This window comes from Algoriphagus marinus, assembly GCF_001936475.1.
In the GTDB taxonomy this organism is placed as follows: domain Bacteria; phylum Bacteroidota; class Bacteroidia; order Cytophagales; family Cyclobacteriaceae; genus Algoriphagus; species Algoriphagus marinus.
Genome location: NZ_MSPQ01000004.1, coordinates 1 through 115,343 on the forward strand (window position 1 = coordinate 1; position 115,343 = coordinate 115,343).

107 protein-coding genes (1 of these 107 running past the window's edge) are annotated in these 115,343 nt (G+C 40.7%); 57 read left to right on the plus strand and 50 right to left on the minus strand.

Annotated features, from left to right (window positions below; all coding sequences use genetic code 11):
- Positions 1-189: hypothetical protein (locus BVC88_RS21470; RefSeq protein ID WP_217694749.1), on the plus strand; the 189-nt coding region annotated here is incomplete at its 5' end.
- Positions 190-599: 410 nt separating this feature from the next.
- Here BVC88_RS21470 and BVC88_RS08160 read toward each other — a convergent pair.
- Entirely contained in the window at positions 600-2,147 is a 1,548-nt protein-coding gene (locus BVC88_RS08160) for a Fic family protein (RefSeq protein WP_075350189.1), read from the minus strand.
- Positions 2,148-3,377: 1,230 nt separating this feature from the next.
- Here BVC88_RS08160 and BVC88_RS08170 point away from each other — a divergent pair.
- The 10 genes from BVC88_RS08170 (at position 3,378) to BVC88_RS08215 (ending at position 17,163) form a co-directional block, all read left to right on the plus strand.
- Entirely contained in the window at positions 3,378-4,226 is an 849-nt protein-coding gene (locus BVC88_RS08170) for a hypothetical protein (protein ID WP_139316545.1), read from the plus strand.
- Positions 4,216-4,800, plus strand: coding sequence for a hypothetical protein (locus tag BVC88_RS08175; RefSeq protein WP_075350192.1), 585 nt, complete (start codon positions 4,216-4,218; stop codon positions 4,798-4,800). The genes BVC88_RS08170 and BVC88_RS08175 overlap by 11 nt, the downstream gene beginning before the upstream one ends.
- A gap of 171 nt (positions 4,801-4,971) precedes the next feature.
- A complete protein-coding gene (locus tag BVC88_RS08180; protein ID WP_075350193.1) occupies positions 4,972-8,181 on the plus strand; it encodes an RHS repeat domain-containing protein in 3,210 nt (1,069 codons plus the stop codon).
- Between the two features lie 12 nt (positions 8,182-8,193).
- Positions 8,194-12,270: an RHS repeat protein gene (locus BVC88_RS08185; protein ID WP_075350194.1), complete on the plus strand. Its 4,077-nt coding sequence runs from the start codon at positions 8,194-8,196 to the stop codon at positions 12,268-12,270.
- Positions 12,271-12,367: 97 nt separating this feature from the next.
- A complete protein-coding gene (locus tag BVC88_RS08190) occupies positions 12,368-12,688 on the plus strand; it encodes a hypothetical protein (RefSeq protein WP_075350195.1) in 321 nt (106 codons plus the stop codon).
- 127 nt (positions 12,689-12,815) lie between these two features.
- Positions 12,816-13,361, plus strand: coding sequence for an REP-associated tyrosine transposase (locus tag BVC88_RS08195; RefSeq protein WP_075350196.1), 546 nt, complete (start codon positions 12,816-12,818; stop codon positions 13,359-13,361).
- Positions 13,358-13,807: an RHS repeat-associated core domain-containing protein gene (locus BVC88_RS08200; RefSeq protein ID WP_075350197.1), complete on the plus strand. Its 450-nt coding sequence runs from the start codon at positions 13,358-13,360 to the stop codon at positions 13,805-13,807. Before BVC88_RS08195 ends, BVC88_RS08200 begins: the two co-directional genes overlap by 4 nt.
- Before the next feature lie 233 nt (positions 13,808-14,040).
- A complete protein-coding gene (locus BVC88_RS21010; protein ID WP_217694750.1) occupies positions 14,041-15,138 on the plus strand; it encodes an RHS repeat-associated core domain-containing protein in 1,098 nt (365 codons plus the stop codon).
- Positions 15,139-15,142: 4 nt separating this feature from the next.
- On the plus strand, positions 15,143-15,595 hold the full coding sequence (locus BVC88_RS08210) for a hypothetical protein (protein WP_139316546.1): 453 nt from the start codon (positions 15,143-15,145) through the stop codon (positions 15,593-15,595).
- A 191-nt stretch (positions 15,596-15,786) separates the two neighbouring features.
- Positions 15,787-17,163, plus strand: a complete 1,377-nt coding sequence (locus BVC88_RS08215; protein WP_075350199.1) for a coiled-coil domain-containing protein — start codon at positions 15,787-15,789, stop codon at positions 17,161-17,163.
- Between the two features lie 161 nt (positions 17,164-17,324).
- Here BVC88_RS08215 and BVC88_RS21305 read toward each other — a convergent pair whose 3' ends face one another.
- A complete protein-coding gene (locus BVC88_RS21305; RefSeq protein WP_175574393.1) occupies positions 17,325-17,525 on the minus strand; it encodes a hypothetical protein in 201 nt (66 codons plus the stop codon).
- Entirely contained in the window at positions 17,501-18,301 is an 801-nt protein-coding gene (mazG, locus tag BVC88_RS08220; protein ID WP_075350200.1) for a nucleoside triphosphate pyrophosphohydrolase, read from the minus strand. Before mazG ends, BVC88_RS21305 begins: the two co-directional genes overlap by 25 nt.
- A gap of 72 nt (positions 18,302-18,373) precedes the next feature.
- On the opposite strand from mazG, the gene BVC88_RS08225 reads away from it, so the two are divergent.
- From BVC88_RS08225 to BVC88_RS08235, 3 genes are read left to right on the plus strand one after another with little or no spacing between them, the layout of a single operon-like run.
- Complete coding sequence (locus tag BVC88_RS08225; RefSeq protein WP_075350201.1) at positions 18,374-18,604, plus strand: hypothetical protein; 231 nt, start codon at positions 18,374-18,376, stop codon at positions 18,602-18,604.
- A 57-nt stretch (positions 18,605-18,661) separates the two neighbouring features.
- The gene (gene glmM, locus BVC88_RS08230) at positions 18,662-20,056 is read left to right on the plus strand and encodes a phosphoglucosamine mutase (protein WP_075350202.1); all 1,395 of its coding nucleotides are present in this window, start codon (positions 18,662-18,664) and stop codon (positions 20,054-20,056) included.
- A gap of 60 nt (positions 20,057-20,116) precedes the next feature.
- A complete protein-coding gene (locus tag BVC88_RS08235) occupies positions 20,117-21,259 on the plus strand; it encodes a cysteine desulfurase family protein (protein ID WP_075350203.1) in 1,143 nt (380 codons plus the stop codon).
- Between the two features lie 67 nt (positions 21,260-21,326).
- Here BVC88_RS08235 and BVC88_RS08240 read toward each other — a convergent pair whose 3' ends face one another.
- A complete protein-coding gene (locus BVC88_RS08240) occupies positions 21,327-22,067 on the minus strand; it encodes a hypothetical protein (protein WP_075350204.1) in 741 nt (246 codons plus the stop codon).
- 109 nt (positions 22,068-22,176) lie between these two features.
- Here BVC88_RS08240 and BVC88_RS08245 point away from each other — a divergent pair, with 109 nt between their 5' ends.
- The 3 genes from BVC88_RS08245 (at position 22,177) to BVC88_RS08255 (ending at position 26,114) form a co-directional block, all read left to right on the plus strand.
- The gene (locus tag BVC88_RS08245) at positions 22,177-22,506 is read left to right on the plus strand and encodes a Rieske (2Fe-2S) protein (RefSeq protein WP_075350205.1); all 330 of its coding nucleotides are present in this window, start codon (positions 22,177-22,179) and stop codon (positions 22,504-22,506) included.
- A 70-nt stretch (positions 22,507-22,576) separates the two neighbouring features.
- The gene (locus BVC88_RS08250; RefSeq protein WP_075350206.1) at positions 22,577-23,368 is read left to right on the plus strand and encodes a sterol desaturase family protein; all 792 of its coding nucleotides are present in this window, start codon (positions 22,577-22,579) and stop codon (positions 23,366-23,368) included.
- Between the two features lie 628 nt (positions 23,369-23,996).
- Positions 23,997-26,114 carry an outer membrane protein assembly factor BamB family protein gene (locus BVC88_RS08255; protein WP_075350207.1) on the plus strand — a complete coding sequence of 706 codons (2,118 nt, stop codon included), beginning with the start codon at positions 23,997-23,999 and terminating at the stop codon, positions 26,112-26,114.
- A 189-nt stretch (positions 26,115-26,303) separates the two neighbouring features.
- Here the strand turns inward: BVC88_RS08255 and BVC88_RS08260 are convergent, their stop codons facing one another.
- The 17 genes from BVC88_RS08260 to BVC88_RS08340 form a co-directional block, all read right to left on the minus strand.
- Positions 26,304-28,193, minus strand: coding sequence for a toll/interleukin-1 receptor domain-containing protein (locus BVC88_RS08260; RefSeq protein ID WP_075350208.1), 1,890 nt, complete (start codon positions 28,191-28,193; stop codon positions 26,304-26,306).
- Positions 28,194-28,339: 146 nt separating this feature from the next.
- Positions 28,340-28,681, minus strand: a complete 342-nt coding sequence (locus BVC88_RS08265; protein WP_075350209.1) for a hypothetical protein — start codon at positions 28,679-28,681, stop codon at positions 28,340-28,342.
- A 215-nt stretch (positions 28,682-28,896) separates the two neighbouring features.
- Positions 28,897-29,559: a hypothetical protein gene (locus BVC88_RS08270; RefSeq protein WP_175574395.1), complete on the minus strand. Its 663-nt coding sequence runs from the start codon at positions 29,557-29,559 to the stop codon at positions 28,897-28,899.
- A 368-nt stretch (positions 29,560-29,927) separates the two neighbouring features.
- A complete protein-coding gene (locus BVC88_RS21670; protein WP_262481236.1) occupies positions 29,928-30,050 on the minus strand; it encodes a hypothetical protein in 123 nt (40 codons plus the stop codon).
- Between the two features lie 153 nt (positions 30,051-30,203).
- The gene (locus tag BVC88_RS08275) at positions 30,204-30,452 is read right to left on the minus strand and encodes an FUSC family protein (RefSeq protein ID WP_075350211.1); all 249 of its coding nucleotides are present in this window, start codon (positions 30,450-30,452) and stop codon (positions 30,204-30,206) included.
- Positions 30,453-30,528: 76 nt separating this feature from the next.
- Positions 30,529-30,906 (minus strand): AAA family ATPase, encoded by a 378-nt coding sequence (locus BVC88_RS08280; protein WP_217694751.1) that lies wholly within the window; start codon positions 30,904-30,906, stop codon positions 30,529-30,531.
- A gap of 282 nt (positions 30,907-31,188) precedes the next feature.
- Positions 31,189-31,488, minus strand: a complete 300-nt coding sequence (locus BVC88_RS08285; protein WP_075350212.1) for a helix-turn-helix domain-containing protein — start codon at positions 31,486-31,488, stop codon at positions 31,189-31,191.
- Positions 31,489-31,492: 4 nt separating this feature from the next.
- Entirely contained in the window at positions 31,493-31,816 is a 324-nt protein-coding gene (locus tag BVC88_RS08290; protein WP_075350213.1) for a type II toxin-antitoxin system RelE/ParE family toxin, read from the minus strand.
- A gap of 962 nt (positions 31,817-32,778) precedes the next feature.
- A complete protein-coding gene (locus BVC88_RS08300) occupies positions 32,779-34,251 on the minus strand; it encodes a hypothetical protein (protein ID WP_075350215.1) in 1,473 nt (490 codons plus the stop codon).
- A 2-nt stretch (positions 34,252-34,253) separates the two neighbouring features.
- Complete coding sequence (locus BVC88_RS08305) at positions 34,254-36,134, minus strand: hypothetical protein (protein WP_139316547.1); 1,881 nt, start codon at positions 36,132-36,134, stop codon at positions 34,254-34,256.
- A 1-nt stretch (position 36,135) separates the two neighbouring features.
- Positions 36,136-37,173: a 3'-5' exonuclease gene (locus BVC88_RS08310; RefSeq protein ID WP_075350217.1), complete on the minus strand. Its 1,038-nt coding sequence runs from the start codon at positions 37,171-37,173 to the stop codon at positions 36,136-36,138.
- A gap of 1 nt (position 37,174) precedes the next feature.
- Complete coding sequence (locus BVC88_RS08315) at positions 37,175-37,789, minus strand: alpha-ketoglutarate-dependent dioxygenase AlkB family protein (RefSeq protein ID WP_075350218.1); 615 nt, start codon at positions 37,787-37,789, stop codon at positions 37,175-37,177.
- Between the two features lie 380 nt (positions 37,790-38,169).
- The gene (locus BVC88_RS08320; RefSeq protein ID WP_075350219.1) at positions 38,170-40,035 is read right to left on the minus strand and encodes a PLP-dependent aminotransferase family protein; all 1,866 of its coding nucleotides are present in this window, start codon (positions 40,033-40,035) and stop codon (positions 38,170-38,172) included.
- A gap of 103 nt (positions 40,036-40,138) precedes the next feature.
- A complete protein-coding gene (locus BVC88_RS08325) occupies positions 40,139-40,768 on the minus strand; it encodes a hypothetical protein (RefSeq protein ID WP_075350220.1) in 630 nt (209 codons plus the stop codon).
- Positions 40,769-40,901: 133 nt separating this feature from the next.
- On the minus strand, positions 40,902-41,312 hold the full coding sequence (locus BVC88_RS08330) for a DoxX family protein (protein WP_075350221.1): 411 nt from the start codon (positions 41,310-41,312) through the stop codon (positions 40,902-40,904).
- A gap of 350 nt (positions 41,313-41,662) precedes the next feature.
- Entirely contained in the window at positions 41,663-42,775 is a 1,113-nt protein-coding gene (locus BVC88_RS08335; protein WP_083639049.1) for an FG-GAP repeat domain-containing protein, read from the minus strand.
- A gap of 64 nt (positions 42,776-42,839) precedes the next feature.
- A complete protein-coding gene (locus tag BVC88_RS08340) occupies positions 42,840-43,847 on the minus strand; it encodes a metallophosphoesterase family protein (RefSeq protein WP_083639050.1) in 1,008 nt (335 codons plus the stop codon).
- Positions 43,848-43,993: 146 nt separating this feature from the next.
- Between BVC88_RS08340 and BVC88_RS08345 the strand changes: the two genes are divergently transcribed.
- Both BVC88_RS08345 and BVC88_RS08350 read left to right on the plus strand, forming a co-directional pair.
- The gene (locus tag BVC88_RS08345; protein WP_075350222.1) at positions 43,994-44,758 is read left to right on the plus strand and encodes a cytochrome b/b6 domain-containing protein; all 765 of its coding nucleotides are present in this window, start codon (positions 43,994-43,996) and stop codon (positions 44,756-44,758) included.
- Positions 44,759-44,760: 2 nt separating this feature from the next.
- Entirely contained in the window at positions 44,761-45,501 is a 741-nt protein-coding gene (locus BVC88_RS08350) for a molybdopterin-dependent oxidoreductase (RefSeq protein ID WP_075350223.1), read from the plus strand.
- A gap of 59 nt (positions 45,502-45,560) precedes the next feature.
- On the opposite strand, the gene BVC88_RS08355 is transcribed toward BVC88_RS08350, so the two are convergent.
- Both BVC88_RS08355 and BVC88_RS08360 read right to left on the minus strand, forming a co-directional pair.
- Complete coding sequence (locus BVC88_RS08355; protein ID WP_217694752.1) at positions 45,561-46,184, minus strand: 2OG-Fe(II) oxygenase; 624 nt, start codon at positions 46,182-46,184, stop codon at positions 45,561-45,563.
- A gap of 167 nt (positions 46,185-46,351) precedes the next feature.
- On the minus strand, positions 46,352-47,104 hold the full coding sequence (locus tag BVC88_RS08360) for a DUF6090 family protein (RefSeq protein WP_075350224.1): 753 nt from the start codon (positions 47,102-47,104) through the stop codon (positions 46,352-46,354).
- A 231-nt stretch (positions 47,105-47,335) separates the two neighbouring features.
- On the opposite strand from BVC88_RS08360, the gene BVC88_RS08365 reads away from it, so the two are divergent.
- Positions 47,336-50,368 carry a VPS10 domain-containing protein gene (locus BVC88_RS08365; RefSeq protein ID WP_075350225.1) on the plus strand — a complete coding sequence of 1,011 codons (3,033 nt, stop codon included), beginning with the start codon at positions 47,336-47,338 and terminating at the stop codon, positions 50,366-50,368.
- An 86-nt stretch (positions 50,369-50,454) separates the two neighbouring features.
- Positions 50,455-52,029: an SDR family NAD(P)-dependent oxidoreductase gene (locus tag BVC88_RS08370; RefSeq protein WP_245803618.1), complete on the plus strand. Its 1,575-nt coding sequence runs from the start codon at positions 50,455-50,457 to the stop codon at positions 52,027-52,029.
- Between the two features lie 70 nt (positions 52,030-52,099).
- On the opposite strand, the gene BVC88_RS08375 is transcribed toward BVC88_RS08370, so the two are convergent.
- The 3 genes from BVC88_RS08375 to BVC88_RS08385 all read right to left on the minus strand — a co-directional run bounded on the left by BVC88_RS08375 (position 52,100) and on the right by BVC88_RS08385 (position 55,086).
- Positions 52,100-52,669 carry a hypothetical protein gene (locus BVC88_RS08375; RefSeq protein ID WP_075350227.1) on the minus strand — a complete coding sequence of 190 codons (570 nt, stop codon included), beginning with the start codon at positions 52,667-52,669 and terminating at the stop codon, positions 52,100-52,102.
- Positions 52,670-52,673: 4 nt separating this feature from the next.
- Positions 52,674-52,973, minus strand: a complete 300-nt coding sequence (locus BVC88_RS08380; RefSeq protein WP_075350228.1) for a hypothetical protein — start codon at positions 52,971-52,973, stop codon at positions 52,674-52,676.
- Positions 52,974-53,148: 175 nt separating this feature from the next.
- Complete coding sequence (locus BVC88_RS08385) at positions 53,149-55,086, minus strand: tetratricopeptide repeat-containing sensor histidine kinase (protein WP_075350229.1); 1,938 nt, start codon at positions 55,084-55,086, stop codon at positions 53,149-53,151.
- 236 nt (positions 55,087-55,322) lie between these two features.
- Between BVC88_RS08385 and BVC88_RS08390 the strand changes: the two genes are divergently transcribed.
- The gene (locus BVC88_RS08390; protein ID WP_075350304.1) at positions 55,323-56,462 is read left to right on the plus strand and encodes an acyl-CoA dehydrogenase family protein; all 1,140 of its coding nucleotides are present in this window, start codon (positions 55,323-55,325) and stop codon (positions 56,460-56,462) included.
- A gap of 71 nt (positions 56,463-56,533) precedes the next feature.
- Here the strand turns inward: BVC88_RS08390 and BVC88_RS08395 are convergent, their stop codons facing one another.
- From BVC88_RS08395 to BVC88_RS08410, 4 genes are all read right to left on the minus strand, one after another.
- Positions 56,534-57,673, minus strand: coding sequence for an ATP-binding protein (locus BVC88_RS08395; RefSeq protein ID WP_075350230.1), 1,140 nt, complete (start codon positions 57,671-57,673; stop codon positions 56,534-56,536).
- Between the two features lie 131 nt (positions 57,674-57,804).
- Positions 57,805-58,539 (minus strand): MIP/aquaporin family protein, encoded by a 735-nt coding sequence (locus BVC88_RS08400; RefSeq protein ID WP_075350231.1) that lies wholly within the window; start codon positions 58,537-58,539, stop codon positions 57,805-57,807.
- 54 nt (positions 58,540-58,593) lie between these two features.
- Positions 58,594-60,093 carry a glycerol kinase GlpK gene (gene glpK / locus BVC88_RS08405; protein ID WP_075350232.1) on the minus strand — a complete coding sequence of 500 codons (1,500 nt, stop codon included), beginning with the start codon at positions 60,091-60,093 and terminating at the stop codon, positions 58,594-58,596.
- A 71-nt stretch (positions 60,094-60,164) separates the two neighbouring features.
- Positions 60,165-61,727 (minus strand): glycerol-3-phosphate dehydrogenase/oxidase, encoded by a 1,563-nt coding sequence (locus tag BVC88_RS08410; RefSeq protein ID WP_075350233.1) that lies wholly within the window; start codon positions 61,725-61,727, stop codon positions 60,165-60,167.
- Between the two features lie 126 nt (positions 61,728-61,853).
- Here BVC88_RS08410 and BVC88_RS08415 point away from each other — a divergent pair, with 126 nt between their 5' ends.
- The gene (locus tag BVC88_RS08415) at positions 61,854-62,615 is read left to right on the plus strand and encodes a DeoR/GlpR family DNA-binding transcription regulator (RefSeq protein WP_075350234.1); all 762 of its coding nucleotides are present in this window, start codon (positions 61,854-61,856) and stop codon (positions 62,613-62,615) included.
- Here BVC88_RS08415 and BVC88_RS08420 read toward each other — a convergent pair.
- Complete coding sequence (locus BVC88_RS08420) at positions 62,612-63,112, minus strand: SixA phosphatase family protein (RefSeq protein ID WP_075350235.1); 501 nt, start codon at positions 63,110-63,112, stop codon at positions 62,612-62,614. The genes BVC88_RS08415 and BVC88_RS08420 overlap by 4 nt on opposite strands.
- Before the next feature lie 173 nt (positions 63,113-63,285).
- Positions 63,286-64,020: an RluA family pseudouridine synthase gene (locus tag BVC88_RS08425; RefSeq protein ID WP_075350236.1), complete on the minus strand. Its 735-nt coding sequence runs from the start codon at positions 64,018-64,020 to the stop codon at positions 63,286-63,288.
- 217 nt (positions 64,021-64,237) lie between these two features.
- Here BVC88_RS08425 and BVC88_RS08430 point away from each other — a divergent pair, with 217 nt between their 5' ends.
- Positions 64,238-65,428 (plus strand): hypothetical protein, encoded by a 1,191-nt coding sequence (locus tag BVC88_RS08430; RefSeq protein WP_075350237.1) that lies wholly within the window; start codon positions 64,238-64,240, stop codon positions 65,426-65,428.
- A gap of 1 nt (position 65,429) precedes the next feature.
- Here BVC88_RS08430 and BVC88_RS08435 read toward each other — a convergent pair whose 3' ends face one another.
- The 3 genes from BVC88_RS08435 to BVC88_RS08445 are packed head-to-tail and all read right to left on the minus strand — an operon-like array spanning position 65,430 to position 68,326.
- The gene (locus tag BVC88_RS08435; protein ID WP_075350238.1) at positions 65,430-66,398 is read right to left on the minus strand and encodes a YpdA family putative bacillithiol disulfide reductase; all 969 of its coding nucleotides are present in this window, start codon (positions 66,396-66,398) and stop codon (positions 65,430-65,432) included.
- Between the two features lie 4 nt (positions 66,399-66,402).
- Positions 66,403-67,167, minus strand: a complete 765-nt coding sequence (locus tag BVC88_RS08440; RefSeq protein ID WP_075350239.1) for an NRDE family protein — start codon at positions 67,165-67,167, stop codon at positions 66,403-66,405.
- 52 nt (positions 67,168-67,219) lie between these two features.
- Positions 67,220-68,326 carry an alkene reductase gene (locus BVC88_RS08445; protein ID WP_075350240.1) on the minus strand — a complete coding sequence of 369 codons (1,107 nt, stop codon included), beginning with the start codon at positions 68,324-68,326 and terminating at the stop codon, positions 67,220-67,222.
- A gap of 183 nt (positions 68,327-68,509) precedes the next feature.
- Here BVC88_RS08445 and BVC88_RS08450 point away from each other — a divergent pair, with 183 nt between their 5' ends.
- The 4 genes from BVC88_RS08450 to BVC88_RS08465 all read left to right on the plus strand — a co-directional run bounded on the left by BVC88_RS08450 (position 68,510) and on the right by BVC88_RS08465 (position 73,216).
- Positions 68,510-69,316 carry an SDR family NAD(P)-dependent oxidoreductase gene (locus BVC88_RS08450; RefSeq protein WP_075350241.1) on the plus strand — a complete coding sequence of 269 codons (807 nt, stop codon included), beginning with the start codon at positions 68,510-68,512 and terminating at the stop codon, positions 69,314-69,316.
- A 102-nt stretch (positions 69,317-69,418) separates the two neighbouring features.
- Complete coding sequence (locus BVC88_RS08455) at positions 69,419-69,793, plus strand: BlaI/MecI/CopY family transcriptional regulator (RefSeq protein ID WP_075350242.1); 375 nt, start codon at positions 69,419-69,421, stop codon at positions 69,791-69,793.
- Positions 69,790-71,817: a M56 family metallopeptidase gene (locus BVC88_RS08460; RefSeq protein WP_075350243.1), complete on the plus strand. Its 2,028-nt coding sequence runs from the start codon at positions 69,790-69,792 to the stop codon at positions 71,815-71,817. Before BVC88_RS08455 ends, BVC88_RS08460 begins: the two co-directional genes overlap by 4 nt.
- Before the next feature lie 358 nt (positions 71,818-72,175).
- A complete protein-coding gene (locus tag BVC88_RS08465) occupies positions 72,176-73,216 on the plus strand; it encodes a Fic family protein (RefSeq protein WP_075350244.1) in 1,041 nt (346 codons plus the stop codon).
- Between the two features lie 24 nt (positions 73,217-73,240).
- On the opposite strand, the gene BVC88_RS08470 is transcribed toward BVC88_RS08465, so the two are convergent.
- Positions 73,241-74,551 carry a hypothetical protein gene (locus tag BVC88_RS08470; protein ID WP_075350245.1) on the minus strand — a complete coding sequence of 437 codons (1,311 nt, stop codon included), beginning with the start codon at positions 74,549-74,551 and terminating at the stop codon, positions 73,241-73,243.
- Positions 74,552-74,602: 51 nt separating this feature from the next.
- The gene (locus tag BVC88_RS08475; protein ID WP_075350246.1) at positions 74,603-76,006 is read right to left on the minus strand and encodes a carboxypeptidase-like regulatory domain-containing protein; all 1,404 of its coding nucleotides are present in this window, start codon (positions 76,004-76,006) and stop codon (positions 74,603-74,605) included.
- A gap of 685 nt (positions 76,007-76,691) precedes the next feature.
- Here BVC88_RS08475 and BVC88_RS08480 point away from each other — a divergent pair.
- The 14 genes from BVC88_RS08480 to ftsZ all read left to right on the plus strand — a co-directional run bounded on the left by BVC88_RS08480 (position 76,692) and on the right by ftsZ (position 93,791).
- Positions 76,692-77,918: a TCR/Tet family MFS transporter gene (locus BVC88_RS08480; RefSeq protein ID WP_075350247.1), complete on the plus strand. Its 1,227-nt coding sequence runs from the start codon at positions 76,692-76,694 to the stop codon at positions 77,916-77,918.
- A 416-nt stretch (positions 77,919-78,334) separates the two neighbouring features.
- Positions 78,335-78,769 carry a division/cell wall cluster transcriptional repressor MraZ gene (gene mraZ, locus BVC88_RS08485; RefSeq protein ID WP_075350248.1) on the plus strand — a complete coding sequence of 145 codons (435 nt, stop codon included), beginning with the start codon at positions 78,335-78,337 and terminating at the stop codon, positions 78,767-78,769.
- A 3-nt stretch (positions 78,770-78,772) separates the two neighbouring features.
- Positions 78,773-79,684 (plus strand): 16S rRNA (cytosine(1402)-N(4))-methyltransferase RsmH, encoded by a 912-nt coding sequence (rsmH, locus tag BVC88_RS08490; RefSeq protein WP_075350249.1) that lies wholly within the window; start codon positions 78,773-78,775, stop codon positions 79,682-79,684.
- Positions 79,681-80,067: an FtsL-like putative cell division protein gene (locus tag BVC88_RS08495; protein WP_075350250.1), complete on the plus strand. Its 387-nt coding sequence runs from the start codon at positions 79,681-79,683 to the stop codon at positions 80,065-80,067. Before rsmH ends, BVC88_RS08495 begins: the two co-directional genes overlap by 4 nt.
- On the plus strand, positions 80,064-82,166 hold the full coding sequence (locus BVC88_RS08500) for a penicillin-binding protein (protein ID WP_075350251.1): 2,103 nt from the start codon (positions 80,064-80,066) through the stop codon (positions 82,164-82,166). Before BVC88_RS08495 ends, BVC88_RS08500 begins: the two co-directional genes overlap by 4 nt.
- A complete protein-coding gene (locus BVC88_RS08505) occupies positions 82,166-83,629 on the plus strand; it encodes a UDP-N-acetylmuramoyl-L-alanyl-D-glutamate--2,6-diaminopimelate ligase (protein ID WP_075350252.1) in 1,464 nt (487 codons plus the stop codon). Before BVC88_RS08500 ends, BVC88_RS08505 begins: the two co-directional genes overlap by 1 nt.
- A gap of 1 nt (position 83,630) precedes the next feature.
- Positions 83,631-84,842, plus strand: coding sequence for a phospho-N-acetylmuramoyl-pentapeptide-transferase (mraY, locus tag BVC88_RS08510; protein WP_075350253.1), 1,212 nt, complete (start codon positions 83,631-83,633; stop codon positions 84,840-84,842).
- 106 nt (positions 84,843-84,948) lie between these two features.
- On the plus strand, positions 84,949-86,295 hold the full coding sequence (gene murD, locus BVC88_RS08515) for a UDP-N-acetylmuramoyl-L-alanine--D-glutamate ligase (RefSeq protein ID WP_075350254.1): 1,347 nt from the start codon (positions 84,949-84,951) through the stop codon (positions 86,293-86,295).
- On the plus strand, positions 86,292-87,458 hold the full coding sequence (locus BVC88_RS08520) for an FtsW/RodA/SpoVE family cell cycle protein (protein WP_075350255.1): 1,167 nt from the start codon (positions 86,292-86,294) through the stop codon (positions 87,456-87,458). The genes murD and BVC88_RS08520 overlap by 4 nt, the downstream gene beginning before the upstream one ends.
- A 29-nt stretch (positions 87,459-87,487) precedes the next feature.
- Positions 87,488-88,570 (plus strand): undecaprenyldiphospho-muramoylpentapeptide beta-N-acetylglucosaminyltransferase, encoded by a 1,083-nt coding sequence (gene murG / locus BVC88_RS08525; RefSeq protein WP_075350256.1) that lies wholly within the window; start codon positions 87,488-87,490, stop codon positions 88,568-88,570.
- A complete protein-coding gene (murC, locus tag BVC88_RS08530; protein ID WP_075350257.1) occupies positions 88,567-89,979 on the plus strand; it encodes a UDP-N-acetylmuramate--L-alanine ligase in 1,413 nt (470 codons plus the stop codon). Before murG ends, murC begins: the two co-directional genes overlap by 4 nt.
- A complete protein-coding gene (locus tag BVC88_RS08535; RefSeq protein WP_075350258.1) occupies positions 89,976-90,734 on the plus strand; it encodes a cell division protein FtsQ/DivIB in 759 nt (252 codons plus the stop codon). Before murC ends, BVC88_RS08535 begins: the two co-directional genes overlap by 4 nt.
- 10 nt (positions 90,735-90,744) lie before the next feature.
- Positions 90,745-92,055: a cell division protein FtsA gene (gene ftsA, locus BVC88_RS08540; protein WP_075350305.1), complete on the plus strand. Its 1,311-nt coding sequence runs from the start codon at positions 90,745-90,747 to the stop codon at positions 92,053-92,055.
- A gap of 101 nt (positions 92,056-92,156) precedes the next feature.
- Entirely contained in the window at positions 92,157-93,791 is a 1,635-nt protein-coding gene (ftsZ, locus tag BVC88_RS08545; RefSeq protein WP_245803619.1) for a cell division protein FtsZ, read from the plus strand.
- A 3-nt stretch (positions 93,792-93,794) separates the two neighbouring features.
- On the opposite strand, the gene BVC88_RS08550 is transcribed toward ftsZ, so the two are convergent.
- Positions 93,795-94,319, minus strand: coding sequence for an NADPH-dependent FMN reductase (locus tag BVC88_RS08550; RefSeq protein WP_075350260.1), 525 nt, complete (start codon positions 94,317-94,319; stop codon positions 93,795-93,797).
- A 93-nt stretch (positions 94,320-94,412) separates the two neighbouring features.
- On the opposite strand from BVC88_RS08550, the gene BVC88_RS08555 reads away from it, so the two are divergent.
- Complete coding sequence (locus BVC88_RS08555; protein WP_075350261.1) at positions 94,413-95,231, plus strand: purine-nucleoside phosphorylase; 819 nt, start codon at positions 94,413-94,415, stop codon at positions 95,229-95,231.
- Positions 95,232-95,381: 150 nt separating this feature from the next.
- On the opposite strand, the gene BVC88_RS08560 is transcribed toward BVC88_RS08555, so the two are convergent.
- Positions 95,382-96,134, minus strand: a complete 753-nt coding sequence (locus BVC88_RS08560; RefSeq protein ID WP_075350262.1) for a class I SAM-dependent methyltransferase — start codon at positions 96,132-96,134, stop codon at positions 95,382-95,384.
- Between the two features lie 436 nt (positions 96,135-96,570).
- On the opposite strand from BVC88_RS08560, the gene BVC88_RS08565 reads away from it, so the two are divergent.
- Both BVC88_RS08565 and BVC88_RS08570 read left to right on the plus strand, forming a co-directional pair.
- The gene (locus BVC88_RS08565) at positions 96,571-99,048 is read left to right on the plus strand and encodes a TonB-dependent receptor (protein ID WP_075350263.1); all 2,478 of its coding nucleotides are present in this window, start codon (positions 96,571-96,573) and stop codon (positions 99,046-99,048) included.
- Complete coding sequence (locus BVC88_RS08570) at positions 99,041-100,270, plus strand: DUF4249 domain-containing protein (RefSeq protein WP_175574396.1); 1,230 nt, start codon at positions 99,041-99,043, stop codon at positions 100,268-100,270. Before BVC88_RS08565 ends, BVC88_RS08570 begins: the two co-directional genes overlap by 8 nt.
- Before the next feature lie 164 nt (positions 100,271-100,434).
- On the opposite strand, the gene BVC88_RS08575 is transcribed toward BVC88_RS08570, so the two are convergent.
- Genes BVC88_RS08575 through BVC88_RS08605 form a run of 7 tightly spaced genes read right to left on the minus strand, consistent with a single transcriptional unit; the run spans position 100,435 to position 103,399 of the window.
- Complete coding sequence (locus BVC88_RS08575; RefSeq protein ID WP_139316548.1) at positions 100,435-101,076, minus strand: hypothetical protein; 642 nt, start codon at positions 101,074-101,076, stop codon at positions 100,435-100,437.
- Positions 101,077-101,097: 21 nt separating this feature from the next.
- Positions 101,098-101,304 (minus strand): hypothetical protein, encoded by a 207-nt coding sequence (locus tag BVC88_RS08580; RefSeq protein ID WP_139316549.1) that lies wholly within the window; start codon positions 101,302-101,304, stop codon positions 101,098-101,100.
- Positions 101,305-101,321: 17 nt separating this feature from the next.
- Positions 101,322-101,630, minus strand: coding sequence for a type II toxin-antitoxin system RelE/ParE family toxin (locus tag BVC88_RS08585; protein ID WP_075350267.1), 309 nt, complete (start codon positions 101,628-101,630; stop codon positions 101,322-101,324).
- The gene (locus tag BVC88_RS08590) at positions 101,618-101,851 is read right to left on the minus strand and encodes a hypothetical protein (protein ID WP_075350268.1); all 234 of its coding nucleotides are present in this window, start codon (positions 101,849-101,851) and stop codon (positions 101,618-101,620) included. The genes BVC88_RS08585 and BVC88_RS08590 overlap by 13 nt, the downstream gene beginning before the upstream one ends.
- A gap of 54 nt (positions 101,852-101,905) precedes the next feature.
- Positions 101,906-102,811, minus strand: a complete 906-nt coding sequence (gene xerD, locus BVC88_RS08595) for a site-specific tyrosine recombinase XerD (protein WP_075350269.1) — start codon at positions 102,809-102,811, stop codon at positions 101,906-101,908.
- Positions 102,805-103,203 (minus strand): type II toxin-antitoxin system VapC family toxin, encoded by a 399-nt coding sequence (gene vapC / locus BVC88_RS08600; RefSeq protein ID WP_075350270.1) that lies wholly within the window; start codon positions 103,201-103,203, stop codon positions 102,805-102,807. The genes xerD and vapC overlap by 7 nt, the downstream gene beginning before the upstream one ends.
- A 4-nt stretch (positions 103,204-103,207) precedes the next feature.
- Positions 103,208-103,399 (minus strand): type II toxin-antitoxin system VapB family antitoxin, encoded by a 192-nt coding sequence (locus BVC88_RS08605; RefSeq protein WP_075350271.1) that lies wholly within the window; start codon positions 103,397-103,399, stop codon positions 103,208-103,210.
- Between the two features lie 240 nt (positions 103,400-103,639).
- Between BVC88_RS08605 and aroQ the strand changes: the two genes are divergently transcribed.
- The 5 genes from aroQ to rnhA all read left to right on the plus strand — a co-directional run bounded on the left by aroQ (position 103,640) and on the right by rnhA (position 107,001).
- Positions 103,640-104,053, plus strand: coding sequence for a type II 3-dehydroquinate dehydratase (gene aroQ, locus BVC88_RS08610; RefSeq protein ID WP_075350272.1), 414 nt, complete (start codon positions 103,640-103,642; stop codon positions 104,051-104,053).
- Between the two features lie 11 nt (positions 104,054-104,064).
- Positions 104,065-105,120, plus strand: coding sequence for an aminotransferase class V-fold PLP-dependent enzyme (locus BVC88_RS08615; protein WP_075350273.1), 1,056 nt, complete (start codon positions 104,065-104,067; stop codon positions 105,118-105,120).
- Between the two features lie 255 nt (positions 105,121-105,375).
- Positions 105,376-105,651: a hypothetical protein gene (locus tag BVC88_RS08620; protein WP_075350274.1), complete on the plus strand. Its 276-nt coding sequence runs from the start codon at positions 105,376-105,378 to the stop codon at positions 105,649-105,651.
- Positions 105,652-105,922: 271 nt separating this feature from the next.
- The gene (locus tag BVC88_RS08625) at positions 105,923-106,504 is read left to right on the plus strand and encodes a MarC family protein (RefSeq protein ID WP_075350275.1); all 582 of its coding nucleotides are present in this window, start codon (positions 105,923-105,925) and stop codon (positions 106,502-106,504) included.
- A gap of 41 nt (positions 106,505-106,545) precedes the next feature.
- Positions 106,546-107,001: a ribonuclease HI gene (rnhA, locus tag BVC88_RS08630; protein ID WP_075350276.1), complete on the plus strand. Its 456-nt coding sequence runs from the start codon at positions 106,546-106,548 to the stop codon at positions 106,999-107,001.
- Positions 107,002-107,039: 38 nt separating this feature from the next.
- On the opposite strand, the gene BVC88_RS08635 is transcribed toward rnhA, so the two are convergent.
- The 4 genes from BVC88_RS08635 to yihA all read right to left on the minus strand — a co-directional run bounded on the left by BVC88_RS08635 (position 107,040) and on the right by yihA (position 109,664).
- Positions 107,040-108,161 (minus strand): sugar phosphate isomerase/epimerase family protein, encoded by a 1,122-nt coding sequence (locus BVC88_RS08635; RefSeq protein WP_075350277.1) that lies wholly within the window; start codon positions 108,159-108,161, stop codon positions 107,040-107,042.
- A 76-nt stretch (positions 108,162-108,237) separates the two neighbouring features.
- Complete coding sequence (locus BVC88_RS08640; RefSeq protein ID WP_075350278.1) at positions 108,238-108,537, minus strand: hypothetical protein; 300 nt, start codon at positions 108,535-108,537, stop codon at positions 108,238-108,240.
- Positions 108,538-108,575: 38 nt separating this feature from the next.
- Positions 108,576-109,013 carry a DUF5606 family protein gene (locus tag BVC88_RS08645; RefSeq protein WP_075350279.1) on the minus strand — a complete coding sequence of 146 codons (438 nt, stop codon included), beginning with the start codon at positions 109,011-109,013 and terminating at the stop codon, positions 108,576-108,578.
- 45 nt (positions 109,014-109,058) lie between these two features.
- Positions 109,059-109,664 carry a ribosome biogenesis GTP-binding protein YihA/YsxC gene (gene yihA, locus BVC88_RS08650; RefSeq protein WP_075350280.1) on the minus strand — a complete coding sequence of 202 codons (606 nt, stop codon included), beginning with the start codon at positions 109,662-109,664 and terminating at the stop codon, positions 109,059-109,061.
- Positions 109,665-109,788: 124 nt separating this feature from the next.
- On the opposite strand from yihA, the gene ubiE reads away from it, so the two are divergent.
- The 7 genes from ubiE to BVC88_RS08685 form a co-directional block, all read left to right on the plus strand.
- Positions 109,789-110,511, plus strand: coding sequence for a bifunctional demethylmenaquinone methyltransferase/2-methoxy-6-polyprenyl-1,4-benzoquinol methylase UbiE (ubiE, locus tag BVC88_RS08655; protein WP_075350306.1), 723 nt, complete (start codon positions 109,789-109,791; stop codon positions 110,509-110,511).
- Positions 110,460-111,266, plus strand: coding sequence for a type IX secretion/gliding motility protein PorT/SprT (gene porT, locus BVC88_RS08660; RefSeq protein ID WP_075350281.1), 807 nt, complete (start codon positions 110,460-110,462; stop codon positions 111,264-111,266). Before ubiE ends, porT begins: the two co-directional genes overlap by 52 nt.
- Before the next feature lie 99 nt (positions 111,267-111,365).
- Positions 111,366-112,124, plus strand: a complete 759-nt coding sequence (locus BVC88_RS08665; protein WP_075350282.1) for an SDR family NAD(P)-dependent oxidoreductase — start codon at positions 111,366-111,368, stop codon at positions 112,122-112,124.
- The gene (locus BVC88_RS08670; protein WP_075350283.1) at positions 112,121-112,882 is read left to right on the plus strand and encodes a M15 family metallopeptidase; all 762 of its coding nucleotides are present in this window, start codon (positions 112,121-112,123) and stop codon (positions 112,880-112,882) included. The genes BVC88_RS08665 and BVC88_RS08670 overlap by 4 nt, the downstream gene beginning before the upstream one ends.
- Positions 112,883-112,919: 37 nt before the next feature.
- Positions 112,920-113,654 (plus strand): ThuA domain-containing protein, encoded by a 735-nt coding sequence (locus tag BVC88_RS08675; RefSeq protein ID WP_075350284.1) that lies wholly within the window; start codon positions 112,920-112,922, stop codon positions 113,652-113,654.
- A 76-nt stretch (positions 113,655-113,730) separates the two neighbouring features.
- Entirely contained in the window at positions 113,731-114,312 is a 582-nt protein-coding gene (locus tag BVC88_RS08680; protein WP_075350285.1) for a NifU family protein, read from the plus strand.
- 12 nt (positions 114,313-114,324) lie between these two features.
- A protein-coding gene (locus BVC88_RS08685; RefSeq protein WP_075350286.1) for a DUF3810 domain-containing protein crosses the window boundary here: on the plus strand, positions 114,325-115,343 show its 5' portion. The gene runs 55 nt beyond the window's last position; 1,019 of the gene's 1,074 nt are visible here — the first part of the coding sequence; it begins with the start codon at positions 114,325-114,327; the stop codon falls past the right edge of the window.

A 115,343-nucleotide genomic window follows, 5' to 3' on the forward strand; every position in this document is an offset into this window, starting at 1 on the left:
CCCACTGCTCCCGATGTCTATCGTGGATGCCCACTGCCCTCTGCTTATGGTTTTTTTGATTCAATGAAGTTGAAAGATAAAATTAACAGAGAAAGCACCCATTCCATATTAATCTGTCATTTTTTTAGGTTATGGATTTCCTCCGATGAGTGTAGTTTAAGGTTGAATTTTAAAAAGGACCTTGCCTAATCTATAAGTACATACGGGAGTAATTACGTCTTCCTATAAAAACGAATTTGTAATTTGCTTAGGATACAAGATTTTGAGGAATATAGCCAATTGAATCCCGATAGTCATCTGGATGGTAGAGATATTCGGGTAGGACAAGGCGTGAAGAAATCATTCTGTGAATGATTTTAGCCTTGGCCCGGCTTGTAGGGCGGGCAAATTCCACCCAGCGCCTAATTGAACTTCAGACGCTCTGAGGAGATACTACGCCTAAGGAGGAGATTACACCCAGCACCCATTTGATCTTCAAAAGTGCTGAGAAGAAACTACACCCAGAGGAGTTTAAATATGTGCCTATCTTTCAGATAAAGAGCAGTAAAGAAGCTTCGGAGGCTTTTTCAGCAAAGCCTAGTTAGGATCTCAACACATTCCTACACTTTTGCAATAGGTTTACCTTTCATACCTGAATCGACCAATTGAGCAAGAAAATTGGTAAATGGCTCAATATTTTGTTTGGTACTTGCCTGCTCTAATGCATACATGTAGCTGTCACGCTGCTCAACAGGGATAACCGTCCATGGGTATCCTCCGGATGCAAGCATTGCATTCATCAAAAATCTTCCCATCCTCCCATTTCCATCCATGTAGGGATGAACAAAAACAAATACAAAATGACCGAGAACTGCCCTCACAGCTGCACTTGGTTCCTCCTCCAATAGTTGAAAAAGAACTGGCATAGCATCCCGGACTGCTTCTTTGTTCAAGGGGGTATGCATAGAATTACCGATATAAACTTGGTGGTTTCTATATCCAGACAAATCAGATGGTTTCAATAAACCAGCGACTACACTGGGCCCAAAAAGTTCGCGATACCATTCACCATGATCCTCATCAGCCACTTGACCTGGGTTTGATTTTCCCAAAATCTTTTTGACACTCTTTTTAACCGAATTAAATGCATCCCAATAGCCCCTTGCGGCCATGGCATCCCGCTCTTGGCTATCAGTCTTGTTTGTTTCACTATCCCAGTTACCAGCTCTGATCTTTTCAATCATTTCCGGAGTAACTCTATATTTTTCAATGGATAAAGAATGATAGGCATCTGTTATAAAAATATCTTCAACTGATCTAATGTAAGAAGTTATATCAGAGGGGATTCCTGGTTCAGAGGGGAACTGCTTGATTATTGTTTCCCTCATTTCCATCCACATTAACTTGATTCTACCTTCATAGGGAGACCTTATCCGGGAAGTAAAAAGTGAATGAGTTTGACTTTCAAATGGATCAGAAACTCTACAATCATACCCTGCCTTAATCATGGTCTCAGAGATAGTATTAGCTATTTTTTCCTTTCCAATATTTTTGAACGCACCGGAGATCCTTCCGGCGATTACACTATGGCCTCCATTTAAAAGTAATGCCAAGATTTCAGAGGCATCGTTCACCAAGGAAAGGACTGTCCTCACATCCAAGGGGTTATGAATATAGGTGCTTGGGGAACATCTGACCAATGCAGCGGGCAAAGAATACATTCTTATCCCTTGATTTACAACCTGTTCATGCTTGTCGGGCAAATTAGCTTTCAATAAAAATATTGAGGTGCTATACAGTAGAGAAGTGCTGGCATTGTTGGCTTGGGGAGATCGTACAATCAATTGAGAGGGAATGGTGGTATTTCCAGCATGTAGCATCAAGGATTGCTCCGCTGAAAGACACCAATCTTCCCCAAATCTATCTTCCAGATATTGAACACAAAACTCCCAATAATTGCTGAACCAGACCGTACTATCCCCTTCATTGAAAGCCGGAGGGACAGCTAAATACCAACCTTTATAAACCTCTTCAATGAATTTATTTTTAAGCAGTCGCTCTCTGTGTGTACGACTGAGCATTTCCGATTTTATGGCCACGACTCCTTGATCTTGAAGCGCTTTAAGTTCTTGTAATGAATCAGCTAATTTTTCAGCCGGAGTTGCCATATTCTTTCAAATGAATTGTCCTTGTTGGTAGTTCAATAAATTAGAGATGTGCTATTACAATAATTTAATGCTGTACCAAATCTATAGAATAATGCTGTACTATCTCGATAAAAAGATGAATTTTAATAGTTCCCCCGCTGAGTATAGTTTGAAGGTGAATTTTAAAAAGGACGTTGCCTAGGTGTAATCCACGACAATTGTCGGGAGTAATTACGCCTTTATATCAAATAGAATTTGTAATTCGAATTTGATTAAGAGACTAGAAATTTGGATCTTAAACCAATTGAATCCCGACAGCTGTACGGGATGGTAAGGATATGAGGGTGAAGTTACAAACTCATATCTTTAACCTGAACCAAGCGTCAAATTGAACTTCAAAGGTGCAGAGCAGATATTACGCCTAGAGGGGGGATCGGAGACCAAGGCCGATGAATGTAAAAAAAAAGACCTGAAGAAGGAGGAAAATCGTACTCCAATGGATGACTCTCCGGGTCAATCTCCTAAAAAGGCTCGATCACGGCCCAGAATTTGAGCAATATATTTTACCTATTGACTATTTGTTTTTGAAAAGACCCAGCTTAATTAAGCTGGGTCTTTTTTAAATAATTATACTTGGATTATGACAAAGCACTTAGAAAATCAATTTCACTAAATAAAAAACAGTTTGGATTATTGGTATCAAAGGTTGCTTTATCGGGTTAATAGAATTACTTGAATCCGGAATTTTTAATAAAAAACCGGGTAGATAAACTGAAGAAATCTAGCTTGGCGAAGAGATCAGTAAGTGGGATGGTTATTAGCCATGGGAGATTCCATATGACCTTTAAAAAACACTTATATCCAGATCAAAATACTTTTAAAAAAATAATTTTTGCCTTGAACTCGAAAATAATTCAATTATTTTTTGAGTTTTAAATTGCTCATGACAAAAGAATCTATTGGCATCTTAGTAAGTTAAGTATTCATATTTGAATGAAATTTAATCTTTTGACAAGAACTTGTTGTATTTTTTTAGAAAGATGGTTTTAAATGTAAAACTAATTGATAAATATATCAATTGAATTTCCATTTGAGAAAGAAAGTGATATTGAAGTTACTTTAACTGTATTTGAAATCGAGTTTTTAACCAAATAATATTCTTTTAATTAAAAATTTTTGAACAAAAAATACCCATTTATGGGTATTTTTTGTTCAAAAACTATTTTTCTATTTGCTCGAAATATGAGTGATATGAGATTCGTGATTTTACTTTCAATTTTTCTAGGGCTGACTTTTTACACTGTTAATGCCCAGACCTTAAACTTTGACCAATTGAATTCAACAGTAGGATCGGGTAGGGCCATAAGTTTTACTACCTCATCCTGGGGAAATGGATTTGGGCATAGACTGATAAATGGTGATCCGGGAGAGTTCACCACTTTGAATTTACAATACAGACACAACGCATCGGTATGGACTGATGCCATGGTAGTCACTTCTCTGGGTAATATTGGATTTGGTACGAGCAACCCTCATAATCCACAAGGGTGGGGTAAGGCAATTGAAGTTAGTTCCATCAGTTCTTCAAAATTTTTAGTATCTACTGTAACTAATACCGTTAGACTTGGATTTTATGCCCACTCAAATTGGAATGGTCCAAGAGGAATAATAGGTACAGAATCCAATCATGACCTTTCATTTCATACCAATTATTCAGAGGAACATATTCGAATCAAAACTAACGGCAATGTTGGAATTGGTACTTCATCTCCCACCAATAAGTTGGAAGTAAATGGCACAATCAAGACGAAAGAGGTGAATGTCACAGCAACTGGCTGGGCAGATTATGTTTTTGAGCCGGATTATCAGCTAATACCCTTGTCTGAGGTAGAGGCTTTTATTTTCAATAACGGGCACCTACCCAATATTCCAACTGAAAAGGAAGTATTTGAACAGGGTGTTAATCTACTGGAGATGAATATTAAATTACTGGAAAAGATAGAGGAGTTGACGCTTTATATCATAGAGCTAAAAGGGCAGTATGATGAACAGGACAGAAAAATAAATCAAATCCAAATCAAATTACAAAATGAAAAATAACTTAATTTTTATTTGCCTATTTATTTTTTTTTCAGAAACCGTTTTGGCCCAGTCCAATTATTTTCCAAGTAGCGGGAACGTCGGGATCGGGACGCTCTCTCCTCTTTATCAGCTGCATCTACAAGCTTCTGAAGGAAACAGGGCTAGATTTCAGTTTGCTAATAAGACAGTAGACTTAGTAAGTTATGGTGCTGGCTCAGATGCCTACAGTAGTACTCAGGGAGTTTTTATGTCCGGTCATGATGGTTTAATCATGACCGGACCAAACAACCATCTAAGGATTATAACTAACAATGGAAGTTATACTGAACGGATAAGAGTTTTATCAAATGGAAATGTGGGAATCGGCACCAAAGTTCCGCAATATTTATTGGCTGTCAACGGGGTAATTGGGGCAAAAGAAGTCAATGTGACCACAGCAGGATGGGCAGATTTCGTTTTCGATCCAAAATACAAATTAATGCCCTTATCAGAAGTAGAGGCTTTTATCGCAAAAAACGGTCACCTCCCAAATATTCCAACCGAAAAAGAAGTAATCGAAGGTGGTGTGAACCTCTTGGAAATGAATATTTAGCTCCTAGAGAAGATTGAGGAGTTGACTCTGTATGTGATTGAGCTGGAGAAGAAAATAAATGTTTTGAAATAAAAGAGGAGCTTGACCTATACAAGTTCATTACCCGGTTTTCACTGGTGGGATATAAATAAACTAAATTTTGTCCTGCGCTTATAATAATTTAAATCAAAAATGAAAGCAATTTTTACTTTTGTTATCGCATTTTGCTTTTGTGTTTTCACATCTTGGGCACAGAATTCTAATCAAGAAACTGATAAGTCAAAATCAGATACATTAAAAAAAGAACAAGAGGTTCTGACATTGAATATGTTTTCAGAACCATTTAGTCCAGTAGAACCTTTTCGAAAGATGCAAGTCCCACCTTCACCTCAGATGGCTTCTTTGGGGCAGTTTGGTGAAATCCCCGTTAATTATTCAACAGGGATTGCCAACATCGGAATTCCAATTCATACTATAACTGTAAATGGCTATTCGCATAATATCGGGTTGGCTTACCATGGTGGCGGGATAAAAGTAAATCAAGTATCTTCGAATGTAGGTCTGGGATGGGCACTAAATGCCTCAGGAGTATTAGCAAATACTGCAAATAAAATTGGAGGAGATTTTGTTCAACTTCCTACCAATTTTTCAACTTTTAATCCTCATACGACCACAACCTCCTTTCCGGCTAGTAGGAATAATGTTGATTACATGTGGGCACATGATGGACTGAATAACTGTGTCGATACAGAACCGGATGTGATAAATTTTAATTTTGGCAGTCATTCTGGGGTGATGGTTCCTGTTTATCAAGGTGTTTATCGAGAAGTGCCATATACTGGTTTGACCATAATGGATCTGGGGAATTCATATGTTGTTATTGATAAAAATTTTACCCAATATACTTTTGATGTAGTTGAAACTACTTATCTCCCGCCTGGATGTCCTGGTTCTCTTTATTTGCAATCTGAAGGATGTATCAATGTTGGAGTTTATAATAACTCTTATTATTTATCAAAAATCGAATCAAAGGAAGGGGGAATCATTAATTTCTTTTATGAGAATGAGAATTATTCCTATGCAATAAATAGAACCGAGCAGAAATATGCTTGGATAACAGGTAATGGGTGTCAAGTGGATACTAATTTACCGGATGTTAATTGTATTCAAGTGAGTTCAGTTACCGGAAAAAGATTAATAAGAATAGAGACTTCTGAGAATGAACAAATACTTTTTAAATACAAAAATGAAAGTACTAGTGGTGGAACCCGTCAGGACTTACCTGGGGCTAAATCTCTTCAGTTTGTAGAAATTTACAACACAGGAGATATTTCGCCGGTAAGGAAAGTTGAATTTATTTCATCTTATTTTACTTCTTCTGGGTCCACTGGCCCCAATCATCAAAGCGCTTGGGATAAAAGATTGAAGCTTGATCAGGTTATTATCAATACTGATCAAGTATATTCCTTTTCATATAATGGTAATTTGGCGCCAAGATTATCCTATGATCAGGATTTCTATGGGTATCATATTTTTAATAATGTATACAGTTCAATTCCCTACCATTCCTCTCATAATACTTCTGGTGCAAATAGAGAACCTAATGCCAGCAGGGTCACAGCTGGAATGCTTAATAGAATTACTTATCCAACAAAAGGGTATTCTACTTTTGAGTATGAGCCGAACATGGTTTATTTTGCCGGCCAGAATAAAGTGGGTCCAGGAGTTAGAATCAAGCGAATTAATTCGTTTTCAGGGACTAATTTACTAGCAAAGTACATCGACTATAAGTACATCCAAGAGGCTAGCACAAACTCATCTGGTTTAATTGATAACCTTCAGGGTACAGTAAATTTTATTGATCAACAATCCCAATGGCAACATGATTTGGACACTGGCCCCTATAGATTGGAGTGTTTTTTTTATTTAGTTAGCAGTGATGATCAACAATCCTCACTCATGGGTAGAAGTTATAATGTCACTTATTCTAGAGTAGAGGAAATTATTAATGATGGTTCTCAAGGAAAGAGAGTTTATCATTTTTCGAAAATTGGAGATATCGTTCCAAATCCGTCAGTTTCAATTGCTCAGATAAATTATGATTGGACGTATGGAATTCCAACCAAAACCGAAGTTTTTGAAGGTAGTGGGACCAATCTTCAAAAGATTGAAGAAAAGTCTTATCAATACAAGACATTCATTACAAATAATTCTTCCTTTCAGGCAAGTGCTGGTCCAAGTTCTTTTTACTCTTTTGGAATGAAACTAAATAGGGAGCGAGCAGAAGTTGAACCAGGACAACAATGGCTTTTCAAGCCTGCTGTTTATAATCTTTTTAAATATGGTTACGTATCTGCTCTTATTTCCAAGATTAAAGAAACGACCAAAGTTTTTGAAAATGGTATTGCCATAGAATCTAACGTGTTTTATTCCATTGATTCAATCAACAATCAAATCATAAAATCAGTCTACAGAGGTTCAAGCACTAACGGTGATGGTAAAAGCCGATATTTCTTTTATACTGATGAAATAGGGGGGCAGAGCGCATATACACTGTATAAAGAACCTATTCTTTACTTGGATAAAAAAATAAGGGGCGGTATAGAATATACAATTGGAGGTGCATATTTTCCTTTGTCAACAATCAATGGCAAAAGGGTGATCCAAAAAGCCTATTCCATTGATTTACAGAGTTCAACAAGTACGTATAGTTTATCACTTTCAGACCCTACCAGTAGTGCGGGATTCAGATTGGCTAGTGAGGTTTTAGCCTATAATTTAAAAAATTACCCCTCACTTACTCGTGATCTGGAAATGAAAACTAAAACACTATACGACAATACCGGTACCAAACCAGTAGCGTATGTTCAAAATTTTAATGCCTCTGATTCTGATATAGCATTTAGTAGTTTCGAATATACGGATAACAAGGGCGGTTGGACCTACAGCGGTACCCCTATTACAACGACCTACAAAACAGGGAAGAAAGCGTACAATCTTAGCTCTGGCTCGGTAACCAAAACTGGTATAGGAGCTTCCTCTTCGAACCCTTATAAAGTTGGTTTCTGGGCGAGAATGAGTTCTGGTTCAGGAAATGTTATTGTTGGTGGTCAAACAGAATCTCTTACCACTACCTGGAAATGGGTGGAAAAGAACATTGCATCTTCAAGTCTTACGATTTCAGGAAGTAGTGTAATAATCGATGAGCTTAGGCTATATCCTGCTGAATCCATGATGACCTCCTTTACCTATGAACCTTTAGTAGGCGTGACTAGCCAAACAGACCCAAAGGGATATACGATTACCTACGTTTATGATGCGTCAAACCGCTTGATTACCATCAAGGACGAGGAGGGAAACATTTTGGAGCATTACGAATATAATTACGCTACTGGTAACTAATTATTTTTAAAGATGAGATATAACTTGATCCCAGCCTTTTTTCTTTTTTTTATTACCATAACAATCTCGTTTGGTCAGGGTACACAAAATTTTGTCAAAACTTATAAGGCTCGAACTCCAACCACTTCTTTGACTACAGTTATAACCGGTACACCTAATCAATCTTACAAGAATTTCACCTATCTGGATGGCCTTGGCAGACCTATACAGACTATAAGTAAGCAGTCTACGATCACAGGTAAGGACTTGATTTCCCCTATAGTTTATAATGATTTTGGCCGTCAGGAAAAAGAATACCTTCCCTATTTTGAATCTTCAGGTTCGCAAGACGGGAGCTTCAGGACTAATGCCCTCACAATGCATTCTAGTAGGACAGTTCCCATTTATGGTGACTCTTTCGGCTATGTAGAAACTCAATTTGAACCCTCTCCCTTAAACAGAGTAGATAAACAAGCTGCCCCTGGAACTGCCTGGAAAATGGGTACAGGAAAGGAAGTGAAGTTCACAAGAAGGACAAATACTTCAGATGAAGGTGTGAGGATATTAACAGTGAACAGTTCAGGTCTTCCAGTCACTTCCTCAGTATATGCAAACAACTTGTTATGGGTGGAAATCACTGATGATGAAAATAATAAGCGTACTGTCCAATACACTGATATACTTGGAAAGGTTATTCTTAAAAAAGTCCAGAATACCGCAACTCCAACTGGAAATGGCCATTCTGGATGGCTTTGTACCTACTATGTTTATGATGATCTTGGCCTGCTGCGAATAGTAATCCCTCCCAAAGCAGTTGAAGTTTTAGTCACTCAGAATTGGAGTACCACTCAAAGTACCAATGCTACATTTTCCAATGAATTGTATTTTCGATACTCTTATGACGGAAGAGGTCGAATGATTGAGAAGCGTGTACCGGGTAAAGGTCTGGAATCTATGGTTTATGACAAGCAAGATCGTTTGGTTGCATTTCAGGATGCGAGCATGGCTGCGGCACCCAAAAAATGGCTTTATACCAAATATGATGGACTGGGTAGAGTCATACTCACAGGCCTGGTCAATGATAATGCTACACGCGCTACGATCCAGAACACAGTAGATGCACAAGCTTCAAACAATGCCACTATAAACGGAAACACAGCCAATATCAAAACAGGAACTACACTCACTTCAGCCAAGTATGATGGGTATAATGAATATGTCGCCTCATCCACGATTACTTTACAGCCTGGTTTTAGTATGAAAGCAACGGATAACCAAAATTTTATAGCTCGGATCGGGTCAGCTACATCAGGGGCAACCGGTGCATGGCCCACAGACGAGGGAGAAATCCTGACGGTTAATTATTATGACAGCTACCAGTTCCTAACTGGCTTTGCTTATGCTGCACCTAGCAGCCCCTATTCAGGCTTTACTCCTACAGCCAGCACTCGAGTTCATGGACTACCCACTGGCAAAAAAGTAAAAAATCTGGATACTGGGGAATTTTACACTACCGCGATTTACTACAATGACAAGGGGCTGGTTATACAGACTCTTGCCCAGCAACAGCTTGGGGGAACGCTGCGGACATCTACTAACTACAATTTTGAGGGTCAACCTACATTATCCTTGAGCGTCAACAGTAGCTCTCCTAATCAGGCAATTCTAAGGACTTATTCGTACAATGTTGCGGGATTATTGGCTACCGTAACGCATAAGATCGGGAGCCAGACTGCCCAGACTATTGTTCAAAATACCTATAACGATCTCGGACAGTTGACAGCTAAGGCTTTCCCACAACTTACCAGTGCAAACCAAACCTATTCGTATAATATCCGAGGCTGGCTCAAAACTTTGGGAAGTAGCTTGCCAGAAGGATATAAGCAGACTAACTACTACGAATCGGGCGGAACTCAAAATAATTGGAATGGAAACATCTCCCGCATCGACTGGAGTGCATCGACAGGATCTGGGAAAACAAGAACTTACAACTATATTTATGATAAGGTAAACCGCATCACTGCGGCTAATTATTCCGCCTCAGGGGAAACAAACTGGTTTACAGTAAATGGAATGAACTACGATGCCAACGGAAATATTACCGCGCTGACTCGAAAAAATGAGCGAACGCCGGGAACTTATGACATTGTAGATCAGCTCAGCTATACCTATCAGGCAAATAGCAATAAGCTTACACAAGTAGCAGATGGGATATCGGCTCTTACCTACACAGCAAAGGATTTCAAAGAGAGAAGTACAGCTGCCTATAGCTACGATGCCAATGGCAACCTGAAGACCAACTTGGATAAGCAGATATCTAACATCAGCTACAACCACCTGAATCTGCCCTCAGAAGTGTCATTCGATACCGGAGCAAAAATCAGATTCACCTACGATGCCGAAGGTGTCAAACTCACCCAAAAAACCTACAATACCTCCGGCACCCTGACCACTACCCAAGATTACATCGGGGAGTTTGTGTACCAAAACGGAGCTTTGGACTACCTGATCCATGAGGAGGGCAGGGTAGCAGCCGAACCAACCGGTCTCTTTTACGAGTACTACATGAAAGACCACCTGGGAAATATCCGCCAAGTACTCCGAAACCCTGCCGCCAATCTTCGAATCGCCACGATGGAATCTGGCAAGGCGGAAGAAGAAGAGCAACTATTTACCCAGCTCAAACCGACACGGAAAAGCGAACCCAGACATAACATCACTCCAGGTGGACAGGAAGTGGCTTGGCTCAATGCCAGTCGAGGAGAGCTAGTCGGTCCGGGAACTTCCCTAGAGATCTTCGAGGGCGATAGTATAGTGCTATCCGTACATGGCAAGTACCTAGACAAGAGGAAATCCAGAGTAAATGCGGGTAGCTTCGCCACCTCAGGAGCGAAAGTAGCGATGATCGATCAGCTGAACGAACTCGCACTCAATACCAGCCGAGCAGGCGGAGCCAATCCAATCGCAGTACTCAATCTCGTGGATATCCTCGCCAAGGACCTGGAGAAGAAAGAAGCTCCCGAGGCCTACCTGATCTATGCGCTATACGATCAGGACAGCAACCGATATGAGGTCGGCAAGCAAGTCCTATCCAGAAACGCCGCCAACAAACATGAAGAACTGGAAGAGAAGCTGGCCATCAAGAAAAATGGGTATATTGAAACCTTCGTAGTCAATGAGACCAGTCAGGATGTATGGTTTGATAACTTCCGGGTGCTTAGTCAGGGTTCGGTGATCGTGCAGGAAACGCATTATGACCCATGGGGTCTAGAGCTAACTGGCATCGGCTACGAGTATGCCGGAGTGAAGAAGAATAAGTATCTGTATCAAGGCAAAGAGTTGATGGATGACTTAAACCTGAATATTTACGATTTTGAAGCCCGTGGATATGATCCTGTTATAGGAAGGACGTGGCAATTGGATCCGCATGCGGATAAGTACCCCTCTATGTCCCCTTACAGCTGGGTAGCGAACAACCCTATATTGATGATAGACCCAGATGGTAAGGACTTTTTAATCTGGTACACCGATGACAAGGGAAAGCAGCAGAACTTCAGGTTTACCGGCACGAATTCTGATGGTGCCCCCAAAAACGAGTTCGTCCAGCAGTTCCTGAGTGCTTACAATTACAATGTTGAAAACGGTGGTGGGGAGAAAATGCAGGAAATAGCTGGAAACAGCAAAGCGCTAGTGAATGTTGCATTTACTGAGTATTCATCCCAGCATACTCCTGGAGGTAGACCTAATGTTGGAAATATATACTGGAATCCGATGGAAGGGGCACAGTATGAAAATGGAACGGTGGTATCTCCTGCTACAGTATTGGAACATGAATCTGATCATGCCAACCAGAGGATAACCAATTACGAACAATATAGGGAAGATACTAGAAGTGGTAGAGAAGAAGTGAGGGTAATAGAAGGTTCAGAACGAAAAACTGCTCGAGCAAATAGAGAAATACCTGCAAATGGGGTTACAAGAACAAGACATGAAGGCCAGTCGGTAATTACCCATGGGCCAACGTCCAATAAGATTAACCCTCAAGCAACGCAAGTACATCGTCAGAGATTAATAGAACGCCAAAAGAAAGCTCGAGATATTAATTGGTAATATTATGAGAAGATATGTTTTCAGGATTGTTTTGGTAATGGGAGCCACCTTTTTCCTTTGTTCGTGTTCTTCGACCTCAGTAAGACGTGCAAAATTCTTGTACGGATCAGATGAGGCAACGGTTATTATACCAATAACCTGCTCAAGCATAGAGTATAATCTGGTTGAGGTAAAAAGAAAAGACATAAAGAACAAGGCATTTTTAAATGCACTTGAGACTGAAATGAGGAAATTGGAACCTTACGAAAAAGTGGACTTGCCCCGTGACGTGGATGTTAGGATAAAGCTTATAGTAGATTATAAGGATGAAACTTCCGATACACTATGTTTGGGAGGGTTCTATGGGACAATCCTAAACGGTAATTTAATGGAAGACAATCCCAAGCTGTTGGATCTTATAAAATCGAAGATCTATTAGATGTTTAAAAACACAAAAGCCCCCTTCTGGGTGTAGAATGTGCTTGATTGGGACTAGGTGTAGTTTGTAACTACACCTTTCTATCCAAACAAATTTGTAATTTGGTGATATCGAAAAACATTGTTTTATGGGAGAGGCCTATCAGATAAGAGACCAAGAACTGCCTTATTTTTTGACTTTTCAAGTGGTAGGTTGGGCTGATGTTTTTACAAGAAAAGCATATCGGGATTTCATTTTGGAAAACCTTTCGTATTGTCTGTCGGAAAAGGGATTGTACTTGTATGGATATGTGATTATGAGCAATCATGTTCATTTGGTAGTTCAGCAAAAGGATGGTAAGCTTTCGGATTGGGTGAGGGATTTTAAAAAGTTCACCAGTAAAAAATTATTGAAAATGATTCTTGAGAATCCCCAGGAAAGTCGCCGGGAATGGCTGAAAATGATCTTTGAATATCATGCAAAGTCCAATAAAAGGTCTGGTGATTTGCAGTTTTGGACACATGAAAACCACGCTATAGAGCTTTTTCGTCCCGAGATGATCGAGAGTAGAATGAAGTACATTCATGAGAATCCGGTTAGAGCAGGCTGGGTCGAAAATGCCGAAGAATACCTATATTCCAGTGCGAGAAATTACTCAGGACTAAAGGGCTTGATTGAAGTGGATTATTGGTGATTGTATATACATGGCCAATTGCAAATTGGTTTGGATATGAGGGTGAAGTTACAAACTTCACCCAGCGTCAAATTGAACTTCAAAGGTGCAGAGCAGATACTACGCTTAGAGGGGGGGCCAGCCAGGATGTATGGTTTGATAACTTCCGGGTGCTGAGTACGGGTTCGGTAATCGTGCAGGAAACGCACTATGATCCATGGGGACTAGAGCTAACCGGCATCGGCTACGAGTACGCCGGGGTGAAGAAGAATAAGTACCTCTACAATGGAAAAGAACTTATCGAGGAGGCTGGCCTACAGTACTATGACTACGGGGCGAGGATGTATGATCCTGCGATTGGGAGATGGGGGGTTGTGGATCCGAAAAGTGAGCTTTATTATCATTTTAGTCCCTACAACTATACTTTAAATAATCCAGTTCCCCCTGCTGAGTGTAGTTTGAGTTAGAATTTAAAAGTGACGTTGCTAGGCGTAATTTGCAATTACGCCTTGTTATTCAAACAAATTTTTAATTTGCTTATGATACAAGAAAACCAATTGCAAATTGGTAAGAATATGAGGGTGGAATTGCAAATTCCACCCAGCGTCAAATCGAACTTCAGAGCTGCTGAGAAGAATCTACGCCTAGGGGAGATATCCTCGCCAAGGATTTACAGCGAAAAGAAGTTCCGGAGGCCTACTTGATCTATGCGCTATACGATGAAGATAGTAACCGCTACGAAGTCGGCAAGGAAGTCCTATCCAAAAACGCCACCAACAAACATGAAGAACTGGAAGAGAAGCTGGCAATCAAGAAAAATGGATATATTGAAACCTTCGTAGTCAATGAGACAGCTCAGGATGTCTGGTTTGATAACTTTCGGGTGCTTAGTCAGGGTTCGCTTCTGGTGCAAGAGACGCACTATGATCCATGGGGCTTGGAACTGAAGGGAATCGGCTACGAGTATGCAGGGGTGAAGAAGAATAAGTACCTCTACAACGGTAAAGAGCTGATTGAAGACAACGGTCTTCAGAACTACGATTATGGTCAACGTATGTATGATCCAGTCATAGGACGTTTTAACCGGATCGACAGATTTTCAGAAAAGTACAGTTCTCTATCGCCTTACCAATACGGAGCAAATAACCCTATAAGTAATATTGATATCAACGGGGATAGCATAGTTAACAACAATAGGGCGGTTATAGAATCCATTGTCAATGATTTAAACAGAATTTTCGAAAGTACATACGGGACTTCTGGTTTTAGTACTCATGAAAGAAGTAAAACAGAAAAAACTAGAACAAATGATTGGTCGCTTTTAGACCCTTCAAGTTGGGGGAATATATTCAAGTCGGCAGAATATGACCTGGTAACCACAACAGATTATGCTATTTCGTTAAATGAAGATTTCGACTGGAATCAGGATAAGTATACTTCAGGCATGAAGGATGTTGTCAGTGGATCCGGAGATGTATATGTTGATATCGTCCAAGATAATGGGAGTAAATTTAAAAATTCAGTTCCTAAAGGAATGGATGGAAAGGGATTGCTGAATGGCTTTGGGGGAGGATATACAGTTTCTTCAAACAATGTTATTCTTTCCAATAAATTACCAAACACTGATAATAGAAATAAGACGAATACATGGACAATAGGTGCTCTCACGCTACATGAGATCCTATACCATATCCATACAGTTGGGAAGACTGAAAGTGGTAATCCTAATAAAATGAGAGAACACTTTGGGTTGAAAAGGGGTAGAAGCCATGGGCCAGGAAGTAAACAAAAATATTGAAATTATGAAGCTAAAGAACCTATTGATAATGGGAGCTGTTGCAGTTTTTATGTCCTGTGGATCAGAGAAGTTGAAACTGGAATTGTTTAGAGTTGAAGAGGCACGGATTGGCTATCAGTACTTACTAAATCAGAATTTTCAAAAATCTGAAGTTGATGCAATGATGTTTGAAAAGTCCTTTAACGATACTTTAATTTATTATGAATATACGGAAGACTTAAAAAGGCTTTATTCGAAGACTTGGAGGTTTCCTTTTGAAAAATTCAATAAAGAAGAATTAGAGAAATTCCTTAAAGAGAATAATGTTTTTCTTATGGTTCCTGATGATTTTTCGCTTATTGATCCTAATACTATATTTTGCGTTATGAACTATAGTAATAATCTAACCTATTTTTGTTCCACAGATGTTGTTGATGAGAAGAATATGATCAATGTCGTATATTATTTTCCCTTTTAACTTTTGTCCCGAAGTATAGTGAATCGGGAATTTCCTTCTGGGTGAAGTTTGGTGTAGGTGCTAGGTGTAGATACAGTCTACACCTTTCTATATTGTAGAATTTGTAATTCAAAAAGTGAAGAGGATATAAATTATCAGATAAGTAACTTTTAAATGAAGGGTGTAAATGTATTTGGTTTGACAAATCAGCTATGAGAAAAGAATTCATTTTTGTAATTATTTTTATGCTCTCATCTTATTCTTTGAAAGCTCAAAACATACCGTTTGGCATACATTCAAAGCTTCCCAAGCCTTCGATCTCAACCGCTATTCCTGCTTTACCTACCAAACCTGAAATACCTTACCTGGAAGAACTCAAACAAATCCAGTCCCTGAAGAAATCGTATGATTCGCTAAGGAGAGAAATCAAAGAGCTGAAAGAGAGCACTACTGACAGTACCCAGCGTGACAGCCTCTTTACACTGGCAAAAGAAAGAAGCCGAGCCGTTTTAGAACAGGAAAGCAAAACGCTGGAAAGCCTGATTGAGTCTGAGGATATTCCGGGAGCCGAAATTAAGGATGCTGCAAAAAACACGCTGGAACGGGTAAATGATTCCAAAGCAAGGTTGGCCAATATCAGGGAAGTGGATGAGCTGGAATCGCTGGTTGATCTGAACAATGAAAATCTCAAGGCGCTCACCAATGAATGGATCATGCCCAAGCTAGAGGAACAAATCTCAGGAGTAGTGAAAGATGGGATTGATCCTAGCACCACCAAACTCCCAGATTTCTACGGGAAGGATGCGCTGGCAGAACTGACCAAAAAGAGATTGCCATCCGAAGTGCCTTTTGATCAGGCGAAGGAACTTGCAACCGAGAAAGCTGGGCACATCACTGATGAATACCTTCAACAGGCAGGTAAGGATTTTTCCAAACTGAAGATTGATTCACTTGGGGATATCAAGACTATTTCATCTGACTTGAATAAGAAAAAGGTAGCCTTCTTCGAGGTAAATAAATTGGCTGGTGAACCTATTTTTCACCGAGTCGGTATGCTACTCTGGTATGATCCGCTGACTTCCATTGGTGAAGGAGTATTGCTGGACTATGGGCTTTCCTATTCCTTTTCTCAGCAGCTTTCCCTATTGGGTGGTGTGACCTGGAAAAAGCAATTTGATGCAAATGAAACGCTCAGAAGAGAAGGGTTTGGAGTATTTACCGGCTTACGAATTAGTAAGGGGAATTGGTTTGCACAGGGTACGGTCAACCGAAAACAGGTGGCCATCACCAATCCTGTCGGCTATGAATCAAGGGATTTTGAAGGGAAGGCCTGGGCTTCCAACTTAACTATTGGAAGAACCATCCCCATGAGTAAAGTAATCCGCGCAGTGGTGATGGGCTCCATAGATCCATTTTTTAATGAGAAAACCAGTCTGTACAAAAGCAGAGTTCAGCTAAAGATCGGATTTGAAATCGGTTCTTTTAAGAAAATCAAAGAGGAAGTCAAAGAGCTGATTCCGATGGATGAAATGAAACAAGAAGGAAATGAGAAGGTGGAGTATTATTTGAAGGATGTTGGCGAGTTTTAACCTTATTTTTTGTAAAGCTGGATAATTAAGAAGACAAAATATGATGATAAAAACTAGCAATTAGCTGTCTACACCGTGGCCGGTGCTTCTTTTGTAAATATGATTTGATTAGCCATTTTTTTTATCTTTTTATCTCTTCTAATAAACTTTTTAGACTCTATTCAATTTCTCTTAACTGCCAACTGCCAACTGCCAACTGCCAACTGCCAACTGCCCACTGCCCACTGCCCACTGCTCCCGATGGCTATCGTGGATGCCAACTGCCCACTGCTCCCGATGGCTATCGTGGATGCCCACTGCCCACTGCTCCCGATGGCTATCGTGGATGCCAACTGAATCACTGTTTCTTCGCCTCGTTCCAATACACATCCATTTCCGCTAGGGTCATTTCAGACAATGCTTTTCCGGAATTCTTAGCAGCTTTTTCCAAATATTGAAACCGCTTGATGAATTTTAGATTCGTTCGTTCCAAGGCTTCTTCGGGATTGATGTCGATGAATCGGGCATAGTTGATCAGCGAAAATAATAGATCTCCAAATTCTCCAGAGGCTTTTTCACGATCGATTTCCGAACCGTCTGCGGCATTGAATTCTTCTTTGAATTCCTGCATTTCCTCTTCTACTTTTTCCCAAACCTGATTTTTTTCTTCCCAATCAAAGCCTACTCCTCTAGCTTTTTCTTGAATTCGCATTGCTTTTATCAAAGCCGGAAGAGATCGCGGCACGCCTCCCAAAACGGATACATTCCCCTTTTCCTGAAGTTTGATTTTTTCCCAATTTTGTTTTACTGCTTCTTCGTCTTCTGCTGTTACATTTCCATAAATATGAGGATGTCTTCGGATCAGTTTTTCGCAAAGCGAGTCAATCATTGTCTTCATATCGAAATTGCCTTCTTCCGAACCTATTTTGGCATAGAAGACAATATGAAGTAAAATATCTCCAAGTTCTTTCTTGATTTCATCGGGATTTCCCTCCAAAATCGCATCCGAAAGTTCGAAAGTTTCTTCGATCGTTAAGTGTCGGAGGCTTTCGGTGGTTTGCTTTTTATCCCAAGGGCACTGAGCTCTTAGCTCATCCATAATTGTTAATAATCGATCAAAAGCTGCCAATTGCTCGGCTCGGGAACTCAAATTAGACATGGGGCAGGAAACTATGCGAGAAGTGTGGACGTTTTCGAAGTAAAGCTTTAAATTTGCGCAATATTATTCGTTATGGCAACAGTATTCTTAACCCTCGGCTTCGTAGCATTGTTCTTCATTTTGATGTCTGTAAGACTTCTTTTCCTTAAAAACGGGGAGTTTAAAGGCACTTGTGCTTCGCAAAATCCTTATTTGAATAAGGATGGTGGGACTTGTTCCTATTGTGGAAAAACAGTCGATTCAACTAGCGATTGTGGAAATCCGGACAATGAAGTGGACAGAGTTTTAGCTAAATTCAAATAAAAATTTTCTCTGCCTTCGGTGCAGTATCTTTTTTTTTAACCAATTAATTTTCGCGTAGTGTCTCTAATTAAATCAATCTCCGGAATCAGGGGTACCATAGGAGGTAAAGCCGGTGATGGACTTACTCCTATTGACATTGTCAAGTTTGCGGCTGCTTATGGCGCATGGGTCATCGAGAAAACAGGCAATCCAAAAGTGGTGATCGGCAGAGATGCCAGAATATCAGGCGAGATGGTTTCAAGTCTCGTATCAGCTACACTTCAAGGAATGGGTATTGATGTGGTAGATCTTGGCTTGAGCACAACTCCTACAGTAGAACTAGCTGTTCCATTGGAAAATGCCGGCGGAGGAATTATCCTGACCGCTAGCCACAATCCAATTCAGTGGAATGCTTTGAAGCTACTCAACTCAAAGGGAGAATTCATCTCTGATCTTGAAGGAAAGGATATTTTGGATAAAGCTGAAAAGGAAGATTTTTCCTTTGCTGAAGTTAAAAAGCTTGGGTCCTATACCGAAATCACTGATTACATGGATCGACACATACAGCATGTGTTGGATCTGGAATTGGTAGATGTGGAGGCAATCAAGGCTCGTAATTTCAAAATCGTAGTCGACGCCGTAAATTCTACCGGTGGGATTGTTGTTCCAAAATTACTCCGCGCCTTGGGTGTGGAGGTGATTGAAGAAATGTATTGTACCCCGAATGGACATTTTCCTCATAATCCAGAGCCTTTACCTGAAAACTTACGGGATATCTCCCTTAAGTTAGAAAAAGGCAGCTTCGATCTTGGGATCGTGGTGGATCCGGATGTAGATCGACTTGCTTTTATCAATGAAGACGGTTCTCCTTTTGGAGAAGAATATACCTTGGTGGCCGTTGCTGATTACGTGCTCTCGAAGACCAAAGGAAATACAGTTTCCAACTTGAGCTCAACTCGGGCACTTCGTGATGTGACTGAGAAAAGGGGCGGAGTCTACACGGCTTCCGCTGTAGGAGAAGTCAATGTGGTCAACCAAATGAAAGCTGTAGATGCAGTAATCGGTGGTGAAGGAAACGGTGGGATCATTTATCCGGCTTCACATTACGGCAGAGATGCTTTAGTGGGAATCGGTCTATTTTTGACTCATTTAGCCAATTTTGGAAAGACTATCTCCAGACTTCGGGCAAGCTATCCGAATTATTACATCTCAAAAAATAAAATCGAATTGACACCGGAGATAGATGTCGACAAAGTTTTATTTGAGATCAAGGAGAAATATAAAAAGCATCAAATCAACGATATAGATGGGGTGAAAATAGATTTTGAAAAGGAATGGGTTCACTTACGCAAGTCAAATACCGAACCTATCATCAGAATCTATTCGGAATCTGAATCAGAAGCGACCGCAGATCATCTTGCAAAGAAGATTATGCAGGATATCAAAGAGGTGGTGAGTTCCTCCCTGATTTGATTATTAGAGCAAAAAAGTTTCCTTTGAAAGAAGGTAATTAGTAAAAATCCAGATTGAAGAATGAAAGTATATTTAGATAATGCCGCCACCACAGCAATGGACGATCGAGTGATCGAATCAATGCTTCCTTTTATGAGAAATCACTTTGGCAATCCCTCTTCGGTTCACACTCATGGAAGAGAAGTAAGAAATGCCATCGAGAAGTCCAGAAAGAAGGTAGCGGAATTACTGAATGCCACGCCATCTGAGATTTTTTTCACTTCCGGAGGCACTGAGGCTGACAATACAGCAATCATCTGCGGAATAGAAAGTCATGGCCTTACCCATGCGATCACTTCTCCAATCGAGCATCACGCAGTGCTACATACTTTGGAGGTTTGTGAGAAAAAGGGTCACATCAAGCTTAGCATGCTCAATGTCGATGAAAAAGGCGTAATAGATTTTCAGCAATTGGAAGAGTTGCTCAAAGCAAATCCAAAATCCCTGGTTTCGCTTATGCATGCCAATAATGAAATCGGGAATATCAATGACTTGGAGCGAATAGGATCCTTGGCAAAGGAATACGGTGCTTTTTTTCATTCAGATACCGTGCAGACGATGGGTCACTATGCCCATGATTTGAAAAATTTACCGGTTGATGCGGTAGTGGCTGGAGCGCATAAGTTTCATGGACCAAAGGGAGCAGGATTCTTATTTGTCCGAAAGGATAAAAAAATCCATCCATTTATTCATGGTGGTGCTCAGGAGCGAAATATGCGCGGTGGAACTGAAAATGTCATTGGTATCATTGGAGTGGCAAAAGCTTTGGAGATTGCCTACGAAGAAATGGCTGAGCACCAAGCTCAGATTGTAGCGGTAAAAAACCATTTTATTAAAAAACTAAGTCAAGAGATTCCAGGGGTCACTTTCAACGGACTATCCGGAGATGTTGAGAATAGTCTTTATACTGTTTTGAATGTAAGTCTTCCACCTTCTGAGGCCAATCGAGGCATGCTCCTTTTCAATTTGGATTTGGCAGGAATTTCAGCTTCTGGGGGATCAGCTTGTAGCTCTGGAGCTACGGTCGGTTCGCATGTGCTTCGTGCACTTAACCATCAACCAGAACGAGATGCCGTGAGATTTTCTTTTAGCAGGTTTACCACGATTGACGAAGTCGATTACACCATCACTCAACTCAAAGAACTCTACGCAGTAGAGGCATAAAATCAAAAAGGAGCTAATTAGCTCCTTTTTTTATATCTAGGCAAAGAAATTAAGTCCAGTAAACTCATTATTTCCCTTTGTACCCAATCGCATATGGAGTCCAGATTTCATAGATCGGATCACCTTTGGAGCTTAATCCGCTGTGATGCCATTCTCCATCAATGACTTCGAAATCAAAGCCTAATTCAGCTCCTACGCGACTGTCATCACGGGAGAAAAAAGTAATCGTTTCTACATACTTTCCATCCTTGGCAGTATAAGTTCCCCCTCCAGTTCCTGAAAACTCTTTGGTTTCTGAATTGAAAGCAATCCACTGAAATCTTCCACCACTTAAGATCTTAACTGTTCGGCGAGCACCAGGGACAGATCTGGAAATTTCTTCACCTCTTTTCCTTCCTGTGATTACCCAATTCCCAGTTAAGGCATCCTTCTGCTCAGGTAGTTTCTCCCAGATTTCCACCAACATGCCATTATCAGTATTACCTGAAATGACCATTTTTCCATTTACCAGATCCAACTTGAAGGATGTTGAAGTGCCGATGAGTTGGGGATTTATAGTAAAAAAATCAAGCGTCTCGATGTATTGGTCAGAATCAAGCGAATAGGGACCTCCGCCAGCGCCAATGAAATGATTGTCTGAGATCTGCTTTGCCCCAAAAGCAAAATAATCATCCTGATAAATCTTGATGTATTCAATTTCGGTTACTTCTTTCCCATTTTGATGGGTCATTTTCCAAGCTCCTTCCAGATCTTGAGCACCGACTAAGGTTGAGAAAAACAAAAAAGCCAATAACATTAAAGTCTTCATAGAATCATTATTTTAAGGATGGAATATTCAAGTTGAATAACAATCTTGATATTTACAACTCAAATTTCATTGAGTAGGCAGGTGTGGGACAAAAGGTAAAATCAACTAGATGCGTCAATTCAATTTAGGAAAGTCAAAGGAAGGTGTTTTGAATTTGGTCCCCGAGCATACGATCAAAAAAGTAAGTCTGGGAAATCAATCTATCGGGTTACTTCGAATTGGAGAGACTTTTTTTGCCTTTCAATCTCAATGTCCACATAGAGGAGCTTCCTTGATTCAAGGTAGTCTCAATGCAGCTGGAGAATTGATCTGTCCGCTTCATCAATACCGTTTTGAACTCAAAAGTGGGCAGGTGAAAGCCGGTTCTTGCCCGGATTTAGAAGTTTTTCCATGTGAACTCTCAGAAAGTGGATTACAAATCACCTTGCCTTCTAAGTAAAATATGCATGAAAAATATTTTCAGAATCTGTTGATTCGATAGTAATTTTAAGGAATAAGAAACTGAGAGTATGAATTGGGAAGAGTTTGGAGACCGCTGGATATTTATTGCCACACAAACCACCACACGTTATTTTGTGATTGCTGGGGTTGTGTTTTTTATCTTTTATATCTTACTCCAAAAGACAATGGCAGCACGAAGAAATCAAACCCCTTTCCCGGGCTGGAAGCATTATCGACGGGATATTGGCTTTTCCTTGATCACAATTGTGATTTTTGCCACGATGGCTACTTTGGTTTTTATAGTCTTTAGTGATTATTCTAATCTTTATTGGCCTTGGGATAAGTATGGGGAAGTCTATTATTACTTGACTTTTCCTGCAATGTTATTGATTCATGACGCGTATTTCTACGCGACACACCGATTGATGCATCACCCAAAATTGTTTCGTTACGTCCATCGTGTGCATCATTTATCGACTAACCCTTCCCCATGGACTGCTTATGCTTTTCACCCTTTGGAAGCAATTCTTGAAGCCGGGATAATTCCGGTGATCGCTTTTACCCTACCGGTAAATCCTCCTGCTTTAGGATTATTCCTGCTATTCCAATTTTTCTTCAATGTCTATGGACACCTGGGTTTTGAGCTTTTTCCTGCCAAATTCCATAAAACCTGGATTGGGAGATGGGTGAGCACCGGCACGGCTCATAATCAACATCACCAGCATTTTCATGGTAACTACGGACTTTATACCTTGATTTGGGATCGGCTCTTTGGGACGCTTCGCAAAGATTATGATCAGAAATATGAGCAAGTGACTGCTGGAAAACCCATGCAAAGCTCCCAAAAAGTGAAAGTTTAGGGTTGAATTTTTGTGATGACGCTTTTGATGACGCTTTCCTAAAAATAGGTTGATTTAACAGCCTAAAAGTCCGATTGAAGTTCAGTTGTAGCAAACTTCCATCTTCCGTCTTCGGTCATCCCTCTTCCAGCTCAAAAACTCAATGAAACTTCCCCTTTCTGCATCATTTCGGATAATCAAAAATATTTTAAATGTATATCAGCAATTACACCGGGATACAATTTAGTTTCGGCCAACTGATGAAATGCACTATTCTCTTCCTCTATAAAAATCCGAAGGATAGTAACAATTCATAACCCTCGGCAAAGCCGGGGGACTAGTCAAACGAGCGAAAAATATAGCCCTGAAAGGGTGAAACTGTTTGAAGTCTCGCCCTTTCAGGGCTCTAGAATAGGTTTTTTTCTTATACCCTGCACTTCTACAGGGTGATGAATTGTTAGGCTCCTTCGGAGCTTTTCTGAAAGAAATCAAATTTCAGATCAATAAAAATTCACACCAAATAATTTTTCGCTTAGTTGTCTTTGCTGGTGTGAAAACGGATCTACATAATATTTTATTCCATATACAGGTTGATTCTGAGACGCTCATAATTTAGATTGGCTTTTATTAGAAAGCTGAACTCTAGTCCATGAAAAATCTCCTTCTGCTTACAATCGGAATCACTTTAGTATTGGCCGGCTGCCAAGAAAAATCAGTTGAGCATGATTATACCGATTGGCCTTCTTATGGAGGTCCTGATGATGGTTCCCGCTACTCTTCGCTAGTTCAGATTACCAAAGAAAATGTCGCTCAACTCGAAGTGGCGTGGACTTACAATACAGGGGACGCTACAGAGCGATCGCAGATTCAGTGTCAGCCTATCGTAGTTGGCGGCTTGCTTTATGGAAGCACCCCCAAGTTGAATGTCTTTGCACTGGACGCTGCGAGTGGAAAGGAAGTTTGGCGATTTGATCCATTTGAGGTTTTGGGTGGAGAAAACAGCTGGGCTGGGACAAATCGTGGCGTAAGCTACTGGGAAGAAGGAGAAGATAAGCGGATTCTCTTTGGAGCGGGAAATTGGTTGATGGCCGTGGATGCACTGACTGGTGAACCTATTCCAGGCTTTGGAGATGGAGGAAAAGTGGATCTGCGAAAGGATTTGGATACGGATCGGCAAGATTTTTTGATCGTGGCCAATGCGCCAGGGGTGGTTTACAAAGATTTATTGATTATCGGAATGCGACTTTCTGAAGGATTGGATGCAGCTCCAGGACATATCCGTGCCTATAATATCAAGACTGGAAAAAGGGAGTGGATTTTTCATACCATTCCACAGGAAGGGGAATTTGGCTATGATACTTGGGACCCTAAAACGATCAAGCAGATCGGAGGAGCAAATAACTGGGCAGGTATGACGCTTGACCAGCAGCGGGGAATTGTATATGTGCCTACCGGGTCAGCCACCTATGATTTTTGGGGTGGGTATAGGACTGGGGATAATCTTTATGCAAACTCATTAATTGCAATTAATGCAGAAACTGGTGAGCGAATCTGGCATTTTCAGGCAGTGCATCATGATGTATGGGATCGGGATTTTCCGGCAAATCCAAACCTAATCCGAATCCAAAAAGACGGGAAATGGATCGACGCAGTTGCTCAAATTTCCAAGCAAGGAATGACCTATGTGTTTGATCGGGTCACAGGCGAACCGGTATGGCCGATTGTGGAAACACTTGTGACGCAGTCAACATTACCAGGTGAGATTACTTCTCCAACTCAGCCAATACCTGCATTGCCTGAGCCATTTATGAAAATGACTTTTCAGGAAAGCGATATTCTCAATCTCAAACCGGAATGGCAAGCAGATATCCGCTCCCAATTGGAGAACACATTAATGGGAGATACTTGGCTTCCACCTAACGCCGATCATCCGATTGTACTTTTTCCTGGAATGGATGGAGGAGGAGAGTGGGGTGGAGCTTCTTTTGATCCGACTACTCAGACTATGTATGTCAATGCCAATCAGATTCCATGGATCATCGAGATGACAGCCAATGCGAGTTTTGAAAATGTCGGTCAGGCAGTTTACACCAATTATTGCGGGAATTGTCATGGCTTGGAGTTGAAGGGAAATCCTCCTGCAATTCCAAGCTTGATCGGACTTAAGGAAAAATACAGCCCGGATTCTTTGGATCTTTTGCTTCGTAAAGGAAGAGGAGCCATGCCTGCTTTTGATCATATTTCGAAGGAGAATCGGGCCGTATTGGTGGATTACTTGATGGGAAAAGCGGAAATCAAATCGGATAAAAAAGAGCTGAAAAGTGAGAATAGCTTACTTTATCCACGCTACTACATGAACGGCTACAAAAAGCTGGTGACAAAGGAGGGGCTTTACGGTTCCAATCCACCTTGGGGATTGCTTACTGCTATTGATATGAAGTCTGGGAAGAAAAAGTGGCAAGTGACTCTAGGGGAAATCGATTCGCTTAGCGCGCAGGGATTTGCTCCGACAGGAACGGAAAATTATGGTGGCCCAGTTGTCACAGCAGGAGGAATCCTATTTATCGCAGCGACCAAAGACGAGAAAATCCGCGCTTTCGATAAGGAAACCGGGGAATTGCTTTGGGAAGCCAAACTTCCAGCCTCAGGTCATGCTACTCCAGCGGTCTATGAGAAGAATGGCAAGCAGTATCTCGTCATTGCTTGCGGAGGAGGCAAAGGCACCAAAAGTGGAGATGCTTATGTAGCTTTTGCGCTGCCGGATTGAGTGGAGGCTAAGAAAGAAATTTCACTAAGTAGGATCATTAGCAATAATGCCAGTGGCTTTATTTTTTTCTTTTTAAGACCGAAGACGGGAGACAGAAGAAGTGCTAAAGCAGACTTTACCTTAATTTTTTAATGGCTTAATCTACTAACTGACAGAATAGTGGATATTCACATTAATGGATATTTTAGGTTAATCCTCAATTAGAAACCTTCCTTTATCCGCTTCATTTAATTGGTCGATTTTCCCCATGAAGTCGAGATCATTGATTCGGTTTAGAATGAATTCAGGGTCTAATGGGAAAATGCGATGTGCACCAGTCGAATAACTGATTTTTAGAAACTTACTATCCTCAGAAAAAGCCAGCGTAATTCCAGGATTATCGATTCGGTCTAAGTTGAAGGTGATAATCAATTCATTTTCAGCATTGAAAAGGCCTCGGTAACTAGCCAAGTACATTCCGTCAGGACTCGAAATGGACGCAAGATCAAAACCCTTGGAATCCGAGAATTCAGCAAGGATTTCTCCGGTTTTTAAGCTGATAAGCTTCTTGGATCTATAAAAAGCGTCTGAATCTTCTCCTTCTTCCAAGGGTAATAACTCATAAAGTCCATCCGAAGTACTGGTTTCATTTTCCATTTCAGAACTAGGGATCTCCAAGTAGGGAAGTTGCATGGTTTTATAATAGTAAACCGTCCGTTCCTTGTCTTTTCGATCGCCATTGACATACTCACTTTCATAGCTGGCAATTCCGACCAATTGGTTGTCTTCCAAAAAAGAAAGGTAACTGACCGGAAATTCATCACCTGACTTCAGGATGGCCAGATCTTTAAAGGTATTTCGATTTCCGCCCGTGCGGTAAGCCTCATTGTCGATCAAGCCAGTTTTTCCGTTAGCGCTGCCCAAAAGCGTGTATTTCCCATCATGCGAGATCTCAATATCCTGGACGTAACCAGTGTAATCGCTAAACCCAGTCAAGAAAATACTTGATTCTTCTGTTTGATAATATCCATCATATCCCGGAGAGATAAAAAAGATTTTGGAATAGCCCAAAGCCACACTGGACACCACATAAATGGCCCTTTGGTTGGGTTCGTCTACATATAAATCTGAAACGTTCCTCAAATACGTATCTCTGGGAATCGTATTAAAAATTTCCTCAGAAACTGCCACCATGTCTTGAAAAAAGGGAGTTCCGGTGGAAGATAGAGATTCTTCATTCTTCTCGCGGAAGTCTGGAAAATCCGGTGAAGATTCCTGATAAAATCCATAACCGCTGTAGAAAACCCTGATCAACTGCTGGGTAGCCTCTTCGCTTGAAAAGTTCTTCTTTTTCGAGAAAGTATAAGCATGTTCTGCCAACCGTAGCGACTTCGTGGGGTCTTTAGCTAATTGACCTTGGGAGTTTGAAATGTAAGTGGATAGTAATGCGCTGTCTCTTTGATTGACTGCGTAAATCGAGGCTGAAATCGCTATAACTAGGAGCACACTCAAGATTCCTATTGTAGCATTCCTGATCCGCATGGTTCGCTTATGCTGTTTGGCGGCTTCACCAACCATATCCCCGATTGATTTGCCGTGGAGGGTGGCTGCCAAAACCACCAATCGATTTTCGAATTCCGGATTATCCAGATTTAATTTTTCCTCAGATCCCAAATTTCGAAAGTCCACAAAAAACGGTTCCCCCTTAAATGCTCCGGAAAGGTTTTTTGGAATGGCAGTAGTCACCCTCCAATCAAAATCGTTTTTGGCTTCATCCCACAGAATTTCCCCGTCGGTCAGCACGATTAAAAACTTCTCTATTGATTTGTTTTCAAGCCAATAGTCCACTTCGCGTTGACACCATTTGGATTGGGCGTATTTCTGACTTGCCATGCAGATAAAGTATTCGGAATTTTCGAGGCCATTTCGAATCTTATCCCCTAAGTCAGCTGCGACGGAAAGGTCGTTTGCATCTCTAAAAATTTCTAAAGCCCGACGCTTAAAAGTGGGTTTGGCAAATTTCTCAAGTCCCTTCTCAAGACTGGTTCCTAGTTCGGTATCCTGTCCATGGCTGTAAGAAAGAAAAGCATTGTATTTCATAGATGAGTGGGAGTTAAAAAATTGATTTTGAAAAAGATGATATTGATTTTGATAAATGAATTAAACTAATTCAGGTAGGAATTGCAAGGACCTTTGATTAAGCCTAACACCAGCAGTTTTTAGCTATGGTGTTGCAACTGTATTTTTTAATTTTCTGCTAATTCTTCCTTGTTAGTTTCTTCAGGCGAGTATCGTGCAATCAGCATGGGAGTCAAAATACAGGCAATTGCGATTATTGATTTGAATTCGAAGTCACCAATGAAATTCATCGCAATCAGATAAATTCCACAAATCAGAAAAATCAGTTTGGTTAGTTTTTTATCCCACGCAAAACCTCCGACTAAATAGGCAATACCGATTAGTGTGAACATTCCAGCACTTAACAATTGATTCGTTTCGTCGCTGTAATCCAGAAACCAATTGGATATTTTTCCTATTAATACGATTCCTAATAAAACCTGAAAAATTAGAAATAATGTGTTTTTCATTCCTTTTGCGTTTTGTTCAGATTGTGTTGCCAAGCTGATGTGTATGCAGTGGTCTTATAGCTCACTTCCGACTACTCGATTATGTATTCTTATTTTTTTGAGAAACAGTTATGATTTTTTCAATCAGCTGTATAAGTAAATATATTTTGTCGAAAAATCACAGTCATCAAGAAAACAGAATAACGAGGACTGTTTTTTTGAATGTATTTGCGTTCTCAATTATTACCTTGAATTTCCGAAGGATTTACTTGACTCTTTCCCAAGCTAAAGGTAAACCAGACAATAAAGCTCACTATTATCATTTCTGCCCCATCTTCTAATAATCCAAATAGCTCGAACACTTGATCCCAAGGAATTGCGGTGTGAAGGATATCGACAAAAATACCAAAACATGCTAACAGGACTACGAGTATGAAAAGACGTTTAGAAATCTGTTTTTCTAGATTATCGCTAACTAAGTATGATGCACCTATAAATGAAAATAACAAAAAGCCAAATAGCATAGACACTCCAAGTTCTCCAAAATCCTGTGCTCGCAACCCGAACATAGGCTTTAATTCAAAATATTGAGCTAAGTATTCACCAAGTCTTTCATGTATTTGTAAAGAGTCATCGAACAATAGGTACATGAATAATAGAGACCATGACAAATAGATAATACGTCGCCTGTCTATTGCCAAAATAAACAACAACACAACAATCCAACACTCTTTAATATATTGGTAAATCTCCGCATAACCCATGTCTGTTTCAATTGAATACAATGGGCCAGTTACAATACCTAGTAAGTAAAAGCAATGGACACTTATAAATGCTAAATCAGCGATCAAAAGTAAGTTCAAGAACTTAGTATTCTCTTTATCTATGGCTATGCCCATCAAGGACTGCTTCGGAAAATGCCTCTTGCTTAGTAACATTTTAATCAGGTTAAACGTGGTTTTAGGAATCTGAAATAAAATACCGATTGAATGTTTGCAAGACCTGGGGATGTCTACCCATATACCTGATAGATATCAGTAATATTGCCGATGCATTTTTATCAGAAATTTCGCTTTTACTTTCCTCCAACCGAATCTAGAATTAAAAAATATTTTTCCAAATCCATTCCTGTAAAACTCTTTATTTCAGATTCCGATATGAGATAGTCCCTAACGAAGTCTAATCATACTTTTGGCAGGTTTTAATCGTATTTAGTCGAATGCAAGTACACCTTAGTATTTCGATCTTCGCTACGATCATGGGAGATTCATATAGGTAAATTGGCTACTCCCAGCGGAGTAATAATTAATGAAAAGGAATAGCCAGTGTAAAAAGTGACTACTTTATGCTTGGTGAACTGACGTCTGTTGGACCTCCCGAATGTTTTCATCACAGGCGATTTGCGACCTGTACTTCTACTCGGTTGGTTACTGTAATTATCTAGTCCCAGATTTTTACTTTCACAATCATAAGCAGTGGTATTGTAAAAGCCTTTATGTTCAAAAAGTATGTTTTGCTGTGTATAAAAATCTCAGCTCTAATTCTATTGTAAATTGCGTTTGCTCAATTCCTTTTTCAAGGCTTCATATTTTTTTGATTTTTTCAAAAAGACATAAATCAGAAATAAAGGAATGAGGGTAAGGAAACCCCAACTGTTCGCCGCAACACTGAAAATTATAATCCCAATCAAAAAGCCAATAAAGAAGGCATCGATTATAGGAGATGGCTTGATTTTTTTTGCTTCTGAGATCAGTTCTTCATCGCTTAATTCCGCTAGTTCTTTTGGGTCCATAGGGATTAATTTTTAGGATGGTCTTGTATAAATGTCAATCGCTAAATTACTGTTTTACAGTGTTAATTCATGGTTTCTATTCTTTAATGATTGTGGCTCCAATCAGTTCTTCCTCGGTTGGTTTTTCGAACCAGGTTTCCATAAAATCAAAATTCTCTTTACTGACTTCAAACTCAAAAGTTTCTCCTTTTTCTGTATTTCTTTTGATTACTCGATTCAGTCGAATGTCTTTTGGGATATCCAAAAAATGGAGGGTTAATTGATAGCCATTCAAATCCGCGAATTTTCTGAATTTTTCACGGTGTTCAAATTTTGAAAGTCCTAAATCGAGAATGGAATCAGTTTTCGAGCTTTCCAACTGTGAGACCAAATCCAGTATCATTTCTTCGGCTCGTTCTATTCTTTCCAGAAACCATTCCAGACCATCAGTGGGCTTTTTGTCCGCCAGAAACAAGGTGTTATTCCACTGTCAATTGAAAAAATAATTCCATTATTCTTCCTTTTCAATTCATTTGAATAGGTGGTTTTCCCGGAGCCTGTATTTCCAACTATTAAGTGAATCATATCTTATTTTTCTGAATTGGAGTAACGGCCGATGCTATATTCAGGCAGGGAATTCTGAGCCGTTCTCTTCCAGTCTACTCCTAATTTTTTAAAGATACTTAACTTTCTTTTTACCTGAATCCGCCCGCTGTCTTCCAAGGTGATGTTAGAGTGCGTTATTCCTTTTGCCGCATTAAAGGAAGGTTAATCCAATTCTTTTATTCAATCCTTGTTCAAAAATCCGGATCAATGTCGATAACTGGATATTCCCTTTTCCATTTTCAAGCTTGGAAATATAACTTTTCTTTGTCCCTGCCTTATCCGCTAATTGTTCCTGGGTCAGGTTTGCTTCCATTCTCGCTTCTTTCAGCATTTCACTGATGATGAACATCTGGGCATTCTCTTCATACTTGTTCCTGCTTTCACTTCCTATTTTCCCGTGCTCCAGTTCGATAAGTTCATCGAATGTTTTTACTTTGCTATAATCTTTCATAATCTTATTTCTTTGTTTGAAAATATTCCTTCATTAATCTTTCTGCCTTCTCTATTTCATTCTTTGGGGTCTTTTGGGTCTTTTTTTGAAAACCGTTGAAGAGCACCACCAGCCTTCCTTCATCAAAGCAGCAAAAGATCCTGAAAATATTTGATTGAAACTCCACTCTTGTTTCATATAACCCTTCAGTTCCTTCAAGATGCTTGAGAAACTTCTCGGGTACCCTTTCCACTTGCTTGATCAGTTCAAAAACATACTGAATCTTACTCTTTACCTTTTCATTCTGGCTTTGGTAAAATTCTATAAAGTGGTTTTCATAAAAAATTATCTTTCTTACCTTATCTACAAAGTTATCTCAAAAGATAACATTTTCCAAAAGTGGGGCGTTCTTTTAATGCACTCTAACGGTTCTCAGCTATACGAAGGCAGGGATTTTAACCACTAAGCTTCCTACGAAGAACTGAACTTTCAATTTACCACTTAACTGTCCTACGAAGCAAGAAACCCCTGCTTGCGTATAGGTGATGTGTGTGCCTTGAATGGTGAATATAGGTCAAAACGATGACCGTTCCAACGGGTGAAAGTCCCTTAAGCGCGGGGGTAACGTCCCGAAGCATTAGCAAGTCGTGCCGATAGCTATCGGCATGGTTTGCCGTGAGGCATGCAGTGAAGTAAGCCAGACTGCGGTGTCTGTACTGAAGAACATGAACCACATACGGAGGCTATGAGCCCTCGATAGCTATCGGGGGGATGAGGTAACACATGCTGCCGAAGTCCCAACTTTCCGAAAGGGAGGAAGTACCAAAATAGTAGATGTGGCAGCGATAGGCACAAGGATATTCGTCTTACCGAGGGAGATCTCTGGATGTCGTGAACACCCAAGAGAAGTCAGCCGAGGTCATAGTAATTATTGGGAACGAGCTGTAAATACTACAGAGGTCTCACTGGATAATGAAGGACTGAACGTATTGTGAAGCGAAAATTCGTATAGGAATACAATGTATAGCCTATCCTTAAAAGTAGTGGAAAGGTATCATCGGTGTAAAGAGCGATGATATTATGCTTTACGAACCGCCGTATACGAGACCCGTACGTACGGTGGTGTGAGAGGCGCACCTCGTCAACTTAATGGTTGGCGAGGCCGTCTACTCGATTATCGCTTCGGTGTTCTTTTTCGTCCGTTATTTTGTCGGTCGTTTTTGTCGTGCGTTGGGGCAGACACACTCTTTGCCAAGCTTTGGTTTGAGCGTTGGCTGGTGCGGCTTGGAAATGTGTGTGGCTGTGCATAGGCTAGATTTTTACTTTAAACACCCTAATAACTCTTGTCCAATTAGTTCCATTCCATTCTCCTTTTCGCTCTGTTACCGATTGTATCAAATCAAAACTGTCATAGTTTTCAAAGGCTTCAACAAAGTTGTCAAGTCTTTGTGTTTTATAATCGGAAACGTAAGGACTAACACAAATGAAATAATTTAAACCTGAGAAATTCTTCTTTATCTTCAATATCAAATCAGTCATTGAGAAGAAATCTATATCCAAAATATTTGAAAATAGTTGGATTTTAGTATTCGTTTCATTGGACGAAAAATCGTCATTATGCAAGGAGTCTAAGTCTTTATTTATTGTGTAAATACCTGTGGACTTATTGAATTTTCTTATATGAAGGGATGCTCTTTTTAAGGCTATTTCTGAAGGTTCAATTAGCGTTATTGCTTCAATGTCTGTTGTTTCAGCTCTATCGCTTAGGTATTCTAGAAAGCAAACAGAAGCCAAACCTTGACCACATCCCCAATCATATATTTCAATTTTTGAGGTTATTTCTTGACTTGAAAAGGCAGAAAATGCAGACATTACTTTAGCATAATGCATCTTCCCATAACTGTTAATATATGCAAGCAATTGATTTTGTTCTGTAAGAACCTTAACTCCCCTTTGTAAAGAATAAAAAATATCATCACTTGCCACATTTGCGTATAAGTTTGCACATAGATTTCTTATTTCTAAAAATCTATCTTGAATAGAATCAAGCATTTGTGAGTATTCTGTATCTAGTTCTATTAGATGTGAGCTAATATCGAATGGTAAAAATTCACGAGACCTTTCTAATAATAAATCTAATTTTTGATGAATAGAGTTATAAACTTGATGAATGTCATCTATGGTTTCGTTCAGCAATTCAATGATTATTGAATGAACCAAAAATTTCTTATCATCTACTGATAAACTTTCTAAAAGTATAGCTCTGAATTCTTTAACTCCATTTAGGTTTTCACTGCCAAAATTTTGAAGAACTTCAGTATAAAAGTGAATCAATGTTGCTACTACCTTTTCTTCACTATCTTCTTCGTGAAGGAAACTATACGCTAATAGATCGATAATTTCAGGCATTCTATTAGTATAGTCTAGAATTCTTCTAATGCCAACAAGGAACTTAGAAGATGCTTCCAAACGACTTCCTATTGATATGTTTTTTCTTTTACATAGGTTATATAAATCTTGAAATTCTCCGTGAAAGCCAAACCTTTCTGAAACATCTAATAGTGATAAAACAAATAATCTGTTCTTATTATTTGTGAAATCCAAATTCCTGTAAATCTTGTAATATGGCAATATGTAACTTTCAATCTTTTCCCTATGCTTTAATAAGCTATCATAACTCTGACTTATGAAAAAATCATAAATCAATGTTGAATTATTGTCTATGAAATTTGACAGTTGGTCAGTACTAGCCGAGGAGTTAATTACATCATCAATTACGGCCATATTTAAAATTCTTTTCTCAATATATCGTTAATCAAATCTTCTTTTAAACTTGACGCTGGCTTCAATTTATAATCTGAAATAATTGATTTTAGGTCAGATACTTTCAATGCCTTTAATTCCTTTTCCCTTCTCTTTCTCCCGATTTCAATATTTTCATCAGAAAATAATGAGCCTGAATAGCTTTGATTATTTGGTTCCTTAGGCTCACTTACTACACTTTCACTACTTGATTCGATAGTAGTTGAGTCATTTAAATCCTTGTTTTCAATTGTTTTTACAGTGTCTTCTTCATTCTCTGTCTTTGAGATGTTTTCTTTTGCTGCTTTGATATTGTTATCTGCACTCTGTTCTGATGATTTGCTTTCAATATCAATCTTTTCCGTTTCTTGCTTTTTTATAGTTTGTAAATTAAAATCATCTAACTTTTTCTGAAGCTGTTCAATAATATTTTGTTTATCTTCTAGCTTACTTGAAAGTTCCGAAATTTTATTCTGATTTATTTTGGTTTCACTTTCATATTCAGATGCTATTTTTTTTGATGTTTCAGAGAAAATGTATTGAGAGTACTCTCTAAAAAATTCTTCATATTCACTATGTAGTTGCTCTTTAAATAAGTTAGTGTCTAAGGGTAAAAATTTCGGGAGTGATTTTGAAAGATTCTTTGAAATGATTTCAAATAGCCTATCCCTTTTTTCCAATGATGTACGAAATAATTCGATAAAGAAGTCTTCTTTTTTTTTAAGAATGATGGTTTTATCTAAAACTTGGTATGTTACAAATTTTGACTTATTAATTACTTGATCTTCGGCATTATGACACCAATTATCTATATATGAATAAAAGCTTGATTGCGATTTATTATTGAATACAAATTGATAAATGCTTTCAATTGTATAATAGTCAATTTTAGAATCAAGTTTGAACTTTACCAATGCTTCAAAATTCTCCGTCTTGTATTTATTTCTGAATGAAGAATATCCCTTATTGATACCAAAAATTAAGGAGAGACCTTCTTTTCTTTTTTCATTAAAATTGCCTGATACTAAATCAGAAATAAAAGAATCAGCTTGTTTTCTCTTTCTTGGTCCATAAGTGTCTAGAATTGAAACTAAATAGGTTTGTGTAGTTTCAGGTATTTTGTCAATCTGAATAAGTCCATTTTTAGTTTCAATTTTAACATTATCCTTGTGGGCATATTTTGCAACAATTTCACTTGTTATATCTGAATAGATTGTGTCGTGAAAATTTTTGAATTTACCATTGTCTGTAAATGCAAATTCAAATGCATTTTCTATTTCAACTCCTTGGTCATTTAGTATTTGATGAAAATGCTTATTGATATTTCCTAGAGTTTTAAAGTAGTGGGTAGGATAATTTTGAAAATCTTCCTTTCCAATTTTCATTAATGCAAAGCCACCCATTATTTGATCAAATTTCTTTAAAAAGTGTTTCCAATCAACCTGAGTAGGCTTGGTGACTAAATTCTGTAATTCATCTGTAGCTATAGGCTTGTCTTCAGATAGTATTAATATTGTGTCAGGGATAAATGCCGCACCACTTGTTATATTAAATACAGTATTAGTTTTTTGCTCCTTTTCTGCGAAATAAATTCCCTTGATTCGTGAAATTGGTATTGGCATATCAAAAAGGAAAAAATTATCAGAGATTTTCTTTGGCATTTCTTCCTTTTCATCAAAAGCAATTTCTATTGAGCAATTTGATTCAGTTGTGAATTTACTTGATGATAGTAGAAGGTTGTTGTTAAATTTATTTTGAAGGTCTTGATTTCTATTTTCAATGTAGTTGGCTGGTGCAATGATTCCGCTACTCAAATAATGAGCGAGGTTCATTGACTTTATCGGCAGGAAGTATATTGTTTTCATTTTACTCAATTGTTATTGTTTGTCGATTACCAATATTTGGAAAACCGTTTCTGCAAAGTAAGAACAAATTTGTCTTAGCTCTTGTAAACGCTACATAATAGTCATTTTCCGTTACAACGTTCGGCCTGTTTGCAATATTCCACGAATAGCTGTCAAACTCTGGAATAATAACTGTGTCAAATTCTGTTCCTTTTGAAGACTTAAAAGTTGTTACGTGGACGCCTGAAAGTCCTTCAAAATCTTCATTTTCATTCTGATACTTTGAAATTTCTATATCCGAATCTAAATTCTCTCTGATTAAACTATAAAAAGTCTCAACTTGTGCCGCAAAAGGTACAAGAATAGCAATGTTATGAGTATCACTATTAAAGTCATCTATTATACTTATTATATCATCTATTTGATTGTCTGCTCCCCAACCTAAGTCCACTTTCATAATTGGTTTTAAGCCTGTTTGTCTTGCACCTATAATTGTGTTTTGTGGAATTAGGAAATTAGGAAATACTGACCTTGTAAATTCTAAAATTTCTCTTGAGTTTCTGAAATTTCTGTTTAAGGTAATTTCTTCATTAACGCTAAACCTGTTGTCAGTTGAAAACCAATTTAGTAATTCTCTAAGACTCTCGTTAGATAGGTACATACTTTGTCTCTCGTCCGCACCATAACTTAGTTTGATGGTATAGTTGAAAAATCGTTGAAATTTTGCCTTTTCTATGTCTTGGCCTTCATCAATTATTATTTCATCATAGTTAGTTGCATTATGTGTTAACCACCAAAATACTCTATCAATATTTTCGGCCGCATCTTCATCTTGACTTCTAGCGGAAGCTCTTAAATAATGTTCTAGTGTTTTTGTGTATGTTAATAATAAGCTGTTACTAACACCTGTTGAGTGGTTTCTAATGTGTCTCCACAAACAAACTACGCTTTTTCCTGTCCCTGGACCACCTGCTAATGCTAAAGGGCTAGTTTCGTCAACCGCTCTTTGTTGGTCAATTGTTAATTCAGTGATTAACGGTAGATTAAAGTAGTATGGCATATTATTTTATTACTCTAAAAGTTAAGTTAATCCTTTCACTTACAGGCTTTTTTGTTTTTGGTATTTGATGTTGCCAAAAGTGTTGAAGCTCACCCAACATTATAAGAAGGCTGCCGTGGGATAATTGAATAGATAGTTTTTCTTTAGTGTGAATATGTCTCAGTTGAAATTCTCGTGTAGCTCCAAAATTCACCGATGCTATAATTGGGTTTTTTCCAAGTTCCTTTTCTGCATCTGTGTGCCAAGAAATTGAATCATTTCCGTTTCGATAACGGTTTAATAAAACGCTATTAAATGAAACATCCGTTTTGGTTTCAACCTTACTTTTAATTTCGAGTAATTCTTTAGTCCATTGTTTTGGTTTCAAAGTAATTCCCGAAAACGAGTATGGTTTATCATTTTCTCCATACCAAGCTGTTAATCTTGGAAATAGTAGTTCCTTTCCATACATATTCATTTTTTCTTGTTTCCAATCAATTGTATTTAGAAGCGTTTGAAAATAGTTATCACTCGTAGATTTGTCAAAAAAATTACTGATATGAAGATACTCACCGTTTTGGATTTGTTTCCTTACAGTGTTAGTCTTTGATGAGTTAAATAAGTTCAATTGTTCCATTTTAGAATTTACGACTTTTGGTGTTGAGAAAATTCAGGCTCTTTTGCTTGCGAAGCGGTCGACTGTGCGTTGAGGCAAACCAATGTGCCTGAATGTGCGGTTGGCTTTCTATTTCTGTCGTTCATTTTGTTCACTTTCGTTGTCTTTTTACACTGAGCGATAACGATTGTATACCCGCAACAATTGCGGATTTCTACCCAATTTGGGATGCTATCCGCAATAGTTCTGATCTATTCTTTTAAAAATCTTGCTCTTAGTTTCGCTTTCCCTAAGCTAGACCTAAAAAAGCTTTTTACAAATCGGTTCCTAAAAAATTCTTTGATTTTAGTTGATCACTCACTTTATCCTTCTGATTTCAACATCTTGTCGGCTTTTTTTGCCTAAAGTCCACGTACAAATTCCAAAAAGACTTCTTTGTGTAGTTCCAGATTCATATCAGGCGAAAGTGCTACTCGCAAAATATAGTCCTTGTCCACTTCTTTGGTCGTCCCCTGCGTAGAGGTGGCAGGGATAGTCCAGTAGCATCCTTTGAGCTGTCCATAACTTACGCAGTATTTGCTTTCGCTTGGAATCTTTTGGATCATCAACTCGATGAGTTGAAGGTTTAAAGCTCTTTTGTAGGCTTCCCGTTCTTCGGCGGTAGTTCCCTTGGTGGGCAGATCCAAAGAAAACACGGATGGGGTAAAACCCTGTGCTGCCAATTCTTCGGAAACAAAATTGATTTTAGCACCACGTAGATTTGCGCTGATAAAGTTTACAAATTCACGGGTGTTTCGATAAGCATCCTGAATTCGTTGATTCATCGAGGGCAGTTGCTTAGCCAGGATTTCCAGTTGAATTGGGGTGGCTTCGTTGTCACAAAGCTGGAGATGCAGGTCTATTTTGGGCATCAGGGCTTTCGCTTTTTTATTGGAAACACAGAAGCCGGCCGTGCACTTTCCACCACTTGGAAATTTGGATCCACTTACATAGGCAATGGTCCGGATTGATGAGAGAATTTCCGATTCACCTAAGAAATGGAAATTAGGACAGAAAGTTTGATCCAAAATAAATACCGGATCTAAGGCCTGATTTCCAGCGCTCGTAGTACGCGACTTACTTAACACCTCTTTTAACTTTTGAAGATCAGGAACTTCTACCCGTGGGTTGGTCGGGATCTCGACGATGATGTAAGGAATAGCATCTTCCTTCGCAATTTGGTCCAATACGATGTCAATGCTCCGCACCATATCGTTGCCCCCATCCACTGGCAAATCCACGACTTCCACCTGATCAATACAGGCAGCTACTCGTCTGGCTTGATCATTTGTTCCGCCGTAGCAATTGGGAGGAATGACGAGTTTGATTGCCTTTCCCGGATGCTGATCCAAAGCTTCATGCACCAATCCCATGACAATCGCATATTGCATGGAAAGACCGCTTGAAGCTACTACAGCTCGGATGTCCGAACCGGTAATTTCTTGGATAGATGCCAAGACTGATGCTTTAGCTGCCGCTGCATCATGATCAGTTTCCGCACTTTTTTGAGAAGCTTTTCCCAGCAATTGGTATAAAGCAATCAAGGTATTTGCCGGAGTCATGGCAATGGTCTCTCTTCGTCTTACGTGCTGTATTTCGGAAATATAGCCATCATTCTGCGCTCCGTTTACCAAAATCAGACTTCCGAGTTGGGACTGAATCTGGATAAAAAAATCAATGTTTGGCAAGAGCTTGAACTCGAATCTAGTATCAGTTGATGAAATAAAAACGGTAGATTCATTGGCTTCTTTGCTAACCTGCTTTGCATTTTCGACTTGCTTCAATTCGAAATGATAGCCGTACACTCGCCGTACTAGTTCCGCATCAAAAAAGTCAGGTAACTCACCCTTATAAAAGATTTTGGTTTTTTTATTGGCTAGTAGGTTCTTTCTCAGAATAGCCAAAATTGGGGCTGTTCGAGAAGAAAAGCTGATGACATTTTCCGGTTTGAGCTGATTCAATTTGGCTAAGGTCCATTCCAGTACGCAAGACAAGGGATGGCCTAATCGGATGTAGTCGTAGGAGGTAGGCAGTGCGACCAATGCCGCTCCAAGGTTTTCCGGAGCTGTTTGGTATTGATTAAAAAGACTTTCAAATGCTGTTAAGAATTGAGTTTTGGCTAATTTTTCATCGTAAATATCCAGGCGATGGGTGGTCAGATTTAGCCAGTCAGCTGGCATTTGTTCCAAAACAAGTTCAATAAAATTCAGGATTTTTTCGTCTTTCATAGTGATGAATTAAGCTTAGCGGCTAGCAAATATCAATAGCTTTTACATAAAAATGGTTCAGGTTGGTTCCAGAGATGTCCACTGTTTACTTTTTTGAGACCAGCTAGTTTGATTTTTCAAGTTTTAGGGAGGACTCTAAAAAGTCTTCGTGTTTGGTAAAATAATCCAGTCCCAAAACCAAAAACATCGAACAGATGATAGACACCTTTTGTATAATGGCCAATAATCCCCAATCTCCATAGCCGTATAAGAACATGGTCAAGTAAAAAAGAGCTAGGGAAACTATACTGGCGAATTTGAAAAAGTGGAGCTTTGTTTTCAAAAGATGTACCGTGATATAGAATAAGCCGAGCAAAAAAAGTGAGCCCGACAAGATCACCATCAAGTCATGTAGGGGAGTTGCTATTAAAAATGTAAACACAATGTTGACAAGGCCCACCAGATTTAAGACTTTAGAAGAGCCTTTTGAAGGCATCTTTTTGGACATTTTGAGAAAAAAAATGCCGTAAGCTAGGGATTGGAAAGCTATCCCCGCCAAAGCCCAAGGTTGGGAGCTATTTTCTGAGCCATTTATCGCTCTGGCTTCAAATAAGTTGCTGAAAAAATTCTTTGACCAATCAAAGCCAATTGCATTTTGGTCAAATAATGATCCACCGGGGTAGACTATGGTGGCTATAACGATTAGAACCGTAGAAATGGCTAGACAAATCAAAACCGAGTGTTTTTTTATCATTTTTCTACCAGTTGAATTTGCTCATATCCAAATCTAAAATCTCTTTTTCAAAATTCCATTCAAAAAAAAATTGAGTTAAAAAAACGCATTCGATGGAGATCAAATGCGTTTAGTAGATGAAACTGGTAAAGCCTTAATGTCTGGGACGAATCGGAGCCATCTTAACTCTTCCCCAGGCAATAAAATATGCGATGCCGGTCAACACGATATTAAACCCTAATGATGGGTATTCGCCTCTCGCGATATGAAAGATTACTGACAATACCATAATTGCAATCAGACCGATGGCTGCCCAAACCGTTAGAGATGGTTTGATTCGAAACAATGAGGGCAAAATTAAACCTAGACCGCCTAAAACCTCTGAAATCCCTATAAATCTCAGGAGTGCCATCGGAAGATCTCCTGCCCAGGGCATTAATTCAATGAGTACTTCCATGGGTTGGGTAACTTTTGTAAGCCCCGCCATAATAAATATCGTTGCTAATAATCCTTGTGCGATCCAAAGAACGATGTGGCATACCTTTACGTTTGTTTGATCCACCATGTCTTTTTTGTTTAAAGAGAAACATGCAAAAAATTAAGCCTTGAAAGATGTTAGGCTTTAATGTAAGTTAAGAAATTAAAGTGTTTATTTCCAGTGAGATAGTTCTTTTTCAAAGAACTTAAGGCATCTTGTAAATTTGAAAAAGTACTTATCCAGGCTATGTTGAACTCAATGAATGATATTTGGATAGGTTTTATTTTTTTGAGATTACTTGAAAGTCGAACTCCCTGATGCACTATGTCAAAACGTTCACTTTCAGCTTGTTGATTTCCAATATTATGAAGGAGTTTATTTTTAAATTTTGGATTTCAAGAATCGGTTTTAGGCTATTTATCGGTAGCTAATTCTCACTATTTCTTCCATCGAGTGAGGTAATAGTAATTAATCTCATCCGAGTTGCTTTCAACGATATCCAGGATTTTGTCATTATTTAGGTCTGTTAAAATGATGTCATAGGTATCGAATGCGTCCTCTCTTAGCTTGATTTCTTTCCACTTACTTCCTTTTTCAAAGCTTAAAAAGACAGTATTAGGCTCCTCAGAATTTGCTATCACAATATCGATACTCCCATTCCCATCGATATCTCCAAAATCCAATGAATAGGAATTCCCTGCAGATGGGTCAAAAACCAGTTTCCTGCTAAAATCCATTTCCTTGCTGCCAAAGTAAATCACATTTGGCTCTTCGATGTTAGCCGTGATAATGTCCAAAAACCCATCTTGGTCTACGTCGACGACGCCCACTGATCTGGTCTCGTCAGTTCCGGTTCCAAAGGGAATCTTTTCGGTAAAATTTAATTTCCCATCATTGAGATAAATGAAATTCTGCTGCCCATCTCGGTTAGCTAGGATCAAATCCATCTTCCCATCCTGATTCATGTCGGCCACATCGACATCGATGGTGGAGTCATCCGCTGAGCCAAAATTCAGGGTTTTGGTGAATTCTCCCTTTCCATTGTTGAGGCAGATTTCATTTGCTTTTCCTCGATTGTTAATCAAAATATCAATGTCTCCATCCGAATCAATGTCGATTGTTTTGAGATTTCGGGTAGGGGCATAAGGATCCCCAAAACTTCCAGCTTTGCTAAAATCACCAAGTCCATCATTAAAATAAATCCCATTTGGAGCCATATCGTTGCCTACGGCAATATCGAGATCACCATCTCCATCAAAGTCTGCTAATTCTGCTGCATAGCTCGTCTCTTCGATGGTGTCCAATGATTTGGATACGGTGAAGATTCCTTTTCCATTGTTGAAGAAAATCTTATTCACCTCAGGCCAATGTCTACCATTGGCAAGCACAATATCGATATCTCCATCCTGATCAATGTCCCCGGCACTGATGGAAGCTGATTTGGCTATACTTCCCCCCAAAACAAGCCGGGAGTTTGAAACGAATTCAATCTCTTGGGCAAACAATAAACTGGGAAGAATTAGAAAAAGGGATAGGATGAGTTGCTTCATGGTAAAATTCTGAGGAATTGGGTTGAAATTCTAAAGGTCTAGGTTTTCCTGTTTTTAATTTGAGTTAAAAGTCTTTTTTAGCTTGATTCAAACTGTCATAAACCACCGCTACGGTACCTGTCTCATCCAAAACCCCTTCCATTTTTAAGGTGGTAATAACCGGTTCTTTTGCCATTCTCACTAAAGTGACTTCGTCAAAAGCCATAGTATCTCTTGCATTTTGAGAACCACCCGTTGTTCCCAGCATGATATAATCCCGACCTAGTCTTTTGCGATGGGAGTAGGAATGGACATGTCCATTAAATACCGTATAGGGCCGATTTGCCAATAGCGTTTCCAGTCTTGCCAGACCGGTATCGTCTTCATGCTTCCAAAGCGGTTTGTGCATCAAAACAAAAGTCCATTTTACATTCGGGTATTTTTCAAGCACTGCTTTGTGGTATTCAAACTGGGCCTTGCTCATTCCTCCTAGATTTCGCTCGGACATTTTATAGTAGTCTGATTCCTGGTAGACTCCTTCAATTTCCCCAGCCATGATTTTTAGGGCTTTCGCTCGGGCTTCGTAGATTTCGATCATGCGTTGCTCTTCATAGTCTTCAGAATCCATCATCAGAAATAGCACGTTTTCATACACAAAATGATAATAACGACGCCCAAATCGATTTTCCCAGAATTTGCGCATCACCGGGTTGGTGAGGTCATGATTTCCTCCCAGGTGAAAAAAGGGCATGTTCAAATTTGAAGTTCGTCCGTCGAAGGAATTCCACTCTTTTTCCAGTTGGAGCGTGTCCTCTGTGCCTCCTTCGATCAGATCTCCGACACTTAGCACAAAGGTTGGATCCAATCGATTCAACTGGCCAACCGCGGTACTGTAGATGTTTGGGCGTTCTCCTCCAGTGAGATCAGAGATAATCGCGAAGGTGAAATCTTCCTCCTCGAGTTCAAAAGTTTCACTGGTCCATGGAGTGGGACCGCTGGCTATATCATGCGCAAATTGTGGTTTTTGCTCGGTGGGTGCTTGGCAGCTAAAACCAAGAATGATGGAAATTAGAACAAAGGGATATGACTTCATAGGTGCGTGTGTTTAGCATTTTATTGATCCAACTTCACATAATCTGTATCCCTAATCTAGTGATAAACCTCCGGGTCTGACTATAATTAAGTATTGAAATAAATTGGTATTTTTAATTTCTTGAGATCAGGAAAACGCCAAAAGCCATGTCATCAGTAAATCCCCAGCGATCAGAAAAAGTAACTCATAAAGTCTGGGTCAGGGCTTCGCATTGGATTATTTCTTTGAGTTTTTTATTTCTGGTCTTTACCGGGATCGAAATTCTGATGGTTCATCCGCGACTTTATTGGGGCGAAGTTGGGAATGAATTGACTCCAGCTTTGTTAGAATTTCCGATTAGCCGCAATCATCAACGTTCGGATTGGGAAGAGAAGATTCCATTTTTTGATACACCAGATTCACCAGTAAGTGCGGGTAGAAATGGAGAAGAGTTGATGTTTAATGAAAATGGATGGGGGAGAAGCCTTCACTTTTTAGCCGCTTGGTTTCTGGTATTGACGGGATTAGTTTATTTGTTTATAGGGGTTTTTAGCGGGCATTTTCAAAAGCATATTTGGCCTAGGATCAGAGAACTGACCCCATCTCAGATTTTCCGGGATGTCAAATCGCATTTTCAATTGAAGATTGCGCCTCCTTCAGGTGGTCCACAATACGGGATTTTGCAAAAAATCGCTTACATGAGTATCATTTTCTTTGCATTTCCACTAGCCATAATCACTGGCTTTACAATGTCTCCGGCCATCACAGCCGCTTATCCTTTTCTCCTGGAGATTTTCGGAGGATATCAGTCTGCGAGAACCATCCATTTCTTTACTTCGCTGTCTTTGGAGATCTTTCTGATCATGCATATTGCGATGATCATTCTTTCCGGATTTAAGCAACAGGTACGTTATATGACTTTAGGAAAATAGCCATGAAGAAGCAAATCATAACAAGACGAGCCGCCATTACCACAGGACTGGCCGCGCTTGGAGCCTTACTAATTCCAGGTTGTAAGCAGCCCATGCCTCCCAACTATGGGAATATCCTGCGTATGGGTGACAACTTTACTTACGCCGCGCATCGTGCCTTGCTTCCGGGTCAATCTTTGGCTAAGGAATATAACTTTAGTGAAATCTCGTCTATGCCTGCAACTGGTACTATTAATCCTGCTGATAGTTCCAAGGAGTATTTCAGTGAAAGTTATGAGAAACTGTTGCGCACTGATTTTGAGAATTGGAGTTTACCGGTGGAGGGGCTTGTGGCTCGGCCAGCGAGTTATTCCCTAAACCAACTCAAGAGTTTTGCATCCAGAACACAAATCACCAGACATACCTGTGAAGAGGGCTGGACTGCAATTGCAGAATGGACCGGGCTGCCACTGCGAATTCTTCTCGAGCATGCCGGAATCTCAGCAAAAGCCCGCTGGGTAAATTTTTATAGCTACGATGGCTGGTTGGATTGTATTGATCTGCTCGACGCCTTTCATCCGCAAACCATTTTGGCTTATGGCATGAATGGAAAGAACCTTTCGATTCCGCATGGAGCGCCACTTCGTTTGAGACTGGAAAAACAAATTGGATTTAAAAGCATGAAATACTTGGAGCGGATTGTCGTTTCCGAAGAATACATTGATCCAGGCGATATAGGCTGGGCTTGGTATAATGGGATCTAAGTTTGAAGAGTGATGATTGTTGATTCTTTGCTTAAAAAGCATGAGAAAAAAGCCTGCTTTTAGTTTTTCAACCAACCGGCAACACTTCTTCTTTCCCGAGTATCCGAAGCTTGGACTTCGTGTTCCATTTCATCGCTTCGAAAGAAAACCATCCTTCCGCCCATTGGGGAGATGTTTATTTGACCTTGGCCTTTGGGATGTAATGCCAACATGCCCCCGTCTTTTTCCTGCCAATCTTTATTGAGGTACATTACAATAGAAAATTTCCGTCCTTTTTCGGTCTTGAACTGGTCGAGGTGACGGGCATAAAAGTTCTTTTTTTCGTAGCTGGAGTAATGACTTTCAAAACTTTTAATGGAAGTGAAGCAAGTGCTATTCAAGTGCGCGATAAAACCCTGGATTTTTTTTAGGTAGATCATTTCAAATGGATCTATGCTCTGGTCTCCGATCCAATTGATTTGGTCACCTCTGATGCTTTTGTTTTTTTGAAATCCGGACTTGTTCCCCACACCGGAAGACATCATTTCTCCAGATGCTTTCAACCGTTGGATGTTTGCTCTTAATCCATTCACGGTGCTTGGAAGGATGAAATCATCGCAGCATCCATAATCATGATCCATTAGACCTTGAATCAATTCTTCAAATTGATCTTGTTCCAAAATTTCTTTGGGTTCCATGCTCATGCCAGGTAAGGTTTTACCTGAGTGTATGCATTTACAAAGAGGGTGAGCTAAAGGACGACAATTAAAAAGCTATTCTATGATATTCCTTTTTAAAAGATTACAAGCATTTGATTAAAATGAGCCTATACTTATTTAAAGTGGTTAATGGGGCCAAAAATATCAATGCTTTATTTATGATCCAGTTCAGTTCTAATTAATAAAATCAATTCGTTGATGGATTTTTGGATTTGGATCAAGTAGCCTCGGCCTGTAGATAGTACGCCATAGGTGTCTTTGCATTCATCGATGAGCTCTGGAAAGTGTTTTTTAAAAAGTTCTTGATTTACCGGCTTTACGAACTGAAAGTCGGGATCATATTCTACAATAAAGCCCATTTTTTTACGAGTTACAGGGCCAATCTGATAATGGTATTTATGGTCAATTACAGCATCTAAATTTTCATATTGTTTATACTGGTAATCGTAGAGGTTGATAAGAGCCGATTTTACCTCTTTTGATTCCAGAACGTCCATTCCATTGGATGAGACGATGAGATTGTAAATTCCGATTTTTGGAAAAAAGCTCATCACCCCAAGCATGATGTTTTTGGACAAACTATCTGGATGGTTTTCTTCTTTGTCTAATTGAGTGGCGATTGAATCATTTGAAATTAATCTTCTCAGTGTTCCTACACTTCGGGTTTGTAATTCAATGATATGATTTACTTCAGCGGAGTCTTGCTGTAATGAGGTTAATAAATTGGTGTAAATCTCCCTGGCGAGTATTTTGGATTTTCGGTTTTCATTCCAATTATTAATGGACAAGGCTATTAATATTCCGATCACCACGAGGAAAATTTCCCCTACGGCATATTTGAAGTATTTCCCTGTGTTGCCGGCAGCGAGGAGATTTTGTCTGATTTTTCGAAAAAATTTTAACATTGCTTTTTCAATTAAAAATGAAGCTTTTCTCTCAATTCAAGGGTGGAAATAGTGTAAAGACTCAAATAATATCAGTTTTTAATTCCACTTATTTATCAATTTCCTGAATGGAAATCAATTGTAATGAGCAAAAATGATAGTGTATCCGAGTTTCTTTCCATCCCTTTCTTATAGTTTTCGCTTATTTTTCTAAGTTTTTCGCCCTATCTTTTTGGTCAAACTTTCCTCTTTATGCTTAAAAAATTACTCGCAACATCTGTCCTTTTTTCTTGTTCATTTCTTGCCTTTTCGCAAGATCTCAGTCAAATCCTAGATTCCTACCAATTCAGAAATGTCGGACCGCTCCGTGGAGGTCGCGTGACTGCAGTAGAAGGAGTGGATACCAAACCTTCTAATTTCTACATGGGAGCAACCGGTGGAGGAGTCTGGAAAACGGAGGATTATGGTATCACTTGGAAAAATATTTCGGATGGTTATTTCCCCACACCTTCGATCGGAGCGATTTCCGTTTATCAAAAACAACCTGAAATCATTTATGTGGGTACGGGTTCGGATGGGCTTCGCTCCAATGTGATCACTGGAAAAGGAATGTTCAAATCCAAGGATGAAGGAAAAACCTGGGAATTTATCGGTTTGAAAAATGCCGGACAAATCGGGGCAGTGGAGATTCACCCTACGAATCCAGATATTGTTTATGTAGCTGCTATCGGTCAGGCTTTTGATAAAAACACCGAACGAGGAGTCTTTAAGACTGTCGATGGTGGTGCAAACTGGGAGAAAGTTTTTTATCATTCGGATAGTGTCGGAGTATCCGATTTGGAACTTGCACCGGATGATCCAAATACCATTTATGCTGGTGCTTGGCGAGGAGAGCGTAAGCCTTGGACGATTACTTCGGGTTCTTCTGAAGGAGGTGTTTATAAATCTACCGATGCCGGTAAAACCTGGACAAAGTTGAGCAAAGGACTTCCAAGCAAATTGACTGGGAAAATTGACTTTGCAGTATCGCCAGCAGATCCAAATGTGGTCTATGCGAATATTGAAGCTTCGGATAATCAAGGTGGACTTTATCGGTCTGCAGATCGTGGGGAATCATGGGAGTTTGTCTCCGATAATTCCAACCTGACGAATCGACCTTTTTACTACACCAATATTTACGCAAACCCTAAGGATGCCAATACGCTTTATAATAACGCCTTGCGATTTATGCGCTCCTACGATGGCGGGAAAACCTGGAGGTCCCTTTCCACTCCGCATGGTGATAACCATGACATTTGGATCAATCCAAGTGATACTACGATTTGGATTCAAGCAAATGATGGCGGAGCAAACATTACTCAAAACAATGGGGTAAGTTGGTCCACCCAGTTTAATCAACCGACAGCAGAGCTTTATCAAGTTGAAGTGGACGATCAATATCCTTATTGGCTCTATGCTGGTCAACAGGATAATTACAGCACGATTGCGGTGCCAAGTATGCCGCCATTGAGTGTGCAATCTGGAAGTAATGCCTTTATCATCAATACCGGAGGTTGCGAAACAGGCCCGGCAGTACCAAAGCCAGGAGATCCGAATATTGTCTATTCGAATTGCAAAGGTCGATTTGGAGTCTTTGACAAGAGAACCGGACAGGAGATGCAGTACTATGTGGGCGCTTCCAATATCTATGGACACAATCCAAAGGATTTGAAATTCAGATTTCAGCGGGTAGCTCCTATCCATGTTTCTCCCCATAATTCAGGGGTGATCTACCATACATCGCAGTATGTGCACAAGACCTTGGATGAAGGTAAAACATGGGAAATTATTTCACCAGATCTAACGGCAAATGAGCCGGACAAGCAAGTAGTTCCAGGATCTCCTATCACGCGGGATGTGACTGGAGAGGAATATTACAGTACTATTTACGCAATCCGGGAATCTCCAATTCAGGAAGGTTTGATCTGGGTAGGTGCAAATGATGGCCCGGTACATGTGACCAAAGATGGTGGCAAAACTTGGGAAAATGTGACTCCAAATATGCCAAAAGGCGGTAGAGTGGATTCAGTTGATCCTTCACCACACGATCCTGCTACTGCGTATGTTGCGATCTTGAGATACTTGATGGGTGATGATAAACCTTACATCTACAAGACCAACGATTATGGCAAAACCTGGACTTTGTTGACGGATGGCAAAAATGGAATCCCTGAAGATTTTCCAACATTAGTGGTTCGTGAAGACCATGTCAAAAAAGGTGTTCTTTACGCAGGAACGCAGTTTGGCTTATTTATTTCCTTGAATGACGGAGCAAACTGGACGCCTTTCAAAAGCAATCTTCCTGTCACTCCAATAACTGATATCAAGATCCATCAGGATGATTTGGTGATGTCTACCATGGGTAGAGGATTCTGGATTTTGGATAATCTGACTAGTTTACGGGGAGTCAATGAGATTAAAGATCAGCGAGTGGTTTTATTTCAGACTAAGCCTGCTATCCGAAATATGATGAGCGCTTCCAGTGAAACAAACGGGCCGGAATATATGCGTGCTGGTGCTAAACTGGACTTCTATCTTGCCGAAAAGCAGGAGGGACTTCGCTTGGAGTTGATCAATGAAAAAGGTCAAGTCGTTCGAACTTTCAAAGCTGATGCTCCAAAAGGAGAAAAAGTAGATACTACCCGAAATATGTCAACAGAATTCTCCGAAGCGCCAGCTTCTGGAGGTCTACCAAACAAGGCTGGGATGAATCATTTCAACTGGAATCTCAGGCACCAAGGGGGCTGGGATAAAGACCCAAAGCGAGCCTATACAGGCAATGGGCCTATGGTTTCTACAGGAAATTATACAGCAAGACTAATAGCGGGAGAAACCGTGTTGGAGGAGAAATTCGAGGTGCTTTTGGATCCGCGAGTGACCTTGGTGACTGATGAGGATGTGGCGGAGCAGGAGGCTTTGAATTTGGAGATTCAGACTTTCCGAGACCAAGTTGATCAATTGATCGCTGCAGTTGAAAAAGAGCAGGAAGCCTTGAAACTCATAATTGAAAAGGAAAATACAACCAAAAAAATCGCTCGGAAGAAAAGTGAATTGGATGCTATCCACGAGGAGTTGGTGACTCCGGAAGGAACTTATATGCAACCCATGCTGGAAGATCAGGCTAGATATTTAAGTTCCATGATGGGTCAAGCAGACCAAAAACCCGGGAATGATGCCTATGAGCGCTTTTCTGAATTGAAGAAGCAATTTGAGGATATCAAGACGCGATTTGAAGCCATGAAATAGGTTGATTGAATAAGATCCTTTGATGTGAAAGGGCCTGAATTTTCGAATCAGGCCCTTTTTCTTTTCCCATTTTTTAATCTTTACTTTTGCCGCCTAGTAATAGCAATATGGCAGGTCAAGAAAAGGAAAAATCAACTTTCACTCAAGAGCAAATCGATCAATGTATCGAGTTTTTAGAGGGATTGAACGCGAATACAGATCGGATTTTTGAGATCCCATTGGAGCGAAGAAAAGCGCTTTTTATTGCTGCTGGGCAGCTTTCCCGACCGAGTAAAGAGGAACTGGCATTACGGAAAAAAGGGGCAAAGAAAATTAGACGCAAGAAAATAGTGGCGATTGATATTCAAGCTCGCAATGCTACAGGAATCCGTTCGGCTCGGGAAGCAGCTGTTTTTATTGCGCCGAGTCAGTTGGCTTTGGGAAATAAAGATGCTGATTCTACTGTTAAACTGGCCTCACCCCGCGAATGCTATGTTTGTAAAAACTCATTTGATATCCTTCACCATTTCTATGATACGATGTGTCCGGATTGTGGGGAGTTCAATTATGCAAAGCGCTTTCAGACTGCTGACCTGACAGGACAAGTGGCTTTGGTGACAGGTTCGCGATTGAAAATCGGATACCATATTACCTTGATGATGCTGCGAGCCGGAGCAATGGTAATTGCTACCACCAGATTTCCAGTAGATTCTGCTTTGCGCTTTTCAAAGGAACCTGACTTCAGCGAATGGGGCGATCGATTACATATTCATGGTTTGGATTTAAGACATATTCCAAGCGTGGAGATTTTCTGTAATTACATCGAACAGCGCTATGATCGATTAGATATCTTGATCAATAATGCCGCTCAGACGGTACGGCGTCCATCCGGTTTTTACCAGCATTTGATGGAAAATGAATCTTTGGCCTGGAAAGATATTTCACCTGCTGCCCAAAAATTGCTAACAGCTCATCAAACTTGCTTGAAGGAATTGCAGTTGCTCAGCCAAGAATTTACCGAAGGTGAAAACAAAAATCTTCCTGTTTCTTGGCATGGTAAGCAGTTGGGAATAGGGCTTACTTCATCTGCTCAATTGACCCAGATTCCTTATAGCATGGATGATTCTTTGAGTTCGGATGAGATTTTTCCCGCAGGGAAATTGGATGCGGATCTCCAGCAAGTGGATTTGAGAAAGACGAACAGTTGGAGACTGAAGCTTGGTGAAATCCAAACCAACGAAATGTTGGAAGTACAATTGGTAAACTCAGTTGCTCCGTTTGTGCTTTGTAATCGCTTGGTGAATCTGATGAAAAGAGAAAACACAGGCAAAAAACATATCATCAACGTCTCGGCGATGGAGGGTAAATTCCATCAATTCCATAAGGAATCCAGACATCCGCATACCAACATGGCAAAGGCTGCATTGAACATGATGACGCTGACCTCAGCGAGTGATTTTGCGAAATTTGGAATCTATACCAATGCAGTGGATACAGGTTGGGTGACGGATGAGGATCCTGCTGAGTTAGCAAAGCGGAAACAGGAGATTCATGATTTTCAACCACCACTGGATATTGTGGATGGAGCTGCTCGGGTATTGGATCCTTTGTTTGATGGGATCAATTCCGGAAAGCATTGGTGCGGGAAGTTTTTGAAGGATTATAAACCTACCAGTTGGTAAGGTAACCATGTGGAAAAATTGAACACCCTATTGTGCTCAATTTTTGAAGTTTTTAACCAGTGAAAAAGGTTTAAAGCAAACCTTTTCCTGAGGCGCCGATATGATGATCAAACCATGCATTAGGCCCAAATGCTGATTGTACCCAGCCGATATAAATTCGACTCGCAAAGCTGTTTGCGGTGATTCCATAACCGCTTCCTTCGTCATGGAGAATATCGTAAACATCGTTTTCACAATTTCTATCTACAATACTATAGCCCTCTCGACTTCGCTTTAGCATCATTTTGGTAGCTTGAGCAGGATTCACATTTGGGACATCCAATCGTTTCCATTCTGTATAAGGTTCACTATACCAGGTTTTCCCTTGACCGGGATTCATGAGTAAGCCATTTTTATCTCTTGCACCTAAAGGAATGCTGAGGGTTTTTTTACGCTGAAAAACACGAACTATTTCTTCAAGTTTATTGGGGCAATCTTCTGTCCAAAAACCTTTGTAGGCTGCAGCTGAAAAACCATTCCCAGCTTGATTTTCGGTTGAAGTACATCTCATCAATCCATTTGAAAGTAGGAAAGCGCAGCCTACATGGCCTAGCCCTCCTGCTCCTTTTCTATTCAAAAAAACGTAAGCGGTTCCATTCATGATTTCAAGAGTTTGATTTATTTTTTTCCATGCTTTTCATAGCATCGACTTGATGTTTGATCAGATCGAGTTGTTCTTGAGTTTTTGCTTTTATCTGGTCTAGGCTGCGGTTTTGAATACTCATGGCCTTGGATCTAAAAAGCTCGGCAATTACTAGGTTTTCAAGGTCTTGGAGTCGCTTTGACTGAAGTTTCTCTTGTTTGAAATACTCTCTAAAAAGCAAAAAATGTAAAAGACCTATGCTCACTAAAACCAATAGCGTCAATCCACTCAAAAAATAAGTTTCTAATAAGGCAAGCAACATAAGCGCTAGGGGAATTTTCCTAGTATTCAAATTTACTACACACAGTTCCGAAGAGGAATACGGCAAAGGGCCTATTTCAGAGGGCAGTTTATCAGTAGGCAGTAATCAGTTAGCAGTTAGCAGTAGGCAGTAATCAGTTGGCAGTAAGCAGAGGGCAGGTAATCTGAAAGCAGCTTTAAGAAATTGGCCAGGTTAGCGTAATACTAGTTCCTTCTCCTGTTTTGGATTGTATATTCAGGTCTCCTTTTAACTCTTCCGCTCTTTTCCGCATATTGAAAAGGCCATTTCCGGGAGTGATTTTTGACTCTTCAAAACCTTTTCCATTGTCTTTGATCTGAAGTTTGAGGGTATCTTTTTCCTGCGAAATACTGACTTGAATCGCGGAAGCTTCAGAATATTTGATAGCATTTTGGATTGCCTCTTGCAAGATTCGATAGATTTGAATTCCACTTGCCGAATCAAACCGAAGATTCGAATCCAGATTCTCCCCTCCCAGAAATTCAAAGCTTACTTTTTCATCAGAAAGTCGGGCACGCTGCAAGTAATCAGAGATCCTTCCCGACAATTGCTCCCAACTAACTTGGCCAGCATTCATCGCCCAGATGGTGTCACGAAGCTCTGTGATGGTCTGTTTGGTAAAATTCGCAATTGTGTCGTATCGCTGGGTCAGCTGATCCTTTATCGGATCAAAATATTTTAGGTTTTCGATAGCAGAAATGATAAAGGTGAGTTGCGCACCGATATTATCATGAAGATCTCTAGAGATCAAAAGCCGTTGTTCTTGAAGCTTATTTTGAGTCTCGATTTGAGCCAAAGCTGCACGAAGTTCGCCTTCTTGCTTGAGTTGTTGGTTTTTGAGTTTTTGCTGTGAATAAAGTAAATATCCAACGATTGCAAGAATAATAGCTAAGGCCAATGATCCGAAAAGTTGAATGGTACGGTTGCGTATTTCTAGTTCCTGCTGTGCAAGGGCAGCATCTTTCTTTTCGGTTTGGTAGCGTGTTTCCAGATCTGAGGTCAATTGTTGGATTTCTTGTTCTGCGATCTTTTTGTTTAGAGTCACATACTCCGAAGTGTAAAAAGCTGCGCTGTCCGGCATTCCCAAAGCGGCATATACTGGGGACATCAGCAAATACATGCTGGCGATATCATCTTCAGCATTTTGAGACTCAAAATTTCTCAAAGCTCGAAGGTAATATTCCCGGGATTTAGGATAGTCCTTGAGGTCATTGTAAGACTGGGCTAGATTAGATTCGATCAATGCATAATCATAAGTAGCTCCAGCCTGATCTGCTAATTCAAGTCCTTTTTCTGCAAAATCAATTGCTAGATTGCTTTTTTTCTGAGTGTTATAAAGCGTAGCAAGGTTGTTAAAAGTAGTGGCGGTATAATAAATATCCTCAAAGTCCTTAAAGATTTCTAATGCTTCCAGATAGGTTTTTTCTGCGTCATTAAATTGATTTAAATTCTTATAGACATTTCCCAGATTGGTGTAGGTCATCGCCAGATTGTAATCATCTTCTTGGCTTTTGCGGTATTCTGCGACTTGCTTTAGAATCTCCAGCGCTTTTGGATAATTTCTCATCTCGAGATAAATCACTCCAATATTATTTTTAACGAAATCAGCGTACCGCTCATTTCCTGTTCGCTCAAAAAAAGCCAAAGCTTTCAGATAATTCACCATCGCAGAGTCTGACTGAAAATCCCGTTGGTAAACAGAGCCTAAATTGGTGATTGTACCGTAAATTTTTGCTGAATCTCCAAGCTCAACTCTTAGTTTTAAAGCATTTTGATAATTTTCACGCGCATTGACCAACTCGCCCTTTTCCATCCAGGCATAGCCCAAGTCACTGTAGAGCTGACTTAGAAGAGCGGGATCATTCAAGGGTTTTGCTGTTTCAATGCCTCTTTCCCCAAAAATTATTGCGGAGTCCATGGATATCGGGACATAGTTCCACACCAGTTCGGATAGAATAGTTGCTTGGTCGGTAGGATTTTCGGCTTGGTTTAGAGCTGTTTTTAAACTGTCTAAGAGTTCTCTTTGGCTTTGGGTAAAAGCGGGAGAGTTAACGATCAGGCTTAAAAAAAGGAGGACAAAGTAAATTTTCTTCATTGAAAGCTATTTGGGAAGAAAATAAGTGAAAAATGAGAGTATAGGCAAATGAAATAGTTGATTTGGTATTTTATGCAGCTTCCAAATGAAAATTGGTGATTGTTAGAAAATGGGATTGAAAAAATTGTTAGGCTAATAAGTTGTCTTTTTGCTTTTTAAAAACGGTTTGCAGATACCAAACTTATTACAAACCTTGAGGTTAAATTAGCAAAATATAAACCCAAAGAATTAACATGATGAATTTTTCAGAAAACGAAAATCAGAAGATGATCGCGCAGATGATCAGAGATTTCGGTGCGAAAGAAATCACTCCTTTTAGAAAAGAGTGGGATGATCAATCTCATTTCCCAAAGCCACTTTTCAAAAAACTCGGCGAACTCGGACTGATGGGTGTCTTGATCCCTACAGAGTATGGAGGTTCAGGATTTGGATATTTTGAGTATGTGACTGCTATTGTTGAGCTTTCCAAGCTTGACCCATCCATCGGTCTTTCGATGGCTGCCCACAATTCTCTTTGCACCAATCATATTTTCATGTTTGGAAATGAGGAGCAAAAACGAAAGTACATTCCAAAGCTAGCTTCCTGCGAATGGCTTGGGGCTTGGGGCTTAACTGAACCAAATACAGGTTCGGATGCAGGAAATATGAAAACCGTTGCAATCAAGGATGGTGATCATTATGTCCTGAACGGGGCGAAAAACTTTATTACTCACGGAGCATCTGGTGATGTCGCTGTGGTGATCGCAAGAACTGGAGAAGTTGGAGATTCTCATGGAATGACTGCTTTTGTGATTGAGCGGGGAACTCCAGGTTTTGAAGGCGGTCGGAAAGAGGATAAGTTGGGAATGCGCGCTTCAGAGACAGCTGAAATGATTTTTACAGACTGTCGCGTACACGAAAGCCAAGTTCTTGGCGAAGTAGGAGATGGGTTTATTCAATCCATGAAAGTGCTTGATGGCGGAAGAATTTCTATTGCAGCTTTATCATTGGGTATTGCAGAGGGAGCGCTTGAAGCTTCTATTGCTTACTCCAAAGAACGTCATCAGTTCAATAAGCCAATCAGTTCTTTCCAAGGCATTTCCTTCAAACTTGCAGATATGGCAACCCAAGTGGAGGCTTCAAAATTATTGATTTATAAAGCCTGTGATTTGAAAAATCGAGGTGAGAAAGTGACCCTAGCTGGTGCTCAAGCCAAATTATATGCTTCTGAAGTTTGCGTTTCTGTTTCTAATGAAGCAGTTCAAATATTTGGAGGCTATGGCTTTACAAAAGATTATCCGGTGGAGAAATTCTATCGGGATTCAAAGCTTTGTACCATCGGTGAAGGGACAAGTGAAATCCAGAAATTGGTGATATCGAGAGAAATACTGAAATAAGTCAGAAGGCTAAATTCAGAAGGCTGAAAAATAGAAAAGCTGAAATCCGAGAGGGTTTCAGCTTTTTTCATTTAATAGGGATAGCTGTTTAGCCACTCCCAGAAATTTTCACGATGAATGATTTTTGGGTTTTCAGGAGTGTATTTATCCATAAATGACTGAGGTATTTTTGTTTTAGCCTTTGGATTCCATTTGAATTCGAAAGGGTAGATTTTACCATCTATTTCTTCGATATAGTCTATTTCCTGCCCTCTTACAGTCCTCCAAAAATAACATTGGCCATAGAAGCCAGAATAGCTCAGGAGTTTTTGTCGTTCTGAAATAAGGAAATTTTCCCAAAGCCCTCCGATATCATTTCGAGAAATGATAGGAGCATAATTACCGATGATTGCATTTCGAATTCCATTATCGATGAAAAAATACTTGCGGCTGGTGCTGATTTCAGTCCTTAAATTTCTGGAAAATGGCGAAAGTTTTTTGATAATAAATGCTTTTTCTAAAAGATCCAGATAGTTGGAAACTGTTGTTTTATCAGCTTGCACAGTCCTGCTTAGTTCATTAAAACTAACCTCTGAACCTACCTGCCAAGCCAATGCCTGAAGTATCTTATTTAAAAGCTCAGGTTTACGAATTCCTTGAAAATTCAGGAGGTCTTTATATAAATAACTCGTCGCCAGATTATTCAAGACATCGATTTCATTTCCACTTTGAGTGACTACCTCTGGATAGGTGCCAAAAATCAAATATTTCTCAATACTTCCCAAAGTGGTTGGCAAGCCAAGCGTGGTAGTCAATTCTGACCAGCTGAGTGGATAAAGTTTGTATTCCCACTTTCTTCCAGTTAGAGGTTCATTAATGGTTTCGGAAAGTTCCAAGGCCGAAGATCCAGTTACGATCAATTGAACAGATGAAAAATTGTCAATGATCAATTTGAGCGTAAGACCGATGCTGGGAATTCGCTGTGCTTCATCAATGATAATAATTTTTGAAGTCCCTAGGTATGATTTGAGAAATGCAAGGTTAGGATTGGAAAGCGCATTTTGAACAGAAATTTCATCTCCATTTAAATACAAATAATCTGAAGAAATACTTTCAGCAAGCTTTCTGACCAAGGTGGTTTTCCCAACCTGTCTTGGCCCTAAAAGTAAAATTGCCTTCTTGAAGTCAATTTTAGCACTGAGAATTGAAAATAGTGATCTGGAAACGTGCATGTTTAGTGATTATAATCTCCAAATATACGTAAAATTGGTGATTATAATCACCAAATATCCCTATAATCGGGGATTACGATCCCTGATTTATATTTTTGGAAATACTCCTGGATCTTTTAAATAGGCTTCTTTCAACCTCCAGCCACTAAATAAAATCCTGCTGCCAAGGCTGCACCGGTGATTGGACCCAGAATCGGAATCCATGCATAGGACCAGTCAGTAGGTCCTTTGCCTTTGATCGGTAAAAGCTGATGCATCAATCTTGGCCCAAAATCACGAGCAGGATTTATGGCATATCCGGTAGTTCCTCCCAATGACAAACCAATTACCCAAACAAGGAATGCTACAGGAATTGCACCTAAGGATCCCATCCCGATCGGAGTTTCTGTGGCATCCCCGAGCTTAACTCCGGAATTGTATAGAATCACTAAAATCAAAACAAAAGTGCCTATCAATTCAGATAGAAAATTGAGTTTAATATTTCGGATTGCAGGTCCGGTTCCAAATGGAGCTGCAATAATTCCGGGGTCAGTTTCTGCTTCATAATGGTCTTTATACATCAGCCATGCCAAGCCTACTCCAACCATTGCTCCTGAAATTTGGGAAAGTATATAGCCAGGTGCCATAGCCCAATCAAACTGTCCAGTGATTCCCAGACCTATGGTTACTGCAGGATTCAAATGAGCTCCACTGTGTGGTCCCGCTACCACCACCCCCACGAATACTGCGAGTGCCCAAGCGGTAGAGATTTCCATGATCCCACCACCACTTCCTTTGGTATGGGGTAAAAGCATATTGGCGACGACTCCGGAACCTAAAAGCAAAAGCAAGGCTGTTCCGATAAATTCTGCTAAGTAAGGATTCATAAGGTTGATTGGGTGGGTTTATTAGGAATTGTAGTCCAAGATAAAAGGATATCTTTATTCGATCCAATTTTTTGACCGCTCTACAGCTTTGTGCCAAAAGTGCAGCATTTTTTCTCGCTTTTCGCGATCCATCTCTGGAGTGAAACTTCGATCTGCCGTCCAAAGTGCTTGAAGTTCTTCTCTACTTTCCCAAAACCCAACAGCCAAACCAGCCAAAAATGCTGCGCCTATTGCGGTCGTTTCAATAATCTCAGGACGCTTGATTTCGCAATCCAACAAGTCAGCCTGAAACTGCATCAGGAAATTATTTGCGGTGGCTCCACCATCGACTCGAAGTTCGGTGGTTGGTTTTCCACTGTCTTTTTCCATGGCTTTCAATACGTCGTACACTTGGTATGCGATCGCCTCCAAAGCAGCCCGCGTGAAATGCGCAATGGTTGTGCCTCTTGTGATTCCAAAAAATGCACCTCTGGCATTTTGATCCCAATGCGGAGCGCCCAATCCAGCCAAAGCTGGAACAAAGTAAACCCCATCATTGTCTTCTAGACTTAATGCTAATTTCTCTGACTCTTTCGCATTTCCAAAGAGCTCTATCCCATCTCTAAGCCATTGGATCGCAGCACCACCAATGAAAACCGATCCCTCGAGTGCATAATTGATTTCGTCTCCGATCTTCCAGGCTACGGTCGTTAGTAATTGGTTTTTGGATCGGACGGCTTTGGTTCCTGTATTCATGACCAGAAAGCAACCCGTGCCATAAGTAGTCTTGGCCATTCCCGGTTCGATACAGAGTTGCCCGAAAAGTGCAGCTTGCTGATCCCCTGCGATTCCGGCGATCGGGATTTTGGTACTGAGTACATCGCCTGCAGTTTCACAATAGATTTCTGAGCAGGATTTAACTTCTGGAAGCATGGATGCTGGCACGCCAAAAAGCTCCAATAATTCCTGATCCCATTCCTGGGTATGAATATTGAAAAGCATGGTTCGACTGGCATTGGTAATGTCAGTCAAGTGATTTTTTCCAGCGGTGAGTTTCCAGACCAGCCAGGAATCAACTGTTCCGAAAGCCAATTCTCCAGCTTCAGCTCTTGCTCTGGCGCCGTCCACATTTTCCAGAATCCATCGGATTTTTGTGGCAGAAAAATAGGCATCGATGATCAGTCCGGTCTTCGAAGCGATCATTTCCGCATGTCCTTTTTCTTTAAGGCTATCGCAAAAAGCGGCTGTTCTTCGATCTTGCCAAACAATCGCATTGTGGAGGGCCTTTCCTGTTTTTCGATCCCAAACGATCGTGGTCTCCCGCTGATTGGTGATGCCAATCCCTGCAATCTGATCTACCCGAATCCCTTTATTAACTAAGGCTTCTATCATCACTGCAGACTGTGAGGTCCAGATTTCTTCCGGATCATGTTCTACCCAACCTTGATTTGGAAAATGCTGCTTAAATTCCTTCTGGGCAGTGGATACGATTTTTCCTTTTTTATCAAATACAATCGCTCTGGAACTGGTGGTTCCTTGATCCAGCGCAAGTAGGTAGGGTTTCGTTTGGGTCATTGGGTTATTGTTTTTCTAATTGAATTCTTAAAATAATTGATGTCAGCGAACAAACGATTAAAATACGTTGACTATTTGATCAAATACTTTTCAGCAGTTTTTTGGAAGTCCGCAAGTTCGGCTGCAATCCAAGCTTGATCTTTCCCCATTTCCTCAGCCATCAACTTGACTACTTTGGGAGCGGAATCAATTGCCGCCTGTGCATCCAGAATCAGCATTCGAATTCTTCTAGAAAGTACATCATCGAGTTTTACTGCCATTTCATTTCGGATTGCCCAGATGACTTCGGCGAGGATATTTGGGAAGTCTGGGTGAATTTTTTCTTTCCATTCGGGATGGCTTTCAGCCAAAGCATGGATTGCCTTTGCATCTGTCCCATAGACTCCCCAATGCCCTTTTTCTGGTTTGGTGGTATTTCCTTGGATTTTCATATCGGCAGAAGTGGAAGCATTTGGTTTCGTTCCAGTCACTTGTTCGAAATAATCTACTGTGTCTTCACCCATTTTGCGGAAAGTGGTCCATTTTCCACCCGTTAAGGTTACTAGGCCGCTTTGAGAAAGAATAACTTTGTGTGACCGGGAGATTTCCTTGGTTTTCGTGCTTCCTTCTTTTGGTCTGGCTAAAGGTCTTAGCCCTGCGAATACGGCTTTTACATCTGCCCGTGTTGGTTCTTTGGTCAGGTAACCGGCAGCTGTTTCAAGTACAAAGTCAATTTCTTTTTTCAATGCCTCTGGTTCCAGTTTCGGTTTTTCACGAAGGGTGTCAGTCGTTCCCACCACCAATTTGCCATGCCAAGGCACAGCAAAAAGTACCCGACCATCTCTGGTTTTTGGGATCATCAGCGCATCTGTTCCACCTAGGAAATCCAAGTCCATCACCAAATGAATCCCTTGGCTAGGCTGGATCATCTTCGGCGCTTCGGGATTATCCATTTGAAGAATCTTGTCCGCGAAAACTCCGGTGGCGTTGACCACCATTTTAGCATTTACAGTATAATTATGCTTACCTATTTCATCCCGAACTTTTAATCCGGTAATTTTTCCAGAATCGTTTTTAATGAGATCAGCCACCTTGGTGTAGTTCAGGATGCAGGCTCCAGCCGCATCAGCCGTTTGGGCGATAGCCACTGCGAGTCGGGCATCATCAAATTGCCCATCGTAATAAACTACGCCACCCATTAATCCTTTTTGCTTGATAGCTGGAAGCCGAGCGATCGTAGCAGCTTTGGAGATCCATTTTGACTTTCCGATTCGAAGTTTCCCTGCCATCCAGTCGTATATTTTCAATCCGACGGTATATTGAATGCGGTCAAACCAAGTATAAATAGGAATAATAAAGGGCTGATCATGTGCCAAGTGTGCAGCATTTTTCAATAACCTGCCCCGCTCTTTCAGCGCTTCCAATACCAACATCACATCTCCTTGTGCTAGGTAGCGAACACCTCCATGGACCAGCTTGGTGCTTCGGCTGGAGGTGCCCTTTGCAAAATCCGCTTTCTCCAAAAGTAAAACAGACATTCCTCTGGATATCGCATCCAAGGCAACGCCCAATCCTGAGGAACCTCCACCTATGATGGCAATATCCCAGATTTTGGTTTCGTCTTTGAGTTGGCTTAAGTTTTCTTCTCTATTCATATCATTTTACCTCTTCCACAAAAGTAAACTAAAGGAAATAAAAAGAAAGTAAAAGAAACAAAAAGAATTCTAAATATTTCAATTCGATTTCTTTTTGAGTAGTTTTAGCTTTCAAACGAAAGGGAAATGACCATTGCCGAGCGACATAAATACATTTTAGACGAACTGAATCGAGCTGGATTTGTATCGGTTTCCGAACTAGCCAAAAACATGGAAGTGACCATGGTGACGATTCGTAAAGACTTGAAAATCCTGGAGGACAAGGGTTTGCTTTTTCGATCTCATGGCTCCGCCACGCCGGTTTCGCCCTATGTTTCTGACCGCTCTGTTCAGGTGAAAAAGCTGGAACAGGTTGCGGAGAAAACCAAGATTGCAGAAAAGGCCTTGGACTTTTTGGAGGAAAAAGAAGCCGTCTTAATTGGCTCGGGAACAACTGTAGTGGCTTTTGCGCAAGCGATCCCCAAAAACAAACCATTGACAGTTCTCACCGCAGCCATGAATGTGACCCTAGCGCTAATCGATAACCCTGAAGTGGAGCTGGTACAACTGGGTGGAGTAGTGCGAAAAAGTAGTAGCTCTGCAGTTGGGCATTATGCGGAAGAGATGCTGAAAAACTTTGCCTGCAGTAAGCTTTTTCTAAGCGTGGATGGGATCAGTCTAGAGCATGGCTTGACTACTTCCAATATGATGGAAGCCCACTTGAATGCTCAGATGATTCGCTCGGTACAAAAGACAATTGTACTGGCAGATAGCCGGAAATTTGGCAGAAAGGGCTTCGGTAAAATCTGCGAACTCGAGGATATCGATATTATCATCACGGACTCAGGAATTCCTGAAATCTATCGTCAAAAATTGGAGGAAAAGGGCATAGAGGTGGTGGTGGTTTAAAAATCCTTATAAGTTTTCTGCTCCACCTGCGCTCCTGATTTATCCAGTGTCACCACATAAATAAATTGATATTCGTCGTCAGTAAGATTCGGAAACTTTTTACCTGATCCAATGAAAAAATTAGCTAATTCCGGAACTGTATTGCTATGGCCTACCACCAAAATATTCCCTTCCAAACCTTTCAATTTTTCCGCAAAAGCTTCCTGGTCTCTTGGATCATAAACCTGAATCTCCACACCGGCTTGATCAGCGCTTGGCCAAGCAGTGTATTTGGTTCGCTTGTAATCTGTGGAGAACACATGCTTGATTTCCTTATCCGCCAGAATTTGGGCGAGCTTTGTTGCTCGGATAATACCTACTTGAGCCAGTTCCGGATCAGGATCTTCCACCAGCATCTTTTCGGCGTGACGCACGATGTAGATGGTTTTGGGTTCTGGGCTGCTTCCACAGCTTACGAGAAAAAGACCTCCCAAGAGGATCAGAAGTAATTTTTTCATGTGTTTATAATTTGATTATTAATGGCCACATGGAATCTTCGCAATACTTTCCCGATAATTATCGGGACATCCCAGTGTGTGTCGCTTGCGTCATGCTCGATTTCATCTCTTATACCATTTATTGGAGGTTAAGCTTTTTAGCTTTCATCCTTTAGCTTTCTCAATTTTAAAATTTATCCCGAAAACGTGTTATCCAAATGCTGATCCTTGGCTTTGATGCTTTCAAAATGAAGAAACTGCTCCCAGAATTCTTCCTCTGGAACTGCAGCCCGTAGGTACAATTTTTCTTTTTTGATTGGATGTTCGAAAATCAACTGGAAGGCATGCAGGTTAATGCTGGCATCAGGATTTGCTTTCGCAAAGCCATACTTCAAATCGCCACGAATCGGGCAGCCCATTGATGCTAATTGCACTCGAATCTGATGTGGACGGCCAGATATCGGACGAACTTCCAACAGCCAGTGATCATTCATAAATCCAAGTGTCTTGTAATTCAACTCTGCTTTTTGAGAGCCTGGAACTTCTCGATCATGTGCAGTGACTACATTTTTCTGCTCGTCTTTGACAAGCCAATGGGTTAGTTTTCCCATTTCTTCTTTGGGCTTTCGCTTTACGATGGCCCAATACACTTTGTGAATCTCCCGCTTTCGGAAAATCTCCATCATGCGCTCCAAGCCTTTGGAAGTACGGGCAAAAGCCACTAAACCGCTGACCGGACGATCCAAGCGATGAATCGGATGCAAGAATACTGCACCGGGTTTATCGTATTTTTTTGCAATGTATTCCTTGAGGTAATCGATCAGTGTTTTATCACCAGTCTTATCTCCCTGCACGAGTATTCCCGCGGCTTTATTTACTATTATGAGGTGATTGTCTTCGTAGACAACCGTAAATGGCTTCTTTTTCATCTGTTTATTTTTTCTTTCTCAAAGATGAGATGGAATCTTACACGGTAAAGACTACCGACTTGCGTGAAGTTTTTCCATTTGGATGCCTACCTCAGGCAGGCTCGATTTTATATGCTGCAAAGGTAGGGAATTTGTGGGGGAGTAGTAGGTAATCACTCCTCGTTGACGAAGAATATTGAAGACTTTTAGTATACTAGTATTTTAAAACTAAGGTTTAATGAAAATACATCGTATAATCCCTGTCCTGCTTTTTATTTTTTCCTGCTCTCCCTCAGAAAAAGATAGTCAACAAATTACCGACAATTTGAAAAACATCTCCCTGATCGCAGAAGATTCGACGGTTGTCAGGGATATTCTTGCATCCACCTTTATCTTTCAGGATGGAGATCAGGAGCATCTGATTTTCCGTGATGCTTCGGCGTCTACTATTTATGTTTTTGAGCGGGAGACTGGTGACTTGGTATATAAGTGGACTAAAATGGGTGATGTTCTCGGGGCTTTTTCCTTGGCTGTGAAAAATTTGAAAGTTTCGGAGTCCGGTGAAATTGTCCTAATCGATATAGGTGAGGGCTTACGGGTTTTTGCAAAGGATGGGGAGTTGATCAGTCGTGCCAGTCCAGTTGCTAATCAATGGAGTTTAGGTGGAGCTTTCAATCTCTTTAGGCAAACAGCTTTGGTGTCGATAAACGGACAGGAAAATGTTCTTTATTCTTTGGATATCTTAGAATCCGAGATATTAGAATACGGACCGCAATATCTTCAAAACAGAAAAAACCTAGCGCTGACAAACTTGGAAACAGGCGAACATCGATTGATTTTGCCTTTTCCCGAAGGCTCAAAATTCTTAAGTGGCAAAGTTTATCCATTTGAGGATTTCAGGCCTCTTTTTGTTTTAGATGAATCCGTAAATAAGTTATTTGTGATTTTTCAAAATGAACCTATCCTTTACATCTATTCTTGGAATGATGGAAATCCAGAATTAGAGTCAAGCAAACAGATTAATTTGCCGGGATTTGAAGAAAATGAGGGCTGGGAACCCGGAGCTATTCAAATGGCTCAAATTACCGATCAGGTCAATGAACCTTTTCCAGCAAGAATTCAGGGATTTGAAGCTGTTGAAAATGGTTTCTTGCTCAGTTATAGTACTAAACCCACTGACTTAGATAACTATAATCGCTACAAAAGCAAGGACCGAACAAAGGAAGGCTTAAATCAAATCTTCAAAGAAACCCGACGGAAAACGGTTTTTATGGACTTCGAAGGTCAGATATTCCCAGTAGATTTTCCCGAAATGCATTATGAGAGCTTCCAAATCATCGATGGTAAAATCCATTGGATGAAAAAGCCTAATCCCGGGGAAGAGGCTGAAGAGTTTACTGTCTATTGGGGAGAGCTATTGATAGATTGATTCAATCTAACTTTTCCACAATATCCCTCACAATCGACTCCGCATGCACAATGCTGTTTTCGATGAAGAACTCCCGCGTGTTTAATCCTCCGCAAACCACGCCTGCGAGGTAAACTCCCGGTACATTGGATTCCTGATTGTATTGATCGTAGCAAGGTTGCCGCTTTTCGTCTTCGCTCATTTCCACTCCCAGTTGCTCGAGCAAGGCAAAATTGGGTTTGTAGCCTGTCATCGCTAGCACAAAGTCATTTTCAATAGTCACTTCTCCTTCAAGAGTAGAAATAACCACTTCATTTGGTCGGATTTCTTTGACCCTTGATTTGGTGTAGGCCTTGATTGAGCCTTCTTTGATGCGGTTCATGATATCGGGGCGAACCCAATATTTGACATTCTGATCGACTTCATCTTCGAGCAAGACCATGCTCACTTCGGCACCTTTGCGCCATGTTTCCAATGCAGCATCTACGGCCGAGTTTGCTCCTCCGACGACCAACACTTTTTGTCCGATAAATGGCCAAGGCTCCTTATAATAATGCATGACTTTTGGCAGATTTTCTCCTGGCACATTCATCAAGTTTGGCAGATCATAAAAGCCAGTTGCCATTACAATTTTCTTCGTGGAATAAGTGGATTTGGAGGTTTTGATTTGGAAAAAATCTCCTGCCTTCGAAAGCGTTTCCACACCTTCGTATAGCTTGACATTCAGATCAAAATGGAAAAAGATTCTTCGGTAATATTCAAGTGCTTCCGTCCGCGTGGGTTTATTTCCCACGGACATGAACGGAATTCCCGCCATTTCCAATCGATCGGAAGTGGAGAAAAAAGTCATATTAATTGGGTAATTGAAGATGGAATTGGTCAAAGCTCCCTTTTCCAAAATCAAATAATTCAAGCCTGCTTTTTTAGCTTCCACTCCGCAGGCGAGGCCAATTGGGCCACCTCCAATGATAATGAGGTCAAAATGCTCCATGTTTTTATGTATTATTTAGGGGGAATGAAACCGAAGTGTCCTGATATTCCCTGTAGTTAAATTGAAATTGTCTTTCCTTCATTCGGACTAAGCCTGAGGCTTCTTGAACGACTGCGAGAGCCGAAACAGTTCCGTAGCTTTCCCCGATTCGTACCAATTGAGCCGAAAGGCCTATTTCCATATCAATAGGAACTCCAGTTTTAGGTAAATTTTCGAAGTCATAAGTTTGGGTTGATTTCAAACTACTCAGAAGGCTGTTTTCGTCCGGTTCGCCTTTCATGATATCCTTCAGTTGGTTTATTGCCAATTCGGTTTTCGGCCAGGATTCATTGAGAAGCCCATTGCTCAGGCCATAAATCCCAGGAGAAAGCTTTTGGATTTTTGGTGAATAATTACTCAAATACCAAAGACTTTGCCCATCTGAAACCAATAGATTGAAACCCTCATATTGTTCTTGGTTTTTCTGGATTTCCTGAAGATAATTCTCAGCTTCCAAATTGGTTTCCAACCAATCTTGAACGAGTTTTCCACGACTGATTTTAGCTACTTTTCTCGAATTGAAATCCCGGAAATTGGTCAGCAAAGCCCATCTCCCATTCGGATGAAAACCCAGCCAGGTACCTCCGCTTCGAAGGTCTTTCCCTCCAAAGAAACCAGATTCCCAGCGATGCAGTCCTTGTGTGGGACGCTCAAAAAACTCATCCCGATTTGCAGAGATTACCAATGGAAAATTAGGGTTGACCTGCCAGGAAATTGCTGCTAAACACATGAGCTAAAGTTAAAAGAAAAGGCCGGAAATTTCCGGCCTTAATGCTGCGTTATCAAGCGTTTACTTCTGCCAAACTAGGGTAGTCTGTAAATCCTTTTTCTCCGGGAGTGTAGAAGGTGTCCGGATCAAAAGGGGCTAATTCTGCACCCATTTCAAATCGTTTTGGAAGGTCAGGATTAGAAATAAATGGTTTGCCATAAGCTACGGCATCAGCCAAACCTTCCAGAATAAACTTATTTCCTTTTTCCTGATCAAAACCCGCATTGATCACCAAGGTGCCTTTGTACATCGGTCGGTAATGCTTGGCGATTTCAGTGACCAAATATGGAATGTCGCTTACATCATTAAACGGCTCTGAGAGATGGAGGTAAGCGAGGTCATACTGATTTAACTTTTCTACGATGTAATCAAATGTAGGAATCGTCTCCTCATCTGCTTCCATTCCGAAAATTCCATTCAAGGAAGGATTAAGACGCAGTCCGATCCGGTTTTCTGGCATTACCTCTTTGATCGCATCGATCACTTCAAAAAGGAATTTGGTACGATTCTCAATGCTTCCACCATACTCATCCATTCGGGTATTGCTGGAACGATTGAAAAACTGATGAAAAAGGTATCCATTGGAAGAGTGGATTTCCACGCCGTCAAAACCTGCTTCCATTGCATTTTTAGCTGCATTTTTGAAATCAAGAACTGTTTGCTTGATTTCTTCTATGCTCATTTCTTTTGGGGTTACTGTTTCCTTAAAACCCTTTGGAGTAAATGACTTTGCATGTGGATTGATCGCAGATGGCGCCACGGGTAATTCTCCATTATGAAAATCAGGGTGAGAAATTCTTCCTACATGCCAAAGTTGGATGAAAATGTGTCCACCTTCTTCATGAACGGCTTGAGTTACTTTTTTCCAACCTTCAACTTGCTCTTGGGAATAAATACCCGGGGTATTGATATAGCCAACTGCCTGCTTAGAAACTTGCGAGCCTTCAGAAATAATCAGTCCTGCAGAGGCACGTTGTGTATAGTATTTTACGTGAATGTCAAAAGGGACATTACCTTCATTCGCTGCTCGGCTTCTGGTCATCGGAGCCATCCATACGCGATTTGAAAGTTCTAAGACCCCAACCTTGATAGGTTGTAAAAGTGGTTGTTTGGTACTCATAATCTATTTTTGGTTTAGTTTATAAAATTCAATGTCTATACAACTGTTAGATATCTCTGGGAGTTCAGCCATTGAATAATATTTGGTTTCTTTTTGGGGAATGTGATACAACGTATTGACGCTAAGGTTCAATAATTTTTCCTCCTTTTGGGAATTTGTACAGGTAAATCAATACTTTGAATTATGGAAACAAAATTGGTGCTCATCACAGGCGCAGCCAGTGGGATAGGTCTTCATTTGGCTAAGTCACTCAGCGAAAAAGGATATGCTTTGGTTGTAATTGATTTGAATTTGGAGCAATTGCAAAAGGAGTTTCAAGAAAATGACAGACTCCAGATTTTTTCCGGGGATGTGTCTTTGCCTGGCACCTGGGAGAAAATCCTGCAATTTATCGATTCCAAAAATGCCAAAGTTTCTCATTTATTTAATTGTGCGGGCGTGATTAAGCCAGGTTTTGTCAAAGATTTTGAGCTATCCGATATTGATTTTCATCTTAATGTAAATACCAAAGGAAGTATTCTAGGCTTGAAATTTATCGCAGATCGGATGAAAGAGCAGGGCTTTGGTCATGTGATTACCATTTCCTCCTTGGCGGGTTTGGCTCCTGTTTCTGGATTGAGTTTATATGCTGCTTCCAAATTTGCAATCCGGGGATTCTGCCTGTCAGCTGCGGCAGAGTATAAACAGTTTGGGGTAAAAATTTCTGTAGTTTGCCCAGATCTGGTCGCCACACCTATGCTGGATTTGCAGCTGGAGTATCCGGAAGAAGCCAAACTTACCTTTAGCGGTCCTTCAAAAGTATTGCAGCCTGAGGATATCACTAAGGCACTAATCCGGCTAATGGATAAGCCAAAGGAGCTGATTTGCATTCCAGAATCCCGAGGACTACTGGCGAAAATCGCGGGAATCTGGCCTTGGGCAGGAGAAATTTTTAGAGATAAATTAGAAAAGAAAGGAGCAGAAACCATCAAAAAGCTCCGAATGGGCTGATTTTTAAAAATTAACAGTTTTTAATACGATTATTTTCGTACTAACTCTTGACTTACGATAATCTTCGTATAACTTTGTACGAAAGCTATCGTAAGAACTACCATGACTAAACCTACCGAATCCGAATTAGAGATCCTCGCCTTGCTTTGGGAGCTAAAAGAAGCAAGTGTAAGACAGATCCACGAGCGCCTTGCCGAGACCAAGGACACCGGCTATACCACTACTCTTAAAATTATGCAAATCATGCATGCAAAAGGAATGGTCAGTCGTGATGAACAGAATCGCTCCCATATCTATAGACCCGCTTCCAATCAGCAGGAAACTCAAAATTCACTTTTGAAGAATTTGGTCAATACTGCCTTTGGAGGTTCTGCACAAAATCTGGTGATGCAAGCTTTGGGTCAGGAGAATCCTTCCAAAGAGGACCTAGATGAAATTAGAGCTTTTTTAGATCAACTTGAACAGAAGAAATCATGAACGTTTTAACGGAATGGATCCCTGAGAATTTGCTTTATGCTTTAGGCTGGACGCTGGTGCATTCTCTTTGGCAGCTATTAGCAATTGGTGTAATATTTTGGATTGGGTTGAAAATTGCAACCAATAAAAGCGCTGCCTTCAAATATAATCTTGGGTTATTGGCGTTTGGGTCAAGCTTTTTATTAACTGTTGTCACCTTTGCCTATGAGTTAGCCAGCTTTGCGCCAGCTCCTGATATGGAGGTCTGGTTGACAAATTTGGTTTTTGTAGAAGCTATAGATGCTGCATCTGGCTTTGCTGCCGAAGACTTTCTCCGAAAAGCGATTAGCTGGATTGACCAACAGCTCCCGATTTTAGTTAATTTCTGGTTTTTTGGAGCCTTACTTTTTCTCTTCAGACTCTTCACTAGTCTGACAGAATTACGGATGCTTCGAAAGGCAGAATCTCTCCCGGTTGATTTCCAGGTAGAAAAGACATTTTACAGATGGGTTGGCAAATTGGGATTGAATTCCAAGGTTAGCTTAAAGGTGACCGAATCTGGAATTTCGCCGATTACTTTTGGCCATTTAAAGCCGATAGTTCTAATTCCGGCAACATTGGTTTTTCACCTTTCTCCTTTTCAGCTGGAAGCGATTATTGCACATGAGCTGGCGCATGTCAAGCGAAATGATTACCTCATTAATTTGATTCAATCCGGGCTGGAAGTCCTTTTCTTCTACCATCCTTCTTACTGGTGGATGACACAGACGATCAAGGAACTCCGAGAAAATGCAGCTGATGATGTGGCTGTTCAAGCGGGTATAGCTCCAAAAGAATTGGCTTACAGCCTAGCAGAAGTCTTGAACTTTGCGCAGCAAAATCCACCCGAATTGGCTTTGCCAGCGAGCAAAAAACGAAATCCAACTTTGCAGCGGATCAAGAGAATCTTGGGCCAGCCTGCTCAAAACTATCCACAAAACCCTATTATTTCTATCCCCATGTTACTAACCTTATTATTCAGCGCAGGCTTGATTGCCAGTGCGCAGCAAGACAGCCCAAATGCCTTTGAGGCAATTGAACCTAATGTTTATCTGGAGAATCCAGAGATTCTAGGATTGGAACCGAATTACAATTTTCCATCCCAATTGGATACCGTAAAAAAGGAAAGGGTAATTCAGAAAACCGAATCTTCTAGTGATGCTCCAATGGTCTGGACCACTGATTCAGGAGAAAAAATCATTATCAAATCCAATGGGTCAAACTCTTACACTTATAAAATTTCAACAGATACGGTAATCACAAATGGGGATACACTCATAATTAAAGGAGATAAGAATTTCTACTTTAAAAACGGAGAAGCAATTGATTGGGCTACCATGCCTAAAATGGAATTTGACTTTCCTGAAGCTCCAATTGCCCCAACTTTCCCAGAAGCACCGATTTCGTTTTTTGAAATGAGTGAAATGCCTCCAATGCCGGAAATGGCTCCTATGGCTGAGATGCCTCCAATGCCCGAAATGGAAGGATTTGAGTTTTTTAATTCTGGTTCAGTTCCTACTGTATATAGAACTGGAAAAAACGGAGTGTTTATTTCTCGTGATACCACGGAAATGTCCAAAGCGGAAAAACAAAAATGGGCTGAAGAAATGGAAAAGCAAGCCAATGAATGGGCAAAGCGAAGTGAGGAAATGATGAAAGAATGGGAGCCTCAAATGAAAGCCTGGGAGCAAAAGATGGAAGCTTGGCAAAAATCGAATGAGCCTAAAATGAAAGAGTTTGAGGAGAAGATGAAAGCTTGGCAAAAAGCAAATGAACCCAAAATGAAGGAGTTTGAGGAAAAGATGAAAGCTTGGGAGAAGGCTCAGGAGCCCAAGATGAAAGAATTCGAAAAGCAGATGGAAGAATGGCAGGAGAAATTCCAACCTAAGATGGAAGAGTTTCAGCGGAAAATGGAAATCTGGCAAGAGGAAAATGCTGAGAAATTTGAGGAGTTTCAGCGAACGCTGGAGGAGCAGTTCAAAAAGAAGGATAATTCAAAAAATTAATCACCTATAAATTTATTGTGTGTTGAATACTAAAAAAGGCCAGCTCGATGAGTTGGTCTTTTTTTAGATTCTATTCACCATGCTTTGGCATAGTCAAATCACCTTTCGATGGCCTAGAGAAAAATAGTCGGCATAAAAGATAGATCTTTATGGCACTTAGCCACCAAAAAGGAGAAGATTAAGGCAATTTTTTTATGGCGAAAATAAACGATTAACAGCAATCCTAAGAGCCTCTTTTCCGAAGGCTCTTTCTTTTCCGCGGATTGCGTTGAAAACTCTTGACGTTACAAGCCATTAAAGTATCATCAACGTATCATATTGTATCATATCGTATCAAACTTCGTTGTATATTTGTAAAATGAGCAACAACGTTTATAATTTCACTATTGATATTGACTGGAAACTTATTGGAATAATAAGTCAAATTGACCGTTTTGACGCAACATGGAGTTCAATCGAAAAACGAGAAACACAAAGTCTAAAACAATTAAAGTCAATAGCTACAGTGCTTAGCGTTGGTGCTTCAACGAGAATAGAAGGATCGCGATTGTCTGATGAAGAAGTCGATTTGTTATTGCAAAATATTGATATCACAAAGCTAGAGGATAGAGATTCTCAGGAAGTAGTTGGATATTTTGAAACGTTTGATACTATATCTGAATCATATTCTGAAATCAACATTACTGAAAGCAGCTTAAAGTATTTACATAATAGTTTAATGCGATTCAATAAAAAAGACGAATGGCACAAAGGCGAATATAAAAAGCATAGCAATGCTGTTGAAGCCAATTATCCGGATGGCACAAAACAACTAATATTTGAAACTACTCCAGCAGGATTTCAAACTGAAGATGCAATGAGAAATCTTGTTGACTGGTATAACTCTGATAATGAAACTCACCCGCTCGTCAAATGCGCTTTATTTACTTATGATTTTTTGAGCATTCATCCTTTTCAAGATGGAAATGGAAGATTGAGTAGGCTTATTTCTTCATTGCTATTGCTTAAAAACGGATACAGCTGGATTCAATACATAAGTTTAGAACACGAAATTGAAACAAGGAAATCCGAGTATTACAGAGTATTGAGAAATTGTCAAACTCAGAGACCAAATGAGAATGTAAGTGAATGGACAACATTTTTCTTTGATGCGATAATGAATGTTCAATCTAAATTGTTAAAGAAATTAGAATTAAGTGGAAATCAAACTCAATTATCGCCAAAAGAGAAATCAATAATCACATACATTGAAAATCACGCAGGATGTAAATCAAGCGAAATATCTACGAAATTAAATATCCCAAATCCAACGGTTAAACGGCTTTTAACAGCGCTGGTTAATATGAACTTAATCACAAAACATGGAACTGGACCAGGAACTAATTACTCAGCTATTTAACGGCTGCGCGCGAAAAATTATAGCTCATTCAATAACCTTATAAATCACCTCCCCATCCAAAGTCCTACCTTCCACCTGGATTCGGAATCGGTTAATCCCATAAGGAACTTTGACGGCTACTTGGAATCCTCCATTGCTTGTCTTTGCTTTTGGCTCCCAAAAGATGGTAGGCTTTTTTCGAAGGTATTGATCAGCGGGAGGATTTCGCGGGAACTCAGGAAATGCGGTAAAACCCGGGATAGAAAAAAACTGAAAGCCTTCTGAATTAAATTTCTTATCTGGATTATTAGTAAAGCTTTGTCCTCTTTTCGTGATCAAAACTATCACTCCTGCAAACCCTGCCATACCAAAGACACTAGAACTAAAGGTGTAAACTCCTACGGATTCAAGCTCCTGCGGTTGATAGGAATCAATGATTTCCTTGAACTCTAGATTATCTAAGAAAGCAAACTTTACTCCATCAATAATCAATAAAGGAGCGCCTGTTTTTAGTCCAAAATTGAAATTACCTAGTTTGTCAGTTTGAGGACTAAGCCCCATTCTAAGCAAAACGTTTCCCATGGATACACTCATAGACAGCTGTTTATTTGACATCACTCGGTCTGGCTTGCCATATCCAAGCCATAAAGATTTCTCATTTTCTTCCTTAGACCCTTCCTTTACAAATTCTTCCATTAGAATATATTCGCCTGAGGTATCTAAAAAATAATCCTTGGATGAAATAGGTACTTTTCGATAGGTAAGTTTAGGAAAATCAACCTCAAACTCTGGTTTACTTATTGGTTCTAGCTCCACTGATCCAAAGGGTCGGAGTTTCTCATTCACTGCGGCTACTGCTATTTGGGCAGTTTCCTGATAGCTTAATCCAGTCGCCCAAAAGTATCCCGAAGAATCCGTCATGACCTGGCCGTAATCTTCCAAATCTCCCCTGACTATAGTGATTGGCTGGATCAGCCCCCGCCGTTTATTTTCCGGAGTAAATTTCCCTTTTAGGGATATTCCGTACTCCACAGGATGGCTTAGATTACTCTGAAAGGTTTCCGGCAAAACTCCATCCAGCCAGTTCATGGACTGCTCCAGCCGAATTCCCTGATTCATTTCTACTACTTGATCAGCATCAGTGATGGAAAGTATAAACTCCCCGTCAATGGGATTTTCGAATTCGTCTAGAAAATCCAATTTTAAGTTCATCACCCGATAGCTTACAGAATCCATAAGGGTATAATCAGCTTTTGCTGTTATAGTTTCCGGGAAAATTTCTAATTCTGCTTTTTCTACTTCAGGCCTAAAACCTTCCTCCATCACCACAAATGGAGCGATAAACTGATCATCCATTGGGAAATTTCGATTCCATTGGGTATAAGCTCGAATCGCATAATCACCCGGTTACATTTCTGTAGGCAATACCAAACCGCCTGAAATTTTTCCTTCTTGGATCGGAAAGGTTGCAGATTGAACAAGCTCTGAATTCTCTTTTAGGATATCCACATGGACTATTCGACTCAGCGAATCTGCCAAGAAAGCATCTTGGTAAAGCATTCGTCCACCGACCCAAGCCGTTTCTCCAGGGTAGAAATAGGGTTTGCTCAACGTCAGCCAGACCTTTTCCCGAAGGCGATTGAGTTGGGTGGCTGGACTAGTGACAATCTCTTCAGATTTAGTGTCGCTAGCTTGGAAATCAGGTTTGGGAATAAAATCCAACGGAAGTGTTCGTGCTACGCGCTGTCTGCCGAGGTATCCTGAAAGAACAAGCTGGGTGGGATTTAGCAGAGTTCCATTTCTGTCAACATCATAAAAACCATCTGGAGCCTCAATCCAGCTGATAGGGTGATAAATATTGTTATAGTAATCGTTTGGCCAAGGCTTGTCAATATGATGTATTTCCAAGCGTTCGTTTAAAAAGATGCGAAAGTTACCATCACCAAGAGGTCTTCGAAGAATGGAATCTTTCTGAATCGGAAAAATGGTCTGGTTTAATTCAATATTAAAGTCATTAGTTCTTCGTCGATCAGTTTGATCAGGTAGCTTTTTAAATAGACTAAAATAAATTGAATCTGGGGAATTAAGCAGAATAGACTGGTTGAGTTGTCTTAGGGAACTGTGATAATTTGATTGCCTCGCATTTCCCCAGCTTAATTCTTCTTGGGTATCAATTGGAATTAATGGTTCATATTGAGCCTGACCGAAATATCTTGACCCATCACGCAAAAGGCGAAAGTCTTGAAGATAATAGTCCATACGATAACCTAGCGCCCAATTGGTGATTTTCAAGGGTTCTTGCGCTGATGCTCGAAGATAGTTTGGTCCTTCGTCCGGATTGACTTTGTCAAACTCCACTACCCATGGATTCAAGATCTCGATTTCTGATTTGTATGGATCATCCGGTAGAGCCAAGAACACGGACTCGAACTGCTGATATTTTCGTTCCCAAGATTTATCCCGCTTGGCTTTAAGTTCTACTTCGGAAAGATTGGACTCGTTAAATGAAAGCTCAAAAATCACTTCCACTTTGCTTTTTCCCTCAAAAGAAACGGCTTTGACTTGCGTTACATAGCCCACAAATGAAGCGACCAACTCAATCTGAGCAGGGAAATCACCGGATAAGCTAAACTTTCCGGCTTCATCAGTCGCTATTCCCTGAGTGGTATTATTTACAAAGATATTTGCAAAAGGAAGCGGAAGGCCAGAGCCTTTTTCTACCACAATACCAGTTATTGTTTGGCTCTTTAGGGTCAAGGTGAAGCACCAAAAAAGAACTGCCAAAAAAACTCTCATCTTGAAAAAAATCATAGCATTAAATCATCTTAGCCAATAAAGAATACGAGTTACAATAGACTTAGTTTACATCTGTGACAAGTTATTTATTTTTTGGATTAAAAAAATGGTTTTGAGACCCTGTTTGTTAGTCATTTTCTTGCCCATTATTTTTCCAAGCGCGGAAAGCTTGAATAATAGAAAAAGATAATAGGATTGTCTGCAATGATGCCAGTAAAAAGATGAAAGCAGAATAAGAATTTTGAAGACAATGGTTGAGCAAAATTTCAAATCGACTTCCTAATTAGCTCCGAAGGAGCCAAACTATTCATGACCCTGTACGAAGTGCAGGGTATCCATAGAATTCCCTTCCATTAAGCCCTGAAGGGGCGAAACTTCAGCGATTCTTCCCTTCAGGGCTCCTTCTTTTGTTGTCATTTTACTCCTGGCTATACCGTGGGTTATGAATTATTTTGATTTTCCGGATCTAAGACTACCAAATTTTGACCTCCCTATCTACCAATCAACATAATTTGCTTACTGGTGTAAAAGCTGATATACATAAAAGAGAATCGGAACTTCTAATTACACCACTGAAGAAGTCGGGTATTTATCGAATGGAAGAATTGACCCCAGATCAGGTCTTTTTTTAGATTCTATTCACTGGAAAATGATGATATTTCAAAACCTCCAATTAATATAGCGGGTTGTTTGAAAACTCATGGCTGACAAATCCAATCGCGCGCTGCTTTTTATCTTTATTACGATCCTGGTCGATGTGATTGGTTTGGGGGTAATCATTCCGGTCGTTCCAAAATTAATTGAGGACTTGACTGGCGAAGGGTTGAGCGAAGCCTCCCGTTACGGAGGTTGGTTGATCTTCTCTTTTGCAGCGATGCAATTCCTCTTTTCGCCTATTATGGGCGGACTGTCGGATCGATTTGGTCGAAGGCCGGTCTTATTATTTTCCTTATTTGGGCTGGGCGTTGATTATGTGTTTCATGCACTCGCACCTACGCTGTTTTGGCTTTTTGTGGGTCGATTGATTGCGGGGATGTTTGGAGCGAGTTTCACTACGGCTACGGCCTACATTGCGGATATCAGTACTCCTGAGAAGCGTGCTCAAAATTTTGGTCTGATTGGAGCTGCTTTTGGCTTAGGCTTTATTATTGGCCCTGTGATCGGAGGATTGGCAGGAGCTGAATTTGGTCCGAGAGCACCTTTTCTAGTTGCTGCGGGACTTTCATTAGTGAATGTTTTATATGGAATATTTGTCCTTCCGGAGTCACTTCCAGCTGATAAAAGGCGTCCTTTTGAATGGAAAAGAGCGAATCCCATCGGTTCCTTAATGCAATTGAAAAAGTATCCAGTCGTCTCAGGTTTAGTGGTTTCATTAGTGTTGATTTACCTTTCTGGACATGCGGTTCAGAGCAATTGGGCCTATTATACCATGTTTAAGTTTGACTGGGATGAAGCCATGGTTGGGTATTCGCTAGGAGCTGTTGGATTGCTTGTGGCTTTGGTACAGGGAGGTCTGATTCGAGTTGCAATCCCCAAACTTGGAGCGTCTCGTGCAGTCTACATTGGGGTAGCGCTTAATGCGATAGGTCTGCTCTGTTTTGGAATGGCCTCAGCGGGCTGGATGATGTTTGCTTTTCTTGTTCCCTATTGCCTGGGAGGAATTTCGGGGCCGGCACTTCAGGGCATCATATCTGGACAAGTGCCATCTAATGAGCAGGGAGAGTTGCAAGGTGCTTTGACCAGTTTGGTGAGCTTAACTGCTATCGTTGGACCGGTGATGATGAATAGTATTTTTGCTTATTTTTCGTCTAATGAAGCGCCGATTTACCTTCCCGGTGCTTCATTTTACCTCGCCTCTTTTTTGACAGTTGTGAGCTTATTTTTCGCTTATCGGGTGCTTTCCACGCGATTTGTAAACGCAGACTAATTCCTAAGATCCAATTAATTCCAAGTGATTGGAGATCAGTATTGATGTGAATTCTTTTTGTGAAAATGCGAAAATGGGATTTTACTCCACTTTTAGTAAGAGATTTAATTTTTATGGGATTTTGCTCCACTTTTTGATTAATCAATCTTTCCGAATAGGTTGGCTAGGAAGCTTAGAACCTGATTTTATGCCAAATTAGGCCCGAAATGGCATTTGACTTTACCTCTTAAATCCTTTTTAATCAAGAATATACCCTGCAAAATAATTTCGAATTTTTCTTGATTTTATTGGCTTGAATGAAAGTTTTGGCTACTTTTAAATTAAAGTGGGAAAAAGTGGGGGAAAGTGGTAGAATGTGTGAGGCATTTTATTACTTTTGTCTTTACCACTTATATCATTCATAAGTACCAAAGCAAATGTTCAATAGTCAATACGATTGTAAGCTAGACCCGAAAGGACGTTTGGTATTGCCAGCCAAGATCAAGGCGGCGATTCCAGAGGCCAATGGTTCTGCGCTTATGCTTCGGATGGCAGAGGACAAATGTTTGGCACTGTATCCGATAGTGGAATACAAAAAGTTGGAAAATCAAATCAAATCGCTCTCAATCAACAATGCAGAGCAGCGAATGCTCCAACGGTCATTTTTCATCAGCAGCGTAGAGGTAGAGCTTGACAGTGCAGGGAGATTGCTGATTCCTAAGGTATTTCAGAATTACGCTAGTCTTGAAAAAGAACTGGTAGTAGTTGGGATGGGATCTCGAATCGAAATCTGGAATCCTGACACCTACCTACAGCATATTATTTCTGATCCTGCGGACTTGTCAAGTTTAATGGAAAAATATCTCTCATAAGCCATGGCAACGTCTGTTTATCATATTCCAGTGATGCTTACCCAATGCACTGAAGGCTTGGCTATTGACCCCAACGGGATCTATGTCGATGTGACTTTTGGGGGTGGTGGGCATTCACGAGAGATTTTAAAGCATTTGGATAAAGGCCATTTATATGGATTTGATCAAGATGTGGATGCTGAAGCAAATATTCCCGCTAGCGACAACTTCACTTTTGTGGCGGCAAATTTCAGAGATCTGAAAAAATACCTTCGTCTCTACGGGGTAACTAAAGTGGATGGGATTTTGGCTGATTTAGGGATTTCTTCACATCAGATTGATGAGCCTTCCAGAGGATTCTCAACGCGTTTCAAGGGCGATCTGGATATGCGGATGAATCAGGAGGCTGAGATTTCTGCCAAAGAGGTTTTGAATACTTACGATGAGGGTAAGCTTCATAAGATTCTTGGAATCTATGGGGAAATCAAAAACGCTAAGACTTTGGCGCAAGCTATCGTCTCTGAACGCGCATCATCACCATTTGAGACTACAGAAGGCTTTACCGCATTTTTGAAAAAGTACGCTCCAAAAGGCAAAGATTTCAAATACTACGCGCAGGTTTTTCAGGCTTTGCGTATCGAAGTGAACGATGAAATAGGTGCTTTGGAAGACTTGCTGATGAATTCATTGGAAGTTTTAAAGCCCGAAGGAAGGTTGGTTGTGATGAGCTATCATTCTCTGGAAGATCGCTTGGTGAAAAATTTGATGATCAAAGGAAAATTCCAAGGTGAGGTAGAAAAAGATTTTTACGGAAATCTGATCCGTCCGCTGGAGCCTTTGACAAGAGGGGCAATAGTGGCAGATGAAGAAGAAGTAGCTGCTAACCCAAGAGCAAGAAGTGCTAAACTCAGAATCGCAAAAAGAACCGGAAAATGAGTCAGAACACATTCAGAAAGAAATTGAAGAAAGGCAATGCTACCAAAAGTAGCAGTCCTGGGAAATCCATTTTCACTTGGATCGAAGAAAAGCTTGATGTGACTGGGATTCTTGGAGAAGGTGTTCCAGTTCAATTTGTGCCTCCAATCGGGTTTGTCGCATTATTGGCATTGATCTATATCTGGGGAAATCACAGGGCTGAAAATATGGTCCGGAAAATCGAAAAAGCACAGCAGGAAGTAGAAGATCTAAGAGCAGATGTAACCACTCTTGAAGCTGAAGTCATGCTTTCAAGTATGCAGTCTGAAGTGGCAAAACGAGTTGCCAACCAGGGAATAGAAGAATTGAATCATCCTCCTATAAAAATCGAGGTAGAAAAGTGAATGTAAAGCAGTCCATATTGATCCGAGTGCGGGTGGTATTCATCCTAATCGCTTTGACAGCAGCGGCAATCCCATATAGGATTACCAAGTTGCAGTTGAAGGAGGGAGACGTATGGAGAGAAAAAGCGGAGACGATCAATTTTCAATACCGTGAGGTACCTGCTACCCGAGGAAATATCTACGCAGGAGATGGGAGCCTTTTGGCGACTAGCTTGCCATTTTACCGAATAGCCATTGATCCTACTATTGCAAAAAATGATCTTTTCAATTCCGGGATCGATTCATTGGCAAATAGGCTTTCAGCTTTTTATAAGGATAAATCAGCTGCTGCCTACAAGCGAATGATCAAAGATGCCCGCTTGGACAACAAGCGTTATTTGGTTTTAAACCGAAAACAAGTAGGCTATCAAGGCATGCAAGTCATGTCCAAATGGCCAATCTTTAGAGAAGGTCGATTGGGAGGCGGAGTTATTTTTGAAAAAGTAGAAAAGCGTTACCGTCCATTTAATTCACTTGCCAGCCGTACAGTTGGATTTTTGAATGAGGATGACTATGGAGCAGGAATTGAATACAGTTTTAATTCCTACTTGAAAGGAACTGATGGGAAAGCTTTATTCCAAAGATTAGCTGGAGGAAGCTGGAAGCCTGTTTTTGATGCAGAGGATGTCAAGCCAGAGGATGGCTATGATGTGATTACCACATTGGACGTCAATATTCAGGATGTAGCCGAGACAGCACTTTTAAGACAATTGATTGATCGCAATGCAGCGTTTGGCTCTGTAATAGTAATGGAAGTGAAGACTGGCCAAATTAAGGCTATCTCTAATCTTCAGCGAAACAAAAACGGAAACGGCTATGGCGAAAATTACAATTTCGCTATTGGTGATCAGGGGAATACTGAGCCAGGATCCACTTTCAAGTTGCTATCGATGTTGGCGCTTTTGGAAGAAAATAAAATCAGTTTGGATGATAAAGTCGAGACTGGAAATGGGGTACACCTTTTTTATAACCGAGCGATGCGTGATGCCAAAAATGGCGGTTACGGAACTCTGACAGTTAGAGAAGGATTTGAGAAATCCTCAAATGTGGCGATATCCAAACTTGTCGATCAGTACTTTGGGTCGAGTCCTTCTAAGTTCATGGCATATATTGAAAAAGCTGGGCTGAATCAGCCACTAGGCTTTCAGCTTGCTGGAGAGGGGAAACCATTTTTCAAAAAGCCCGGAGCTAAAGATTGGTATGGCACTTCCCTTCCTTGGATTTCCATTGGCTATGAATCCAAACTAAATCCGCTTCACACATTAGCACTTTATAATGCTGTTGCAAATGGTGGGAAAATGATGAAGCCTTATATAGTCAAGGCTGTTTCGAAAGGCAATAAGATCCAGGAAAGTTATGAGCCGGAAGTAATGAGAAAGCAGATTGCCTCAGAAAAAACCATCAAGCAGCTTCAGGAACTTTTGGAAGGAGTGGTAAGTCGAGGAACTGCTCGAAACATCGCAAATGCAGATTACAAAATAGCCGGAAAGACTGGTACAGCTCAGAAATTGATCAACGGGCAATACACCAAGAAGTACTATACCAGCTTTGCGGGGTATTTTCCAGCAGACAGTCCAAAATATAGTATGATCGTGGTCATCGATAGCCCAGAAGGCTTTGCTGCTTATGGTGGAGATGTTTCCGCGCCGGTGTTTAAAGAAATCGCTGATCGAATTTATGCTTTGGATCTAGACCTAAATCCTGGAAGTAAGGAGCGTTTGGCACAAATGGAAGAATTAGGATCACCATATGTGCAAGCAGGAAAGGCGGAGGAATTACAGGAGATTTTCACCGAACTAGGTCTGAAGGCCTCAGCAATGAACGAAGAGGAGTGGGTGAAAACCGTATCCAGCGGCAGCAATGTTCAGATGCAGATCAATGATACTGATAAACCAATCGTACCGGATGTATCTGGACTTTCACTACGTGATGCGCTATTCATTTTGGAGAATAAAGGCCTTCAAGTGAATTATTCCGGAAAGGGAAGAGTAAAAGCCCAATCCATCGCCCCAGGAACACAATTAGTAGGAAACGTAACCATAAACCTTGTCTTAGGCTAATGAAAGTATTAAAGGACATATTATATAAGGTATCCCTCACTTCTACTACCGGAGATATGGAAGTTATGGTGAAAGACCTTGCCTTTGATAGCCGGCAGGTAGGTACGGGGACAGCTTTTGTGGCGGTTCCTGGTACGCAAGTGGATGGTCATGATTTTATTGATAAAGCCCTTGAATCAGGTGCCAAAGTGATTGTTTGCCAAAAGCTTCCGGATACTCTAAAAGAGGGCGTGACTTATGTGGAGGTAGTTAATTCGGCCAAATCCCTTGGCATAATGGCAAGTAATTTCTTTGATAACCCTTCCGAGAAAATCAAAGTAGTTGCTATTACCGGTACGAATGGGAAAACCACCACGGTGACTTTACTTCATCAGTTGTTCATGCGGATGGGTTACAGCACGGGTCTGCTTTCCACAGTTGAAAACAAAATTAACGAAACGGTAATCCCTGCTACTCATACTACTCCTGACGCGATCAGTGTACAGGCTTTGCTTCGCAAAATGGTAGATGCAGGTTGTACTCATTGTTTTATGGAGGCCAGCTCGCACGCGATTGTTCAAGAGCGAATTGCAGGTTTGAAACTAGCCGGAGCGGCTTTTACTAATATTTCTCACGATCACCTTGACTACCATGGCAGCTTTGATGAATACATCAAAGCCAAGAAAAAACTATTCGACGACCTTCCTAAGGATGCCTTTGCTTTAGTAAATGGGGATGATAAAAGAGGCGCGGTTATGCTTCAAAACTGCCGTGGAACACACCAAACTTTTGCCTTGAAATCACAAGCAGACTTTAAAGCAAAAATCATTTCAAATACGCTGGAAGGATTAGAGCTCGATATCAATGGAAAATTGACATGGTTCCGAATGATTGGTGCCTTCAACGCCTATAATCTTCTAGTAGTACTTGGGGTTGCGGAACTTCTTGGCGAGGATGAGGATGAAATCCTTCTGGAATTATCGGCCATCCGAGGAGCAAAAGGGCGTTTTGACCGAATTGCAATTGGTGGAATTATCGCAATCGTGGATTATGCACATACCCCTGATGCTTTGGATAATGTCTTGAAAACTATCAACGGAGTACGTACAGGGGTGGAGCAGTTGATCACTGTGGTAGGATGCGGTGGCAATCGAGACAAAACCAAACGGCCTGTGATGGCAAAGATTGCTGTTCAGGAAAGTAACAAAGTAATCCTCACTTCTGATAATCCGAGGTTTGAGGATCCAAATGAAATTTTAAAAGAAATGCAAGCTGGTGTAGGTCCCTCCGAAATCAGAAAATGTCTGACTATAGAGGACCGTCGTGAAGCAATAAAGACGGCATGCATGCTTTCGCAAAAAGGAGATATCATCCTTATCGCCGGAAAAGGTCATGAGGATTATCAAGAGATAAAAGGAGTGAAGCATCATTTTGATGATGCCGAAGTGGTGACAGAATTCTTACAACAATTGACCAAGAACTGAGATGCTTTATCCAATTTTTGATTATTTAGACCAAGTGCTTGACATCCCGGGAACGGGTGTATTTCGGTATATTTCTTTTCGAGCCGGAATGGCAGCAGTTTTTTCATTGCTGATAACAATCACTTTTGGCCACCACATCATTAACTGGATTCGCAATAAGCAAATAGGTGAAACTGTCCGGGATTTAGGATTGGAAGGTCAAGCGCAGAAGAAGGGCACTCCTACAATGGGCGGAATAATGATCATAGCCGCTATTTTGATCCCAACGCTACTTTTTGCCAATCTTAATAATATTTATATCATTCTTTTGCTAATCACTACTGTTTGGTTGGGCGGAATAGGCTTCGTAGATGATTACATCAAAGTATTCAAAAAAGACAAGGAAGGACTTAAGGGAAGATTCAAAATCGTGGGTCAGATTGGCATCGGAATCATTGTGGGGACTACCTTGTATTTCCACGAGGATGTGGTTATCAGGGAATTCACAAATCCGGTATCCATTGATGAAGGCGTTGTGGAGACTCCTGCTTTTCAAGATGTGAAAGTGGCAAAAACCACAATTCCTTTTACTAAAAACAATGAGCTGAATTACGAAACGCTTCTTGGATTTATGGGAGAAGCGATGACACCACTGCTTTATGTTTTTGTGGTGACATTCATTATTACAGCTGTTTCCAATGGAGCGAATATTACCGATGGAATCGATGGACTTGCCGCCGGGACATCTGCTATTATTGGCCTCACTATTGCGATTTTCGCCTATATCTCTGGTAATGCCATTTTCTCCCAATACCTGAATGTCATGTATATCCCCAACTCAGGGGAGCTTGTGATTTTTGCTTCAGCGTTTATTGGGGCTTGCGTAGGATTCCTTTGGTACAACGCCTATCCTGCTCAGGTTTTTATGGGCGATACCGGAAGCTTGATGCTGGGTGGAGTGATAGCCGTTTTGGCATTGACACTTCGCAAAGAGCTTTTGCTTCCATTGATGTGTGGCATTTTCCTTTTGGAAACTACGAGTGTCATGATTCAGGTGAGCTATTTCAAATACACTAAGAGAAAATACGGAGAGGGCAGAAGAGTATTCTTGATGTCTCCGATTCATCACCATTATCAAAAGAAAAATATTCCCGAGGCGAAAATCGTCACACGGTTTTGGATTGTCGGCATTTTGCTCGCAGTCATTACACTAGCCACTTTGAAACTTAGATAATTAATGAAATCGAGCATGACCCAGAACTTCGCAGAGACTGAGAATAATTATGCGAGATTCCTCCCGATAGCTATCGGGATGACCATTAAAAAACAATTATAAACACATGAAACTAATAGCCATCCTTGGAGCCGGAGAAAGCGGAATGGGAGCAGCAATGCTTGCCAAGGTGAAGGGCTATGCCGTTTTTCTATCTGAGTTTGGAAAAATCTCCGAAGCCAATAAAGCAACCCTAAATGCTGCGGGAATTGAATTTGAGGAGGGTAAACATACTGAAGAGATTATACTAAATGCCGACTTAATCATCAAGAGTCCAGGGATTTCTCCGAAAATATCAATTGTAAAAAAAGCCTTTGAAGAAGGAATAGCCGTGATCGATGAGTTGGAATTTGCGCAGCGATTCAGTGCGGGGAGAGTAATTGCGATTACAGGAACTAACGGGAAAACCACAACGACACTGCTTACTTATCACCTTTTGAAATCAGCAGGTCTGGATGTGGGGCTAGCTGGTAATGTAGGAAAAAGCTGGGCAGCCCAATTAGTGGAGGTAGATCACGAATGGTGGGTTATTGAATGTAGCAGCTTTCAGATTGATGGGTTTTTCAGCTTTAAACCTTCAATTGCTATCCTGACCAATATTACCCCTGATCACTTGGATCGCTATGAGTACAAACTGGAGAACTATGTGAATTCGAAGCTTCGGCTTTTCAAGAATATGGCTTCAAATAACTGCATGATCTTAAATGCAGATGATCCTTTGACTCAAAAAGGAATTGAAGGCTTCAAGATCTTGGCTAATACCTATTGGTTTTCGCTGAAAGATGCGGGAAAAGTAAGTGGATGCTTGTCCGGTGATCAACTGATCATTCAAATGGGAGAAAAATGTGCTACCATTCCGGTGGGTGTTATTCCTATCCCGGGAGACCATAATGTTATGAATACGCTTTGTGCGATCATGGCAGCAACTCTTGCCGGAGTATCTGAATCTGATTTGATTTCTGGGTTGAAAACTTTTGAGAATGCTCCACATCGAATGGAGAAAGTCCTGGAACTCGATGGAGTCTCTTTTGTCAATGACAGCAAAGGGACGAATGTAGAAGCAACTGCTTTTGCACTGGGAAGCTTTCAAAATCCAATCATCTGGATTGCCGGTGGAGTGGACAAGGGGAATGATTATTCGCTTCTTGAGTCATACACTCCTGCTATCAAAACCTTGATTTGTCTAGGTAAAGATAATTCAAAGTTAAAGTCTGCCTTTGCCGGTTTGATCCCTGATATCAGAGAAACACAGGACATCAATGAAGCTGTCAGCTTAGGCAATTCACTTGCTGTGCCTGGAGATGTGGTTTTACTGTCTCCTGCATGTGCCAGTTTCGACTTATTTAAAAATTACGAGGACCGTGGAAATCAATTTCGTTCTGCTGTCATGAACCTTAAACGAGCCATCGCATGAACCAAATCAAATCATGGATAGATGCCCATTTTAAAGGTGACCCGATCATTTGGGGTATCGTGATCTTACTTTCCTTGTTCAGTATTTTGGTAGTGTATTCAGCTACAGGCTCCCTAGCCTATAAGAATGCTGGAGGAAATACAGAACTCTATCTTTTCAAGCACTCTTTGCTGATCTTCATATCACTTGGAGTAATGTGGATGGCTCATCGGCTTCCATATCGAAAATATGCGCGCTATGCTCGGGTGGGAGTGATTATTTCCATCCCGCTCTTAGTCTTTACCTACCTTTTTGGATCAAATATCAATGAGGCAAATCGTTGGTTGACCATTCCGGTAATCAATCAGGCTTTTCAGCCTTCCGATTTGGCCAAATTAGCCTTGATAGCAGCAATCGCAGCAATGCTTGCGCGAAGACAGAATAATATCAAGGATTTCAAAAGCACCTTCGTGCCAATTATTTGTGCGATTGGATTGATCTGTGGGCTGATTGCTATGGCTAATTTTTCCACTGCGATTCTATTGCTCCTGACATGTCTGATCATCATGTTTATCGGTCGGGTACCTGTCAAATATCTCGCAATGGTTTTATTGGTTGGGGTATTGGGCTTGACGATTGCAGGTTTTACCGGACAGCGGGGAGCTACTTTGATATCAAGAGTCGAGGCTTTTTTCAATGAAAAAGAGATTCCTTTTCAGGCAGAGCAATCATTTATAGCCATCGCAACAGGAGGCGTTTCGGGCAAAGGACCAGGAAACAGTGAGCAACGAAATTCCCTGCCGCATCCCTACTCGGATTTTATCTATGCAATCATCATTGAAGAGTATGGTTTGATTGGAGGTTTTGGAGTTCTTTTCCTTTACCTCGCCCTTCTTTATCGCGGAATGCGAATAGTAGCAAATTCAAACAAGGCCTTTGGAGGTCTGCTCTCTGCAGGACTCAGCTTTGCTCTAGTTATTCAAGCATTAGTCAATATGGGTGTGGCAGTGGGATTAGGTCCGATTACCGGATTGCCTTTGCCACTCTTGAGTATGGGAGGATCTTCTCTGGTTTTTACAGGAATTTCTCTTGGAATAATTCTCTCAGTGAGCCGCGGGGATCACTCGGAAGAAATGCAGGAAAGCCCTGCCTTTGCCAAAAAATCAAGACTTAAAACAGCCTAATTATCACAAAGCAACCAACATATCGCATTTTGATCAGTGGTGGAGGTACCGGAGGGCATATCTATCCGGCGATCGCTATTGCTAATGCATGGGTTGAAAAACACCCGGATAGCGACATGCTTTTTGTGGGTGCTTTAGGTAAGATGGAAATGCAAAAGGTACCTGAGGCTGGCTATGAGATCAAAGGCTTACCAGTAGCAGGTCTGCAGCGAAGCCTGACGCTTAATAATTTGAAATTCCCATTGAAACTGTTAAAAAGCCTAAGACAAGCTTCCAAGATTGTAAGTGATTTTAAGCCTGATGCAGTGGTGGGTGTTGGAGGTTATGCCAGTGGGCCCGTGCTGTATGCTGCGCAAAGAAAAGGTATTCCAACTTTGGTACAGGAGCAAAACTCTTATGCAGGACTTACCAATAAGATTTTAGCTAAAAAAGCCAATAAGATCTGTGTGGCCTATCCTGATATGGATCGCTTTTTTCCAGGAGAAAAAATCGCCTATACCGGAAATCCTGTTCGGAAAGACATTCTCAATCTGGATGGGAAACGAGAGAAAGGAATTTCTCACTTTAAACTGAAAGACGATAAAAAAACGATTCTAATTCTTGGTGGATCCTTAGGGGCAAGAACCTTGAACCAGGCGATGCTCGAGGATATGGAGAAACTGGATAAAGGAGGCTATCAGGTGATTTGGCAGTGTGGCAAATTCTATTTCAAAGAAATGCTGGCTGCGACGGAAAAAGCTGATTTGGAAAATATCCAACTGAGGGAATTTATCAGGGAGATGGACTTGGCTTATGCCGCGGCAGATGTGATCGTGTCAAGGGCAGGGGCATTATCGGTTTCCGAACTTTCACTAGTGGGTAAACCGGTGATTTTTATTCCTTCCCCCAATGTGGCAGAGGACCATCAAACCAAAAACGCCATGGCTTATGTGAATCATGATGCTGCTTGGCTATTGAAGGATTCCGAGGCAGTTGGCGAATTGAAAAATAAGATAGATGAAATCCTATCTGATCCTCTGGTAGGAGCAGAATTAGGACTGAATATTAAGAGTCTTGCGAAGCCAAATGCGGCTGTAGCAATTGTACAAGAAATAGAAAAACTAATCGGATGAGTTTCGAAACCATACATAGCGTTCATTTCCTTGGAATCGGCGGGATCGGCATGAGTGCTTTGGCCCGATGGTTCCGACATGAAGGCTTTGCAGTGTCTGGTTATGATCGGACTCCTTCTCCTTTGACTGATGAATTGATCAAAGAGGGAATGACTCTGACTTTTGAGGATTCCATAGCAACTATTCCTCAGGCTATTTTGAATGATCCGGCGACTTCTCTGATCATCTGGACTCCAGCTATGCCGAAGGATAGTGCGCAACTTAATTTCTTCCTTGAAAAGGGATTTCAATTAAAGAAGCGATCTGAAGTTTTGGGTATGGTCACAAGTGCATTTTATACCATTGCCGTGGCTGGCACACATGGTAAGACTACTACATCATCCTTGATTGCGCATTTGTTGAAAGATGCTGGAAAACCAGTGGCTGCTTTTCTGGGAGGTATCACTCAAAACTATCAGAGTAATTTGATTTTGGGAGAGAAAACCTCAAAAGAGAAAACCTTGGTCGTAGTAGAGGCAGATGAATTTGACCGTTCTTTTTTACGACTTCATCCTAATGAAGCAGTAGTGACTAGCGCTGATCCGGATCACTTGGATATCTATGGTGATGAGAGTACGATTATCGAGGGCTTCTTGGATTTCATTCATTTGATAGATAAGAAAGGAAAACTCTATATACAGCAAAAGGCTGCTTTGAAGCTTGAAGAATCCAAAATGCCAGCTATTAAATCCCAGGAATATGGGTTAAGATCTTCTGGTATCAGAGCTGAGAATATTCAGGCGAAGTCAGGTTCTTTTGCTTTTGACTATTCAGATGGTAAGCGGACAATCAAAGGTTTAGAGCTTTTTATTCCCGGTTTTCACAATGTCGAAAATGCACTCGTAGCGATTGCGATCGGCTTGGATCATCAGCTTTCGGAAGAACAGATTAGAAAAGGGTTGAGCTCATTCAAAGGTGTAAAACGAAGATTTGAGATTCATGTGAATACCTCCAATCATGTTTACATCGATGATTACGCACATCATCCGGAAGAGATTCGGGCTTGTTTGAGCTCAGTTCGGGCGATGTTTCCAATGAAAAAACTGACTGTGATTTTCCAGCCACATCTTTTCAGCCGAACTCGTGATTTTGCTGCAGGATTCTCAGAGAGTCTTTCTTTGGCGGATGAGGTGATCTTGTTGGAAATCTATCCTGCAAGAGAGCTGCCGATTCCCGGCGTGAATTCAGAAATGCTACTAGAGGGAATTCAAGCAAGGAAAAAGACCTTGGTGGCAAAGGCAGATTTGATAAAATATCTGGAAAATCTTAACACTGAAGTGGTAGTAACCCTTGGTGCAGGAGATATTGATCGATTGGTCCCTGGTATCACGGCCTTGATTAATGAAAGAACAAAAAGATTGGCACTATGAAAAAGGCAAATCTTAAGAAAACGATCGCTTTTGTAGTCCTCAGCTTGGTGCTGGTTGGCTTCATTGGCTTTGTCGAAAAACAAACTCTTTACAAGACTTATCAGGGAAATGAAATTTCCATTGAGGGCGTGAGCGGTGTCTATTTTGTAGAGGAAGCAGAAATATCAAGGATTTTGACTCAGGCCTTTCCGAAATTGAAAACTGGGATCAGACTTGAAGAAGTGCCGATGAAAGCGATTGAACAGCGTCTTGGCGGACATCCATTTGTCAAGTCAGTGGAGGTAATGCTAGGCCAGAAAGGAATTTTAAATATTCATATCCAGCAGCATCAGCCGATTGCTCGTATCGCGCAGCCCTACGGTGCAGATGGTTACATCACCACTGAGGGGAAAGTGATTCCTACTTCCCCTTCTTACACGAGTCGAGTGTTGATTTTGGAAGGGAAATATGCCGAGGAACTCATGGATAAAGGTGAAGTGATAGGTGAAATGCCAGAGTTGATGGACCTGATCACATTTATCAATGAAGATGAATTTTGGAATGCCCAGATCACTGAAGTGGTATTGAATTCAAGAAATGACATTCGACTCTACCAGCAAGTGGGAAAGCAAATCATCGAGTTCGGTGATGCCTTTGATATTGAAGATAAGTTTGACCGAATCTCGGTCTTCTACAAAGAAATTTTGCCCAAGAAAGGTTGGAATGCCTATGATCGGGTAAGTGTGAAATTTAAAGATCAAATCGTCTGTGAATAAAAGCTTGGATATGGAAAACAGAGAACTAATAGTAGGACTAGACATCGGAACCACAAAAATCTGTGTCATCGTAGGTCGTAAAAATGAATATGGCAAGCTCGAAGTACTTGGCATGGGGAAGGCAGTATCTGATGGAGTGGATCGTGGCGTAGTCACGAACATCGATAAGACCGTTCATGCGATTGAAAAAGCTGTAGAGGAGGCTTCTGAAATGGCTGACGTAGATATCGTCGATGTCATTGTAGGAATAGCCGGTCAGCATATTCAGAGTAAAATCCAAAGTGGTAGCATCATGCGCCAACCGTCGGATGACGAGATTACGATAGAAGATGTCAAAAGGCTTTCAGGAGAAATGGAAAATATTCTGGTACCTCCTGGAAATACCATTATTCACGTCATGCCACAGGATTATACCGTCGATTACGAAGGTGGAATCAAAGACCCTGTTGGGATGTCAGGTACTCGTCTGGAAGCGGATTTCCATATCATCACCGCACAGACTACCGCAATCAATAATATTAACCGATGCGTAAGAAGGGCAGATTTAGTTTCCAAGCAACTGATCCTGGAGCCTTTGGCAAGTTCACTTTCTGTTCTCAGTGATGAGGAGAAAGAAGCTGGCGTTTGCCTGGTTGATATCGGTGGTGGTACCACGGATATTGCAATATTCTACGAAAACATTATTCGCCATACGGCAGTGATTCCACTTGGCGGAAATATCATTACCAAAGACATTAAAGAAGGATGCATGGTGATGCAAAACCAAGCAGAACTTCTTAAAACCAAATTCGGAAAGGCGATCACAGAGGAAGCTAATCCAAATGAAATCGTATCAATCCCAGGTCTTAGAAATCGCGCTCCTAAGGAAATTTCCATTCGGAATCTAGCCTCAATTATCCAAGCTAGAATGGAAGAAATCATCGAAATCGTCCAGAACGAAATCATGCAAAGCGGTCATTACAAAAAACTTGCTGGAGGTATTGTCCTTACAGGAGGTGGCTCTCAGTTGCAGTTTATCAGTCAGCTTTTTGAGTATATGACAGGATTGGATACCCGCATTGGATATCCGAATGAGCATTTAGGCAAGTCAGTAATCGAGGAAGTAAAAAGCCCGATGTATGCCACTTCAGTGGGATTGGTACTTGCAGGCTTCAAAGATCTTGATGATCGAGATGAACTGTATAAAAAACGAATTGCAAATGGGCAAACTGCTCCAAAGCGAAAGGAACCACGCGAAGTATTTGCCAAAGATATTTTCACAAGTATCAAAGAAAAACTAAAAGGTATCATCAGTGATGATATCGGAGACGAACAATACTAGGGCTTATGATTGGGGAGGTCAATCGCCCTGCTGTTGACTTCCCTCTAATTCTTGAAGCCTAAAAAAAATAAACCTGAATTCATTTCACCAAACCAATAAATATGTCAGATAACATGAAAGATTACAGATTTGATCTTCCGAAAAACTCAAAGTCCATTATCAAAGTGATAGGCGTGGGCGGTGGCGGTTCCAATGCCGTAAACCATATGTTCAGCCTTGGAATCAAAGACGTCGAGTTTGTAGTGGTCAACACAGATGCACAAGCGCTTAAGTCAAGCCCGGTACCGCTTAGATTACAATTAGGAGCCAACCTGACCGAAGGTCTCGGAGCAGGTGCTAATCCTGAGCAGGGAAGAAATGCTGCCATAGAATCAGAGGATGAGATCCGCGAACTCTTGGCAGATAACACGAAAATGGTATTTATCACCGCTGGAATGGGTGGTGGTACTGGTACTGGAGCCGCTCCAGTAGTAGCCAGAATCGCAAAAGAACTCAATATCCTTACAGTAGGTATTGTGACTGCGCCTTTCATGTTTGAAGGCAAGAAAAAGATGAACGTAGCACAGCAAGGGATCGAGTCTCTTCGGGAAAATTGCGATACCGTCTTGGTTATTTTAAATGACAAGCTTCGTGAGATCTACGGAAACCTTGCGATTCGTACCGCATTTAGCAAGGCTGATGATATCCTTTCTACGGCAGCTAGATCTATTGCAGAGATCATTACAGTTCATCAAGATGTCAACGTCGATTTTGAAGATGTGAAGACGGTGATGAAGGATGCCGGAGCAGCAGTGATGGGTTCTTCAACAGAGGAAGGTGAAGGTCGAGCTATTCGTGCAGCCGGCGCAGCAATCTCCTCTCCATTGCTAAATAATGTGGATATTAAGGGTGCTGAGAAGATTCTCCTTTCGATTATGTCCGGTGAGGACGAAGAGCTATCGATGGATGAATTGAGCGAAATCACAGAATACATTCAGGAAAAAGCAGGCGATAATGCCGAAGTAATTTTTGGTCAGGGGATTGATCCGGAATTGGGCAAAGCAATCCGGGTGACTGTCATTGCAACTGGATTCGAAATGGATCGTTTGGCAGGAAGTTCTGCAAGACCGGTTAATACCACTACGAAGCAAGTGACTTCCGCATTTGCACCTGCAACTCCAAAATCAGTTGTAGTAGAAGAGCCAGCAGAAGAAAAAACTTTAATTAATCTTAACTCTGGAAAGAGTGAAAAGGTAAAGGAAGATGCAGTTGAAGAAGGATCCAGCTTTACGTTTTCTTTTCCGAAAGCTTTTGCTCCAAAGTCTACTCCAGCACCAGAGGCTCCGATAGAGAAGACTGAAAAAGTTGAAGCTAAAATGGAAGAAAAAAAGCAGCCAGAAGCTCCTGAGAAAATCGTCCATAGTTTAGTTTCGGATTCAGAAGAAACGAAAGAAGAAACTCCTATGAAAAAGGAGGAACCTGCTGCCCCTCTATTTGCAAATGACTACTATGAGCAAATGAAGCAAAAGGCGATTCAGCGTGCGCATGAGAGATTTGAAAAGTTGAAGGGCAACAGATCACTTAATCCAACTCCTGAGGAGCTTAAAGAGAAATTGGAAGTGCCTGCTTATCAGCGCAAGAATGTAGTGCTTAATGAGCCACAGCATAGCTCAGAACCATCAATCAGCAAGTACAACTTGAGTGATGAGAATGAGATCCTAGGCAATAACAGATTCCTGCATGATAATGTGGACTAAGTCCTAAAATTCAAGCAGCATGTCTGCTTGGGTATGCAGCAATTCCAAATACAACTTGTTGGTGAGCAGGTTATCTGACATGTTTTGCTCAATTTTGGCAAGCTTCGGCTTGAGAGCAAGAACATGCATACCCAAATAATGGAAGATGTCGGTAAGGTGGCTCAAAGCGATGCCACCCCCGCCTACTCCAGATGAAATCCCAATAATCGCCGCTTTTTTATTCCGAAAGGTATTCGGATAGGTCATCCCGTCGATAAAGGTTTTTAATATCCCAGGGAAAGAACCATTGTACTCGGGAACGATAAAAACATACTTTTTCCCCTCGACCATCTTATCATGAAAGGCGTTGTAAGCTTCATTTTTTCCGGAGTTCTCATACAGTGCAGTTTCAATAAAGTCTGAAGGGAGCTGCTCTAATTCTAATATTTCTGATTCCGTTCCTTTTTCTAAAAGTATACTTTGCATCTGCTGTGCAATCTGTTTGGATACGGAATTTTTTCTGTTGGTACCTACTACAATTTTGATCATTTCTGTTTTTTTATTGAAAGCTATACAAGTGAGGTAGGGTAAAAGTTCGAAGATTTATCAGATTTGATATCTTTATGTTTTTTAAATACTGCTATGAACTATCTAGACCAAATCTCCGAAGCCACTCAATTCATTCAAAAACAACTCTCTATCGAGCCTCAGGTTGGGATTATCCTGGGAACAGGCCTGGGAAGTCTCGCAGATCAGATTAATGTCTCGCTTGAGCTCAGTTATGCTGATATTCCACATTTCCCTCTTTCTACTGTGGAAAGCCATTCTGGGAAATTGCTTTTTGGGACACTTGAGGGAAAAAGCGTAATGGCAATGGTTGGAAGATTTCATTATTACGAAGGGTACACCATGCGAGAGGTGACCTTTCCAGTCCGGGTAATGAAACGATTGGGTGTAAAAACGCTCATGGTTTCCAATGCCTGCGGGGGACTTAATCCTGCACAGGAGGTCGGTGAGGTCATGATGATTACCGATCATATTGATCTTTTTCCTGATAATCCTCTTCGAGGCAAACACGAAGAGTCTTTTGGTCCTCGCTTTCCAGATATGAGTGATGCGTATTCCTCAGAATTGATCAGCCGGGCTTTGGGCTTTGCCAAACAAAATAAAATCCATCTCCATCGGGGAGTCTATGCCGGTGTGGCAGGTCCCAATCTTGAGACACCTGCCGAATACAAATACCTGAGATCGATTGGTGCAGATGCGGTGGGAATGAGTACCGTTCCTGAGGTGCTTGTAGCCCGACAGATGGGGATTGAAGTCTTTGGAATCTCTGCTATTACTGATTTGGGAGTGGAAGGTAAGATCAAGCGAATCACCCTAAAAGAGGTTATTGACGCTGCAAAAATTGCCGAGCCGATCATGTCAAGGATTATTCAGGAATTGCTGAGGGGGATGTAGGAGTCAAGGATTTATGATATGTGATAAAAGAGTGAATGAAATCCGAATTAAAAACGGATAAGCTCTTGAAGCCTAGATACGATTTCTGACTTTCACCTGGGGAAAAAACTTTGAAATCCAGCAAGTTGGTGATGACTGATAGCTAACAGCTTACTGACAAATCAAGATCTGCTTATCCGATTGTGCTTGAAATTCCTCCTCTTCAAAGCTTCCAAACTTATGACTAATTGTAAATCCATTCCACTTCAAATAGGCATCTAATTCTTGAGGGAAAAAGAGCCTCATATCCAGGTTTTGGATCGAATCAAACTGGCCATTGATGGAATAATGCCATTTGATGTGATTGATTTGGGTGCGCCGGTCATAGTGCATGGTCTCCTGAATCTCAATATGTCTTCCATCACTGGTTCTATAATCCGCAATTTTCCGCAGGCCTTTTTCAGTGTCGACCATAAACTGAAGATTAGGATTAAAGCAATCCAACAGGAATAAACCTCCTGCTTTCAGGTGCTTTTTGACCGCAGCGAATGCCTGAAACAAATCCTCATTGTGATACAGATGATGGATGGAGTTGAAAGGAATAAAGATCAGATCGTACTGCTCCGGTAAATCTAAGGTCCGGATATCCGCCTCGATAAACTCGATTTCCAATCCTGCCTCAGTAGCTTTTGTCTTGGCTTGAGCTAGCATGGAGGGCGTATAATCCACCCCAGTGATCGAATATCCAGCAGCTGCGATGGGAAGCGTAAGCCTTCCCGTGCCGCAGCAAAGCTCCAGGATTCGTGCATTTTTATTTTTGGGTAGCCAACGTAGGTAAAATTCTAAATCAGCCAGACTGGTATTCATCCCATCGTAAATACTGGCTTCATAAATCAGATCACCAACTTGGTAGGTATTATCCATGTTCTTCTTCAAAATCCAGGTGAGGGTAGGTTTAATTTCCTTTAAAGCTTCATCAAAAAATATTCTATAAGTTAATTAAATGCTGTAAGTCTGCTGAAATGGGGGATTAGAGATAGCTTATTTATTGCAATACCTTTTGTACATCTAATGCCCTATTCGGTAAAGTATCTGCACCTTTATTCAGCTTTATTTTTCTGCTCAAAAGCAGATCAACTAGCCGACTAGGCTTTAAAGTCTATCAAAATAAATAGCGTTTAGTTTCTTTGCAAGTGGTTAGCAAGAAAGGAACGAAAAACTTCGGATTTATTGAGGTTTTGATTCCTGAAATCCCAAATCAATCAGTCTTTGTGATGTTGTTGAGGGTTCTAATCTTTTTCTATTTGCTATTAAAATCATTATTCATTTCCGCACAAATCCGAAATAACAACCGTTTTCCATGCCAGATTTCCCCGTTTATCCTTCTCATTGGGGATTGGTTTATTTTTCCTTTAGTTTAGAAGTGATGAGAAGGTTTGTATTACTTACGTTTTTTGCTTTGATCGGACAGTTTGCCTTGGCGCAGACGGATTCGCTGACCTTCACTTTTGGAAAAAACAGCGGATCTAATCCCGCAACCTATATTTTGACGGGTAAGATATCAGAGGAATCTTCCAAAGTAGCCATTGAAGGGGTAGGGATTCATGTGGATGGAAACTATACCGGAATCAGTACCGATCGATTTGGAACTTACCTAGTCCAACTCAGTCCGGGAACGCACCGAATAGCCTTTAGGCATCTTTCTAAAATCCCTATTTTTACCCAAGTGACGATCTATGAAAATGCCGTTCTCAATCTCAGCATGGCGGATAAAAGCTATGAACTGGATGGAGTAGTAGTGATGTCAGACGAACCGGACCGCAATGTGCGAAACCCCATCACTGGTGTCACCAAACTGACCACTCGGGAACTCCAAGCCATTCCGGCTTTTCTCGGAGAGGCAGATATCTTCAAAGGCCTGCAACTCCTGCCCGGCGTGAGTTCAGTCGGTGAAGGCACTTCAGGAATCAATGTACGTGGTGCTAAAACAGATCAAAACTTACTCTTGATGAATGAGGCTTTGGTCCTCAGTTCCAATCATGCCTTGGGCTTCCTCAGTGCATTCAATACCGATGTGACAGAAACTTTTACACTGTACAAAGGAAATCTTCCTGCCAATTACGGGGGTCGTGCAGGCTCTGCGCTTGATATCAAGATGAAAGAAGGAGATAAGAAAAACTGGGGCGGTCAGGTAGGTTTGGGTACTTCCAATGGACGATTGCTTCTAGAAGGTCCCATCAAAAAAGATAAAGTTAGCCTCATTCTAGGAGGTAGAATCTCCAATACCAATTGGTTACTGAATCAAGCCAGGGACTTTGATATTCAAAATAGCAAGTTGAATTTTTATGATGGCTATGCAGGTTTGGCTTGGGAGATCGCTCCGGGTCATAACCTGAATGTGAATACGCTACTCACCAGTGATTACTTTAAGTTTTCGGATGAGTTTGGTTATGACTGGGCTAATCGGGTCAGCTCTGCTACTTATCGAGGAATTCTCGGTGAAAATCTCTCTATCTCCGCTTTAGTAGCGGATGGAAATTTTGACAATGCCTTCTTTGATCCGGAAGGTTTGGATGCGGCACAGGTGGATAATGGCATGCGTTATCAACAAGGTAAATTTTCCGCAACTTGGGCCAATGATCAATTAGCGGTGACGGGTGGATTGGAAGCTATTTATTACAAAGGGAAAAATGAAGTTCGGGCCCCTTATAACCCAGAATCTTCTATTCAACGGGAACAGATTGGAAAAGAAAAAGGACTTGAAGCCTCAGCCTTTGCCTCGTTGGAATGGGAACTTTCTGAAAAGACAGGAATCGTTGCTGGTTTTAGATATTCTACTTATAATCAATTGGGCCCGGATACGGTGTACCAATATCAGGAAAATGAGCCAATAAGTTTAGAGACACAGACGGGTTTTGCAGCGGTTGGCAGTGGGAGTGTCGCAAGTTATTCAGGTTTTGAGCCGCGATTTTCCTTGCGACATAATCTTAATCCTCAGTCTTCACTCAAGTTGAGCTATTCCCGACTGTTTCAATACATCCAGTCGGTTTCTAATACATTTGGACCAACGCCAATTGATCTCTGGCAGCTGAGCACTACTTACATCAAACCGCAGCGATCGGACAGCTTTTCCTTGGGGTATTTTAGAAACTCCAAAGACAATACCTGGGAGTTTTCAGTGGATGGCTTCTATCGAATGACTGCCAATCAGGTAGAATATCGGGATTTTGCTCAGATCTTCCTGAATCCTCATATTGAGACCGAACTGGTTTTTGGAGAGGGGAAAGCTTATGGAGGGGAATTTCTGATTAAGAAAAATCTTGGAGTACTGACAGGTTGGTTGGCGTACACCTATTCCCGTTCTTTTTTCCGAACACTGAGCCCTTTCCCAGTAGAGCAGATCAATGGTGGAGCTTGGTTCCCCTCTAATTACGACAAGCCGCATGAGGTGAATTTCATTCTGAGTAAGAAAATGTATCCCCGTGGACTCTTCAATTTCAGTGTGAATTATGCCACAGGCAGACCGATCAATGCGGTAAATTCCAGTTATGTTTTGGGTGGATTAATTGTGCCTGAATACAGCGGAAGAAATGAGTATCGAATCCCTGATTATTTCCGAGTGGACATTTCTTACACGGTAGAAAAGGTTTTTTCTAAAAAAGGGGATAGCCTGAATTTCAGTATTTACAATTTATTGGGTAGAAGAAATGCTTATTCCATTTTTTGGCAAAAAGACGGAGATTCTCAGCAATTGCGACCTTATCGATTGGCTATTTTGGGAGCGATATTCCCATCAATTACTTACAGTATTGAATTTGGAGGAGGTAAAGATGAGTAAGCAGAGGACAGTCCCGATAGCTATCGGGAGCAGTAGGCAGTTTGCAGTTTACAGTTTGCAGTTTGCAGAAGGCAGTGGGAGCAGTAGGCAGTTTGAAGATAGCAGTTTGCAGGTAGTGGCGAAAGTGTGTATTAGCAAAAGGCTAGGCAATCTCCTGATTTTGATAGTTATTTTGCTGGGTTCTTGCGTGGAGAAAATTGACTTCCCACTAAATCGAGGCGTCGAGAAATTGATTGTTTCAGGCCAGATCAATAATCTGAATGAACCCCAGTACGTCTACCTTTCTGAGACTACTTCGGCAGATCGGGAGCCTTTGCTATCCGGAAATTACTTTGTGCTAAATGATCTTCCTCGCCCGGTTTCTGGTGCATTGGTTATCCTTAAAAGTGATCGTGGTGAAAACTGGACTTATCGTATGACAGACCCAGGAAAATATGAGCTTGCGAATTTTGGAGGATTGGAATCTGGAGTGGCTTATTACATTGATATAGCTGTAGAAGGCAGGTCCTATCGCTCAGATCCGGAGGTGTATACGGAAGTGATTGGGACGGATAATTTAAGCTATAGCTTCGATCGGGGAATTTTTCAGAATCAACCCGAGACGGCTTTTATCTCAATACAAACAGAAGTCACCCTACCAGAGCAGGTGGGAGGTTATTATCTCAGATGGGATGTAGATGAGGCCTACTATTGGGATTTGACCTTTTTTCCCAATCCATTTAACCGAGGACCAGGAGATTGCTATGTTTTTGATTTTCCCGATCCGGAGCGAATTACCTTACTAAATGGAGACTTACTGAATCGACCAGGCGGAGTTTCTACCCAAATCGTAGCGGAGCGTATCGTAGATCAATCCTTTTTGAGTAGACATTATTTTAATATCCGACAAACGAGTATTTCGAAGGCTTCTTATGATTATTGGAGAAAAGTGCGGGAATTGGTCAACAATACCGGTTCTGTTTTTGATACGCCTCCAGCTCCGATCAAAGGAAATGTTAGAAATGTTGAGGTCGCTGATGAGGTTGTTTTGGGTTACTTTGAGGTGGCTAATGTGAATGTGACTCGAATCTATACTACTCGTGCCGATGTTCCTTTTTTCATTGAGGAAGTTTGTACCTATTCCCCTACACGTAGATTGGACGACTATCCTATAACATGTCTTCGTTGCAGTGAATTCAAAAACAGTACGACCGTAACTCCCCCTTGGTGGTTTGATCAGTGATTTGGAAGGGATTAAGAAATTAAGAGAATAGGGATTAGGAGATTAGGGATTTAGAGATTGGAGAATAGAGAATGGGAAGCACTTTAGTTTTAAAATTTGATTTAATAAAAGTGTATAACTCCTTTAATCATCTTGTAAATCCAGTAGCTCAAATCGTGGATCGTTTAGCATTCACAATCCTTGACCAAGTTTTTGATTCCTTTTCGGGTGCTGATACTGACGGCTCTGGAAAGAGATGCGAAATTCAAACTCATAATTTCCCCATCACCCACAGGAATGGGAATCCCGTCGATGGTGGTGTTTACGGCATAATCAGAAATAATTTCACCAGTGGCGGTTTCCATCAGGGCAATTCTCAGGGAATTGCTAATCTGAGTGTCATTTTCCCAATAGGTGGGAGAAGCGATATTTGATGGATCGGTATTTTCCCAAGTTCCAGTCCAGCGCAATTCCCCTAGACTGAGTCCCAGAAGATAAGGGATGCCCAATTCCAGGTCGATATTTGCTCGCTGAACAGGATCATTTACATCCTTTATTCCTGCCTTTAGCAATTCATAGTCCATCTGATCATACAGTGCTACCTTAGAAAATCCTTCTTCTCGAAAGATTTCCAGAATCATTTCTTCCAGTCGGTTTTGATCAGAAACAGAAAGCTGTCTGAAGCTTTCTTGCCAGTTCAATGGAAGTAGAAGTATTCCATCGGTTTTGCTTAAGCAGATATGGCATTTTATCCGAGGATATATTTTCGTAGAAGAGCAGGAGGCCAAAAAACCTACAAATGCGAGGATAAATAGTGTTTTTTTCAATTTGCTATTCGGAATTCAGATTTAGGATTTGGATTCTGAAATGGTCAGATTTCTTGACCAATTGCTAGCCAATCCAAAGACTGCTATCAGCTGAAAAAGTATGGTAATTCCAAGCATCCAATCCGAGTTTGGGTTGTCCATGATTTTGAAATAGCCCCCAATAATTCCTCCTGAGAAACTCAGAAAAAGCAGGCGGAGCATTAGTTTTTGTCTTTTGGTAAAAGTCATATGTTTTGTTTGGGTTCTTAAGTTGTTAATAATTCTAAGAGTTTCTCTGGGTCTTGCCTTGTATCCCAAAATCCAATGATAATTATTTTGGGAAGATTTAGTTGGTAAATAATTGCATAATGGCCAAGAAAAATCACTCTCGAATCAAGGAAGTCTGTCATTTTTCCGATCTCTGGATTTTCTTTTATCGTAGTGATTCGACTTCGGATTTGAAGATTTAATTTGTTAGAATAGGATTTGCTTTTGTTACGGCTGTTCCAATAATCAAAAATAGAATCTCTTTGCCGAACGGCTGTTTTTGTCCAAAAAATTTCTATTTCATCCATTTTTCATCTTTGGATTCAAGTTCTTTTTCGGAAATCAGATCTCCGTTCTTAATATCGTTTTGACTCATCTTTAACATTTCGATTTGATAGGAATTTAAATGAAGACTTTCCTCAGATTGACTCGAAGATAAAAGAGTTTCTATAGCTTGGAGGAGGTCTTTATTTTCAGAAATCTGAATTCTGTCGATCAGGCGAGACTTGATTTTACCGAGTGCATTCATAGCTTTTATTGTCAAACTGTAATTCTAAATATAACTCAAAATTCTATTCTCTGATCACTTCCTCGGGTGAAAATCCGTAAGTACCTGCCTCAAATAGTCCCGATCCAAGTGCATATAAATCTCTGTAGTCGTGATGCTTTCATGGCCAAGCATTTCCTGTACTGCTCGTAAATCGGCACCGCCTTCGATCAGATGCGTGGCAAAGGAATGCCGGAAAGTATGTGGGCTGATATTCTTATTTATTCCAGCTTGTTCAGCAGTTTTTTTGATGATCAGAAAAATCATCACTCGGGTGAGTTTCTTGCCTCGGCGATTGAGAAAGACAAATTCCTCATGCCCCTTGGCAATGGTTTGATGCACCCGAACTTCCTCCCGATAAATGTTTAGATACTTAAGCGCATCCTTCCCGATCGGAACCAAGCGTTCTTTGTTTCCTTTACCTACCACTCGAAGAAACCCTATTTCTTCAAAGATTTGCCCATTCTTGAGTTCGGTAAGTTCGGAAACCCGAAGCCCTGAACTGTAAAGCATTTCCAGCATAGCGCGATTGCGATGCCCTTCCGGCTCCCCAAGAGGAATGGCCTCTAGCAGTTGTTCAATTTCGATGAAACTTAGGGTGTCCGGAAGTTTCCTTCCGAGTTTCGGGGCTTCCAAAAGTTGGGAAGGGTCCTCCGAAATGTGATCCTCATACATCAAATATTTGTAGAAAGCTTTGACACCTGAAATGATCCGAGCCTGAGTGTAATCCGATATTTCAAGTTGGGCCAGCGCATTCACAAAGCGGCGCAAATGCTCCAATTCCAATTCCAAGGGGCTTTTATCCGGGAAATTTTGCTCAGAAAAGCTAGCTAACTTCTCCACATCCCGAGTATAAGCCTCGATCGAGTTTTCACTCAAGGAGCGCTCCAACTTGAGATAGTGTCGGAATTGTTTGATGTAATTTTGCCAGGTTTTCAAAATATGAAAATTTTCAATTTACCCTCGGAGGCTATCAGATCGAAATCTCTATCCTGATGCCATATTGGGATTTTATATTTAATTGCATACCACGCAATCAAGCAGTCATTGCTTTTGCGGATAGTCACACCTTTTTGTCTTAGACTTGAATAAATTTGAGCTGATCCCAAGGCAGCTTCGTAGGGATCTGCATTTAAGCGAGTCAAGCTTGATAATTTTTGGGATAGCATTTTAAAATCCTTCTCGGCTTTTGTTCCTTGTAGAATCTCCTGATATATAGTAGGAGAGATTACTACCAAATCTTCAATAATTAGTAGATTTAGTCTCTCGGAGATCGCTGAATAAGGATTATTGAAGAAAGTGATCCAAATGGAAGTATCAGGAAGAACAAACATGGTATTAACTCTCCCGCATTTCGTCAAGATTTCCTTCCCACTTGATTTTACCCCTCAGACCGCTCAATTCACGTAGTTTGATTTTTCGAAGGAACTCTCGCAATGCTTTATCTACTACCTCTTTTTTTGTTTTAAGATCAGTCTTATTCAGGATTTCGTCCATCAATTCCTCATCAATTTCGATATTTGTTCTCATTGCATTTCTATTTATACACCAAATTACTGAAAAATATACACAAAGGTTTTCCTTTTATGAGAATGTTTATCAACCTTAAAACCTTTTAACCTAACTACTTTAAACAACCAAATACTTTTAACTTTAAGCTTCGAACTTAAGAAAGAACATTTTGAAATCGAGCATGACTCAGATTGAGATAGAGAAAGATGAATGTAATGCGAGATTCCATATGACCTTTGAAAAACAAATTATAAACAGATGAAAATCCAGATCATCAACGGCCCCAATCTCAATTTACTCGGTAAGCGCGAACCGGAAGTGTATGGTAGCACTTCTTTTGAAGACTATTTAAAAGAATTGAAGAGCCAATTTCCTGAAGTAGAGATCCATTATTATCAAAGTAATGTGGAAGGCGAGCTGATCAATAAGATTCATGAAGTGGGTTTTTCCTATGATGCGATTCTATTGAATGCCGGAGGCTATACGCATACTTCGGTGGCTATTTCTGATGCCATCGCCGGAGTGACTACACCGACTCTGGAGATCCATATTTCGAATATTTACAAGCGGGAAGAGTTTCGCCATAAAAGCATAATTTCCAAATCCTGCGTAGGGATGATCTCAGGTCTTGGCTTGAAAGGCTACGCACTCGGAATCAACTATTTCCTTTAATTCTCAAACCTATGTTGACTTTTGCTCCCGGGCCATCCAAAGTTTACGATGCCCTTTCCACCTATTTGCAAGATGCTTTTAATGAGGGAATCCTCAGTGCAAACCACCGCAGCGGGCCTTTTATGAAGTTGTATCAGGAGACTGAATCCCTGATGCGGCAGAAGCTGCATATGCCGGAGGATTACTCTCTTTTATTTACCTCCTCTGCCACGGAAAATTGGGAGATCATCTCTCAATCCATTGTGGAATCAGCCAGTTTTCATATTTACTCCGGTTCATTCGGGAAGAAATGGATTGGCTTTGCGCAGCATATTATCCCAGGCAGTGGCGGGATAAAAATCGATGCAAATGAGGAGATCGATGTGGAAAATCTGGAAATTTCGGAAGAATTTGACCTGATCGCCCTGACTCAAAATGAGACCGCAAATGCCTCTCAGGTGCCAATGAGCGTCATTGAGGCGATTAAAGAAAAATTTCCGGAGAAGATGATTGCCGTGGATACCACTTCTTCCATGGCAGGAATTGAGTTTGACTTTAGCCTCGCTGATATTTGGTACGCCTCGGTGCAGAAATGCTTCGGACTTCCTGCTGGATTGGGAATCTTGATTCTATCTCCAAAAGCCATTGAAAAAACAGAGCGAAAAGGTGAAAATGGTCGATACAATAGCCTGAATTTCATGATCGAAAATGCAAGAGGCTATCAAACACACTACACGCCAAATGTGCTTGGCATCTATCTGCTCAATCGTGTGTTGAAAGATATGCCCGAAATTCAGCACATTGATGCTAATCTTCGAGTGCGAATGCACAAGCTTGAAAATTGCATTGCAAAGACAAAATCCCTTCGAATGCTAGTGACCAACGATGCCACGCGAAGCACGACAGTGATGGGTGTAACTGGACCTGAAGAGGTGATCACGAAAGTGAAAAGCGAGGCAAAAGCTGCTGGAATGGAACTAGGAAGTGGCTATGGACCTCTAAAGCCAACCTCCTTCCGAATCGCTAATTTTCCTGCGATCACGAATGAGGAAATGGATCGCTTGATTGAGTTTTTGAGTAAGTATTAAGCATATTCAAACTTTGAGGTCTTGGAGACCTCGAAGTTTTTTAAAAAACCAAATTCTCAATCCCTACTTTTCGCTGGGGCTGAAGGTATGATGTCTTATTTATACCTGTCCGCCTTAGCGGGAATTGGGACAACCCGTATCACTCAGGGTAAAAGATAAACCCGAAATAGTCTCATTCATGAATGAATTTTGCCTTCAATTAAAAGTTTCAGATCTGTTGAATTGTAACTATGAATTTTTTTCTAAATTCAAATCATGAACTTTGAAGGAATTCCTAATCGATCTGCAAAAATAAAAAAGTGGGAAAGTATAGTTTTCCTACCGATAATTGCCATCATCAGTTTGAGTTTTGTACTTAAATCAGTGGCTCTTATGCTAGGCTTGCTAGGCTACACGCTTCTGTCACAACTCTTTATTTATCGGCTTTATAAGAAGGAGAATAGAGGAAAGGAATTTATCATTCGAATGTCAGTTCCCTTTGCTGTTTGCGTGATACTCTTTGTTTATTTGATTGTTCAAGAGTTTGTTTAACCTCCAAGGGTTTTCTCTGTTTTCCATATAGGTTTTTTTACCGCAAAGTCGCGAAGATTATAATTCTGAAATTGAAAAATTGTCCCAAAGCTGGCTTCTTATTTAAAAGACTTAAGCTTTAAATACTCGCAATTAAAATGATTGGACTTTTCTGGTAAGGGGGTTAATAATCATTCACCACTTTGAAAAGTTTCAGACTTCTGATTTTAACTTTCTAATTTGCTTTTAAATCATCCTCACCCGATCGAGATTAATTGCCTACTTTTGCGGCATGATTGATTTCAAGCAGATTTTATCCGTTTCCCTGATCCTATTTTCAGTTATAGATATACTCGGTTCAATACCGATTATAATCAATTTGAGAAAAAAAGTAGGTCATATTCAGTCAGAAAAGGCGACTCTTGCGGCAGGACTTCTCATGATTGTATTTTTACTGGCTGGTAAATCCATTCTGAACCTGTTTGGTATCGGAGTAGAAGATTTTGCCATTGCCGGGGCTCTTATCATCTTCGTGATTGGGGCAGAGATGATTTTGGGAATCGAGATATTCAAAGTTGATCCTGAAGCTACTACAGGTGCTTCTATTGTTCCCATTGCTTTTCCGTTGATTGCTGGAGCTGGTACACTAACAACTATTTTGACACTCAAAGCAGAATTTGAGCAAGTAAATATCGCTATCGGTATTTTGTTGAATCTGGTTTTCGTCTATGCAGTACTGAAAAGTACCACCTGGCTGGAGCGAAAGCTTGGTAAAACCGGTTTGGATGTGCTTCGAAGAATTTTTGGAATTATTTTGCTTTCGATTGCTGTGAAAATTTTTAAATCAAACGTCTTTCCCGCGGAAGTTATCTAAAAGCAACGCTATTCTTTAATTCAGATTTCATTTCTTTGAATATGATTACGATTTATACTGACGGTGCAGCCAAAGGCAATCCAGGACCTGGTGGTTATGGTGCGGTGCTAAAGTTTGGGAACCATCGAAAAGAATTATCGGAGGGATTTCGCCTGACCACGAATAATCGGATGGAGCTGCTAGCGGTAATCCGTGCCCTTCAAGCGTTGACGATGACAGATTATCCGGTTCAAATTTACTCGGATAGCAAGTATGTGGTCGATGCCATCGAGAAAGGCTGGCTTTGGGGTTGGCAGAAGAAAGGATTTAAAGACAAGAAAAATCCTGATCTCTGGCTACGATACATCCCACTTCATTTGAAGTATAAACCTAAATTCATTTGGGTCAAAGGACACGCAGGAAATATCGAAAACGAGCGCTGCGATCAATTGGCTGTCCAAGCAGCTGAGGGATTTGATCTTCCGGCAGACAAGGGCTATGAAGATAGCCGTAAGTAAATCTGAATACTGGAGCAAATCTCCTGTTTGATTTTCCTTTACAAATCCTCCATAGTCACCAACGGGATATCTTTTCTATTGATTGTTAAAAGTGGCTTGACCTCGCTTTTGGGAAATTCAAATCCTTCTGCTCCAAGTTCCCAAAGTAAGGGTGCCATATTCATCACTGCTGCTTTGCAGCCTTGCACGATCGCTCCCATGTTTCCCGTTTGCTTGGACAGTACTGCTTCATTTTCGATTTCAAAAGGACCGGTAAATCCCTTTTCTTTCAGAATAGTAATAAAAGCTCTCCAGTCCATGGAATCCCCTAATCCAAAACCGGGAAGTGTAGCTTCATAATGATGGCGATCCCAGGAGCTTGCCGGAATTGGAACTCCTGCTTTTTTGGCAAGAGTGGGATCCACTGATTGAGTAGGATACATATTTCCCCAAAACGGATCTGGATTATTGCGAGTAGATTTGACGTGAATTCGCTTCAGTCGGTTCATATCAGTGTTTTTGATGACTTCCACCGGATCAGTATGCTGCCAGACGTCATGGGATGGGTCGTAGATTTCTCCATGGTTTGGAGAAGGTACGAGCTCATACATCAGCTTTCGTGCGGCGAGAACACCCGTAAGGTTATTGAATGAGCTGGAATATCGTTCGGATCGCCAACCTTCCATCGGGCAGTTTTCATACAATACGGTGACGCCTAAGTCCTCGGCGTACTTGATGATGGGTGTGAACACCTTTTGATATTCCAAAAGATTCTTTTCAAAACCTCCCTCTTGATTGCCTAATTCATGATTATAGCCGATGAAGGTGCCCACTTTAATGTCGTTTTCATCGCCTCCCATTAAATAGGCCATGCGAATGAGTCTAAGCAAGTGATTCTGATTTTTGAGGCGATGAGCTGGGTCGCCACCGATCAAGTTTTCAAAGGCGCCGATGGAAAGGCGGAGCTTATTGGAATTGAATTTTTCCAAAATCGTTTTTGCTTCCTCCGGTCCAAAATTCTCATAATCCAAATGGGTAGCCACGAAGTCATTGCGTGAGCCATTTTTTCGAAAAACACATAGATCAAGTCCTTGAACTCCGATTTCGGTAGCTTTTGCGATAGTTTGATCAAGATTCAGCGTATCAAAAGCTGAAGTCATGATCCAAATTGGATTGGCCATAATTGGGATTTAAAATTTGAGAAATTAAAATAGAAAAAATGTTGCGACCTCAAAAGTTAAAATCCGCTGATAGGTATTAAGAGTACCTTTTTCGGATTTCAATTTTAAGCTTTTGTCGTTCCCAGAGTGCTTTAGCTAAATCCAGTGAAACTTGGTCAGGCTTCGATTCATGGAGGATTTTTTTAAGCTTTTCTTCACCCAGATCAATCCGATAGCAAATTTGGAGCAGGCGTTCAAAGTCCCGGTCGAGTAGCTGACTAACTGCCTTGGATAGCAGAAGAATCGCTTGTTCTTCATCAAAGCTTTCTTTCAATTCCGGTAAATCGAAATCTTTCCTAAGAATTAAAAATGCGTCTTTTGAGCTTTCCTGACTCATGATCTATCATTAAAAAAGCCCCTAAATTGGGGCTGGGATTAATCTTCTTTCTTTTCTTCCAACTTGTCAGCTTCTTTTGCTTCGGCAAGCGTCTCCGGAGCTTGTGCTCTAATAAGTGAATACCAAGAAATTAATTTTTTGATATCTGAAACATAAACTCGCGCCTCATCCACTTCTGGAAGTACATGCTTCATAAATGCACGAAGTTCTGCATCATCTGGATTAGAATCCAAACCAAGATCTCCGGCAAATTCCTTTTCGATCTTTTGCATCACAGACTTTAGTGGCTCAGCACCTTCCTCAGTCAGGGTGTAGATACTGATATCGCTTAGAATAGAAACTCGCTGAGACATTCCAGCCACTAGTTTCGATTTCTTGCCATCGAGACTTTCTAGGATTACCCCACTTCTTGTTGGCTTGAGTACTTTGTATAGACCTGGTTTACCAGATACTGTTGCTAATTCTTTGAAATCCATGTATTGTGTTTTTTGCAGGTTGCAAATATAAGAGTATCCCTTAAATCATTTCCCACTTTCGTATTCAACTACCAATTCTTCTATAAAGGCAGTCAATTCTTCCTTTCCTGTTCCGGCTTCGGCACTCGTGACGAAATAGTCAGGAGCTTCTTCGAAAATTTCTTTCGTTTTCTTTAGAAAAGCTCGAATATTAAGATCCGTCTTGGATTTTGATTGTTTGTCTGCTTTGGTGAAAACCAAGGCTGTTGGAACGCCTTCCGTCCCACACCAAAGTAAAAATTCAAGATCTATTTTTTGAGGTTCCAATCTGCTGTCAATTAAGACAAATACCCCACAAAGGTTTTCACGTTTGGTGAGGTAAGTACTGATCATATTTTCCCAGCCTTGCTTGACTTTCAGGTTGATTTTGGCGAATCCGTATCCAGGTAGATCGACCAAATACCAGCGGTCATTAATTACAAAATGATTGATCAATTGTGTTTTTCCGGGCTTCTGAGAGGTTTTTGCCAAACCTTTATGTCCAGTGATCATGTTGATCAGTGAGCTTTTTCCCACATTAGATCGACCAATAAATGCGATCTCTGCACGATCAGGCTTAGGACAATTTCCCGGGTTAGAGTTGCTGATTACAAATGCTGCTTTTTGGATCATGATAGGTGATTTGAATGCAAAAGTACGATTTTAAGTGGAAGCACATTCAGTAAGACAATCAGGAACAATTTTCCATTCCTCAGGTTTCTTGAGTATTATTGCGCCTTCTAAAGACCGATTCGTGATGTCCGTAGTTCCTTACAAAGATAAACAAGACCCTAAAAAAGCTCAGGTAGCTGAGATGTTCAACAACATCAGTCCGAAATATGACCTCCTTAATCATGTATTGAGTTTAGGAATTGATATTATCTGGCGAAAAAAAGCAATCAAGATGTTGAAAAAAGATCAGCCAAAACTGATCCTTGACATTGCCACAGGTACTGGAGATTTTGCCATTGAGGCTTTAGCATTGAATCCTGATAAAATCATCGGAGTAGATATTTCGGAAGGAATGCTCGCTGAGGGTAGGAAAAAAATGAAGAAGCGAGGACTGGATCATATTATTGATTTGCAACTTGGCGATTCAGAAGGATTACTTTTTGAGGATAATAAGTTTGATGCCGTCATCGTTTCATTTGGTGTCAGGAACTTTGAAAATCTGGAGAAAGGTTTGTCAGATATGTATCGGGTATTAAAACCTGGAGGAAAGGTGGTGATTCTCGAGTTTAGCAAGCCAACAGTCACTCCAATGAAGCAGGCTTACTCCTTTTATTCAAACACTATTTTGCCCCAAATCGGTAAAATTGTATCCAAAGACAATTCTGCTTATACTTATCTTCCTGAATCCGTTCAGGCTTTCCCGGATGGGCAAGAGTTCTTGGCGGTATTGAAAAAAGTCGGATTTACCAGCAACCTATGCAAGTCACTCACATTTGGAATAAGCTCAATTTACGTAGGGGTAAAGTAATCCTTATAGTTCTTTTGGCGTGGTTTTTCATATTCCCGTCCTTCGGGCAAGGGATGTTTGGTCTGTCAAGTACATCAGGTTCAGATGATCGCACGCTCTCTTACGGCTTCTTTCTTGCAGGACATAATGCTTCTTACCGATTAAAATATTCCGATTCTTTCGTTACTAGTCCCAATGGGTCAAGTCCGACCGTAAGGGCTATTTTCCCTCAGTTTTCGCCTGGATTCTCTTTGGGGTTTACAGGCATATTGAGTTTACATGATCAAATTCAATTGCTTTTCACTCCAAAAGTTGGGTTTTATGAATACCAAACTGAGGTAAGTTATTTCATTGTGGATACCCCTCAGCCAGGATTACCAAACCAGAATGGTGGAGATGAAGTCATTCCGACTTCTGAGAGTCAGTTTATTAATTCTGAAGCAACCTTGATTGAATTGCCATTGCTTTTCAAGTATAGATCGATCAGATTCAATAATACACGTATGTATTGGGTAGGAGGGGCTAGCTATAATTTCCGTACAAAAAGTCAGGATGAAGCCAATATTGAGGAGCTCGTGACTACCGGAAAAGACTTCTCTTTGGAGATGGGAATGGGATTCGAGATTTATTTCAAATATTTCAAATTTGCCCCTGAGATTCGATTCTCACACGGCTTGAACAATATCTATCAGGCTGAAAATACAAATCCACTATTTCGAGATGCTATCTCATCCATCAAGCGAAAATCAATTACTATTTATTTGAATTTCCAGTAGCAAGAAATAGTCTTCAATGCTTTTCCCATTAATATTTCTCAAAGGCCGATTCTAGTGATCGGCCTTTCCGCTTTTTGTTAAATCCACTATCTTGCTTCTATGAAGAACAAAATTGCTTTGATTACCGGGGCTACTTCCGGAATTGGAAAAGCCTCTGCACTGACGCTTGCGAGAAATGGATATTCTATAATCGCTACAGGAAGGCGAGCGGATAGACTTGAAGAACTGGGTCAAGAATTAGGAGCAGAAACTGCCTTTTTACCTTTGGTGTTTGATGTCCGAGATCGAGAAAAAGTTCTGGAGATTTTGGGGGATCTGCCAGAAGATTGGAAAGCTATTGATGTTCTTATCAATAATGCAGGAAATGCACACGGCATGGACCCGATCCAATCCGGTGATTTGGATGATTGGGATGCTATGATAGATATTAATGTGAAGGGCCTACTATACGTCTCAAAAGCTATCATTCCCGGTATGTGTGACAGAAAATCAGGAACCATTATAAATATAGGTTCCATAGCTGGCAAGGAAGTATACCCGAATGGGAATGTGTATTGCGGATCCAAGCATGCGGTGGATGCAATCACAGATGGTATGAGATTAGATCTCAATCCTTTTGGGATTCGAGTTGTTGGAATTCATCCTGGATTAGTTGAGACGGAGTTTTCTTTGGTCCGATTCAAGGGGGATGAGAGTAGGTCAGAAAAAGTTTATCAGGGATTTGAACCTCTTGTAGCTCAAGATATTGCAGATGTTGTTGAATTTGTGGTAACTAGACCAGCTCATGTCACGATAGCAGATGTGGTGGTTTTACCAACCGCTCAGGCTTCCGCGACAGTTGTTAAAAAAGACTTATGAGAAGTTTAAAAAAAATAATTTTATCTGTTTCTATTTTAGGAGTTTTAATTTCTTGCGCAGCCGAACGGGAAACGGAAAGTTTAGATAAGGTCTTGGTTGCTGAGATGGAAGAGATTATCCCGGATGTACCAACTGAGGGAGAAGCACTTTCGCTCGAGCAGCAGTTGATAGCTCAAGGCTTGGTGGATCTTGAGGAATATATTCCTGGGATCAAGGTCGAGTTGAAGTATAGTACAACAGATAACTTTTTTGGTCAGGATGTATATGGTGAACTTACCCATGCTTATTTGCAGCCAGAAGTAGCCGATATGCTTAAAGAGGCCCAGGGGAAATTAAAATCGGAGTATCCAAATTTGACTCTTTTGATCTATGATGGAGTACGTCCGCTTAGTGTGCAGCAGATTCTTTGGGATAATCTAGATAGGCCAGATAGTATCAAGCCTCTTTATGTGGCAGATCCAAAAGTGGGGAGTCTTCACAACTTTGGGGTAGCAGTTGATCTGACGATTTTTGATAATGAGTCAGGAATGCCACTAGATATGGGGACAACATATGATTTTTTTGGGTATGAGGCATACCCTGATCGAGAAATGGAAATGATGGCAGCTGGAAAACTTACAAGGCAGCAACTTGCTAATCGAGAAATACTTCGTAAAGTGATGAATAGCTCAGGCTTTTCAGGTATAGGCTCTGAATGGTGGCATTTTAATGCCTTTTCAAGAAAAGTAGCAGGTGAAAAATTTGAAATAATCAATTAAGAATTAACAAGCTTCAAAAACCCAATAATTTAAAACTATGAATTCAAAAAAGATTTTACTTGCCCTAGGGCTAGTTTTTAGTGTCATCTTAATTGCCCCAGCGCAACAATTTAAAGCCTTGGTTTTTACAAAAACGGCGGGTTTTAGACATCAGTCCATTCCAAATGCAGTAGTTGCATTAAAGAAGATGGGTGAGAAACAAGTCTTCAGTGTACACGCTTCAGAAGACCCAAAAGTGCTATCAGAGGAAAATCTTGCTAAATACGATGTGCTGATTTTGGTCAGCAGCACCGGGACTATCTTCGATGAGGAAACTCGAGCTTCCCTACAGAAATTTGTCAGAAGTGGTAAGGGAGTTGTTGGTGTTCATGCCGCAGCGGATTCCGAATATGATTGGCCTTGGTACAATAAAATGATGGGGGCTTACTTTTTAGCCCATCCAGCCCAACAAACCCTTCGTTTGGAAGTCGTTGATCAAAATCATCCTTCCACTTGGCATCTCCCAAAAAACTGGATGTGGACAGATGAATTGTATGAATACAAAGACATTAACCCTGATTTGAAAGTGCTAATCAACGCAGATGAGAAAACTTACAAAGTGGCAAAAGGTAATGGAGCAAATCATCCAATGGCATGGTACCATGAGTTTGAAGGAGGACGAGTATTTTATACTGCGCTTGGCCATGTGGATTCTGCATGGGAAGACGATGTCTTTTTAAAGCATCTATACGGAGGCATCTGGTATGCTGCCACAGGCCACCCATTTAAGTAAAAGATTCTGAAGGAAAAGCCGATTTGAAGGAACTTAATGCCTTCAAATCGGTTTTCTAATCAAAAATTAACCAATCATGCTGAAAGCACAAGCGAAACCCGTTCACCTCTATATGGAGGCTAATCCAAATCCGAATTCATTGAAATTTGTTGCCAACTTTATGTTGGTAGAGGATGGAGTCAGCTTCGATTACCCAGATGCCGAAAGTGCTGATAACTCACAGTTAGCTAAGGAATTATTCAATTTTGCAGCTGTGAAACGTGTATTTGTTGCATCAAATTTTGTGACAGTTACAAAATCTGAAGAGGTAGAATGGATGGAAATTCAAACTATTATTCGTGACCATATCAGACAATATCTGGAGTCAGGAAAGACTGTGGTACAGGCGACTTTTGACAAAGACCCATTGTTCAATGAAGACGATTCCGAGGTAGTGAAAAAAATTAAAGGAATTCTTGACGAGTACATCAGACCAGCTGTGGAGCAAGATGGTGGAGCGATCGTTTTCCATTCATTTCAGGAAGGAATCGTAAAAGTATTACTTCAGGGTTCTTGCTCAGGTTGCCCTTCTTCTACTGTCACGCTGAAAGCAGGAATTCAAAACTTGCTTACACGTATGCTTCCAGAGGTTAAGGAAGTTCAGGCAGAGGGAATTTAATTCATCTTTCCAATGGGAAAAAGAGACTGGTCTTGGGCGATTCTCGGAGCTTTAGCTTTGATAGTGCGCTACTTTGCAGTTCAAAACCCTGAGAAAACTGATGAGATTTATTCAAGAACCTTTTTTCCGGGAATCCGGAATGTCATAGATTTAACGCTGGGAAAATTACCTTTTCCCAGCGTTTATTTGTTTATAGCCAGTGTTTTTCTGGTTTTGGGTATTGTCCTCTTTAGATTTCTAAAAAGGAAAGGATGGAAATCTAGATCTTTCTATTTTTTTAGATTTATAATCAACGGGCTTGGTGCTTTAGTATTCTTTTTTCTAGTTCTCTGGGGATTCAACTATCAGCGAACGCCCATCTTTAAGCAATTAAATCTGGATCCAAAATCATTGAATCTTGATCAGCTTAAATCTGAAATTCAAATTACTTCTCGACTCGCGAAGCAATTCAGAGCTACTATTGCAAGCGATACTATTGCAATTGAATCGATTTTACCCTATTCCGAACTTGAGGTTTTAGTCAGACAAAACATGGGTGAAAACCTGGATTTACTAGGCTTAAATTTTACCGGAAAACCACGAACCAAACTTTTTCCCCCTCCGGGTTTTATGCGGAAAATGGGGATTCTAGGGATCTATTTCCCATTTACAGGGGAAAGCTACATCGATCCGACACTGCACCCTTTGGAGCAGCCTTTTACGGTAGCACATGAGATGGCTCACAGCTATGGAGTCACGAATGAGGGGGAGGCTAATTTTATCGCGTGGGTGATTTGTGCAAATAGCGATAGTTCATTGTTGCGCTATTCAGGTCAACTCAGGTTGCTGATGTATCAGATTCGAGATTTCTATCGCATGGCACCTGATGAATATAAAGATTGGATAAAAACTTTAGATAAAGGGATTCGTGCAGATTTGATTTCTATCCAAAAAGCGAGCGATGCGATTAAGCCGTTTTCGATTGAGTTGAGCCGAAAATCCAATGATATTTTCCTAAAAAGTCAAGGGGTAAAAGCTGGCATCAATAGCTA

What these genes read in the sequence shown, in the direction of transcription:
- BVC88_RS08160 (WP_075350189.1), bottom strand. Translation starts at nt 2,147, where the DNA reads ATGGCAACTCCGGCTGAAAAATTAGCTGATTCATTACAAGAACTTAAA.
- BVC88_RS08170 (WP_139316545.1), top strand. Translation starts at nt 3,378, where the DNA reads ATGAGATTCGTGATTTTACTTTCAATTTTTCTAGGGCTGACTTTTTAC.
- BVC88_RS08175 (WP_075350192.1), top strand. Translation starts at nt 4,216, where the DNA reads ATGAAAAATAACTTAATTTTTATTTGCCTATTTATTTTTTTTTCAGAA.
- BVC88_RS08180 (WP_075350193.1), top strand. Translation starts at nt 4,972, where the DNA reads ATGAAAGCAATTTTTACTTTTGTTATCGCATTTTGCTTTTGTGTTTTC.
- BVC88_RS08185 (WP_075350194.1), top strand. Translation starts at nt 8,194, where the DNA reads ATGAGATATAACTTGATCCCAGCCTTTTTTCTTTTTTTTATTACCATA.
- BVC88_RS08195 (WP_075350196.1), top strand. Translation starts at nt 12,816, where the DNA reads ATGGGAGAGGCCTATCAGATAAGAGACCAAGAACTGCCTTATTTTTTG.
- BVC88_RS08210 (WP_139316546.1), top strand. Translation starts at nt 15,143, where the DNA reads ATGAAGCTAAAGAACCTATTGATAATGGGAGCTGTTGCAGTTTTTATG.
- BVC88_RS08215 (WP_075350199.1), top strand. Translation starts at nt 15,787, where the DNA reads ATGAGAAAAGAATTCATTTTTGTAATTATTTTTATGCTCTCATCTTAT.
- mazG (WP_075350200.1), bottom strand. Translation starts at nt 18,301, where the DNA reads ATGTCTAATTTGAGTTCCCGAGCCGAGCAATTGGCAGCTTTTGATCGA.
- BVC88_RS08225 (WP_075350201.1), top strand. Translation starts at nt 18,374, where the DNA reads ATGGCAACAGTATTCTTAACCCTCGGCTTCGTAGCATTGTTCTTCATT.
- BVC88_RS08235 (WP_075350203.1), top strand. Translation starts at nt 20,117, where the DNA reads ATGAAAGTATATTTAGATAATGCCGCCACCACAGCAATGGACGATCGA.
- BVC88_RS08240 (WP_075350204.1), bottom strand. Translation starts at nt 22,067, where the DNA reads ATGAAGACTTTAATGTTATTGGCTTTTTTGTTTTTCTCAACCTTAGTC.
- BVC88_RS08245 (WP_075350205.1), top strand. Translation starts at nt 22,177, where the DNA reads ATGCGTCAATTCAATTTAGGAAAGTCAAAGGAAGGTGTTTTGAATTTG.
- BVC88_RS08250 (WP_075350206.1), top strand. Translation starts at nt 22,577, where the DNA reads ATGAATTGGGAAGAGTTTGGAGACCGCTGGATATTTATTGCCACACAA.
- BVC88_RS08255 (WP_075350207.1), top strand. Translation starts at nt 23,997, where the DNA reads ATGAAAAATCTCCTTCTGCTTACAATCGGAATCACTTTAGTATTGGCC.
- BVC88_RS08260 (WP_075350208.1), bottom strand. Translation starts at nt 28,193, where the DNA reads ATGAAATACAATGCTTTTCTTTCTTACAGCCATGGACAGGATACCGAA.
- BVC88_RS08265 (WP_075350209.1), bottom strand. Translation starts at nt 28,681, where the DNA reads ATGAAAAACACATTATTTCTAATTTTTCAGGTTTTATTAGGAATCGTA.
- BVC88_RS08270 (WP_175574395.1), bottom strand. Translation starts at nt 29,559, where the DNA reads ATGGGCATAGCCATAGATAAAGAGAATACTAAGTTCTTGAACTTACTT.
- BVC88_RS21670 (WP_262481236.1), bottom strand. Translation starts at nt 30,050, where the DNA reads ATGAAAACATTCGGGAGGTCCAACAGACGTCAGTTCACCAAGCATAAA.
- BVC88_RS08275 (WP_075350211.1), bottom strand. Translation starts at nt 30,452, where the DNA reads ATGGACCCAAAAGAACTAGCGGAATTAAGCGATGAAGAACTGATCTCA.
- BVC88_RS08285 (WP_075350212.1), bottom strand. Translation starts at nt 31,488, where the DNA reads ATGAAAGATTATAGCAAAGTAAAAACATTCGATGAACTTATCGAACTG.
- BVC88_RS08300 (WP_075350215.1), bottom strand. Translation starts at nt 34,251, where the DNA reads ATGGCCGTAATTGATGATGTAATTAACTCCTCGGCTAGTACTGACCAA.
- BVC88_RS08305 (WP_139316547.1), bottom strand. Translation starts at nt 36,134, where the DNA reads ATGAAAACAATATACTTCCTGCCGATAAAGTCAATGAACCTCGCTCAT.
- BVC88_RS08310 (WP_075350217.1), bottom strand. Translation starts at nt 37,173, where the DNA reads ATGCCATACTACTTTAATCTACCGTTAATCACTGAATTAACAATTGAC.
- BVC88_RS08315 (WP_075350218.1), bottom strand. Translation starts at nt 37,789, where the DNA reads ATGGAACAATTGAACTTATTTAACTCATCAAAGACTAACACTGTAAGG.
- BVC88_RS08320 (WP_075350219.1), bottom strand. Translation starts at nt 40,035, where the DNA reads ATGAAAGACGAAAAAATCCTGAATTTTATTGAACTTGTTTTGGAACAA.
- BVC88_RS08325 (WP_075350220.1), bottom strand. Translation starts at nt 40,768, where the DNA reads ATGATAAAAAAACACTCGGTTTTGATTTGTCTAGCCATTTCTACGGTT.
- BVC88_RS08330 (WP_075350221.1), bottom strand. Translation starts at nt 41,312, where the DNA reads ATGGTGGATCAAACAAACGTAAAGGTATGCCACATCGTTCTTTGGATC.
- BVC88_RS08335 (WP_083639049.1), bottom strand. Translation starts at nt 42,775, where the DNA reads ATGAAGCAACTCATCCTATCCCTTTTTCTAATTCTTCCCAGTTTATTG.
- BVC88_RS08340 (WP_083639050.1), bottom strand. Translation starts at nt 43,847, where the DNA reads ATGAAGTCATATCCCTTTGTTCTAATTTCCATCATTCTTGGTTTTAGC.
- BVC88_RS08345 (WP_075350222.1), top strand. Translation starts at nt 43,994, where the DNA reads ATGTCATCAGTAAATCCCCAGCGATCAGAAAAAGTAACTCATAAAGTC.
- BVC88_RS08350 (WP_075350223.1), top strand. Translation starts at nt 44,761, where the DNA reads ATGAAGAAGCAAATCATAACAAGACGAGCCGCCATTACCACAGGACTG.
- BVC88_RS08355 (WP_217694752.1), bottom strand. Translation starts at nt 46,184, where the DNA reads ATGAGCATGGAACCCAAAGAAATTTTGGAACAAGATCAATTTGAAGAA.
- BVC88_RS08360 (WP_075350224.1), bottom strand. Translation starts at nt 47,104, where the DNA reads ATGTTAAAATTTTTTCGAAAAATCAGACAAAATCTCCTCGCTGCCGGC.
- BVC88_RS08365 (WP_075350225.1), top strand. Translation starts at nt 47,336, where the DNA reads ATGCTTAAAAAATTACTCGCAACATCTGTCCTTTTTTCTTGTTCATTT.
- BVC88_RS08375 (WP_075350227.1), bottom strand. Translation starts at nt 52,669, where the DNA reads ATGAATGGAACCGCTTACGTTTTTTTGAATAGAAAAGGAGCAGGAGGG.
- BVC88_RS08380 (WP_075350228.1), bottom strand. Translation starts at nt 52,973, where the DNA reads ATGTTGCTTGCCTTATTAGAAACTTATTTTTTGAGTGGATTGACGCTA.
- BVC88_RS08385 (WP_075350229.1), bottom strand. Translation starts at nt 55,086, where the DNA reads ATGAAGAAAATTTACTTTGTCCTCCTTTTTTTAAGCCTGATCGTTAAC.
- BVC88_RS08390 (WP_075350304.1), top strand. Translation starts at nt 55,323, where the DNA reads ATGAATTTTTCAGAAAACGAAAATCAGAAGATGATCGCGCAGATGATC.
- BVC88_RS08395 (WP_075350230.1), bottom strand. Translation starts at nt 57,673, where the DNA reads ATGCACGTTTCCAGATCACTATTTTCAATTCTCAGTGCTAAAATTGAC.
- BVC88_RS08400 (WP_075350231.1), bottom strand. Translation starts at nt 58,539, where the DNA reads ATGAATCCTTACTTAGCAGAATTTATCGGAACAGCCTTGCTTTTGCTT.
- glpK (WP_075350232.1), bottom strand. Translation starts at nt 60,093, where the DNA reads ATGACCCAAACGAAACCCTACCTACTTGCGCTGGATCAAGGAACCACC.
- BVC88_RS08410 (WP_075350233.1), bottom strand. Translation starts at nt 61,727, where the DNA reads ATGAATAGAGAAGAAAACTTAAGCCAACTCAAAGACGAAACCAAAATC.
- BVC88_RS08415 (WP_075350234.1), top strand. Translation starts at nt 61,854, where the DNA reads ATGACCATTGCCGAGCGACATAAATACATTTTAGACGAACTGAATCGA.
- BVC88_RS08420 (WP_075350235.1), bottom strand. Translation starts at nt 63,112, where the DNA reads ATGAAAAAATTACTTCTGATCCTCTTGGGAGGTCTTTTTCTCGTAAGC.
- BVC88_RS08425 (WP_075350236.1), bottom strand. Translation starts at nt 64,020, where the DNA reads ATGAAAAAGAAGCCATTTACGGTTGTCTACGAAGACAATCACCTCATA.
- BVC88_RS08430 (WP_075350237.1), top strand. Translation starts at nt 64,238, where the DNA reads ATGAAAATACATCGTATAATCCCTGTCCTGCTTTTTATTTTTTCCTGC.
- BVC88_RS08435 (WP_075350238.1), bottom strand. Translation starts at nt 66,398, where the DNA reads ATGGAGCATTTTGACCTCATTATCATTGGAGGTGGCCCAATTGGCCTC.
- BVC88_RS08440 (WP_075350239.1), bottom strand. Translation starts at nt 67,167, where the DNA reads ATGTGTTTAGCAGCAATTTCCTGGCAGGTCAACCCTAATTTTCCATTG.
- BVC88_RS08445 (WP_075350240.1), bottom strand. Translation starts at nt 68,326, where the DNA reads ATGAGTACCAAACAACCACTTTTACAACCTATCAAGGTTGGGGTCTTA.
- BVC88_RS08450 (WP_075350241.1), top strand. Translation starts at nt 68,510, where the DNA reads ATGGAAACAAAATTGGTGCTCATCACAGGCGCAGCCAGTGGGATAGGT.
- BVC88_RS08455 (WP_075350242.1), top strand. Translation starts at nt 69,419, where the DNA reads ATGACTAAACCTACCGAATCCGAATTAGAGATCCTCGCCTTGCTTTGG.
- BVC88_RS08460 (WP_075350243.1), top strand. Translation starts at nt 69,790, where the DNA reads ATGAACGTTTTAACGGAATGGATCCCTGAGAATTTGCTTTATGCTTTA.
- BVC88_RS08465 (WP_075350244.1), top strand. Translation starts at nt 72,176, where the DNA reads ATGAGCAACAACGTTTATAATTTCACTATTGATATTGACTGGAAACTT.
- BVC88_RS08470 (WP_075350245.1), bottom strand. Translation starts at nt 74,551, where the DNA reads ATGGATGATCAGTTTATCGCTCCATTTGTGGTGATGGAGGAAGGTTTT.
- BVC88_RS08475 (WP_075350246.1), bottom strand. Translation starts at nt 76,006, where the DNA reads ATGATTTTTTTCAAGATGAGAGTTTTTTTGGCAGTTCTTTTTTGGTGC.
- BVC88_RS08480 (WP_075350247.1), top strand. Translation starts at nt 76,692, where the DNA reads ATGGCTGACAAATCCAATCGCGCGCTGCTTTTTATCTTTATTACGATC.
- mraZ (WP_075350248.1), top strand. Translation starts at nt 78,335, where the DNA reads ATGTTCAATAGTCAATACGATTGTAAGCTAGACCCGAAAGGACGTTTG.
- rsmH (WP_075350249.1), top strand. Translation starts at nt 78,773, where the DNA reads ATGGCAACGTCTGTTTATCATATTCCAGTGATGCTTACCCAATGCACT.
- BVC88_RS08495 (WP_075350250.1), top strand. Translation starts at nt 79,681, where the DNA reads ATGAGTCAGAACACATTCAGAAAGAAATTGAAGAAAGGCAATGCTACC.
- BVC88_RS08505 (WP_075350252.1), top strand. Translation starts at nt 82,166, where the DNA reads ATGAAAGTATTAAAGGACATATTATATAAGGTATCCCTCACTTCTACT.
- mraY (WP_075350253.1), top strand. Translation starts at nt 83,631, where the DNA reads ATGCTTTATCCAATTTTTGATTATTTAGACCAAGTGCTTGACATCCCG.
- murD (WP_075350254.1), top strand. Translation starts at nt 84,949, where the DNA reads ATGAAACTAATAGCCATCCTTGGAGCCGGAGAAAGCGGAATGGGAGCA.
- BVC88_RS08520 (WP_075350255.1), top strand. Translation starts at nt 86,292, where the DNA reads ATGAACCAAATCAAATCATGGATAGATGCCCATTTTAAAGGTGACCCG.
- murC (WP_075350257.1), top strand. Translation starts at nt 88,567, where the DNA reads ATGAGTTTCGAAACCATACATAGCGTTCATTTCCTTGGAATCGGCGGG.
- BVC88_RS08535 (WP_075350258.1), top strand. Translation starts at nt 89,976, where the DNA reads ATGAAAAAGGCAAATCTTAAGAAAACGATCGCTTTTGTAGTCCTCAGC.
- ftsA (WP_075350305.1), top strand. Translation starts at nt 90,745, where the DNA reads ATGGAAAACAGAGAACTAATAGTAGGACTAGACATCGGAACCACAAAA.
- ftsZ (WP_245803619.1), top strand. Translation starts at nt 92,157, where the DNA reads ATGTCAGATAACATGAAAGATTACAGATTTGATCTTCCGAAAAACTCA.
- BVC88_RS08550 (WP_075350260.1), bottom strand. Translation starts at nt 94,319, where the DNA reads ATGATCAAAATTGTAGTAGGTACCAACAGAAAAAATTCCGTATCCAAA.
- BVC88_RS08555 (WP_075350261.1), top strand. Translation starts at nt 94,413, where the DNA reads ATGAACTATCTAGACCAAATCTCCGAAGCCACTCAATTCATTCAAAAA.
- BVC88_RS08560 (WP_075350262.1), bottom strand. Translation starts at nt 96,134, where the DNA reads ATGGATAATACCTACCAAGTTGGTGATCTGATTTATGAAGCCAGTATT.
- BVC88_RS08565 (WP_075350263.1), top strand. Translation starts at nt 96,571, where the DNA reads ATGCCAGATTTCCCCGTTTATCCTTCTCATTGGGGATTGGTTTATTTT.
- BVC88_RS08570 (WP_175574396.1), top strand. Translation starts at nt 99,041, where the DNA reads ATGAGTAAGCAGAGGACAGTCCCGATAGCTATCGGGAGCAGTAGGCAG.
- BVC88_RS08580 (WP_139316549.1), bottom strand. Translation starts at nt 101,304, where the DNA reads ATGACTTTTACCAAAAGACAAAAACTAATGCTCCGCCTGCTTTTTCTG.
- BVC88_RS08585 (WP_075350267.1), bottom strand. Translation starts at nt 101,630, where the DNA reads ATGGATGAAATAGAAATTTTTTGGACAAAAACAGCCGTTCGGCAAAGA.
- BVC88_RS08590 (WP_075350268.1), bottom strand. Translation starts at nt 101,851, where the DNA reads ATGAATGCACTCGGTAAAATCAAGTCTCGCCTGATCGACAGAATTCAG.
- vapC (WP_075350270.1), bottom strand. Translation starts at nt 103,203, where the DNA reads ATGTTTGTTCTTCCTGATACTTCCATTTGGATCACTTTCTTCAATAAT.
- BVC88_RS08605 (WP_075350271.1), bottom strand. Translation starts at nt 103,399, where the DNA reads ATGAGAACAAATATCGAAATTGATGAGGAATTGATGGACGAAATCCTG.
- aroQ (WP_075350272.1), top strand. Translation starts at nt 103,640, where the DNA reads ATGAAAATCCAGATCATCAACGGCCCCAATCTCAATTTACTCGGTAAG.
- BVC88_RS08615 (WP_075350273.1), top strand. Translation starts at nt 104,065, where the DNA reads ATGTTGACTTTTGCTCCCGGGCCATCCAAAGTTTACGATGCCCTTTCC.
- BVC88_RS08620 (WP_075350274.1), top strand. Translation starts at nt 105,376, where the DNA reads ATGAACTTTGAAGGAATTCCTAATCGATCTGCAAAAATAAAAAAGTGG.
- BVC88_RS08625 (WP_075350275.1), top strand. Translation starts at nt 105,923, where the DNA reads ATGATTGATTTCAAGCAGATTTTATCCGTTTCCCTGATCCTATTTTCA.
- rnhA (WP_075350276.1), top strand. Translation starts at nt 106,546, where the DNA reads ATGATTACGATTTATACTGACGGTGCAGCCAAAGGCAATCCAGGACCT.
- BVC88_RS08635 (WP_075350277.1), bottom strand. Translation starts at nt 108,161, where the DNA reads ATGGCCAATCCAATTTGGATCATGACTTCAGCTTTTGATACGCTGAAT.
- BVC88_RS08640 (WP_075350278.1), bottom strand. Translation starts at nt 108,537, where the DNA reads ATGAGTCAGGAAAGCTCAAAAGACGCATTTTTAATTCTTAGGAAAGAT.
- BVC88_RS08645 (WP_075350279.1), bottom strand. Translation starts at nt 109,013, where the DNA reads ATGGATTTCAAAGAATTAGCAACAGTATCTGGTAAACCAGGTCTATAC.
- yihA (WP_075350280.1), bottom strand. Translation starts at nt 109,664, where the DNA reads ATGATCCAAAAAGCAGCATTTGTAATCAGCAACTCTAACCCGGGAAAT.
- ubiE (WP_075350306.1), top strand. Translation starts at nt 109,789, where the DNA reads ATGTCCGTAGTTCCTTACAAAGATAAACAAGACCCTAAAAAAGCTCAG.
- porT (WP_075350281.1), top strand. Translation starts at nt 110,460, where the DNA reads ATGCAAGTCACTCACATTTGGAATAAGCTCAATTTACGTAGGGGTAAA.
- BVC88_RS08665 (WP_075350282.1), top strand. Translation starts at nt 111,366, where the DNA reads ATGAAGAACAAAATTGCTTTGATTACCGGGGCTACTTCCGGAATTGGA.
- BVC88_RS08670 (WP_075350283.1), top strand. Translation starts at nt 112,121, where the DNA reads ATGAGAAGTTTAAAAAAAATAATTTTATCTGTTTCTATTTTAGGAGTT.
- BVC88_RS08675 (WP_075350284.1), top strand. Translation starts at nt 112,920, where the DNA reads ATGAATTCAAAAAAGATTTTACTTGCCCTAGGGCTAGTTTTTAGTGTC.
- BVC88_RS08680 (WP_075350285.1), top strand. Translation starts at nt 113,731, where the DNA reads ATGCTGAAAGCACAAGCGAAACCCGTTCACCTCTATATGGAGGCTAAT.